Annotated in this window: 97 protein-coding genes and 3 pseudogenes (1 of these 100 only partly in view); 60 read left to right on the forward strand and 40 right to left on the reverse strand. The window is 75.3% G+C overall.

Annotated features, from left to right (window positions below; all coding sequences use genetic code 11):
* Both ACFPK1_RS21320 and ACFPK1_RS21325 read left to right on the forward strand, forming a co-directional pair.
* Positions 1 to 21 carry the 3' portion of a PIG-L deacetylase family protein gene (locus ACFPK1_RS21320; RefSeq protein ID WP_378022957.1) on the forward strand. 840 nt of this gene lie to the left of the window's left edge, so only the last 21 of its 861 coding nucleotides appear in the window; the start codon falls outside the window, past its left edge; the stop codon is at positions 19 to 21.
* A gap of 136 nt (positions 22 to 157) precedes the next feature.
* A complete protein-coding gene (locus tag ACFPK1_RS21325; protein WP_378022958.1) occupies positions 158 to 2,419 on the forward strand; it encodes a SpoIIE family protein phosphatase in 2,262 nt (753 codons plus the stop codon).
* 99 nt (positions 2,420 to 2,518) lie between these two features.
* On the opposite strand, the gene ACFPK1_RS21330 is transcribed toward ACFPK1_RS21325, so the two are convergent.
* The gene (locus ACFPK1_RS21330) at positions 2,519 to 2,749 is read right to left on the reverse strand and encodes an antitoxin (RefSeq protein WP_378023048.1); all 231 of its coding nucleotides are present in this window, start codon (positions 2,747 to 2,749) and stop codon (positions 2,519 to 2,521) included.
* A gap of 302 nt (positions 2,750 to 3,051) precedes the next feature.
* On the opposite strand from ACFPK1_RS21330, the gene ACFPK1_RS21335 reads away from it, so the two are divergent.
* A complete protein-coding gene (locus ACFPK1_RS21335) occupies positions 3,052 to 3,873 on the forward strand; it encodes a Bax inhibitor-1/YccA family protein (RefSeq protein ID WP_378022959.1) in 822 nt (273 codons plus the stop codon).
* 113 nt (positions 3,874 to 3,986) lie between these two features.
* Here the strand turns inward: ACFPK1_RS21335 and ACFPK1_RS21340 are convergent, their stop codons facing one another.
* Positions 3,987 to 5,231 (reverse strand): acetyl-CoA C-acetyltransferase, encoded by a 1,245-nt coding sequence (locus ACFPK1_RS21340; RefSeq protein ID WP_378022960.1) that lies wholly within the window; start codon positions 5,229 to 5,231, stop codon positions 3,987 to 3,989.
* 175 nt (positions 5,232 to 5,406) lie between these two features.
* Here ACFPK1_RS21340 and ACFPK1_RS21345 point away from each other — a divergent pair, with 175 nt between their 5' ends.
* Entirely contained in the window at positions 5,407 to 6,810 is a 1,404-nt protein-coding gene (locus tag ACFPK1_RS21345) for a cystathionine beta-synthase (protein WP_378022961.1), read from the forward strand.
* Positions 6,811 to 6,835: 25 nt separating this feature from the next.
* A complete protein-coding gene (locus ACFPK1_RS21350; RefSeq protein WP_378023049.1) occupies positions 6,836 to 7,981 on the forward strand; it encodes a cystathionine gamma-synthase in 1,146 nt (381 codons plus the stop codon).
* Here ACFPK1_RS21350 and ACFPK1_RS21355 read toward each other — a convergent pair.
* Entirely contained in the window at positions 7,978 to 8,427 is a 450-nt protein-coding gene (locus ACFPK1_RS21355) for a PPOX class F420-dependent oxidoreductase (RefSeq protein WP_378022962.1), read from the reverse strand. The two genes, ACFPK1_RS21350 and ACFPK1_RS21355, sit on opposite strands and share 4 nt — an antisense overlap.
* 16 nt (positions 8,428 to 8,443) lie before the next feature.
* Positions 8,444 to 8,680 carry a hypothetical protein gene (locus ACFPK1_RS21360; protein ID WP_378022963.1) on the reverse strand — a complete coding sequence of 79 codons (237 nt, stop codon included), beginning with the start codon at positions 8,678 to 8,680 and terminating at the stop codon, positions 8,444 to 8,446.
* Between the two features lie 267 nt (positions 8,681 to 8,947).
* Here ACFPK1_RS21360 and ilvA point away from each other — a divergent pair, with 267 nt between their 5' ends.
* Positions 8,948 to 10,147, forward strand: a complete 1,200-nt coding sequence (gene ilvA, locus ACFPK1_RS21365) for a threonine ammonia-lyase (RefSeq protein WP_378022964.1) — start codon at positions 8,948 to 8,950, stop codon at positions 10,145 to 10,147.
* A gap of 17 nt (positions 10,148 to 10,164) precedes the next feature.
* On the opposite strand, the gene greA is transcribed toward ilvA, so the two are convergent.
* Entirely contained in the window at positions 10,165 to 10,659 is a 495-nt protein-coding gene (gene greA, locus ACFPK1_RS21370) for a transcription elongation factor GreA (protein ID WP_378022965.1), read from the reverse strand.
* Positions 10,660 to 11,108: 449 nt separating this feature from the next.
* On the opposite strand from greA, the gene mca reads away from it, so the two are divergent.
* The 4 genes and pseudogenes from mca to ACFPK1_RS21390 form a co-directional block, all read left to right on the forward strand.
* Entirely contained in the window at positions 11,109 to 12,017 is a 909-nt protein-coding gene (gene mca / locus ACFPK1_RS21375; protein ID WP_378022966.1) for a mycothiol conjugate amidase Mca, read from the forward strand.
* Positions 12,014 to 12,346, forward strand: coding sequence for a hypothetical protein (locus tag ACFPK1_RS21380; protein WP_378022967.1), 333 nt, complete (start codon positions 12,014 to 12,016; stop codon positions 12,344 to 12,346). Before mca ends, ACFPK1_RS21380 begins: the two co-directional genes overlap by 4 nt.
* Before the next feature lie 38 nt (positions 12,347 to 12,384).
* Positions 12,385 to 14,430, forward strand: coding sequence for a thioredoxin domain-containing protein (locus tag ACFPK1_RS21385; protein ID WP_378022968.1), 2,046 nt, complete (start codon positions 12,385 to 12,387; stop codon positions 14,428 to 14,430).
* Between the two features lie 164 nt (positions 14,431 to 14,594).
* A pseudogene (locus ACFPK1_RS21390) lies at positions 14,595 to 15,185 on the forward strand (hypothetical protein); the annotation flags it as partial.
* Positions 15,186 to 15,347: 162 nt separating this feature from the next.
* Here the strand turns inward: ACFPK1_RS21390 and trhA are convergent.
* Entirely contained in the window at positions 15,348 to 15,977 is a 630-nt protein-coding gene (gene trhA / locus ACFPK1_RS21395; RefSeq protein ID WP_378023050.1) for a PAQR family membrane homeostasis protein TrhA, read from the reverse strand.
* 181 nt (positions 15,978 to 16,158) lie between these two features.
* Between trhA and ACFPK1_RS21400 the strand changes: the two genes are divergently transcribed.
* On the forward strand, positions 16,159 to 16,920 hold the full coding sequence (locus ACFPK1_RS21400) for an isoprenyl transferase (RefSeq protein ID WP_378023051.1): 762 nt from the start codon (positions 16,159 to 16,161) through the stop codon (positions 16,918 to 16,920).
* Positions 16,921 to 17,045: 125 nt separating this feature from the next.
* Here the strand turns inward: ACFPK1_RS21400 and ACFPK1_RS21405 are convergent, their stop codons facing one another.
* On the reverse strand, positions 17,046 to 17,531 hold the full coding sequence (locus tag ACFPK1_RS21405) for a hypothetical protein (protein ID WP_378022969.1): 486 nt from the start codon (positions 17,529 to 17,531) through the stop codon (positions 17,046 to 17,048).
* Between the two features lie 331 nt (positions 17,532 to 17,862).
* Between ACFPK1_RS21405 and ACFPK1_RS21410 the strand changes: the two genes are divergently transcribed.
* A complete protein-coding gene (locus ACFPK1_RS21410; protein WP_378022970.1) occupies positions 17,863 to 19,203 on the forward strand; it encodes a DUF885 domain-containing protein in 1,341 nt (446 codons plus the stop codon).
* Between the two features lie 405 nt (positions 19,204 to 19,608).
* Complete coding sequence (locus ACFPK1_RS21415; RefSeq protein WP_378022971.1) at positions 19,609 to 20,943, forward strand: PhoH family protein; 1,335 nt, start codon at positions 19,609 to 19,611, stop codon at positions 20,941 to 20,943.
* 49 nt (positions 20,944 to 20,992) lie between these two features.
* On the opposite strand, the gene ACFPK1_RS21420 is transcribed toward ACFPK1_RS21415, so the two are convergent.
* Positions 20,993 to 21,550, reverse strand: a complete 558-nt coding sequence (locus tag ACFPK1_RS21420) for a hypothetical protein (protein ID WP_378022972.1) — start codon at positions 21,548 to 21,550, stop codon at positions 20,993 to 20,995.
* Positions 21,551 to 21,652: 102 nt separating this feature from the next.
* Between ACFPK1_RS21420 and ACFPK1_RS21425 the strand changes: the two genes are divergently transcribed.
* On the forward strand, positions 21,653 to 22,615 hold the full coding sequence (locus tag ACFPK1_RS21425; protein ID WP_378022973.1) for a GlxA family transcriptional regulator: 963 nt from the start codon (positions 21,653 to 21,655) through the stop codon (positions 22,613 to 22,615).
* Here the strand turns inward: ACFPK1_RS21425 and ACFPK1_RS21430 are convergent.
* The gene (locus ACFPK1_RS21430; RefSeq protein WP_378022974.1) at positions 22,602 to 24,044 is read right to left on the reverse strand and encodes a GuaB1 family IMP dehydrogenase-related protein; all 1,443 of its coding nucleotides are present in this window, start codon (positions 24,042 to 24,044) and stop codon (positions 22,602 to 22,604) included. The genes ACFPK1_RS21425 and ACFPK1_RS21430 overlap by 14 nt on opposite strands.
* 72 nt (positions 24,045 to 24,116) lie before the next feature.
* On the opposite strand from ACFPK1_RS21430, the gene ACFPK1_RS21435 reads away from it, so the two are divergent.
* A complete protein-coding gene (locus ACFPK1_RS21435; RefSeq protein ID WP_378022975.1) occupies positions 24,117 to 24,467 on the forward strand; it encodes a DUF3817 domain-containing protein in 351 nt (116 codons plus the stop codon).
* 31 nt (positions 24,468 to 24,498) lie between these two features.
* On the opposite strand, the gene ACFPK1_RS21440 is transcribed toward ACFPK1_RS21435, so the two are convergent.
* The 4 genes from ACFPK1_RS21440 to glpX all read right to left on the reverse strand — a co-directional run bounded on the left by ACFPK1_RS21440 (position 24,499) and on the right by glpX (position 29,107).
* On the reverse strand, positions 24,499 to 26,004 hold the full coding sequence (locus tag ACFPK1_RS21440; RefSeq protein ID WP_378022976.1) for an ATP-dependent DNA ligase: 1,506 nt from the start codon (positions 26,002 to 26,004) through the stop codon (positions 24,499 to 24,501).
* Positions 26,001 to 27,404, reverse strand: coding sequence for a class II fumarate hydratase (locus tag ACFPK1_RS21445; protein WP_378022977.1), 1,404 nt, complete (start codon positions 27,402 to 27,404; stop codon positions 26,001 to 26,003). The genes ACFPK1_RS21440 and ACFPK1_RS21445 overlap by 4 nt, the downstream gene beginning before the upstream one ends.
* Positions 27,405 to 27,426: 22 nt before the next feature.
* Positions 27,427 to 27,897 carry a L,D-transpeptidase gene (locus tag ACFPK1_RS21450; RefSeq protein WP_378022978.1) on the reverse strand — a complete coding sequence of 157 codons (471 nt, stop codon included), beginning with the start codon at positions 27,895 to 27,897 and terminating at the stop codon, positions 27,427 to 27,429.
* Positions 27,898 to 28,045: 148 nt separating this feature from the next.
* Positions 28,046 to 29,107, reverse strand: a complete 1,062-nt coding sequence (glpX, locus tag ACFPK1_RS21455) for a class II fructose-bisphosphatase (protein WP_378022979.1) — start codon at positions 29,105 to 29,107, stop codon at positions 28,046 to 28,048.
* 155 nt (positions 29,108 to 29,262) lie between these two features.
* Here glpX and ACFPK1_RS21460 point away from each other — a divergent pair, with 155 nt between their 5' ends.
* Positions 29,263 to 29,859 (forward strand): DUF4245 domain-containing protein, encoded by a 597-nt coding sequence (locus ACFPK1_RS21460; protein WP_378022980.1) that lies wholly within the window; start codon positions 29,263 to 29,265, stop codon positions 29,857 to 29,859.
* Positions 29,860 to 29,862: 3 nt separating this feature from the next.
* Here the strand turns inward: ACFPK1_RS21460 and ACFPK1_RS21465 are convergent, their stop codons facing one another.
* The 4 genes from ACFPK1_RS21465 to ACFPK1_RS21480 form a co-directional block, all read right to left on the reverse strand.
* Entirely contained in the window at positions 29,863 to 30,888 is a 1,026-nt protein-coding gene (locus tag ACFPK1_RS21465) for a hypothetical protein (protein WP_378022981.1), read from the reverse strand.
* Between the two features lie 19 nt (positions 30,889 to 30,907).
* Positions 30,908 to 31,168 carry an exodeoxyribonuclease VII small subunit gene (locus ACFPK1_RS21470; protein ID WP_378022982.1) on the reverse strand — a complete coding sequence of 87 codons (261 nt, stop codon included), beginning with the start codon at positions 31,166 to 31,168 and terminating at the stop codon, positions 30,908 to 30,910.
* A gap of 84 nt (positions 31,169 to 31,252) precedes the next feature.
* Positions 31,253 to 32,488 (reverse strand): exodeoxyribonuclease VII large subunit, encoded by a 1,236-nt coding sequence (xseA, locus tag ACFPK1_RS21475; protein ID WP_378022983.1) that lies wholly within the window; start codon positions 32,486 to 32,488, stop codon positions 31,253 to 31,255.
* Positions 32,489 to 32,491: 3 nt separating this feature from the next.
* Positions 32,492 to 33,040 (reverse strand): lipid droplet-associated protein, encoded by a 549-nt coding sequence (locus ACFPK1_RS21480; protein WP_378022984.1) that lies wholly within the window; start codon positions 33,038 to 33,040, stop codon positions 32,492 to 32,494.
* Between the two features lie 98 nt (positions 33,041 to 33,138).
* On the opposite strand from ACFPK1_RS21480, the gene ACFPK1_RS21485 reads away from it, so the two are divergent.
* The 4 genes from ACFPK1_RS21485 (at position 33,139) to ACFPK1_RS21500 (ending at position 36,436) form a co-directional block, all read left to right on the forward strand.
* Entirely contained in the window at positions 33,139 to 34,125 is a 987-nt protein-coding gene (locus ACFPK1_RS21485) for a 4-hydroxy-3-methylbut-2-enyl diphosphate reductase (RefSeq protein ID WP_378022985.1), read from the forward strand.
* A gap of 42 nt (positions 34,126 to 34,167) precedes the next feature.
* Entirely contained in the window at positions 34,168 to 35,241 is a 1,074-nt protein-coding gene (locus ACFPK1_RS21490; protein ID WP_378022986.1) for a sensor histidine kinase, read from the forward strand.
* Entirely contained in the window at positions 35,238 to 35,927 is a 690-nt protein-coding gene (locus ACFPK1_RS21495) for a response regulator (protein ID WP_378022987.1), read from the forward strand. Before ACFPK1_RS21490 ends, ACFPK1_RS21495 begins: the two co-directional genes overlap by 4 nt.
* A 98-nt stretch (positions 35,928 to 36,025) precedes the next feature.
* Positions 36,026 to 36,436: a hypothetical protein gene (locus ACFPK1_RS21500; protein ID WP_378022988.1), complete on the forward strand. Its 411-nt coding sequence runs from the start codon at positions 36,026 to 36,028 to the stop codon at positions 36,434 to 36,436.
* Between the two features lie 277 nt (positions 36,437 to 36,713).
* Here the strand turns inward: ACFPK1_RS21500 and ACFPK1_RS21505 are convergent, their stop codons facing one another.
* The 3 genes from ACFPK1_RS21505 to ACFPK1_RS21515 form a co-directional block, all read right to left on the reverse strand.
* The gene (locus tag ACFPK1_RS21505; protein WP_378022989.1) at positions 36,714 to 37,604 is read right to left on the reverse strand and encodes a DUF6542 domain-containing protein; all 891 of its coding nucleotides are present in this window, start codon (positions 37,602 to 37,604) and stop codon (positions 36,714 to 36,716) included.
* Between the two features lie 87 nt (positions 37,605 to 37,691).
* On the reverse strand, positions 37,692 to 38,876 hold the full coding sequence (locus tag ACFPK1_RS21510; protein ID WP_378022990.1) for a DNA recombination protein RmuC: 1,185 nt from the start codon (positions 38,874 to 38,876) through the stop codon (positions 37,692 to 37,694).
* A gap of 83 nt (positions 38,877 to 38,959) precedes the next feature.
* Positions 38,960 to 39,463, reverse strand: a complete 504-nt coding sequence (locus tag ACFPK1_RS21515) for a methylated-DNA--[protein]-cysteine S-methyltransferase (RefSeq protein ID WP_378022991.1) — start codon at positions 39,461 to 39,463, stop codon at positions 38,960 to 38,962.
* A gap of 84 nt (positions 39,464 to 39,547) precedes the next feature.
* Between ACFPK1_RS21515 and ychF the strand changes: the two genes are divergently transcribed.
* The 4 genes from ychF (at position 39,548) to ACFPK1_RS21535 (ending at position 43,322) form a co-directional block, all read left to right on the forward strand.
* On the forward strand, positions 39,548 to 40,621 hold the full coding sequence (ychF, locus tag ACFPK1_RS21520) for a redox-regulated ATPase YchF (protein ID WP_378022992.1): 1,074 nt from the start codon (positions 39,548 to 39,550) through the stop codon (positions 40,619 to 40,621).
* A gap of 154 nt (positions 40,622 to 40,775) precedes the next feature.
* On the forward strand, positions 40,776 to 41,615 hold the full coding sequence (locus tag ACFPK1_RS21525) for an aldo/keto reductase (protein ID WP_378022993.1): 840 nt from the start codon (positions 40,776 to 40,778) through the stop codon (positions 41,613 to 41,615).
* A 12-nt stretch (positions 41,616 to 41,627) separates the two neighbouring features.
* Positions 41,628 to 42,485, forward strand: coding sequence for an SDR family oxidoreductase (locus ACFPK1_RS21530; RefSeq protein ID WP_378022994.1), 858 nt, complete (start codon positions 41,628 to 41,630; stop codon positions 42,483 to 42,485).
* A gap of 51 nt (positions 42,486 to 42,536) precedes the next feature.
* Positions 42,537 to 43,322: an alpha/beta fold hydrolase gene (locus ACFPK1_RS21535; RefSeq protein WP_378022995.1), complete on the forward strand. Its 786-nt coding sequence runs from the start codon at positions 42,537 to 42,539 to the stop codon at positions 43,320 to 43,322.
* A 3-nt stretch (positions 43,323 to 43,325) separates the two neighbouring features.
* On the opposite strand, the gene ACFPK1_RS21540 is transcribed toward ACFPK1_RS21535, so the two are convergent.
* The 3 genes from ACFPK1_RS21540 to ACFPK1_RS21550 form a co-directional block, all read right to left on the reverse strand.
* Positions 43,326 to 43,613 carry a putative quinol monooxygenase gene (locus ACFPK1_RS21540; RefSeq protein ID WP_378022996.1) on the reverse strand — a complete coding sequence of 96 codons (288 nt, stop codon included), beginning with the start codon at positions 43,611 to 43,613 and terminating at the stop codon, positions 43,326 to 43,328.
* 39 nt (positions 43,614 to 43,652) lie between these two features.
* Complete coding sequence (locus ACFPK1_RS21545; RefSeq protein WP_378022997.1) at positions 43,653 to 44,672, reverse strand: LLM class flavin-dependent oxidoreductase; 1,020 nt, start codon at positions 44,670 to 44,672, stop codon at positions 43,653 to 43,655.
* Between the two features lie 94 nt (positions 44,673 to 44,766).
* Complete coding sequence (locus ACFPK1_RS21550) at positions 44,767 to 45,615, reverse strand: hypothetical protein (protein ID WP_378022998.1); 849 nt, start codon at positions 45,613 to 45,615, stop codon at positions 44,767 to 44,769.
* An 88-nt stretch (positions 45,616 to 45,703) separates the two neighbouring features.
* Here ACFPK1_RS21550 and ACFPK1_RS21555 point away from each other — a divergent pair, with 88 nt between their 5' ends.
* A complete protein-coding gene (locus tag ACFPK1_RS21555) occupies positions 45,704 to 46,597 on the forward strand; it encodes an SMP-30/gluconolactonase/LRE family protein (protein ID WP_378022999.1) in 894 nt (297 codons plus the stop codon).
* On the opposite strand, the gene ACFPK1_RS21560 is transcribed toward ACFPK1_RS21555, so the two are convergent.
* Positions 46,492 to 47,769, reverse strand: a complete 1,278-nt coding sequence (locus ACFPK1_RS21560) for a cytochrome P450 family protein (RefSeq protein ID WP_378023000.1) — start codon at positions 47,767 to 47,769, stop codon at positions 46,492 to 46,494. The two genes, ACFPK1_RS21555 and ACFPK1_RS21560, sit on opposite strands and share 106 nt — an antisense overlap.
* Positions 47,770 to 47,824: 55 nt before the next feature.
* Between ACFPK1_RS21560 and ACFPK1_RS21565 the strand changes: the two genes are divergently transcribed.
* The gene (locus ACFPK1_RS21565; protein WP_378023001.1) at positions 47,825 to 48,259 is read left to right on the forward strand and encodes a MarR family winged helix-turn-helix transcriptional regulator; all 435 of its coding nucleotides are present in this window, start codon (positions 47,825 to 47,827) and stop codon (positions 48,257 to 48,259) included.
* On the opposite strand, the gene ACFPK1_RS21570 is transcribed toward ACFPK1_RS21565, so the two are convergent.
* Positions 48,243 to 49,268 (reverse strand): sigma-70 family RNA polymerase sigma factor, encoded by a 1,026-nt coding sequence (locus ACFPK1_RS21570; RefSeq protein ID WP_378023002.1) that lies wholly within the window; start codon positions 49,266 to 49,268, stop codon positions 48,243 to 48,245. The genes ACFPK1_RS21565 and ACFPK1_RS21570 overlap by 17 nt on opposite strands.
* Before the next feature lie 187 nt (positions 49,269 to 49,455).
* Between ACFPK1_RS21570 and ACFPK1_RS21575 the strand changes: the two genes are divergently transcribed.
* Complete coding sequence (locus tag ACFPK1_RS21575) at positions 49,456 to 50,166, forward strand: GPP34 family phosphoprotein (protein WP_378023003.1); 711 nt, start codon at positions 49,456 to 49,458, stop codon at positions 50,164 to 50,166.
* A 126-nt stretch (positions 50,167 to 50,292) separates the two neighbouring features.
* Positions 50,293 to 50,904, forward strand: coding sequence for a hypothetical protein (locus tag ACFPK1_RS21580; protein ID WP_378023004.1), 612 nt, complete (start codon positions 50,293 to 50,295; stop codon positions 50,902 to 50,904).
* On the opposite strand, the gene ACFPK1_RS21585 is transcribed toward ACFPK1_RS21580, so the two are convergent.
* The 3 genes from ACFPK1_RS21585 to ACFPK1_RS21595 all read right to left on the reverse strand — a co-directional run bounded on the left by ACFPK1_RS21585 (position 50,901) and on the right by ACFPK1_RS21595 (position 53,384).
* Positions 50,901 to 51,464, reverse strand: a complete 564-nt coding sequence (locus ACFPK1_RS21585) for a hypothetical protein (RefSeq protein ID WP_378023005.1) — start codon at positions 51,462 to 51,464, stop codon at positions 50,901 to 50,903. The two genes, ACFPK1_RS21580 and ACFPK1_RS21585, sit on opposite strands and share 4 nt — an antisense overlap.
* A 403-nt stretch (positions 51,465 to 51,867) precedes the next feature.
* A complete protein-coding gene (locus ACFPK1_RS21590; RefSeq protein WP_378023006.1) occupies positions 51,868 to 52,803 on the reverse strand; it encodes an MFS transporter in 936 nt (311 codons plus the stop codon).
* Positions 52,804 to 53,081: 278 nt separating this feature from the next.
* Positions 53,082 to 53,384 (reverse strand): 4a-hydroxytetrahydrobiopterin dehydratase, encoded by a 303-nt coding sequence (locus ACFPK1_RS21595; protein ID WP_378023007.1) that lies wholly within the window; start codon positions 53,382 to 53,384, stop codon positions 53,082 to 53,084.
* 43 nt (positions 53,385 to 53,427) lie between these two features.
* On the opposite strand from ACFPK1_RS21595, the gene ACFPK1_RS21600 reads away from it, so the two are divergent.
* Positions 53,428 to 53,838: an NUDIX domain-containing protein gene (locus ACFPK1_RS21600; protein ID WP_378023008.1), complete on the forward strand. Its 411-nt coding sequence runs from the start codon at positions 53,428 to 53,430 to the stop codon at positions 53,836 to 53,838.
* On the opposite strand, the gene ACFPK1_RS21605 is transcribed toward ACFPK1_RS21600, so the two are convergent.
* Positions 53,804 to 54,094 (reverse strand): hypothetical protein, encoded by a 291-nt coding sequence (locus tag ACFPK1_RS21605; protein WP_378023009.1) that lies wholly within the window; start codon positions 54,092 to 54,094, stop codon positions 53,804 to 53,806. The two genes, ACFPK1_RS21600 and ACFPK1_RS21605, sit on opposite strands and share 35 nt — an antisense overlap.
* Before the next feature lie 167 nt (positions 54,095 to 54,261).
* Here ACFPK1_RS21605 and ACFPK1_RS21610 point away from each other — a divergent pair, with 167 nt between their 5' ends.
* From ACFPK1_RS21610 to ACFPK1_RS21635, 6 genes are all read left to right on the forward strand, one after another.
* Positions 54,262 to 56,487: an ABC transporter substrate-binding protein gene (locus tag ACFPK1_RS21610; protein WP_378023010.1), complete on the forward strand. Its 2,226-nt coding sequence runs from the start codon at positions 54,262 to 54,264 to the stop codon at positions 56,485 to 56,487.
* A gap of 178 nt (positions 56,488 to 56,665) precedes the next feature.
* The gene (locus ACFPK1_RS21615) at positions 56,666 to 58,246 is read left to right on the forward strand and encodes a peptide ABC transporter substrate-binding protein (protein ID WP_378023011.1); all 1,581 of its coding nucleotides are present in this window, start codon (positions 56,666 to 56,668) and stop codon (positions 58,244 to 58,246) included.
* 92 nt (positions 58,247 to 58,338) lie between these two features.
* The gene (locus ACFPK1_RS21620) at positions 58,339 to 59,265 is read left to right on the forward strand and encodes an ABC transporter permease (RefSeq protein ID WP_378023012.1); all 927 of its coding nucleotides are present in this window, start codon (positions 58,339 to 58,341) and stop codon (positions 59,263 to 59,265) included.
* Positions 59,258 to 60,199, forward strand: a complete 942-nt coding sequence (locus ACFPK1_RS21625) for an ABC transporter permease (protein ID WP_378023013.1) — start codon at positions 59,258 to 59,260, stop codon at positions 60,197 to 60,199. The genes ACFPK1_RS21620 and ACFPK1_RS21625 overlap by 8 nt, the downstream gene beginning before the upstream one ends.
* Positions 60,199 to 61,224: an ABC transporter ATP-binding protein gene (locus tag ACFPK1_RS21630; RefSeq protein ID WP_378023014.1), complete on the forward strand. Its 1,026-nt coding sequence runs from the start codon at positions 60,199 to 60,201 to the stop codon at positions 61,222 to 61,224. Before ACFPK1_RS21625 ends, ACFPK1_RS21630 begins: the two co-directional genes overlap by 1 nt.
* Complete coding sequence (locus ACFPK1_RS21635) at positions 61,221 to 62,228, forward strand: ABC transporter ATP-binding protein (protein ID WP_378023015.1); 1,008 nt, start codon at positions 61,221 to 61,223, stop codon at positions 62,226 to 62,228. The genes ACFPK1_RS21630 and ACFPK1_RS21635 overlap by 4 nt, the downstream gene beginning before the upstream one ends.
* A 79-nt stretch (positions 62,229 to 62,307) precedes the next feature.
* Here the strand turns inward: ACFPK1_RS21635 and ACFPK1_RS21640 are convergent, their stop codons facing one another.
* Entirely contained in the window at positions 62,308 to 62,862 is a 555-nt protein-coding gene (locus ACFPK1_RS21640) for a GNAT family N-acetyltransferase (protein WP_378023016.1), read from the reverse strand.
* A gap of 63 nt (positions 62,863 to 62,925) precedes the next feature.
* Between ACFPK1_RS21640 and mshB the strand changes: the two genes are divergently transcribed.
* From mshB to ACFPK1_RS21680, 8 genes are all read left to right on the forward strand, one after another.
* Positions 62,926 to 63,786, forward strand: coding sequence for an N-acetyl-1-D-myo-inositol-2-amino-2-deoxy-alpha-D-glucopyranoside deacetylase (mshB, locus tag ACFPK1_RS21645; protein ID WP_378023017.1), 861 nt, complete (start codon positions 62,926 to 62,928; stop codon positions 63,784 to 63,786).
* On the forward strand, positions 63,783 to 64,286 hold the full coding sequence (locus ACFPK1_RS21650; RefSeq protein WP_378023018.1) for a hypothetical protein: 504 nt from the start codon (positions 63,783 to 63,785) through the stop codon (positions 64,284 to 64,286). Before mshB ends, ACFPK1_RS21650 begins: the two co-directional genes overlap by 4 nt.
* 29 nt (positions 64,287 to 64,315) lie before the next feature.
* Positions 64,316 to 65,149, forward strand: coding sequence for a hypothetical protein (locus ACFPK1_RS21655; protein WP_378023019.1), 834 nt, complete (start codon positions 64,316 to 64,318; stop codon positions 65,147 to 65,149).
* Positions 65,150 to 65,332: 183 nt separating this feature from the next.
* Entirely contained in the window at positions 65,333 to 65,653 is a 321-nt protein-coding gene (fdxA, locus tag ACFPK1_RS21660) for a ferredoxin (RefSeq protein WP_133827292.1), read from the forward strand.
* A gap of 25 nt (positions 65,654 to 65,678) precedes the next feature.
* Positions 65,679 to 66,794 (forward strand): succinyldiaminopimelate transaminase, encoded by a 1,116-nt coding sequence (gene dapC, locus ACFPK1_RS21665; protein ID WP_378023020.1) that lies wholly within the window; start codon positions 65,679 to 65,681, stop codon positions 66,792 to 66,794.
* A complete protein-coding gene (locus tag ACFPK1_RS21670) occupies positions 66,791 to 67,975 on the forward strand; it encodes an MFS transporter (protein ID WP_378023021.1) in 1,185 nt (394 codons plus the stop codon). Before dapC ends, ACFPK1_RS21670 begins: the two co-directional genes overlap by 4 nt.
* 105 nt (positions 67,976 to 68,080) lie before the next feature.
* Complete coding sequence (locus ACFPK1_RS21675; RefSeq protein ID WP_378023022.1) at positions 68,081 to 68,758, forward strand: hypothetical protein; 678 nt, start codon at positions 68,081 to 68,083, stop codon at positions 68,756 to 68,758.
* Between the two features lie 57 nt (positions 68,759 to 68,815).
* Positions 68,816 to 70,441, forward strand: a complete 1,626-nt coding sequence (locus ACFPK1_RS21680) for an AMP-binding protein (protein WP_378023023.1) — start codon at positions 68,816 to 68,818, stop codon at positions 70,439 to 70,441.
* On the opposite strand, the gene ACFPK1_RS21685 is transcribed toward ACFPK1_RS21680, so the two are convergent.
* The 3 genes from ACFPK1_RS21685 to dapD form a co-directional block, all read right to left on the reverse strand.
* Positions 70,410 to 71,588 carry a cation:proton antiporter gene (locus tag ACFPK1_RS21685; RefSeq protein WP_378023024.1) on the reverse strand — a complete coding sequence of 393 codons (1,179 nt, stop codon included), beginning with the start codon at positions 71,586 to 71,588 and terminating at the stop codon, positions 70,410 to 70,412. The two genes, ACFPK1_RS21680 and ACFPK1_RS21685, sit on opposite strands and share 32 nt — an antisense overlap.
* 7 nt (positions 71,589 to 71,595) lie before the next feature.
* Positions 71,596 to 72,078 (reverse strand): cation:proton antiporter regulatory subunit, encoded by a 483-nt coding sequence (locus ACFPK1_RS21690; protein ID WP_378023025.1) that lies wholly within the window; start codon positions 72,076 to 72,078, stop codon positions 71,596 to 71,598.
* A 129-nt stretch (positions 72,079 to 72,207) separates the two neighbouring features.
* A complete protein-coding gene (gene dapD, locus ACFPK1_RS21695) occupies positions 72,208 to 73,194 on the reverse strand; it encodes a 2,3,4,5-tetrahydropyridine-2,6-dicarboxylate N-succinyltransferase (protein ID WP_378023026.1) in 987 nt (328 codons plus the stop codon).
* Between the two features lie 39 nt (positions 73,195 to 73,233).
* Between dapD and ACFPK1_RS21700 the strand changes: the two genes are divergently transcribed.
* On the forward strand, positions 73,234 to 73,872 hold the full coding sequence (locus ACFPK1_RS21700) for a DUF1275 family protein (protein WP_378023027.1): 639 nt from the start codon (positions 73,234 to 73,236) through the stop codon (positions 73,870 to 73,872).
* Between the two features lie 49 nt (positions 73,873 to 73,921).
* Positions 73,922 to 75,001, forward strand: a complete 1,080-nt coding sequence (gene dapE / locus ACFPK1_RS21705) for a succinyl-diaminopimelate desuccinylase (RefSeq protein ID WP_378023028.1) — start codon at positions 73,922 to 73,924, stop codon at positions 74,999 to 75,001.
* 54 nt (positions 75,002 to 75,055) lie between these two features.
* Here dapE and wrbA read toward each other — a convergent pair whose 3' ends face one another.
* Positions 75,056 to 75,685, reverse strand: a complete 630-nt coding sequence (gene wrbA, locus ACFPK1_RS21710; RefSeq protein WP_378023029.1) for an NAD(P)H:quinone oxidoreductase — start codon at positions 75,683 to 75,685, stop codon at positions 75,056 to 75,058.
* Between the two features lie 133 nt (positions 75,686 to 75,818).
* Between wrbA and ACFPK1_RS21715 the strand changes: the two genes are divergently transcribed.
* Together ACFPK1_RS21715 and ACFPK1_RS21720 are read left to right on the forward strand one after the other, a co-directional pair.
* On the forward strand, positions 75,819 to 76,598 hold the full coding sequence (locus ACFPK1_RS21715; RefSeq protein ID WP_378023030.1) for an LOG family protein: 780 nt from the start codon (positions 75,819 to 75,821) through the stop codon (positions 76,596 to 76,598).
* Complete coding sequence (locus tag ACFPK1_RS21720; RefSeq protein ID WP_378023031.1) at positions 76,595 to 77,176, forward strand: LOG family protein; 582 nt, start codon at positions 76,595 to 76,597, stop codon at positions 77,174 to 77,176. The genes ACFPK1_RS21715 and ACFPK1_RS21720 overlap by 4 nt, the downstream gene beginning before the upstream one ends.
* Here ACFPK1_RS21720 and ACFPK1_RS21725 read toward each other — a convergent pair.
* Both ACFPK1_RS21725 and folP read right to left on the reverse strand, forming a co-directional pair.
* Positions 77,123 to 77,863, reverse strand: coding sequence for a dihydrofolate reductase family protein (locus ACFPK1_RS21725; protein ID WP_378023032.1), 741 nt, complete (start codon positions 77,861 to 77,863; stop codon positions 77,123 to 77,125). The two genes, ACFPK1_RS21720 and ACFPK1_RS21725, sit on opposite strands and share 54 nt — an antisense overlap.
* Positions 77,863 to 78,753: a dihydropteroate synthase gene (gene folP, locus ACFPK1_RS21730; RefSeq protein WP_378023033.1), complete on the reverse strand. Its 891-nt coding sequence runs from the start codon at positions 78,751 to 78,753 to the stop codon at positions 77,863 to 77,865. Before folP ends, ACFPK1_RS21725 begins: the two co-directional genes overlap by 1 nt.
* Before the next feature lie 52 nt (positions 78,754 to 78,805).
* Here folP and ACFPK1_RS21735 point away from each other — a divergent pair, with 52 nt between their 5' ends.
* The 6 genes and pseudogenes from ACFPK1_RS21735 to ACFPK1_RS21760 all read left to right on the forward strand — a co-directional run bounded on the left by ACFPK1_RS21735 (position 78,806) and on the right by ACFPK1_RS21760 (position 83,277).
* Positions 78,806 to 79,738, forward strand: a complete 933-nt coding sequence (locus tag ACFPK1_RS21735; protein ID WP_378023034.1) for a glucosyl-3-phosphoglycerate synthase — start codon at positions 78,806 to 78,808, stop codon at positions 79,736 to 79,738.
* Positions 79,739 to 79,774: 36 nt separating this feature from the next.
* Positions 79,775 to 80,053 (forward strand): annotated as a pseudogene (locus ACFPK1_RS21740) (DivIVA domain-containing protein); the annotation flags it as partial.
* 228 nt (positions 80,054 to 80,281) lie between these two features.
* Positions 80,282 to 80,740: an SRPBCC family protein gene (locus ACFPK1_RS21745; protein ID WP_378023035.1), complete on the forward strand. Its 459-nt coding sequence runs from the start codon at positions 80,282 to 80,284 to the stop codon at positions 80,738 to 80,740.
* Complete coding sequence (locus ACFPK1_RS21750) at positions 80,737 to 81,354, forward strand: DNA-3-methyladenine glycosylase I (protein ID WP_378023036.1); 618 nt, start codon at positions 80,737 to 80,739, stop codon at positions 81,352 to 81,354. Before ACFPK1_RS21745 ends, ACFPK1_RS21750 begins: the two co-directional genes overlap by 4 nt.
* Positions 81,355 to 81,505: 151 nt before the next feature.
* Positions 81,506 to 81,673, forward strand: a complete 168-nt coding sequence (locus ACFPK1_RS21755; protein ID WP_133827309.1) for a DUF3117 domain-containing protein — start codon at positions 81,506 to 81,508, stop codon at positions 81,671 to 81,673.
* A gap of 14 nt (positions 81,674 to 81,687) precedes the next feature.
* Positions 81,688 to 83,277 carry a leucyl aminopeptidase family protein gene (locus ACFPK1_RS21760; protein ID WP_378023037.1) on the forward strand — a complete coding sequence of 530 codons (1,590 nt, stop codon included), beginning with the start codon at positions 81,688 to 81,690 and terminating at the stop codon, positions 83,275 to 83,277.
* Here the strand turns inward: ACFPK1_RS21760 and ACFPK1_RS21765 are convergent.
* Positions 83,266 to 84,048 carry an O-methyltransferase gene (locus tag ACFPK1_RS21765; protein WP_378023038.1) on the reverse strand — a complete coding sequence of 261 codons (783 nt, stop codon included), beginning with the start codon at positions 84,046 to 84,048 and terminating at the stop codon, positions 83,266 to 83,268. The two genes, ACFPK1_RS21760 and ACFPK1_RS21765, sit on opposite strands and share 12 nt — an antisense overlap.
* 218 nt (positions 84,049 to 84,266) lie before the next feature.
* Here ACFPK1_RS21765 and sigE point away from each other — a divergent pair, with 218 nt between their 5' ends.
* From sigE to tatB, 4 genes are all read left to right on the forward strand, one after another.
* Positions 84,267 to 84,929, forward strand: a complete 663-nt coding sequence (gene sigE / locus ACFPK1_RS21770; RefSeq protein WP_378023039.1) for an RNA polymerase sigma factor SigE — start codon at positions 84,267 to 84,269, stop codon at positions 84,927 to 84,929.
* Positions 84,926 to 85,561 (forward strand): zf-HC2 domain-containing protein, encoded by a 636-nt coding sequence (locus ACFPK1_RS21775; RefSeq protein WP_378023040.1) that lies wholly within the window; start codon positions 84,926 to 84,928, stop codon positions 85,559 to 85,561. Before sigE ends, ACFPK1_RS21775 begins: the two co-directional genes overlap by 4 nt.
* A gap of 147 nt (positions 85,562 to 85,708) precedes the next feature.
* Complete coding sequence (locus tag ACFPK1_RS21780; protein WP_378023041.1) at positions 85,709 to 87,328, forward strand: trypsin-like peptidase domain-containing protein; 1,620 nt, start codon at positions 85,709 to 85,711, stop codon at positions 87,326 to 87,328.
* A 9-nt stretch (positions 87,329 to 87,337) separates the two neighbouring features.
* Entirely contained in the window at positions 87,338 to 87,781 is a 444-nt protein-coding gene (gene tatB / locus ACFPK1_RS21785; RefSeq protein ID WP_378023042.1) for a Sec-independent protein translocase protein TatB, read from the forward strand.
* 4 nt (positions 87,782 to 87,785) lie between these two features.
* Here the strand turns inward: tatB and ACFPK1_RS21790 are convergent, their stop codons facing one another.
* On the reverse strand, positions 87,786 to 89,321 hold the full coding sequence (locus ACFPK1_RS21790; RefSeq protein ID WP_378023043.1) for an AMP-binding protein: 1,536 nt from the start codon (positions 89,319 to 89,321) through the stop codon (positions 87,786 to 87,788).
* A gap of 156 nt (positions 89,322 to 89,477) precedes the next feature.
* Between ACFPK1_RS21790 and ACFPK1_RS21795 the strand changes: the two genes are divergently transcribed.
* Complete coding sequence (locus tag ACFPK1_RS21795) at positions 89,478 to 90,236, forward strand: adenylate/guanylate cyclase domain-containing protein (protein WP_378023044.1); 759 nt, start codon at positions 89,478 to 89,480, stop codon at positions 90,234 to 90,236.
* Here ACFPK1_RS21795 and ACFPK1_RS21800 read toward each other — a convergent pair.
* The gene (locus ACFPK1_RS21800) at positions 90,199 to 90,714 is read right to left on the reverse strand and encodes a MarR family winged helix-turn-helix transcriptional regulator (RefSeq protein WP_378023045.1); all 516 of its coding nucleotides are present in this window, start codon (positions 90,712 to 90,714) and stop codon (positions 90,199 to 90,201) included. The genes ACFPK1_RS21795 and ACFPK1_RS21800 overlap by 38 nt on opposite strands.
* 82 nt (positions 90,715 to 90,796) lie before the next feature.
* On the opposite strand from ACFPK1_RS21800, the gene ACFPK1_RS21805 reads away from it, so the two are divergent.
* Positions 90,797 to 91,669 (forward strand): dioxygenase family protein, encoded by an 873-nt coding sequence (locus ACFPK1_RS21805; protein ID WP_378023046.1) that lies wholly within the window; start codon positions 90,797 to 90,799, stop codon positions 91,667 to 91,669.
* A 210-nt stretch (positions 91,670 to 91,879) separates the two neighbouring features.
* A complete protein-coding gene (gene rsgA / locus ACFPK1_RS21810) occupies positions 91,880 to 92,920 on the forward strand; it encodes a ribosome small subunit-dependent GTPase A (protein WP_378023047.1) in 1,041 nt (346 codons plus the stop codon).
* Between the two features lie 78 nt (positions 92,921 to 92,998).
* Here rsgA and ACFPK1_RS21815 read toward each other — a convergent pair.
* Positions 92,999 to 93,186: pseudogene (locus tag ACFPK1_RS21815) on the reverse strand (IS630 family transposase); the annotation flags it as partial.

A 93,186-nucleotide genomic window follows, 5' to 3' on the forward strand; every position in this document is an offset into this window, starting at 1 on the left:
CGCGAGGTCTTCCTGGTGTGAGAACGCCCCCCGTCGCCCGTCCGGGTGCTCCGGCACCCTCTGTTTCGCCCGACCGGTCGGCGCCCGTGGCTGCCGCGCGCCCTGGTGGGGGTCACACCCGGTCCGGTCACCGCTCGGGGCCGATAGGCTCCGCGACGTGACCGGCTGGACGAACGGCGACCGCGGCGAGGTGGCGACGGAGAATCCCGAGCTGGCCCCCGATCTCGGTGCCGACTACGCCGCCGAGGCCCAGCGCGTCCGCGACAGCGTCGCCCCGTCGAGCGGCCTCGCCGACTCGGACCTCCCGCAGGTCCTGCACACCGCGCCGGCCGCCGTCGCTCTCATTGACCTGGGTGCGGGGCTCGTCACCTACGCCAACGACTCGGCGTCGGCCCTCACCGGCGGTCGCGCCACCCTCCCGCTGGACATCGACGCGTGGAGCGAGGCGGCCGGGCTCACCGACCTGTCCGGACGCCCGATGCGCGACACGGCGTCCCCGCTCTCCCGCGTGGCCCAGGGCATCCCGGTCTCCGGCGAGCCCGTGGCCGTGGCCGACGCCGCGCGCCGCGGCTCGGACGCCACCGAGGAGGAGCGCGAGGAGGCCGAGGGGCGACTGCTGTGGGTCACCGGCTTCCCGCTCTCGGAGGCCGTCAACGCCGACCAGCGCCGGCTCGCCCTGGTCGTGTTCCTGCAGCTCTCGGGCGCGGGGGCGCAGCGCCACCTCGAGATGGTCCGCGACCGCGCGGTGGTGGCCACCGAGCTGTCGTTCACGATCTCCGACCCCGCGCGCGAGCAGAACCCGCTGGTGTGGGTCAACCCGGCGTTCACCCGCCTCACCGGCTACGAGCTCGACGAGGTCATGGGGCGCAACTGCCGCTTCCTGCAGGGCCCGAACACCGACCCGGCCTCGATCTCGCGCATCCGCACGGCGCTGGCCGAGGAGCGCCCGATCACCGAGGTGCTCCTCAACTACCGCCGCGACGGCACCGCGTTCTGGAACCAGGTGTCGATCACCCCGGTGCTCGACGGCGGGGGCCGCGTCGTCAACTTCGTCGGCGTCCAGGCCGACGTCACCGAGCGCGTCATGGTCGAGAACGAGCGCCGCGCCGCCCTCGCCGCCGCGGAGGAGACCCGCGAGCAGCTGCGGCTGCTCACCGAGTCGACCTCGGCGATGTCGGCGAGCCTCGACACCACCGGCGTCGCGGAGGCGCTCGCCCGCATCGTGGTGCCGGCGATGGCCGACTTCTGCTGCGTCGACCTGCTCGACGACGCCGAGGGCAACTCCCCGGTGCGCCGCGCGGCGGTCAACCACCGTGACGAGACGAAGACCGAGGAGGTCCAGGGCCTCGGCCGGTGGGTCAGCCCCACCGACGACGACCGCGACCCCATCGGCGAGGCGCTCTCGGCCGGCACGCCGTCGCTGCTCGCCGAGCTGCCGGTGCGCCCGGCGGGCATCGCCGAGCAGCCCGAGCTGCTGCGCCGCTACGAGGCGCTGCGGCCGCGCTCGGCGATCGTCGTCCCGCTGCGCGCCCGGGGCCAGGTGCTCGGCGCCCTGGTGCTGGGCACCGAGCTGCCCTACGGCCGGCGCTACGCCCAGCGCGACCTCTACCTGGCCGCCGACCTCGCCGCCCGCGCCGGGCTCGCGCTCGACAACGCCCGGCTCTACGCCCGCGAGCACGGGGCGGCCGAGACGCTGCAGCGCAGCCTGCTGCCCGCCGTCCCCGAGATGCCCGGGATGTCCATCGCGTCGCGGTACCTCGCCGCCACCGACGGCGCCCAGGTCGGCGGCGACTGGTACGACATGCTCGCCCTGCCCGACGGCGCCGTCGGCCTGGCGGTGGGCGACGTCGTGGGCCACGACCTGCGCGCCGCGGCCGCGATGGGCGAGCTGCGCGGGGTGCTGCGCTCCTACGCCTGGGAGGGGCTCGGGCCGGCCGACGTCGTCGACCGCTGCGACGACGTGGTCCAGGGTCTCGGCATGGCCGCGATGGCGACCGCCGTGTACGCCCGCTTCGAGCGGGGCGACGAGGGCGGGTGGACGCTGCGCTACTCCAACGCCGGGCACCCGCCGCCGCTGCTGCGCCGCGCCGACGGGACGGTCGAGCTGCTCACGGGCAACCTGTCGCCGCTGATCGGCGCGACGCGCGCGATCACCCGCGAGGAGACCTCGGTGCACTGCGCGAAGGGCGACCTGCTGGTCCTGCACACCGACGGCCTCATCGAGGCCCCGGGCGCCGACCCGGACGACCGGACCCAGCTCATCGCCGACACCCTCGCCGCGCAGGCGCCCGACATGCCCGTCGAGGAGCTGTGCGACCGGCTGCTCGGCATGCTGGGCGTCGACGGGCTGCGTGACGACGCCGTGCTGCTCGCGATCCGCCTCGACGGTGAGGACGGGCCGGTCGCGTCCCCGGTGTAGCGGTCCCCGGACGCACGACGGCCCGGTCCCGTGCGGGACCGGGCCGCCGCGTCGTTCTCAGGGAGTCGACCTCGGGGGGTCGTTCTCCGTGGGTCGTCCTCAGGGTCGCGGGGGCTCCTCGCCCGGCGGCGGGGGCGGCGGGGCCTGCCCCTCCTGCTGGCCGCCGTGCAGGAAGTCCTTGGCCTTCTCGCCGGCCTGGTCGACCTGCTCCTCGTGGCCGAAGCGCTGGCCGACGACGTCGGTGCCCTTGTCCACGTAGGAGTCGGCCTTCTCGGGGTTCTCCCCGGCCCAGTCCTTGGCCTGGTCGGCCATCTTGCCGAAGTCCACCATCGTCACCCTCCTCGTCGCTGCTTGCGAGGTTCCCCGGCAGCATTCCCCGGGCCGTCGCCGGCCGACACCTGCGACCCGGCCTGGTGCCTCCGATCGGGCGGATAGACTTGCCCGGGAGGCCCCATCCCGGGCGAAGCGGACACGCTGCGTCCACCACCGATCCGGTAAAGTTCTTTTTACCGAGACGGGAACCGATCCGGGCGACACGTCGTTGGACCGGGTGGACGCAACAGTCCGCGGCCGACCCGGCCGATGACGAGCCCGCCATCGGTGCCGGTCTCCGCTGAGGAGGAGGACGAGAGGTGCGCACCAGCAGCAACCCGGCGTTCCGCAACCTGCCCACCTCGCCGGGTGGGTACGCGCGGTTCGGCGACGCCCCGGCCGGCATGGCCGGCGCCGGCGGGATGTTCGGCGGGGGCGGCAGCCCCATGCCGACCGCGGCGGCGGACGACCGTCCGCTCACCGTGGACGACGTGGTCCAGAAGACCGCGCTCAACGTGGTCCTCGCCCTCGCGGTCGGTGTGGCCACCGCGTGGAGCGGCATCTACGTGCTGGGGCTCCTCGGCTTCGTGGTAGGTCTGGTCCTCGCGCTGATCATCATCTTCAAGCAGAGCACCAACAAGTGGCTGGTGCTCGGCTACTCGGCCTTCGAGGGCATGGCGCTCGGTGCGATCACCGGCGTCTTCCAGAACCTGGCGACCTCGCCGGGCGGTTCGAGCTTCGCCGGCATCGGCGTCCAGGCCGTCCTGGGCACGCTCGGCGTGTTCATCGGCATGCTCGTCGTCTACAAGACCGGCGCCATCCGCGTGACCCCGCGCCTGACCAAGATGGTCATCGGCGCGGCGATCGGCGTGGTCGTCCTGATGCTGGCCAACCTCGTCGCGGGCTTCTTCGTCCCCGGCGGCATGGGCCTGCGCGACGGCGGCACGCTCGCGATCATCTTCAGCCTGGTCTGCATCGCCATCGGCGCCTTCATGCTGATGCTCGACTTCGACCAGGCCGACCAGGCGGTCAAGGCCGGGGTCCCCGCGCGCTTCGCGTGGTACCTCGCCTTCGGCTTCATGACCACGCTGGTCTGGCTCTACATCGAGATCCTGCGCCTGCTCAGCTACTTCCGCGAGTAGACGTCCTCCCGAGCCGACGGCCCCTCCCGCACCGTGCGGGAGGGGCCGTCGTGCGTCCGGGGTGTTCCAGCCTGGCGGCCACGCTGACGTCAGACGTCAGGAACTCCCCCCGCTCAGTTCAGGCGCTCGAGCACCATCGCCATGCCCTGCCCGCCGCCGACGCACATGGTCTCGAGGCCCAGGGTCGCGTCGCGCTCGCGCAGGCCGTTGATGAGCGTCGTGGCGATGCGCGCGCCGGTCATGCCGAACGGGTGGCCGACGGCGATCGAGCCGCCGTGCACGTTGAGCTTGGCCTCCATCTCGTCGTCGCTCATCCCGAGCCCGCGGGCCGAGGGAATGACCTGGGCGGCGAAGGCCTCGTTGATCTCGACGAGGTCGACGTCGCCGACGGTGAGGCCGGCGCGGGCCAGGGCGCGGGCGGACGCCTCGATCGGGCCGAGCCCCATGATCTCGGGGGACAGGGCGCTGACCGCGGTCGACACGATGCGCGCGAGCGGCGTGATCCCGAGGGCCTCGGCGCGCTCGGCGGACATGATCACCAGTGCCGCGGCGCCGTCGTTGAGCGGGCACGCGTTGCCGGCGGTGATGCGCCCGTCGGGGCGGAAGACGGGCTTGAGGTCGGCGAGCGCCTCGTAGGTGGTGCTCGGGCGCGGGCTGTCGTCGTGCTCCATCACCGAGCCGTCGGGCAGGCGCACGGGCGTGATCTCGCGCGCCCAGAACCCCGAGTCCTGCGCGCGCGCCGCGTTCTGCTGCGAGCGCACCGCGAAGCGGTCCATCTCCTCGCGCGTGACGCCCTCGGCGAGCGCGACGTTCTCGGCGGTCTGCCCCATCGCGATGTAGGGGTCGGGGTACAGGCCGTCGGCGCGGGGGTCGTGCCACTCGGTCGCGCCGGCGGCGGCGACGTCGGCCGTGCGCTGCTCGGCGTCGGCGAACAGCGGGTTGTGGGTGTCGGGCCAGGCGTCGGAGTTGCCCTTCTCGAACCGCGACACCGTCTCGACGCCGGCGGCGAGGAAGACGTCGCCCTCGCCGGCGCGGATGGCGTGCGCGGCCATCCGCGCGGTCTGCAGCGACGACGAGCAGTACCGCGTGATCGTTGCGCCGGGCAGGCGGTCGAGGCCGAGCTCGACGGCGACGATGCGCGCGAGGTTGAAGCCCTGCTCGCCGCCGGGCAGGCCGCAGCCGAGCAGCAGGTCCTCGACCTCCTCGGCGTCGAGCGCCGGCACCGCGTCGAGGGCGGCCCGCACCACCTGCGCGGTGAGGTCGTCCGGGCGCATCGCGGCCAGCGAGCCCTTGCGGGCGCGGCCGATGGGCGAGCGGACGGCGGACACGATGACGGCCTCGCGGCCAGGGGCGACCATGCGCCGACCCTACGACCGCGCGTGCGAGCGAGCGCGTGGCGTTACGGACACTGGACGTCAGCGACGCCACGCCGCTGACAACGACACGCCCACCCCGACACGCCGATCCGCGTGAGACCGCGCACGTCCGTGGGGGCGAGCGGCGCGGCCGTCGGCGGATCCGGAAGATGGAGGGATGCGCTACGTCGAGCACGTCGCCGATCTCGTCGGGAACACCCCGCTGGTCCGTCTCAACCGCGTGGTGCCGTCGGGGCCGGACGCGCCGCTGGTGCTCGCCAAGGTCGAGTACTTCAACCCCGGCGGCAGCGTGAAGGACCGCATCGCCGAGAAGATGATCGACGCGGCGGAGGCGTCCGGCGAGCTGAAGCCCGGCGGGACGATCGTCGAGCCGACCTCGGGCAACACCGGGATCGGGCTCGCGATCATCGCCCAGCAGCGCGGCTACCACTGCATCTTCGTCTGCCCCGACAAGGTCAGCGTGGCCAAGCAGGACGCGCTGCGCGCCTACGGCGCCGAGGTCGTGGTGTGTCCCGCGGCCGTCGAGCCCGAGAGCCCCGAGTCGTACTACTCGGTGTCCGACCGGCTCGCCCGCGAGACCGAGGGTGGCTGGAAGCCCAACCAGTACGCCAACCCGGCGAACCCCGCCTCGCACGTCGCGTCCACGGGCCCGGAGATCTGGGAGCAGACCGAGGGGCGCATCACGCACTTCGTCGCGGGCGTCGGCACCGGAGGCACGATCTCGGGCACCGGCCACTACCTCAAGGACGTCTCCGACGGCCGCGTGCGGATCGTCGGCGCCGACCCGGTCGGCTCGGTCTACTCCGGCGGCGACGGGCGGCCCTACCTCGTCGAGGGCGTCGGCGAGGACTTCTGGCCCACCACCTACGACCGCGGTGTCCCCGACGAGATCGTCGCGGTGCCCGACCGCGACTCGTTCGTCATGACGCGGCGCCTGGCGCGCGAGGAGGCGCTGCTCGTCGGCGGCTCGTGCGGGATGGCGGTGTGCGCGGCGGCCGAGGTGGCGGCGAAGGCCGGCCCCGACGACGTCATCGTCGTGCTGCTGCCCGACGGCGGCCGCGGTTACCTGTCCACGGTCTTCAACGACCAGTGGATGGCCTCCTACGGCTTCCTCGCCCCCGACACCGGCGAGTGGACGGTCGGGGACGTGCTGCGCCGCAAGGACGGCTCCATCCCCGACCTCGTGCACGGCCACCCCAGCGAGACCGTCGCGGACGCCGTGTCGATCATGCGCGAGTTCGGCGTCTCGCAGATGCCGATCGTCCGCGCCGAGCCGCCGGTCATGGCGGCGGAGGTCCGGGGCGCGGTGACCGTGCGCGACCTGCTGGACAAGGTGTTCAACGAGCAGGCCTCGCTCACCGACCCCGTCGAGCGCCACCTCTCGCGGCCCCTGCCGAGCCTCGGCAGCAACGAGCCGATCTCCAAGGCGGTGGAGGCGCTGCGCGGCGGCGACGGGGCGCTGGTGGTCGTCGACGGGCGGCCCGCGGGCATCGTGACCCGCGCCGACATCCTCGCGTTCCTGGCCACCGGCAGCCGCTACGACGTCGGTGGATCGAGCTGAGAGAGAGGTGCCTAGGGTGGACGAGGTGAACGGTTTCTCGACGCGCGCCCTGCACGACGGCCAGGAGCCCGACCCGACGACGGGCGCGGTGGTCGTGCCCATCTTCGCGACGTCGACGTTCGCGCAGGACGGCGTCGGGGGGCTGCGCTCGGGCTACGAGTACGCGCGCACCGGCAACCCGTCGCGCACCTCGCTCGAGACCACGCTGGCCTCGCTCGAGGGCGGGCGCCACGCCCGCGCGTTCGCCTCGGGCATGGCCGCCGAGGACGCGCTGCTGCGCGGCGTGCTGCGCCCCGGCGACCACGTGCTCATCCCGCTCGACGCGTACGGCGGCACCTACCGGCTGATCTCCACGGTGTACTGCGACTGGGGCGTCGAGTACACCGCGGTGGACACGGCCGACGTCGACGCCGTGCGGGCCGCCATCCGCCCCAACACCAAGATCTTGTGGTGCGAGACGCCGACCAACCCGCTGCTCGGCATCGCGGACATCGCCGCGCTCGGCGCCGTGGCCCGCGAGCACGAGCTCATGCTGGTCGTCGACAACACCTTCGCCTCGCCCTACCTGCAGACGCCGCTCGCGCTCGGCGCGCACGTCGTCGTGCACTCCACGACGAAGTACCTGGGCGGGCACTCCGACGTCGTCGGCGGCGCGCTCGTCACCGACGACGACGCCCTGCACGAGACGCTGGGCAAGATGCAGAACGGCATGGGCGCGGTGCCCTCGCCGTTCGACTGCTTCCTCACCCAGCGCGGGATCAAGACCCTCGCGGTGCGCATGGAGCGCCACAGCGACAACGCCGAGCGCGTCGCCGACGTCCTCGCCGCGCACCCGGCGATCACCTCGGTGCTCTACCCGGGCCGCGCCGACCACCCGGGCCACGAGGTGGCCGCCAAGCAGATGCGCCGCTTCGGCGGGATGGTCTCGGTGCGCGTGGCCGGCGGCGAGCAGGCCGCCCGCCACCTGTGCGCCGCCACGCGCGTGTTCACCCTCGCCGAGTCGCTGGGCGGGGTGGAGTCGCTCATCGAGCACCCGGGCGCCATGACCCACGCGTCGGCGGCCGGCTCGCTGCTCGAGGTCCCCGCCGACCTCGTGCGCCTGTCGGTGGGCCTGGAGGACGCCGACGACCTCGTCGACGACCTCCGCCGGGCCCTCGACTCGCTCGGCTAGCGGATGCTCTCGCCGTAGACCCGCTCGACGGTCATGACCATCAGCACGCGGCGGTCGGCGACCATCGTCGCGCGGTAGTCGTCCCAGTCCGGGTGCTCGCCAGCCGCGGTGCGGTAGTACTCGACGAGCGCTTCCACCTCGGCCGAGTGCGGGTCGGCACCCGGCCCGGTCAGCGTCACCGGGCCCTCGGCGGTGGCCCACGCCCACCCGTCGGGCGCGGTGACCTCCACGGCCGCGCGCGGGTCGCGCCGCAGGTTGGCGGTCTTGGCCCGCCCCTCGGTCATCGACACCGACAGCGTGCCCGTGGCGGGGTCGTAGAAGGGCATGACGGGGGAGAGCTGGGGCAGCCCGCCCTTCTTGATGGTGGCGAGGACGCCGAGGCGGCTCTCGGCGAGCAGGGCGCGGGGGTCGAACGGCTCGGTCGGCCCGGACGAGGAGGACGTCACCCCTCGATGATGCGCCCTATCCGCGGCGGGCGGCGGGGTCGTGATCGGCCGGGTCGGCGACCAGCGGGTCGATCTCACCGGGCTTCAGGCAGCCGCCCACGAGCGAGATGCCGTCGGGGGTGCTGACGTAGCGGGCCGGGTCGTCACAGCCCGCGGAGCCGACCGTGCCCACCGCGGCGAGGGCCAGCAGCGCGGCGAGGAGCAGCGGCAGCGCCCGCGCGAGGCGCGTGACCCGCGTGTCGGGGGGCGGCATCGTGTCCACCGGTCCCCACCCCCCTCCTGCGTCCTGTCCCGGCGGGATCCTCACGCCGATACCACAAGGCTACCGACGCTCCGCGAGTGCGAGCCCGACGCGCACGATCGGGCGACCGGCGCGGGCGGGAGCGCGACGACCGGTCGTCGCGCGGAACCGTCCGTCGGCCTCACACCATCCTCACCGCTCACCCGCCGCTCGTCCTGAGCGGGAGCTGAGGGCCACCTGAACGTCACCGGTGATCCGGCGCCCGGCATCATCGAGGCCGTGGAGCTCGTCCGTCCCGCCGACATCCGTGCGGCGCGCGACGCGCTGGCCGGGGTGGTCCGCGAGACGCCGGTGACGCCGTCCCGGGCGCTCGAGACGGTCACCAGCACCCCCGTCCTCCTCAAGTGCGAGAACCTCCAGCGCACGGGCAGCTTCAAGATCCGCGGGGCGTACCGGCGGATCCAGCGGCTCGCCCCGGACGAGCGCGCGGCCGGGGTGGTGGCCGCGAGTGCGGGCAACCACGCGCAGGGCGTCGCGCTGGCCGCGCAGATGCTCGGCGCCCGGGCCACGGTGTTCATGCCGGCGGGCGCGCCCCTGCCCAAGATCGAGGCCACCCGCGAGTACGGGGCGGACGTCGAGCTCGTCGACACGCTGGACGAGACGTTCACCGCGGCGGCGGCGTTCGCCGGGCGCACCGGAGCGGTGCTGATCCACCCCTTCGACCACCCCGACATCGTCGCCGGCCAGGGCACGGTCGGGCTGGAGATCCTCGAGCAGGTCCCGGACGTCGCGACGATCGTCGTCTGCACGGGCGGGGGCGGGCTGCTCGCGGGGATCGCGGCGGCCTGCGCGCCCGCGGGCGTGCGGGTCGTCGGCGCCCAGGCCGCGGGGCTCGCCGCCTGGCCGCCCTCGCTGACCGCGGGCGCCCCGACGAGCGTCGCCGGCGCCACCATCGCCGACGGCATCGCGGTCTCGCGGCCCGGGGAGGTGACGTTCGCGCACGTCCGCGCCCTGGTCGACGAGATCGTCACCGTCGGCGAGGAGGCCATCGCCCGCGGCGTGCTGCGCTGCCTCGAGCGGGAGAAGCTGCTCGTGGAGCCCGCGGGGGCCGCGGCCGTGGCGGCCGTCGCGGAGAACCCCGGGCGCTGGCCCGCGCCCGTGGTCGCCGTGCTGTCCGGCGGCAACGTCGACCCGATGCTGCTGGTCGACATCGTGCGCCGGGGCCTCGTCGCCGCCGGGCGCTACGCGGCGCTGCGCGTGCGCCTCACCGACCGCCCGGGCTACCTCGCGGACGTGCTGCGCCGTGTCGGGCAGGCGGGCGGCAACGTCGTGGACGTCGAGCACCGCCGGCTGACCGGGTCGGGCGCCGCACCGGGCACCGTGGACGTGGCCCTCACGCTCGAGGCGCGGGGCCACGACCACCGGGCGGTGATCCTCGCCGAGCTGGCCGCCGCCGGCTACGACGTGACGGGGGAGTAGGGCTCAGGCTCTGCCGATCAGGCGCCGTAGGGCTCGGCCGACACCAGCGTGACCTCCATCGACCCGCCGTCGGGCAGGTCGTAGCTCACGGTGTCGCCGGCCTTGGCGCCGAGCAGCGCAGAGCCGAGCGGGGAGTTCGGCGAGTAGACCTCGAGGTCGCCGTGAGCGCCCTCCTCGCGCGAGCCGAGCAGGAAGGTCTCGGTGTCGTCGTCGCCCTCGAAGCGGACCGTCAGCACGGTGCCGGGGACGGCGGTGCCGCTCTCGGTGGGCGTCTCGCCGACCTTGGCGGTGTGCAGCAGCTCCTGGAGGTGGCGGATGCGGGCCTCCATGACGCCCTGCTCCTCGCGGGCCGCGTGGTAGCCGCCGTTCTCCTTGAGGTCGCCCTCCTCCCGCGCGGCATTGATCTTCTGCGCGATCACGGGACGCTGTCCGACGAGGTCGTCGAGCTCGGCCTTCAGCCGGTCGTGCGCATCCTGGGTCAGCCAGGTCACCTGCGTCTGCGTCTCGGTCACGTCGATCAACTCCTCGGAGGTCCGTTCCCGCGCTGCGCGGGTCGGCGGCCTGTTCTCCTCGCGGGCACTACGGACACCGCGCGGGGGTGCACGGTGCCGGCGGCCCGGGGGCCACAGACGGAAAAACACGACCCGCGGCATGCGGGCCGTGTCGCCCTACGGTAACACGCCCGGCGCCGTGCGGAACCCGTTCGAGGGTGCCGCCGGCGGGATCGGATGCGCGTGAAGGGCCTTGACCACCTGCGGTTTTCCTGCTTCACCCGCCCCGCGAGCGGTGTCTCGGAGATCCGCGCGAGGGCCCTCGAACATGATCGCGCACCGGCGGCGACGGGGGCGTCGGCAGGGTTGAGCGCAGGGCTGTCGGGGGTGCCCGGGATGATGGAGGCACGCGGGGGCGTTGTTCCCCGGTGGTCACCAGTTCGACGCACGAGGACGGCTCCGGACAGACGATGAGCGCACTTCCCCCCGATCAGCCGCTCCGGCTCCTGTCGGTGCACGCCCACCCCGACGACGAGTCCAGCAAGGGCGCCGCCTCCTGTGCGCGCTACGTCGCGGACGGCGTCGAGGTCATGGTCGTGACGTGCACCGGCGGCGAGGCGGGCAGCATCCTCAACCCCGCGATGGACACCCCCGAGGTGCAGGCCGACATGGTCGGCACGCGCCGCGCCGAGATGGAGAAGGCCGCGGCCATCCTCGGGGTGCAGCACCGCTGGCTGGGCTTCGTCGACTCGGGGCTGCCCGAGGGCGACCCGAAGCCCCCGCTGCCGCCGGGCTGCTTCGCGCTCGAGCCCCTCGAGGTGCCCACCGAGGCGCTGGTGCGGATCGTGCGCGAGTTCCGCCCGCACGTCGTCGTCACCTACGACGAGAACGGCGGCTACCCCCACCCCGACCACATCCGCACCCACGAGGTGTCGATGGCGGCGTTCGACGCGGCGGGCGACCCGGACCGGTTCCCGCTGGCCGGCGAGCCGTGGCAGCCGCTGAAGCTCTACTACTCGCACGGGTTCTCCAAGGCCCGCGTGCTCGCCTTCCACGAGGCGCTGCTCGAGGCCGGCCTGGAGTCGCCGTACGCCGAGTGGCTGGAGAAGTGGGACGACTCCCGGCCCGACCCGGGCGCCCGCGTCACCACGCGTGTGGCCTGCTCGGAGTACTTCTCGGTCCGCGACGACGCCCTGCGCGCCCACGCCACGCAGATCGACCCCAACGGCCGTTGGTTCCAGGTGCCGATGGACCTCCAGCAGCGCGTGTGGCCCACCGAGGACTACGAGCTCGCCCGCTCGCTGGTCGACACCGAGGAGACCCACGAGGCCCCCGGTGACGACCTCTTCGCCGGCGTCCGGGAGCGGGTCGGCGCATGAACCGCCTGACGGTGTGGTGGACGCTGCTCCCGACGCGGGTGCCGGCGCCCCCGCCCGGGGGCGCGCCGGGCACCGAGCGCGGCGAGGAGTTCGGCAAGACCTCGCCGATCGCGCTGGTCGTCATCCTGCTGCTCGGGGTGGCCACGGCCCTGCTCATCCGCTCGATGACCAAGCGGCTGCGCAACGTGCCGGCGTCATTCGACCCGCCGGGGGAGGACGGTCCGGACCGTCCGGAGCAGGACGGTGTGCCCGACGGCGAGGGCCGGTCCGCGGCCGGGCACGGCGGGGTGGACCGTACGGAGCGACCCCCGGGCGGCCCTCCGCTCTGACTCGCCTCGGGTCCACCCGGCTGCGACCATTCCCGGTCATGCCCAACCGGCTCGCCGGCTCGACCAGCCCCTACCTGCGCCAGCACGCCGACAACCCGATCGACTGGCAGCCCTGGTCGACCGCGGCGTTCGCGGAGGCGCGGCGGCGTGAGGTGCCGGTGCTGCTGTCGGTGGGCTACGCCGCCTGCCACTGGTGCCACGTGATGGCGCACGAGTCGTTCTCCGACGCGGACGTCGCCGGCTACGTCAACGAGCACTTCGTGGCCGTGAAGGTCGACCGCGAGGAGCGCCCGGACGTCGACGCGGTCTATATGGAGGCCACGCAGGCGATGACCGGCCGGGGCGGCTGGCCGATGACCTGCTTCCTCACCCCCGACGGCGACCCGTTCCACTGCGGCACGTACTACCCCGCGCGCCCGTACGGCGGCATGCCGTCGTTCACCCAGCTGCTCGGCGCGGTCGTGACGGCGTGGACCGAGGACGGCGAGCGGGTGCGCAGCGCGGCCCGGTCGATCACCGAGCGGCTCGCGTCGGCGTCGCCGCCCGCGGCCGCCGGCGGGGTGGACGAGGACACGCTCGCGGGGGCGGTCGCCGCGCTGACCGGAGACTTCGACGAGCACCGCGGCGGGTTCGTCCCCGCCCGCGAGCACCCCGCGCCGAAGTTCCCGCCGTCGGCGGTGCTCGAGTTCCTCCTGCGCCACCACGAGCGCACCGGCAGCTCCGACGCGCTGGCGATGACCGAGATCACCGCCGAGGCGATGGCCCGCGGCGGAATGTTCGACCAGCTCGCGGGCGGGTTCGCGCGCTACTCGGTCGACGCGACGTGGACCGTCCCGCACTTCGAGAAGATGCTCTACGACAACGCGCAGCTGCTGCGCGCGTACGCCCACCTCGCCCGGCTGACCGGGTCCGAGCTCGCCGCCCGGACCACCGACATGACCGCCGCGTTCCTGCTGCGCGACCTGCGCACGCCCGAGGGCGGGTTCGCGTCCGCGCTCGACGCCGACGCCGCCGGCGAGGAGGGCTCGACCTACGTCTGGAGCCCCGCCGAGCTCGCCGAGGTGCTGGGCGCCGAGGACGGGGCCTGGGCCGCGGGGCTGCTCGGCGTCACCGAGGACGGCACCTTCGAGCACGGCCGTTCGACCCTGCAGATGCGCGCCGACCCCGACGACCCGGGTCGCTGGCAGGCCGTGCGCAAGTCGCTGCTCACCGCCCGGGCGCGCCGCCCCCAGCCCGAGCGCGACGACAAGGTCGTGGCCGCATGGAACGGGCTGGCGGCCACCGCGCTGGTCGAGGCGTCGGCCGCCCTGGGTCGCAGCGAGTGGCTCGCCGCCGCCCGGCGCGCGGTGGCGCTGCTGCTGCGGGTGCACGTGGTCGACGGGCGGCTGCGGCGCACGTCGCGCGACGGGGTGGTCGGCGACGCGCCCGCGGTGCTCGAGGACCACGCCGCGCTCGTCGACGGCCTGCTCGCCCTGCACCAGGCCACCGGCGAGGCCCGCTGGCTCGCCGAGGCGCGCACGCTGCTCGACGCCACGCTCGACCACTTCGCCGAGATCGGCGAGGACGGGGCGTTCACGGGCCGGTTCTGGGACACCGCCGACGACGCGGAGTCGCTGGTGACCCGGCCCCGCGAGATCACCGACGGCGCCTCGCCGTGCGGGTCGTCGCTGCTGGCGGGCGCCCTGCTCACCGCCTCGCTGCTGGTCGAGCCCGCGGCCTCGTCGCGCTACCGCGAGCTCGCCGACGCCGCGGTCGCCGCGGTCGGCGGGCTGCTCACCCGCCACGCCCGCTTCGCCGGCGGCTGGCTGAGCGTGGCCGAGGCCGCCGTGCACGGCCCGCTGCAGGTCGCCGTCGTCGCGGGGCCCGGGGAACTCGTCGAGCGCGACCGCCTCGCCGACACCGCCCGCCGTCACGCGCCGGGCGGCTCGGTCGTCGTCGCGGGGGAGCCCGACGCCGACGGCGTGCCCCTGCTCGCCGACCGGCCCCTCGTCGACGGCGCGCCCGCCGCCTACGTGTGCCGCGGGTTCGTCTGCGACCGCCCGCGCACCGCCCCCGACGACCTCGTGGCGGCCCTGGCCCGCTGAGCGCGCCCCCACACTGCCGCAGCGAACGGGCGGTTCGCTGCTTCTATGCGTCCGAACTCCCCGTTGATCACCGGCGCGGGCGCTTCGCGCGCAGCGAACACCCGATGCACTCGTAGCTGTGTAATGCTGTAAGCGTTGCAGGAGCGCGGAGGGAGTGCGCGATGATGGTGGGACGCGGAGGACACCGGGGACGCCCGGGACGGGGTGGTCCGGGGCGGCGCGGCGGCGGTCGGGTCCCGACCGACCTGCCCGCCACCGACGACCTCGACGGCTGGCTCGCCGGGCGGCTGCCCGACGGGTGGTTCACGGGTGCGCCGTCGGTGACGACCGACCGGGAGGAGATCCTGGTGGTCGGCGAGCTGCCGGCCCCGACCCTCGACGAGGGCGCCGACGAGGCGGCCCGCACCGCGGCGGCGCGGGGCCGCATCGAGCGGTTCCGCGAGGAGACCCGCGGTGAGCGCATGGAGGTCGCGCGCCAGGCCGAGCACCGCTACGGGCGCAAGGTGGCCTGGGGCGCGCGGATCGGCGAGGTCGAGGAGCTGTTCACGACGCTCTCGGTGCCGGTGATGACGCGGCTGCGCCAGCCCGAGCGCCTGGTGCTCGACACGCTCGTCGACGCGGGGGTCGCCCGCTCGCGGTCGGACGCGCTGGCCTGGGCCGTGGCGCTGGTCGGCGAGCACGCCGGCAGCTGGCTCGAGGACCTGCGCGGCGCGATGAGCGCGGTCGACGAGCTGCGGACGAAGGGCCCGGTGCTCGACGACGACACGGCGGGCGACGCCGGCGGCGTCGGCGACCGTCCCGACCCCGGTGACGGGGGCGGCGGCGACCCGGTCCCGCCCCAGGGACAGGCGCGCCGAGGGGCGCCCTCGCTGCCTGCGACGCAGCCGGGGCGTCCTTCGCTCGCGTCCGCGGGTGCGTCAGCCGGCGTAGAGCACGAGCCAGATCGCGACGTGGTGGCAGGCGGCGGCGACGACCGTCGCGGCGTGGAAGAACTCGTGGTAGCCGAAGGTGGCGGGCCAGCCGACCGGGCGGCGCAGCGCGTAGAAGGCGGCGCCGAGGCTGTAGAAGACACCGCCGACGATGAGCAGCACGAGGGCCGCGACGCCGCCGCGGTGCAGCAGGTCGGGGATGACGAACACCGCGACCCAGCCCAGCGCCAGGTAGAACGGCACCCCGACCCAGCGCGGGGCGTGCGGCCACGCCATCTTGAGCACGACCCCGCCGAGCGCGCCGGCCCAGACCACGGCGAGCACGATCAGCCCGGTCCGTTCGGGCAGGGCGAGCACCGCGAACGGCGTGTAGGTGCCGGCGATGAACACGAAGATCATCGCGTGGTCGAGGCGTTTCATGACGCCGCGGCCGCGCGGGGTGACCCAGGTCCGCCGGTGGTAGAGCGCGCTGATGCCGAACACACCGCAGACCGTCAGCGAGTAGACGGCGACGGCGACCGCCGCCTCGGCGGAGACGGTCGCCCCGGCGAGCGACACCAGCACGATCCCGGCCGCCACGGCGACCACGAACGACCACAGGTGCAGCCAGCCCCGCATCCGCGGCTTGACCGCGGCCGGTTCGGCGAGGGGGTCGATGAGCGTCACGCCTCCAGCGTAGGTCGCCCGTCCGGACGTGCCCTGTCCGTGTGGCGACGCCCGCCACCTCGCTGCCCGTCACGGAGGGACGCGGCGCGACGGCCACCGTCTAGCGTGGTGGCCCGTGACACTGCGGGACGATCTGCGCCGCGTCGCCTACTCGCTCTACGAGAAACGGCTCCGCCGGCGCGGGGCGACGAGCGCGCCGCCTCGCCACATCGGGGTGATCCTCGACGGCAACCGGCGCTGGGCGCGCGAGACCGGGCTGGCGGACCCCAGCGAGGGCCACCGCGCGGGCGCGGCGAAGATCGTCGACCTGCTGGACTGGAGCCAGGAGGCCGGCGTCGAGCTGGTCACCCTGTTCCTGCTCTCGACCGACAACCTCGACCGGCCCGCCGCCGAGCTCGACCAGCTCCTCGAGATCATCGCCTCCGCGGTGGAGGGGCTCGCGGCGCCCGACCGCCGGTGGCGGCTGCGGGTCGTCGGCAACCCGGACGCCCTGCCCGGCCCGATCGCCGAGCGGGTCGAGGCGGCCGCGGCGAGCACGGCGGGCCGTGACGGCATGCAGGTCAACGTCGCGATCGGGTACGGCGGGCGCCAGGAGATCGCCGACGCGGTGCGCAAGCTGCTGCTGCGGCACGCCGAGGCGGGCACGTCGATCGAGGAGCTCGCCGAGGTGCTCGACGTCGACCACATCGCCGAGCACCTCTACACATCCGGGCAGCCCGATCCCGATCTGGTCATCCGCACCTCGGGGGAACAGCGGCTGTCGGGATTCCTCATGTGGCAGTCCGTGTACTCGGAGTTCTATTTCACCGAGGCGCTGTGGCCGCAATTCCGTCACATCGATTTCCTGCGGGCCCTGCGCGACTATTCACGACGGAATCGCCGGCTCGGCCAGTAGGGCACGCGCAACGGCCCCGGGAGCGGTGCTCCCGGGGCCGTTGCTCACCCGTGTCGCCACCCGGCGCCACCGGACGGCCGTGTCATCCCCCGATAAACACGGACGTCCGGACCGGGGTCAGTGGCTCAGTCGTCGATGTCGGACAGGACGCCGAGCTGGTTGATCGGCGCCTGCACGTTGACGTTGTTGACGCCGATCAGCTGGTCGCCGGTGTTGACCTGGCCGCGCTGCTCGGCGCGCGCGCCGCCGCCGCCCTCGCCCCGGCCGTCGTGGTCGTGGCCGCCGTGGCCGTGGCCGTGGCCGTGGCCGTGGCGGTGCTTCTTGCGGTCGTTGTCGTCGCAGTCGCCGCCGCGGCCGCCGTCGCTGTCGAGGCGGCTGAGGACGCCGATCTGGTTGATGGGCGCCTGGACGTTGACGTTGTTGACGCCGACGGCCTGGTCGCCCGTGTTCAGCTGGCCGCCCTGGCGGGCGGAGGCGCCGTCGCAGTCGGACGAGGAGTGGCTGCGGTGGCTGTCGTGGTCGTGGCCCGCCTCGCCGGCGCTCGCCAGCGGCGCGAGGGTGAGCATGCCCGCCGTCGCCCCGAGGACGACCATTCCCGCCTTCTTCAGCATCCAGAAACTCCAGTTTCGTTCGTGGTCTCGGAGGGAATTCGGGGTTCCCGCCGATCGGCTCCAGCCCCACGGACGGTGCGGCTGATGGGCTAAAAGCTAGCCGTCGCTGAGCAGGCATTTCCAGCCAGCCACCCCCATCGAGTGATTGACAATTCCCAGCGCGACTTGAGTGGGATATCCGGGTGATCCGCGGTGCCCTCCCGCCGCGGATCCCACGGCCGGCGGCCTATTCAGTGCCCCTGCGTCGCGGACCTCGACACCCGTGTGTCGTATCAAGAGCCGGGCGCGGTCGGACGAGGCCTTCCGGGGCCACGCGGCGTAGCCTCGTCCGGTGGTTGCCGACCCGGCCCTCGACGGGCTTGCGCGGGCCTATGTCGGCCTCGCGCTGCGCCTCGATCGCGTGCTGCCCGGCGTGCTCGACGCCCACCTCGGTGCCCCGGAGGACGCCGCGCGGGTCGCGGGCGAGCCCGCCCCCGACCCCGACGACCTCGCCCGCGAGGCCGACCGCCTGCGCGGCGCGCTCGCGGACGTGGCCGCCGGCAACGGGGACGCCGCCCGCGCGGCGTTCCTCGACGCCCAGCTGCGGGCCTGCCGTGTCCTCGCGGACCGGGCCGCGGGCCGCGAGGTGGGGTTCGTCGACGAGGTCGAGCGCTGCTTCGGCGTGCGCATCACGCCCGGCGACCCCGACCGCTACCGCGAGGCCCACCGCACCCTGGGCGCCCTGCTCGGGGGCACCGGGGACCTGGCGGGGCGCCTCGCGGCGTTCCGCGACCGCGACCGGCTCCCGCCCGAGCACCTGTCGACCGGCCTGCGCGCGGCGCTCGCGGCGCTGCGGGAGCGCACCGCGGCGACGATCGGCCTGCCGCCCGGCGAGGACGTGGCGCTCGAGGTGGTCGACAGCGCCCCGTGGAGCGGGTTCAGCCGCTGGCTCGGGCCCCGTCGCTCCGCGGTGACGGTGAACGCGGGCATCGGGCACCGAGTGACGCACCTGCCCCTGCTCGTGGCCCACGAGGCCTACCCGGGCCACCACACCGAGCACTGCCGCCTCGCCGCCGACCCCCACCGGCTGCGCGCGCGGCCCGAGCGCCAGGTGTTCCTCGCGCGGACGCCGCAGAGCCTCGTCGCCGAAGGCGCGGCCGAGCTGGGGCTCGAGGTCGTCGTCGGGCCGGGGTGGGGACGCTGGAACGCCGAGGTGCTCGCCGCCGCGGGCGTGCCGGCCGACCCGGAGCGCGGGGCCCTCGGCGAGGCCGTCGAGACGGTGATGGCCCGACTGGCCCCGGTCCGGCAGGACGCCGCGCTGATGCTGCACGACGAGCACCGGCCCGCCGACGAGGTCGTCGACCACCTGCGCCGCTGGCTGCTGGTCGACGAGCCCCGCGCGCGGCGGATGCTCGAGTTCCTGGCCCACCCGCGCTGGCGCACCCACACCACGACCTACGTCGAAGGGGCCCGCCTGCTGCGGCCCTGGCTGCTGGGCTCCGGAGCGGACGCGGCGCCGGACCCGGTCACGGCGCGTCTCGCCCGGGTGCTCGACGACCCGCCGACGCTCGCCGAGCTGCGCGGCGAACCGGTCGCCGCCCCGCCGTCGCCGAGCCCGCGGTCCCCGGTCCGACGGGCCGTGCGGGCGCCCTGGCTGCGCCGAACGGTCGCCTCGCCCCGCACATCGCGCTGAGATCGGTGAGCCACGTCACCAACTCGTCACGTTCGGCGCGCGACAACGACCGGCTACCGGCGGTAGCGTCCGCGCCGACGGACCCGCACCGGATGCGGGGCGTCCGGGGAGGCCGGTAGTGGCAGATCGGAGCGGGACGGGGACGTCCACCGCTCGCGGAGCAGGTGCCCACGCGGCACCCCGCCCCGCGGCCGGCGCGACGCGACCGCCCTGGTCCGGTCCCGGGGGAGGGCCGGCACCCGGTCCTGCCCCGCGAAGGCGCAGGACGGCCCCCGGGCCGCGCCATCGCGCCGTCGAGCCACCGGACTAGTCGACCCGTTCCGACGAGGAACACAGTGGTCGCGGGTGCCGTGGCCGCTCGAGGGAGTAGTCGTGAGCGCAGCACCAGCCGAGCGTCCCGCTTCCGTGAGCCCCCGCAGCACCCCCGTCGCCGGTCCCTCCGGGGCCGCCGACGGCGCACGCTGTTACGTCCTCGACACCTCCGTGCTCCTGTCGGACCCGTGGGCCCCCACGCGGTTCGCCGAGCACGAGGTGGTCCTCCCGCTCGTCGTCATCTCCGAGCTCGAGGGCAAGCGCCACCACTCCGAGCTGGGGTGGTTCGCGCGGGAGGCGCTGCGTCTGCTCGACGACCTCCGCATCCACCACGGCCGCCTCGACCAGCCGCTGCCCATGACCCCCGAGGGCGGCACGCTGCGCGTCGAGCTCAACCACTCCGACCCGTCGGTGCTGCCGGCCGGGTTCCGGACCGCCGAGAACGACAGCCGCATCCTCGCGTGCGCGCTGAACCTCGCCGCGGACGGGCACGCCGTCACCCTCGTCACCAAGGACATGCCGCTGCGCGTCAAGGCGGCGTCGGTGGGCCTGCCCGCCGACGAGTACCACGGCCAGGACGTCACGACGACGGGCTGGACGGGCACCGCGGAGGTCGCCGCGACCCCGGACGAGGTGTCGTCGCTGTTCGCCGACGGCCTGGCCGACGTCGAGGAGGCCCGCGAGCTGCCGTGCCACACGGGGCTGCGCCTGCTCGGGGGCACCTCGTCGGCGCTGGGCCGCGTCACCCCCGACAAGCAGGTCCGTCTCGTGCGCGGCGACCGCGACGTGTTCGGCCTGCACGGGCGCTCGGCGGAGCAGCGCATCGCGATCGACCTGCTCACCGACCCCGAGGTCGGCATCGTGTCCCTCGGCGGCCGCGCCGGCACCGGCAAGTCGGCGCTCGCGCTGTGCGCCGGCCTCGAGGCCGTCCTCGAGCGCCAGCAGCACCGCAAGGTCGTCGTCTTCCGCCCCGTCTACGCGGTGGGCGGGCAGGACCTCGGCTATCTGCCCGGCGGCGAGAACGAGAAGATGGCGCCCTGGGCGCAGGCGGTGTTCGACACGCTCGGCGCGCTGGTCTCGTCGAACGTGGTCGAGGAGGTCATCGAGCGCGGGATGCTCGAGGTCCTGCCGCTGACCCACATCCGCGGGCGCTCGCTGCACGACGCCTTCGTCATCGTCGACGAGGCCCAGTCGCTGGAGCGCAACGTCCTGCTCACGGTGCTCTCGCGTCTCGGCACCAACTCGCGCGTCGTGCTCACCCATGACGTGGCCCAGCGCGACAACCTGCGCGTCGGGCGCCACGACGGCGTGGCCGCGGTGATCGAGAAGCTCAAGGGCCACCCGCTGTTCGCCCACGTCACGCTGACCCGCTCGGAGCGCTCGCCGATCGCCGCGTTGGTCACCGAGATGCTGGAGGGTGAGCGGTAGGTGCCTTCGGCATGTGAGCACTATGGAGTGCTGGAGCACTCCATAGTGCTCACATGGGCGCAGCCCACAGCACGAGCACGGCGAGGCCGAGCGGGACGTCGAGGGCGACGCAGAACTCGGCGAGCGACGGGGACACCGTGTCGCGGTGGCGGCGCAGGTGCCAGACGTCCCAGACGCCGTGCGCGACGAGGGTGAGGGCGGCGAGCACGAGGCCGACGCCCGGGGAGAGCAGCAGCGCCACCACGACGACCACGCCGTAGCCGAGGAACCCCGCGGTCTCGAGCGTCAGCGCCGGCCGTGACGCGCCGCGCAGGAGCCCGACGACGACCAGCACGGCGACGACGGCGCCGGTCGTGACCACGGGGTCGACGCGGAGGAACCCGCCGCCGACCGCGAGGACGGAGGCGATCGGGATCCACGCCCACGCCATCCACGGCAGCGAGAACGCGGCGGCGGCGACGTAGCAGGAGGCCGCGACGGCGACGGTGGTGGCGACGCCGTCGCGGTCGGCGCCGCCGAGCACGGCGGCGAGGGCGACGAGGAGGCCGACGGCGGTCGGCCAGCGGTGCAGCAGGGCGGAGGCCCCCGGCCCGTGGAGGGTGGTCACGGGCGTCAGCGTGCGCCGCCGTCGCTGATACCCCCACGGGGTATGTGCCGGGAGGTCCGGAATCCTGGGCAGGGGGTCCGGAGGGACCTACCCTCGGGCGTCGTGGAGCGGGACGTGCTGGTCGTGGCCTACGACGACGCCGAGCTGCTCGACATCGCGTGCGTCACCACGACGCTCGCCACCGCCAACGACCGCGGCGCCGACCCGCCCTACGCGGTCCGGCTGCTCTCGCCCGGCGGCCGTCCCGTCCCCTGCCGGCCGGGGCTGCACCTCGACGTCCACGGGGCCCTCGAGCACCGGGTCGGCGCGATCGACACGCTGGTCGTCGCCGGCGGGTTCGGCCACGAGCGCGCGGCCGCCGACGACGTCGTCGTCGCCCACGTCCGCCGGCTCGCGCGCGACGCGCGCCGGGTGGCGTCGGTGTGCACCGGGGCGTCGGTGCTCGCGGCCGCGGGTCTGCTCGACGGGCGGCGGGCGACGACGCACTGGTACTTCGCCGGCGATCTGGCCCGCGCCCACCCCGCCGTCACCGTCGACCCGGACCCGATCTTCGTCCGGGACGGCGACGTGGCGACCTCGGCGGGCGTCACCAGCGCGCTGGACCTCACGCTCTCGTTCGTCGAGGAGGACCACGGCCCGGCGCTGGCCCGCGGGGTCGCGCGCTCGCTGGTGACCTACCTGCAGCGCCCCGGCACGCAGGCGCAGATGAGCGTGCACGTCGCCGCCCCGCCGCCCGCGAACGACGTCGTGCGCACGGTGGTCGACCACGTCGCCGGGCACCTGGACGACGACCTCGGCGCCGCCGCCCTCGCCGGCCGGGCCGGGGTCAGCGAGCGCCACCTCACCCGCCTGTTCCGGGCCCACCTCGGGCGCACCCCCGCCGAGCACGTGCGCCGCGCCCGCACCGAGGCCGCGGCCCACCTGCTCGCCACCACGGACCTCCCGCTGCCCCGGGTGGCGGCGCGCTGCGGCTTCGGCACCACCGAGACCCTGCGGACGGCCGTCCTGCGCGCCTACGGACGCACGCCCACCGAGCACCGGCGGGCATTGCTCACCAACCGCTAGGCAGCGGGCGTCCCTCGGCGAAACCGGACGCCGACTGCACGCCGAGCGTCGCGCGGGCGTGGAACTCCTCCAGCGTGGACGCGCCCGCGTAGGTGCAGGCCGAGCGCACGCCCGCGCAGATGCTGTCGAGAAGGTCCTCGACGCCCGGGCGCTGCGGGTCCAGGCGCATCCGCGAGGACGAGATGCCCTCCTCGAACAGGCCCTTGCGCGCGCGGTCGAAGGCGCCGTCGCCGCGGGTGCGGGCGGTGACGGCGCGCTTGGACGCCATCCCGAACGACTCCTTGTACGCCGCGCCGTGCTCGTCGCGCAGCAGGTCGCCGGGCGACTCGTAGGTGCCGGCGAACCACGACCCGACCATCACCGCCGAGGCGCCGGCGGCCAGGGCCAGCGCGACGTCGCGGGGGTGGCGCACCCCGCCGTCGGCCCAGACGTGCGCGCCGACGGCCCGGGCGGCGGCCGCGCACTCGGCCACCGCCGAGAACTGCGGGCGCCCGACGCCGGTCGCCATGCGCGTCGTGCACATCGCGCCGGGCCCGACGCCGACCTTGACGACGTCCGCGCCGGCCGCCACGAGGTCGCGGGTGCCCTCGGCGGTCACCACGTTCCCGGCGACGATCACGGCGTCGGGGGCGGCGGCGCGCGCGGCGGACAGCGCGGTGAACATCTTCTCCTGGTGCCCGTGCGCGGTGTCGACGACGAGCACGTCGACGCCCGCGGCGCCCAGCTCCTTGACCCGCGTGGCCACGTCCCCGTTGACGCCCAGCGCGGCGGCGATCCGGAACCGGCCGTCGGCGTCGACCGCGGGTCGGTACACCTCGGCGCGCAGGGCGCCGGTGCGCGTGAGGATGCCGGCGAGCCGCCCCTCCCCGTCGACCCCGAGCGCCGGGGCCCCCGCGTACGCCGGGTCCTGCAGCGCGTCGAACACCGCGCGGGGGGCGGTCGTCACCGGCAGCGCCACCGCGGGGGACAGGACGTCGGCGAGGCGGGTGAAGCGGTCGACGCCCGTGCACGACGACTCGTTGACCACCCCGACGGGCCGGCCGGCCTCGTCGACGACGACCACGGCGCCGTGCGCGCGCTTGTTGACCAGGTTCAGCGCGTCGGCCACCGCGTCGCCCGCGTGCAGCACGACCGGGGTGTCCCACACCGTGTGCCGCGACTTCACGCCGGCGACGATGTCGGCGACCGCGGCGGCGTCCACGTCCTGCGGGATGACCGCGAGCCCGCCGCGGCGCGCGAGGGTCTCGGCCATGCGGCGCCCGCTGACCGCCGTCATGTTCGCGGCGACGACGGGGATCGTGGCGCCGGAGGGGTCGGCGACGCCGAGGTCGACGTCGAAGCGCGACGCCACGTCCGACCGCGTCGGGACGAGGAAGACGTCGTCGTAGGTCAGGTCGTGGGGCGGGCGCTCGCCGTCGAGGAACTGCACGTGTCGCAAGGCTACGCGTGGCGATCGCCGCATCGCCGCCTCGACCCGGGATCGTCACGGCAGAGTGGGGGCGTGTCCACCGCCGTGACCACCTCCCGCGCGACCGCCCTCGCCCGCACGTTCCGCGTCGTCGCGATCGCCGAGGCCTGCTCCTGGATCGGCCTGCTGATCGGGATGGCGTTCAAGTACCTCGTCGTGCTCGACGACGTCGGGGTCCGCGTGCTCGGGCCGGTCCACGGGGCGCTGTTCGTCGCCTACGTCGTGGTCGCGCTGGTGACGGCGCGGGTGTTCCGCTGGTCGGCGGTGACCACCCTGCTCGCGCTCGCCGCCAGCATCCCGCCGGCGGCGACCCTCTGGTTCGAGCGCCGCGCGGTGCGCCGCGGCGAGCTGGGCGAGGAGCGAACGGGGAGTTCGCGCGCGTAGAAGCAGCGAACCGCCCGTTCGCTGCGGCGCGTCAGCCGCGCAGCGCCCGCACCGTCTCGATCGTGTCCGCCTCGTCGGCGGTCTTGTCGTCGCGGTAGCGCACGACGCGCGCGAAGCGCAGGGCCACGCCGCCGGGGTAGCGCGTCGAGGTCTGGACGCCGTCGAGCTCGATCTCCACGACGATCTCCGGGCGCAGGTACACCGCCCACGAGTCCCGGTGGGTCTCGTAGCGCGGGAACGTCTCGGTCTGCCAGGCGAGCGTCGCGTCGGTCATGCCCTTGAAGGTCTTGCCGATCATGACGAAGCCGTCGTCGCCGCGGGCCCCCAGGTGGATGTTCGACAGCCACCCGCGCCGGCGCCCCGACCCCCACTCGCAGGCCAGGACGACGAGGTCGAGCGTGTGCGACGGCTTGACCTTCTGCCACGCGCGGCCCCGGCGCCCGGCCGAGTAGGTCGAGTCGAGCGCCTTGACCATCGAGCCCTCCTGCCCGGCGGCCAGGGCGTCGGCGACGGCCTGCTCGGCCTGCTCGGCGGTGGGGCGCACGACGCCGGGGATCAGGCGGTCGCCGACGACCTCGGCGAGCACCTCCCGCCGGGTCGCCAGCGGCTCGTCCAGGAGGTCGACGCCGTCGCGGTGCAGGCAGTCGAAGAACCACGGCTGCATCGCCCCGGAGCCCAGGCCCTGCATCGACTCCTGGAACGGGCGCGGGCGCCCGTCCTCGGCGACGGCCAGGGTCTCGCCGTCGAGGACCACGGTCTCCACGGGCAGCGCCCCGGTCAGCGCGACGATCTCGGGCACCGCGCCGGTGATCTCCTTCAGCGTGCGCGACCACACGCGCACCTCGTCGCCGCAGCGGTGCACCTGGATCCGGGCGCCGTCCAGCTTGTGCTCGACGACCACGCCCGGCTCGCCGTCGGGCGGTCCGAGCTCGGCGAGCGCGGCGTCCAGCGAGTCGCCGGGGGAGGCGAGCATGGGGCGCACCGGGCGCATGACCTCGAGGCCGATGGCCCCCAGGTCCCCGCCCGTGAGTGCCACGTGCGCGGTGGTGGGCAGGTGCCCGGAGAGCATGAACGCGCGCCGGACGGCGTCGGCGGGCACCTCCGCGGCGGCCGCGACCGCCTCGATCATGATCCCCTCGAGCGCGCCCTGGCGCAGCTCGCCGCCGAGCAGGCGCACCAGGAAGCGGCCCTCGTCCTGCGTCGCCGCGTCCAGCAGCGCGCCGAGCTCCGCCGCGCGGCGCTTGCCGACCCCGGTGCCCGAGCCGGCCAGCTCGGCGAGCCGGTCGAGGGCGGCGTCGACGTCGCCGACGGTCAGCGACGACGTCCCGGCGGGCGAGGGCGACACCGACTGCAGCGTCCGCCAGCCGATGCCGGTGCGGCCCTGGAGCATCTCGCCGGCGAGCCACGCCGTCGCGGGCCGGATCTCGCCGGGCTCGAGGCCGGCCAGCAGCGCCGCGAGCGTCGCGGTCTTGGCCTTGCGCGAGCGGGTCGCCGCCACCTCGCCGGAGGCGGCGACGACCTGCCCGAGCAGCGTCACCGGTCGACGCGCGTCATGGCCAGCACGTCCAGGGCGTCGTCGAGCTGCTCCTGGGTGAGGCGCCCGTCGCGGACGTAGCCCTCGGCCTCGATGACCTCGCGGATCGTCTTCCGCTCCTTCATCGCCTGCTTGGCGATCTTCGCCGCCTCCTCGTAGCCGATGAGGCGGTTGAGCGGGGTGACGATGGCCGAGGACGACTCGGCGTAGCGGCGGCACGCCTCCTCGTCGGGCTCTGTGTTCTCGAGCACGCGGTCGGCGAGCAGGCGCGCGGCCGCGGCCAGCAGGCGGCACGACTCGAGGACGTTGTAGCCCATCACCGGCATCATGACGTTGAGCTCGAGGTTGCCCTGGCTGCCCGAGAACGCGACGGTGGCGTCGTTGCCCATGACCTGCGCGGCGACCATCATCGCCGCCTCGCAGATCACCGGGTTGACCTTGCCGGGCATGATCGACGAGCCGGGCTGCAGGTCCGGGATGCGGATCTCGGCGAGGCCGGTCGACGGCCCGGACGACAGCCAGCGCACGTCGTTGGCGATCTTGTAGAGGCTCACCGCGACCGCCCGAAGCGCCCCGGACGCCTCGACGAGCCCGTCGCGCGCGCCCTGCGCCTCGATGTGGTTGCGGGCCTCGGTGAGCTCGGGGATGCCGGTCGACTGCCGCAGCTGCTCGACGACCTTGCCGCCGAAGCCCTCCGGGGTGTTGATGCCGGTGCCGACCGCGGTGCCGCCGATGGGCAGCTCGGCGAGGCGGGGGAGCACCGCGCGCAGACGCTCGGTGCCGTGCTCGCACTGGCTCGCCCAGCCGCCGGCCTCCTGCCCGAGGGTGATCGGCACGGCGTCCATGAGGTGGGTGCGGCCGGCCTTGACGACGTGGCGCCAGTCCTGGGCCTTGCGGTTGAGCACCGCGCCGAGGTGGTCGAGCGCCGGCACGGTGTCGCGCACGATCGCCTCGGCGGCGGCGACGTGGATGGTGGTCGGGAAGACGTCGTTGGAGCTCTGCGAGGCGTTGACGTGGTCGTTCGGGTGGATCTTCTGGCCGGATGCGCGCGAGGCGAGGGTCGCGATGACCTCGTTGGCGTTCATGTTCGAGCTGGTGCCCGAGCCGGTCTGGAACACGTCGATCGGGAACTCGGCGTCGTGGGCGCCGGAGGCCACCTCGTCGGCCGCGGCGGCGATCGCGTCGGCGTGGGCCCCGTCGAGCACCCCGAGGTCCTTGTTGACCCGCGCGCAGGCGCCCTTGACGAGCCCGAGCGCCCGGATCTGGGCGGGCTCGATCGGACGGCGGGAGATCGGGAAGTTCTCGACGGCGCGCTGGGTCTGCGCGGCCCACAGTGCGGCGGCCGGCACCCGGACCTCGCCCATGGTGTCGTGCTCGGTCCGGTACTCCTGCTCGTCGGTCATGGTGCTCAGTCTTTCACCGGACTCAGGAGACGACCTGCACGGTGTCGCCCGGCGAGAGGTTCGCGAAGAAGCGCTTCGAGGCCGTCTTGCCGAGGTGGATGCAGCCGTGCGAGCGCTCCGAGAGGCTGCCGGTGTGGAACGCGATCGCCGGCGCGAAGAACACCGAGTACGGCATGTCGGCGTCGTAGAGGTTGCTGACGTGGTCGGCGTCCTTGTAGTCCACCGAGAACGTGCCGGTGGGCGTCGGGTACTTGCGCGTGCCGCCCAGGGCGCCGACGGGCCCGTAGGTGACGTTGCCCTGCCCGTCGGTGAGCCAGGCCTGCTGCGACGACAGGTCGACACAGGCGTCGGCGGACGCGGCGCACGGCGTCCCGGCGGTGAGCGCCAGCGCGGGAGCGGGTGCGGCGGCCGGCGCCGGGATCGACGCGGGCGCGGCTCCGGCGCTGCCGGCGCCGACGAGGAGCGCGGCGAGCGCGCTGAGGAGCACGGTCACGAGGGCGAGCGGGGTGCACCGACGCGCGTGGGACGACACGAGGACCTCCGAGGAAGATCTGGTCACATCGGATTACCCCGAGTGACGCGGGATCATCCCAGGAGTGTGGTAGCCCGACCGAGCGACGCGCCGGTCGGGCGTCCCGTCCTCACAGCGTCGAGTGGTCCGGGCCCCAGGCCGGGCCGTCGAGGTGCTCGTCGTCCACGCCGAGGTCGATCGCGGAGTACTCGCGCAGCTTCCGCAGCCGGTGCCAGGCGTCGATCATCCGGACGGTGCCGGACTTGGAGCGCATGACGATCGACTGGGTGGACGCGCCGCCCGCGCGGTAGTGCACGCCGCGCAGCAGGTCGCCGTTGGTGACGCCGGTGGCGCAGAAGAAGATGTCCTCGCCGCGCACGAGGTCGCCGGTGCGCAGCACGCGGTCGAGGTCGTGGCCCGCGGCCAGGGCCTTCTCGCGCTCGGCGTCGTCCTTGGGCCAGAGCTTGGCCTGCAGCTCGCCGCCCATGCAGGCCAGCGCGGCCGCGGTGATGATCCCCTCCGGGGTGCCGCCGATGCCGAGCAGGATGTCGACGCCGCTCTCGGGGCGCGCCGCGGCGATCGCGCCGGCGACGTCGCCGTCGGAGATGAAGCGGATGCGGGCGCCGGCGTCGCGGATGTCCTGGACGAGCTGCTCGTGGCGCGGGCGGTCGAGCACGACCACCGACACGTCGGCGACGTTGATGCTCTTGGCGCGGGCGATGGCGCGCAGGTTGTCGCGGACGGGCGCGTCGATGTCGACGACGTCGGCGCAGTCGGGGCCCACGGCCAGCTTCTGCATGTAGAACACCGCGGACGGGTCGAACATGGCGCCGCGCTCGGCGACCGCGAGCACGGCCAGCGCGTTGGGCATGCCCTTGGCCATCAGCGTCGTGCCGTCGACGGGGTCGACCGCGACGTCGACCTCGGGGCCGTCGCCGTTGCCGACCTCCTCGCCGTTGAACAGCATCGGGGCCTCGTCCTTCTCGCCCTCCCCGATGACGACCGTGCCCCGCATCGACACCGAGCCGATGAGCTTGCGCATCGCGTCGACCGCGGCGCCGTCGCCGCCGTTCTTGTCGCCGCGGCCGACGAAGCGGCCGGCGGCCATGGCGGCGGCCTCGGTGACCCGGACCAGCTCGAGCGCGAGGTTGCGGTCGGGCCGCTCGGTCCGGACGTGTTCCTGCGAGCTCACCGGGTGCACCTCCGTGGGGCGGGACTGTGGCGGGACGGCCCGGGTCGGGCGGGCCGCCCATCCTCGCAGAATCCGGCCCGTGGGGCGGCTGTCCGGATTCGCCTCACATGCGGACCTCGCGGGCCGAACGACGCGTGCGTTGCGAGGATGGCGCCGTGGCCTCCCCCTCGCCCGGTCCCGGCGCCCATGATCCCGAGCCGCAGCGCGGCCCGGCCGCCCTGCTGCGTGCCTTCGTGGTGATCGGCGTCGGGGTGCTGCTGCTGGCGGGCATGCTGCGGGCCTGCTCGTTCGCGCCCGGCGCCCCCGAGGTCGACCGCGACGCCGTGCCCCGCATCGACCCGGCCGCCGAGCTGCGCCGCGACGCGCCGACCCTGGCCTTCCCGCTGCGCGTGCCGTCGCTGCCGCCGGACTGGATCCCGCAGTCGTCCGACGTCGTGGTGGTCGGCACCGGTCCCGCGGCCCCGCGCGCCGCCCGCGTCGGGTGGGTGACGCCCGACGACGAGTTCGCGCGCCTCGTGCAGACCGACGCCGACGAGGCCGCCGCCGTCGTCTCCGAGGCGGGCGACCCCACGGCCACCGGCACCGTGACGGCCGGCGGCCGGACCTGGGTGACGCACTCCGGGCGGCGCGACGAGCCGATCTGGGTGACCGACGTCGACGGCGTGCGCCTGCTCGTCACCGGCAGCGCGTCGCCCGAACGCCTGACCCAGCTCGCCGAGGCCGCCCTCGCGGCGCCGTTCGTGGCGCGGTAGCGCTCACCACCGGTCGCGCGGCGGCGGCCCCCAGCCGTCGTCGTCCCGGCCGCGCGGCTTCTCCCGGCGCACCGCGACGCGCTCGTCCTCGTCGTCGCGCCTGTCGTCAGGGCGCGGCGCGGTCCAGCCGCCGGTGTCGGTGCCGGTCGGGCCGCGGTGCGGGCCGGACGTCGGGAGGGCGCCGGGCTGCTCCGGTGCATCGCGGTGGTCGTGGTGGTCGCGGGCCTCGGGGCGCCATGTCTCGGCCGGCGGCGGGGGCGGCGGTGCCGAGGGGTGGGGCGGGGGCGCGGGGGTGGGGGTGGCCGTGAGATGCGTGGCCGCGGCGACCCCCTCCCGCGAGAGCGAGTGCACGCTCTCGCGCAACGCGCGCGTGGCCGCGGCGCGCAGCTCGGCGGAGAAGCGCGGCGCCGGGGCGAAGCGGCCGAAGGTGTCGCGCAGGAAGTGCACGAGCAGCGTGGCGGTGGAGCGCGAGCGCCACATCGTCCAGCCGACGTAGAGGTCGCGCCCGTAGGGCTGGACCAGCAGCATCGCCCGCTCGCTGTACTGGCTGAACAGCAGCACCGGCACGCCCGCCACGGTCGAGGGCCGCACCTCGGCGGGGCTCTGGCGGGCCTCGGCGGCGGCGCGCACGTACTCGAAGGCGCTCGTCGCGGCGTCGCCGCGGTTCTCCAGGAGCCGGGAGTGCTCGGCGATCGGTTCCTTGGCCGGCGCGAAGAACGACGCGATCCCGGCGAGGTAGAGCACGACGACGAGCAGTCCGAGCAGCGACGACACGACGTCGGTGAGGTCGTCGGGTGTCGACATCGACGCGAGGTAGTCGAGGACGACCTTGAGCAGGAGCAGCACGGTCGGCGTCACGAGGAACAGCAGCGTGCGCATGAGGTGCGGCGCGAGCATGCGGTAGGTGACGACGTCGTCGACCAGGCCGTCCGGCTCGGCGTGCTGCTGGATCTCGCGGTGGTAGTCGGCGTGCGCGCCGGTGACCGCGCGGTCGACGTCGCCGCCCCCGGCTCCGAACGGGCTGCTCATGACCGTCGAGTCTGCGGCATCAGGCCCCGGTCGCGGGTGTCCCTCGCCCGGGTGTCGCCTCCGCGTCTCCGCCCGCCTCGTGGTCGGCCTCCTGCAGCACCGCCTCGACGCGCTCGCGGGCCCCGGCCAGGTGGCGCTCGCAGAGCCGCGCGAGCGTCTCGCCGCGCTCCCACAGCGCGAGCGAGTCCTCGAGGCTCAGGCCGCCGGCCTCCAGGCGCCCGACGACCTTCTCGAGCTCCGCGCGCGCCTCCTCGTACCCCGGCTCGTCGCTCTCCGTCATGCGCGCATCCTCCCCCTCGTGTCAGCGGCGTGGCGCTGCAGACGTTGAGTGTCCGCAGCGCCACGCCGCTGACATCTCCGGACCTCAGTCGCCGTCACGATCCGTGACGGCGGCGTGGACGGCGCCGTCGGCGAGGCGCACGCGCAGGGCGTCGCCGGGCGCCGGGGTGGCCGCGGAGCGCAGGACCGGCGCGTCCACCGCGTCGCCGTGCTGCACGATCGCGTAGCCCCGGGCCAGCGTCGCCGCCGGTCCGAGCGCGGTGAGCGACGCGCGCAGGTGGCGGATGTCGGCCTCGCGGGCGACGAGCGCGGCCTCGAGCACCTGGCGGGCGCGGGCGCGCCGCCCGGCCACGGCGTCCTCGCGTGAGGTGATCGGGCCGAGCGGGTCGGCGAGCACCGGGCGGCGGCGCAGCGCGGCGAGCCGGGCGTCCTCGCGCTCCACCCAGGCGTGCAGCGCGCGGTGCGCGCGGCGGCGCAGGGCGGCGAGGTGGGCCGTCTCCTCGGCGAGGTCGGGGACGATCCGCTTGGCGGCGTCGGTCGGGGTGGCGGCGCGGACGTCGGCGACGTGGTCGACCAGCGGGGTGTCGGGCTCGTGGCCGATCGCCGAGACCACCGGCGTCCGGCACGCCGCCACCCCCCGGCAGAGCGCCTCGTCGGAGAACGGCAGCAGGTCCTCGACACTGCCGCCGCCGCGGGCCAGCACGATCACGTCGACGTCCGGGTCGCGGTCGAGCACCCCGAGGGCGTCGAGGATCTCGGGCACCGCCTGCGTGCCCTGGGTCGGGGTGTTCACGGTCCGGAAGCGCACGGCGGGCCAGCGCCCGGTGGCGACGGTGACGACGTCGTGCTCGGCGGCGCTCGCCCGGGAGGTGATCAGCCCGACGCAGCGCGGCAGCCGGGGCGGGCGGCGCTTGCGGCCGGGGTCGAAGAGGCCCTCGGCGCCCAGCAGCGCGCGCAGCCGCTCGATGCGCGCGAGCAGCTCGCCGACCCCCACCGGGCGGATCTCGTCGACGCGCAGCGACAGCGTCCCGCGGCCGAAGAAGTACGACGGCTTGCCGTGCACCACCACCCGCGCGCCCTCGGCCAGCGGCGGCACCGTGCCGCGCACCATCGAGGTCGGAGCGGTGAGACCCAGCGAGACGTCGGCGGCGGGGTCGCGCAGGACGAGGAACGCCGTCTGGGAGCCGGGACGCGCGGTGACCTGCGTCAGCTGGCCCTCCACCCACACCGCGCCGAGCCGGTCGATCCAGGCCTGGATCTTGCGGGCGACCGTGCGGACCGGCCAGGGCTCCTCGGCGCTGGTGGGCGGTGGTGTCGTCACCGCTTACTGCGCGTTGAGGGTCGCGATCCGGTTGGACAGCATCGTGACGAACGGCGGCCGGCCGGCGTGGGACTCCTCGAACGCGAGGAGCTCGGCCACCTCCTCGACCGTCAGCGAGCGCAGCTTGCCGCGGAGCTGGGCGATCGTCATCGACTCGTAGCCGGGCAGCGCGTCGGGGGACGTCGTCGCCGTGCTCCGCGAGGCGTGGCCGTTCACGCGGGGCGTGTCGGCGAGCTCGGTGTACTCCAGCGACGTGTCGTCCAGGTCGGGACGGTCCCAGGCGCCCGGCCGCGCGGTGGGCAGCGTCGGCAGGTCGTCGTCGAAGCGCGCCCACGAGGGCGCCTCCTCTACCGGGCGCATCCCGTCGAGCGCCCCGTCGCCCTTGATCGCCAGCTCGGTGACGACCTGCTGCGCCCGCATCGACAGCTGCAGCACGCGGCTGACGGCGGTGATGGGGAGACCGGCGACGGTGCGGGGGAGGTCCCGGGCCTCCTCCACGGCGGTGACGACCAGACCGGCGGCGACCCGCACCGGGAACGGGAGCGAACTCATGGTCACAGGGTGCCAGCCGCAGCGCGTCGATGTGTGGACGGCCACGACCGGGCGGCTGACACCCGGGGCGTGACGCTCGTCGCCCGTAGGCTGGGGACATGTCCACTGAGCACCCCGGCGAGCAGGACGGCGCCCAGCGCGTGCTGCTCGCGAAGCCCCGTGGCTACTGCGCCGGCGTCGACCGTGCCGTGGTGGCCGTGGAGAAGGCGCTCGAGACGTACGGCGCGCCGGTGTACGTCCGCAAGGAGATCGTGCACAACCGGCACGTCGTGAACACGCTCGCCGCACGCGGCGCGGTGTTCGTCGACGAGACCGACCAGGTGCCCGAGGGCGCCACGGTCGTCTTCTCCGCCCACGGCGTCTCCCCGGCCGTGCACGCCGAGGCCGCGGCGCGCGAGCTGCGCACCGTCGACGCCACCTGCCCCCTGGTGACGAAGGTGCACCAGGAGGCCAAGCGCTTCGCCCGCGACGACTACGACATCCTGCTGATCGGCCACGAGGGCCACGAGGAGGTCGAGGGCACCGCCGGCGAGGCGCCCGACCACGTGCAGCTCGTCGACGGCCCCGCCGCCGTCGAGCACGTCACCGTCCGCGACCCGGAGAAGGTCATCTGGCTCTCGCAGACGACGCTGTCGGTCGACGAGACCCTCGAGACCGTGCGCGCCCTGCGCGAGCGCTTCCCGTCGCTGGCCGACCCGCCCTCGGACGACATCTGCTACGCCACGCAGAACCGCCAGGTCGCGGTGAAGCAGATGGCGCCCCAGTGCGACCTCGTGCTCGTCGTCGGGTCGCGCAACTCCTCGAACTCGGTGCGCCTGGTCGAGGTCGCGCTGCAGGCCGGCGCGAAGGACTCGCACCTGGTCGACCACGCCGGCGAGATCGACGAGGCGTGGCTGTCCGGCGTGCGCACCGTCGGCGTCACCAGCGGCGCCTCGGTGCCCGAGATCCTCGTCGGCGACGTCCTGCACTGGCTCGCCGAGCGCGGCTGGGCCGACGTCGAGGAGATCACCACCGCCAACGAGAAGCTGACCTTCTCGCTGCCCCGCGAGCTCAAGCGCGACATGAAGCCGCAGGCGGTGCGCTGAGCAACCGTTGAAGTCGGGACGCGGGCGCACGAGAGTGTTTCCGTGTTCCTGGCCCTGACCCTGCTCACCGGGGGAGCGCTGCTCACCCTGGTGCTCGGGGTGATCGGCGGCGGCGACCCGGTGGCCGTCCTCCCTCTCGGCGTGGCGTTCGCGCTGCTGGCGACGCTCGGGTTCCGCTGGGTGCAGGGCCGCGGCCGTCGGCTCTGGTCGGCGATCCACATCGTCGTCGGGCTGGTGCTCGCGTCGGTCGTGTTCGCGCTCGCGCCCGGGGTCGGCGCGACGCTGTTCCTCGTCGTGCTGGTCAGCCAGTGCGTCCTGCTGCTGCCGCTGCCCGTCACCGTCGTCGTCATCGCGATGGTGCCGATGGTGCACACCGGGATGCCGCTGGTCGACGGCCTGCGCGAGGGCCTCGGGACGCTGGTCGCGGTGGTGTTCGCGGCCGTCGTCACCGAGCTGCTGCGCCGCGAGCAGGCGATGCGCCGCGAGCTCACGGCCGCGCAGCAGCAGGTCGAGCGCCTGGCCGCGGCGCAGGAGCGCAACCGGGTCGCCCGCGACATCCACGACGGCCTCGGGCACTCGCTGACCGTCATCCAGATGCAGCTGCAGGCGGCGCGCGCGCTCGTGGAGCGCGGGTCGGGGGACGTCGACGGGGTCCTCGCCAAGGCCCAGGACCAGTCGCGCGAGGCGCTCGCCGAGGTCCGGCGCTCGGTCGGGACGCTGCGCGAGCCGCGGGAGACCCCGCCGCTGGCCGCCGCGCTGCAGGACCTCGCAGCGGAGAGCTCGGCGGCCGGGGTGCCGACCCGCCTGACCGTCGAGGGCGACGAGCGCCCGCTGGCCGCGGCCGCCCGCGAGGCGCTGTTCCGCACCGCCCAGGAGGGCCTGACCAACGTGCGCAAGCACGCCGGGGCCAGCCGCGCCGAGGTCGTGCTCGACTACGCGAGCGGCGCGGTGCGGGTGGAGGTCCGCGACGACGGGCGGGGCTCGCTCGCGGGTGACGCCGGGGGCGGCGTCGGGCTGCTCGGCCTGCGCGAGCGCGCGGAGGAGCTGGGCGGGAGCCTCTCGCTGGGCCCCGGCGCCGACGGCGGCTGCGCGCTGCGGGTGGAGGTGCCGGCGTGACGCCGTCCCGGGTCGAGCTCCGCTCCGCGGCGTCTCCCGTCCGCGTGCTCCTCGTCGACGACCAGGCCCTGTTCCGCGAGGCCCTCGCAACGCTGCTCGGGGTGCGCGACGACGTCGTCGTGGTCGGCGAGGCCGGCGACGGCGAGGAGGCGCTGCGCCGGGTCGCCGAGCTCGCGCCCGAGGTCGTGCTCATGGACCTGCGGATGCCCGTGCTCGACGGGGTCGGGGCGACGCGGCGCCTGCACGTCGAGCACCCCGAGGTCCGGGTCATCGCGCTGACCACGTTCGACGACGACGAGGACGTCTTCGCCGCGCTGCGCGCCGGGGCCGTCGGCTACCTGCTCAAGGACGTCCCGTCCGCCCGCCTCGTCGAGGCCGTGCTGACCGCGGCCGCGGGGGGCTCGGTGCTCGACCCGTCGGTGGCCGCGAAGGTGGTCGCCCGCGTCGCGCGCCTGCCCGCCGACGAGTCGGCGCCGCGCCCGCAGCCCCTCGTCGTCCCGCTGTCCGAGCGCGAGGTCGACGTGCTGCGCCTGCTCGCCGACGGCCGCAGCAACCGCGAGATCGCGGGGACGCTGCACCTCGCCGAGGGCACGGTGAAGAACCACGTGACCAACGTGCTGGGCAAGCTCGGCGCCCGCGACCGCACGCAGGCCGCCCTGCGGGCCCGGGCGCTCGACCTGCTGTAGGTCATGACCCCGCGTCATGACCTTCGGCACGTCAGCGCGGGTGCGTCCCTCGCGATGCTCGTCCCCGTCGCCAGCCAGGCCTCGGGGAAGGACCCGCCATGACCGCCCAGCCCACCCTCACCGCTCCCGCCGCCACCCCGCGCCCGCTGCGCCGCCGCGCCCTGCGCTTCGCCGGCCACTACCTCGAGATGGTCGCCGCGATGGTCGTCGGCATGATGCTGCTCGCCCCGCTCTGGCCCGACGCCTGGACCGCCCGCCCGGACGTCGGCGCCCTGGTCATGGCCGCGGACATGACCATCGGCATGGCGCTGTGGATGGCGATCCGCCGGCACACCGCCCGTCAGATCACGGAGATGTCGGCGGCCATGTGCGCGCCGTTCGTCCTCGGCCTCGTGCCCTACTGGCTCGGCGTGATCTCCGGCGAGACGCTGATGATCGCGGCCCACGTGCTGATGTTCCTGACCATGCTCGCCGCGATGCTCTGGCGCCGTGACGAGTACGCGCACTGAGGCCCGGGGTCTGTCGCAGCGAACGCGCTGTTCGCTGCTTCTAGGCGCGCGAAGTCCCCGTTGATCACTGGGTGAGCCGGTCGGGAGGGGCGCGGATCGGAGATCAGGAGCACCTCGTTGACCCGGCCGGCGCCCGCGGCGTGCACCGAGTGCTCGTGATCTCCGGCGCCGGGTGGAAGCTCGGGACGCCCGCGGGATGTCCCGTGATCACGAGCACCTCATCCACCCGGCCGGCGCCGGCGCCGGACACCCGGTGCCCGTGATCTCGCGAGCCGCGTCAGCGCGGCCCGTCGGGGCCGTCGACGCGACGGGGCACGCGGCGCACGCCGGGCCCGAACTCGTCGTCGGGGTCGTCCGGGCGCACCGGGCGGCGGCGGTCGTCACGCGCCGGCCGGGCCTCGACGGGCACCCGGCGCGGCCGCTCCCGGTCGCGCGGGTCCCGGTCGCGGGGGTCCCGGTCGCGGGGGTCCCGGTCGCGGGGGTCCCGGTCACGGGGATCGCGGTCGCGGGGGTCCCGATCGCGGGGGTCCCGGTCGCGAGGGTCGCGGTCCCGGGGCCGGTCCCGCGGGTCGCGCTCCTTGGGCGGGCGAGGACCGCGGTCCTTCGGCGGACGGTCGCGGGGGTCCCGGTCGCGGGGGTCGCGCTCGCGGGGCGGCCGCTCCCGTGAGGGCCGGTCGCGGGGGTCCGGGCGGGCGTCGGGGTCGAGGTCGTCGTCCGCGCGGCGCCAGGGCTCGACGCGCGAGCGCACGAACCCGAGCCCGAGACAGATCGCGGTGGTGACCGCCAGCGTCGGGAAGGCGTTGACGAGCGGGCCGCCGACGGCGAGCAGCGTCGAGGCGAGCCCGCCCGAGCGGGGCAGCGACCCGGTGGCGGCGACGACCACGGGCACGCCCACGGCCAGCAGCAGCGGTGGCTGGACGAGCGGGACGAACAGGGAGTCGCGCCGGGCCCACGCGGTCGCGAGGATGCAGCCGCCGGCGAAGCAGGCGGTGAACACGACCCCGAGCTCGCCGGAGGTCAGCATGTCGATGGCCAGGCCGGCACCGGTCAGGACCCCCGCGAGCAGCAGCGACCCCCACCACCGCAGCCCGCGCAGTGACCGCACGACGGAGCGTTCGCCGGGGCCGACCGCCCCGGTGCCCGCGGCGTCATCCCGTGTACTGGTCACCCCTCAACGCTAGCGGTCGGCTGATCGGCGGCCGCCCAGCCGCCACCGGCTCCGGCGATCTCCGTGACGTGGACCACCCGAACGGCGTCAGCCGTCGTCCCCCGTCCCGGGGGCGGGCGCCCGGGGCCGGCGTTCCACCTGGTCGGGGCTCTCGAGGTCGGCGGTGGTCACCGACAGGTCGGTGAACCGCCGCGCGCTGACCAGCACCCGCGACTCCAGCGAGCTCACCGTCTCGTTGAACGAGCGCACGCTGCCGTCGAGGGACCGGCCCAGCCGCGCGAGGTGGCCCGAGAGCGTCGCGATCCGCCCGTGCAGCTCGCGCCCGAGCGCGTGCACCTCAGCGGCGTTGCGCGCCAGCGCCTCCTGCCGCCAGGCGTAGGCCACGGTGCGCAGCAGCGCCATCAGCGTCGTCGGGGTGGCGATCACGACGTCGCTGCCGAACGCGTGCTCGAGCAGCGTCGGGTCGGCCTCCAGCGCCGCGGAGAGGAACACCTCGCCGGGCACGAACATCACGACGAACTCGGGCGTCGGGTCGAAGCGGCGCCAGTAGGCCTTGGCGCCGAGGGTGTCGACGTGCGCGCGGACCTGCTTGGCGTGCGCCGCCACCCGCTCGCGCCGGGCGGTGTCGTCGCGCGCCTCGGTGGACTCCAGGTAGGCCGTGAACGGGACCTTCGCGTCGACGACGACCTGCTTGCCGCCCGCCAGGTGCACCACGAGGTCGGGCCGCAGCGCACCGTCGTCGTCGCCGCCGCGGGCGTGGGCCTGGCGGGTGAAGTCGCAGTGCTCGACCATGCCCGCGAGGTCGACGACGCGTTCGAGCTGCAGCTCGCCCCACCGTCCCCGCACGTGCGGGGCGCGCAGCGCACCGACGAGCGCGCGCGTCTCACCGGCCACGCCCTGGGCGCTCGCCGCGACCGCCCCCACCTGCTCGCGCAGCGAGGCGAACGCCGCCTCCCGCTCGCGCTCGGCGCCCGCCATCTGGCGCTCCATGCGCCCGAGCGCCGAGGACACGGGCTCGAGCACGCGGTCGAGCGCGTCGGTGGAGGCGGCCGCGGCGGCCGGGACGATGGCCCGCTCCCGGTCGCGCGCCCCGCGCCGCTCGGCATCGAGCTCGGCCCGCGCCGCCGCCACCTCGGTGCTCGCCCGCCGGACGGCCTCCGACACCGCGGCGTCGCGCCACGCGCGGGCCAGGCGCAGCGCGACCCACGCGCCGACCACCGCGCCCAGCACGAGCCCCAGCAGGAGGCCGACGAGCACCCCGTCCACCGTCATGGGCGTCAGGATGGATCACACCCCCGACAGCGGTGATCCCTCGGGCAGCCGTCATACGCCTCTGGCGGGGCAGCTCCGCTGCGCTACGTGCCCCAGGACTTCTCCATCGCGATCAGCCGGTCCTTGATCTCGAGGCCCCAGCGGTAGCCGCCGAGCCCGCCGCCCCGGCGCACGACGCGGTGGCACGGGACGAACAACGTGGCCGCGTTGCGGACGCACGCCCGGGCCGCGAGCCGGTGGCCCCGCGGGTGCCCGGCGGCCGCGGCCAGCTCGCCGTAGGTCGTCGGGACGCCGGGCGGGACGGCGCGCAGCCGCTCCCAGATCGCGGTCATCGCCGGGCCGCTGATCTGGCGCACCGGGACCGCGGCCGCGGGGCCCGGGTCGCCGGCGTGGAACGCCGTCACCGCCGCCGTCACCGCCCCCAGGTCGGCGCGCCTCGCGGGATCGGCGGGCCGGATGTCGACGTGGACCAGGGCGAGCAGGCCGTCGAGGTCGGCGGTCCAGCCGGACGCGAGCACGGCGCCGTCGTCGTCGACGACCGCGGTGAAGGGGCCGAGCAGGGTCGGAACGGTGGCGTGAGCGGACACGGGGACCTCCAGGTGAGAACGCTGTCACCCTGGTTGGACGCCGCCGGGGCCCGTCCGGATCCCTCGCTGGCAGACTGGGATCCCGTGAGCTTGACCCTCGGCATCGTCGGACTCCCCAACGTGGGCAAGTCGACGATGTTCAACGCCCTGACCCGCAACGACGTCCTGGCTGCGAACTACCCGTTCGCCACCATCGAGCCGAACGTCGGTGTGGTGCCGCTGCGCGACCCCCGGCTCGACCGGCTCGCCGAGATGTTCTCGTCGGAGAAGGTCGTGCCGGCGACGGTGTCGTTCGTCGACATCGCCGGCATCGTCGCGGGCGCCAGCGAGGGCGCCGGGCTGGGCAACAAGTTCCTCGCCAACATCCGCGAGGCCGACGCGATCTGCCAGGTCGTGCGGGTGTTCGCCGACGACGACGTCGTCCACGTCGACGGCCACGTCGACCCGGCCGCCGACATCGAGACGATCGCGACCGAGCTCGTCCTCGCCGACCTGCAGACGATCGAGAAGGCCCTCCCGCGCCTGGAGAAGGAGGCGCGGGTCAAGAAGGAGACCAAGGCCGCCGTCGACGAGATCACGCACGCGCAGTCGGTGCTCAACGAGGGCCGCACCCTCTTCCAGGCCGGGCTCGACTCGCCGCGGCTGCGCGAGCTCAACCTCATGACCGTCAAGCCGTTCCTCTACGTCTTCAACGCCGACGAGCCGGTGCTCACCGACGACGCGCGGCGCAAGGAGCTCGCCGAGCTGGTCGCGCCGGCCGAGTCGGTGTTCCTGGACGCGAAGGTCGAGCAGGAGCTCCTCGAGCTCGACGCCGAGTCGGCCCAGGAGCTGCTCGAGTCGATCGGGCAGCCCGAGCCGGGTCTCGACGCGCTGGCCCGCGCCGGGTTCCGCACCCTCGGCCTGCAGACCTACCTCACCGCCGGTCCCAAGGAGTCGCGGGCCTGGACGATCCGGATCGGCGCGACGGCCCCGGAGGCCGCGGGCGTGATCCACACGGACTTCCAGAAGGGCTTCATCAAGGCCGAGATCGTCTCCTACGACGACCTCGTCGCCGCGGGGTCGATGAACGCGGCGAAGACCGCGGGCAAGGTCCGCATGGAGGGCAAGGACTACGTGATGGCCGACGGCGACGTCGTCGAGTTCCGCTTCAACGTCTGAGGCATGACGCCGAGTACGGGCCGGTGACGCTCGCCGGGTCGGGAGCACCCCCGCCGTCGGCGTCGTGTCTCGGGATGGTGGGCCTGCGGCCTGGTGAGTACCTTCGGGTCCCGTAGCACCGGAAAGTGCTCACAGGGCCGGAGGCCACCGACCGATGACCGTCCCCACCATCGCCCTCCCCGATGGCACCGCGATGCCCGTGCTCGGCGTCGGGACCTGGGGATACGCCGAACAACCGACCCGCCGCCGGGACGAGATCGATTCGCTGCGCGCCGCACTCGACGCCGGGCTGACGATGATCGACACCGCCGAGATGTACGCCGACGGCGGCGCCGAGGAGCTGGTCGGCGAGGCGCTGGCGGCGCGGCGCGACGAGGCGTTCCTCGTGGACAAGGTGCTGCCGTCGGACGCCTCCCGCCACGGCACCGTCGAGGCCTGCGACCGGGCCCTGCGCCGGCTGCGCACCGACCGGATCGACCTCTATCTGCTGCACTGGCGGGGCCGGTACCCGCTGGCGGAGACCGTGGAGGCGTTCGGCGAGCTGCGCGACGCAGGAAAGATCCGTGCCTGGGGTGTGAGCAACCTGGACGTCGACGACCTGGCCGAGCTCGACGAGGTCCCGAGCGGCGACCAGGTGGCCACCGACCAGATCCTGTACAACCTGGTGCGGCGGGGACCGGAGTGGGACCTGCTCCCCTGGGCCGAGCGTCGCGGGCTCCCGCTGATGGCCTACTCGCCCGTCGAGCAGGGGCGACTGCTCGACGAGCCCGCGCTGTGCGAGGTCGCCGACGGGCACGATGCCACGCCCGCCCAGATCGCCATCGCGTGGGTGCTCGACCACCCCGGTGTCAGCGCGATCCCGAAGACCGCGACCCCGGCGCGGATCGCCGAGAACCGGGCCGCGCTCGACGTCGCACTCACCGACGACGACCGGGCCGCGCTCGACGCCGCGTTCCCGCCGCCGGTCCGGAAGCGCCGGCTGGAGATCCTGTAGGTGTCCCCACCGATGGCCGACGAGGCACCGCCGAGCATCGCCGTCACGGGAGCGACGGGGCGGCTCGGCGGACGGGTCGCACGCCTGCTCTCCGGGCGCGGCGTCGCCCAGCGTCTCGCCGTCCGCAGCCCCGACCGCGCGCCGGCACTGGCCGGCGCCGTCCCCGTGCGCTGCGCCTACGACCGGCCCGACCAGGTCACGAGCGCGCTCGAGGGCGTCGACACCGTCCTCATGGTCTCCGGCTCCGAGACCCCCGACCGGGTCGAGCAGCACCGGACCTTCATCGACGCCGCCGCGGGCGCCGGGGTGCACCGGCTCGTCTACATCTCGTTCTTCGGCGCCTCGCCCGACGCCACGTTCACCCTCGCCCGCGACCACTGGGCCACCGAGGAGCACCTGCGCGCGAGCGGGCTCACCACGGTCGTGCTGCGGGACAACTTCTACCTCGACTTCCTGCCCGAGCTCGTCGAGGCCGACGGCGTCATCCGGGGCCCCGCGGGCACCGGGCGGGTCGCCGCCGTCGCCCAGGACGACATCGCCGAGGCCGCCGCCGCGATCCTCGCCGCGCCGCAGGGACACGACGGCGCGACCTACAGCCTCACCGGCCCCGAGGCCCTCACCCTCGACGAGGCCGCCGCCGTCATCGCCCGCCGCACCGGCCGGCCGGTCACCTTCCACGACCAGGGCGTCGACGAGGCGTACGCGTCGCGCGCGGGCCAGGCGCCGGACTGGCAGCTCGACGCGTGGGTGAGCACCTACACCGCCATCGCCGCCGGCGAGCTCGACGGCGTCACCGACGACGTCCCGCGGCTCACGGGGCACCGCGCGCGGTCCCTCGACGAGCTCCTCGCCGCGGCCGGCGAGGCCTAGCAGGCGGCGGTGGCTCTCTGCTACACCGACCCCGAGTGACGGGGGGTCGCCATGGGCCTGGAGAGGGTCACGTCCCGGGACGGCACGCCGATCGCCTGGTGGCGCAGCGGCGAGGGGCCGCCGCTGGTGCTGGTGCACGGGACCTCCGCCGACCACAGCCGCTGGGCGCCCGTCCTGCCGGCGTTCGAGCAGCACCACACGGTCTGCGCGGTCGATCGCCGCGGACGCGGCGGGAGCGGCGACGCGGAGGACTACGCGCTCGAGCGGGAGTTCGAGGACGTGGCCGCCGTCGTGGACGCGCTGGGGGAGCCGGTGGTCCTGCTCGGGCAGTCGCACGGCGGGCTGTGCGCGCTCGAGGCCGCCCTGCGCACCCGGAACCTCCGGGCCCTGGTGCTCTACGAGCCCCCGGTCGGTGGGGCGACCGCGAGGGCCGAGATCATCGAGCGGCTCGAGGCCCTGCTGGCGGCGGGCGACCGGGACGAGGTGGTGGCGACCATGGCCCGCGAGATCGCGGGCGTGCCGCCGGAGGTCGTGGAGGCCTCGCGGTCGCTGCCCGTGTGGCGGGCGCGGGTGGCGACGGCGCACACGATCCCGCGGGAGCTGCGGGCGGCCACGGCGTACCGGTTCGACCCGGAGCGCTTCGGTGAGCTGGCGGTGCCGACGCTGCTGCTCACCGGGAGCGAGAGCACGCCCGAGCTCCGGCGGGCCACCGAGGCCGTGGACGCGGCCCTGCCGGACTCCCGCGTCGTCGTGATGCAGGGTCAGGGGCACGTCGCCATGGACACCGGGACCGACCTCTTCACCGCCGAGGTCCTCGGGTTCACCGCGAGCCCCTGACGGTCAGAACGGCGGGCGCTCGCCCGCGGCGTCGAAGAGGCTGACGTGCACCGCGAGCATCTCGTCGCCCCGATCGGGAGCGTGCGCGACCGAGCGCCAGCGGTCGAGGTCGTCCTGCGACGCCCAGCGCTCGAAGTTGTTGATCCGCCCCGGGTCGACCGAGTCGGCGGTGATCGCCACGTCCAGGCACCCCGGCGCCGCGCGCGCCCGCCGCACGAGGTCGGCGAACTCGGCGACCAGCGCGTCGCGGCGCTCCGGGGCGACCTGGACGTGTCCCGCGATGATGAGCATCGCCTGATCCTACGGTAGGACTCGACAGTCCTACAGAGGTCAGCGCCAGCCGAGCTCCGGGGCGAGGTGGGTGAGCACGCTCTCGACGACGTGGGCGTTGTAGTCGACGCCCAGCTGGTTGGGCACCGTGAGCAGCAGCGTGTCCGCGGCCGCGATGGCCTCGTCCTCGGCCAGCTCGGCGACGAGCTTGTCGGGCTCGCCCGCGTAGGTCTTGCCGAAGCGGGCGTCGCCGCCGTCGAGGTGGCCGACCTGGTCGGTCGAGTGCCGCTCGCGCCAGAAGAGCTGGCGGTCGAGGTCGCTGACGATCGGGAAGATGCTGCGGCTGACCGACACGCGCGGCTCGCGCTCGTGCCCGGCGGCCGCCCAGGCGTCGCGGAAGCGCTGGATCTGCTCGGCCTGCAGGCGGTGGAACGGCACGCCGGTGTCCTCGGTGAGCAGCGTCGAGCTCATGAGGTTCATGCCCTGCTCGGCCGTCCACTCCGCGGTGGCGCGGCTGCCGGCGCCCCACCAGATGCGCTCACGCAGCCCCGGCGCGTACGGCTCCAGGCGCAGGAGACCGGGGGGGTTGGCGAACATCGGGCGGGGGTTGGGCTGGGCGAACCCCTCGCCCTTCAGCACGTCGAGGAAGAGCTGGGTGTGGTTGCGCGCCATCTCGGCGTCGCTGGAGCCGTCCTGCGGCACGTGGCCGAAGTAGCGGTAGCCGTCGATGACCTGCTCGGGGGAGCCGCGGCTGATGCCCAGCTGCAGGCGCCCGCCGGAGATCAGATCGGCGGCGCCGGCGTCCTCGGCCATGTAGAGCGGGTTCTCGTAACGCATGTCGATCACGCCGGTGCCGAGCTCGATCCGGCTCGTCCTCGCCGCGGCGGCCGCGAGCAGCGGGAACGGCGACGCGAGCTGGCGGGCGAAGTGGTGCACGCGGAAGTACGCGCCGTCGGCGCCCGCCTCCTCGGCGGCCACGGCCAGGTCGATCGACTGCAGCAGGGCGTCCTGGGCGGAGCGCACCATCGACTGCGACGACGGCGACCAGTGACCGAAGGAGAGGAACCCAATCTTCTTCACGCTTCAACCAACGACCGCGCGCGCGGCGGCATTCCGGCGCCCGGTGAGCTCAGCCCGGGTCCATGACGACTCCGCGGCCCCGGGACTCGACAGCTCAGTGCGGCGGGATCCAGCGACGTGCCGCGCGGGTCAGGGCCGTGGGCGGCGGATGCCACGGCCGCCGGTCGTCCACCGGCCACGCGTAGCAGGGCACGCCGTCGGCGAGGAGGTCGCGCACCGCGGGCTCGCCGAGCTCGATCGCCGACCAGTCGTAGAGCTCGCGCAGGCGCGGCTGGATCACGCCGACGTCGAGCAGGCGCCCCCACGGGTTCTCGGCGGCGACGTGGCGCTCGACGTCGTCGCCGAGGGGGTAGGTGTCGGGCAGGACCCGGGAGATCGCGAGGAAGAGTCCGGTCATCCGCACCCGGGGATCGCCGAGCAGCGGCCCGATCGGTGCGAGACGACCGAGGGCGAGGCGCGGCGCAGACACCAGCGCGTGGGCGTAGAGCACCCGCAGCAGCACGAGGTTGATGAAGAACCGCTCGGTGCGGCTCTCCTGCTCGGCGAGGTCGCGGTGCTCCAGGAAGGCGGCGGCGATGCTGACGTTGTGCGCGCGGTACCACCGGGGTGCCGTCGGGTGGCGGATGAACTCCAGGGTCGGGAGCGCGGTCGCCGTGCCGCCGGCGGGATCGTGGCCGTCGTCGAGCGCGCGCGCCTCCCACCCGTCGCGCAGCAGCCGCTCGTTCACCGCGCGCCACCACGGGCTCCCCGCCCGCGGGCCGTGCGGCGGGCGCAGGAGCCCGCGGCGCACCTGCCACCGCGTGAACGCGACCGCGCCGCGGCGGTAGGGCAGAAAGGTGGCGTCCTCACCGCGGTAGAGCCGGTGCATCAGCGCGAGCCGGGCCGCCGGGTCGTCGCGGACCGCCTCCACCCTCGCCCGGGCGAGCTCCGCCGCCGTCGCCACCGCGCCATCCTCCCGTTCCCGGGGCCTTGACGGCCGCACCCGGGCGCCTGATCGTGCACCGATCATCGTGGGCTCGAGGAGGAGTGCCGTGGCGCAGCAGGACTTCGACGTGGTGTCCGACGGGTGGTCCTACCTGGAGTGCCCGCGGTGGCACGAGGGGCGGCTCTGGGTCTCGGACTTCTACACCGAGCGGGTGGTCGCGATCGACCCCGGCGGCGGCCACGAGGTGATCGCCGAGGTGCCCCAGCAGCCGTCGGGGCTGGGCTTCCTGCCCGACGGGCGCCTCCTGATCGTCTCGATGCGCGACCGGAAGATCCTGCGCCGCGAGCACGACGGGTCGCTGGTGGAGCACGCCGACCTCTCCGGGCTCGTCGACGCGATGCTCAACGACATGGTCGTCGACGCCTCCGGCGGTGCGTACGTGGGCAACTTCGGCTTCGACCTCATGGGCGGCGCGCCGCTGGCCCGCACGACGCTGACCCACGTCGCCCCCGACGGCACGCCGCGCACCATCGCCGACGACCTGCTCTTCCCCAACGGCATGGTGCTGTTCGACCGCGTCCTCGTCGTCGCCGAGACCTTCGGCGCGCGCCTGACCGCGTTCGACGTCGCCGAGGACGGCGGCCTCGCGCGGCGCCGCGACTGGGCGCGGTTCGCGCCGCCCCCGGTCACCGACGACGTCGGCGAGGCCCTCGGCGGCCTCACCGTCGCGCCCGACGGGCTGGGGGGCGACGCCGAAGGGGCGATCTGGGTCTCCGACGCCCTGCACCAGCGGGTCCTGCGCGTCGCCGAGGGCGGCACGGTCCTCGAGGAGCGCCCGACCGGCGGCCTCGGCGTCTACGCCTGCATGCTCGGCGGCGACGACGGCCGGACGCTCTACGCCTGCGCGGCACCCTCGTTCGCCGAGCACGAGCGCCGCCCGGTGCGCGAGGCGGTCCTGCTCGCCACCCGGGTCGACGTGCCGCACGCGGGGATGCCGTAGGCACGTGAGTGGAATGGGTCGCTATCGCGACCCATTCCACTCACTGGCCGCAGGCCCTCGACAGGAAGGGCGGCGAGCCGGCTGCCCTCGACGCCGCCGGGGTCGACGCGGCGCAGGTCGGCGGCGGGCACCGCGAGACGCGCGTGCGGGAAGTCGGTGACGAGGACGTCGACGGCGGCGGCGAGCTCGGTGCGCGCGAGGTGGATGCCCGCGCACACGTGCGGCCCGGCGCCGAAGGCGAGCCCGCTGCCCGGGCCGGCGCCGGGGTCGTCCGCCAGCCCGGCGAGGTCGACGAGGACGGGGGTGCGGGGCGCGAGCACGAGGCCCGCGAGCTCGACCTCCTCGGTGGTGAAGCGCCACAGCGTGAACGGTGCCGGCGGGTCGCGGCGCAGGACGTCGTCGACGAGCGCCGCCGTGTCGGACGGCGGGCCCTCGACCAGCACGCGCGCCAGCAGGAAGCCCAGCGCGATGTCGGTGGTCAGCTGGCCCGCGAAGATCAGGGCGAAGAGCAGGTAGTGCACCTGGTCGTCGGTCACGGACGCCGGCAGGCGCCCGCGCAGCTCGCGGGCGAGGCCGTCGTGCTCCATCGCGGCGGCGCCGAGCCGGGCGAAGGCGCCCATCGCCGCCGCCGCGTCGGCCTCGTCGCCGAACATCCGCCGGCAGGCGTCGACGGCGTCGTCGATCATGGTGCGCGGCAGGCCCAGGAGGTCGCCGACGACCGTGAGCGGGTAGCGGGTGGTGAAGTCGGCGGTGAGGTCGGCCTCGTCGCCCAGTGCCGTGAGCAGGTCGCGGGCGGCGTCGCGCATCGCGCCGGCCCGCGCGCGCATCCGGCGCGGCGAGAGCATCGGGGCGTGCGCGCGGCGCAGCGCGGCGTGGACCCCGCCCTCGGCGGTGGTCAGCGACAGGGCGTCGGCGGCGGTCGGCTCGAGGCCGGCGGTCCGCGGCTCCCAGTCCGGCGGGGCGAGGGCGGTGTCCTTGACGATGCGCCGGTCGCCGAGGACCGCCCGGGCGAGCGCCGCGGTGGTCACCACGGCGACCGGGCCGCCGGCCGGGGCCTCGGTGACGACCACCGGCCCGGCGGCGCGCAGCGCGTCGCGGCCGGGGTAGGGCTCGTCCGGCCGGCGGGTCCCGCCCGCGAACGGGCAGGTGCCGTGCGAAGATTGCTGCGTCATGCAGAGACTGTGACACACATTCGCTGCACTGTGCAGCTAAATCGGGGAGGTGACGATGGAGCCCGCGGAGGTCGTGGCCGCGCTCGCGGCGTGGAGCGTGCGGCTCGTGCAGTTCAACGGGCACGTCGCCGGGCAGCTCGGCGTGGGGACCACCGAGCTGCAGTGCCTCTACGAGCTCGCGCAGCACGGACCGGCCACGCCGGGAGCGCTGGCCGCGCGGCTGAACCTGACCACCGGCTCGGCGTCGCGGATGGTCGAGCGCCTGCACGCCGGCGGGCACGTCCACCGGGTCGCCGACCCGGCCGACCGCCGCCGCGTGCTCGTCGAGCCGGACCCGGCGTCGCTCGCGCGGATCGGTGCGGTCTACGGGCCGCTCAACGAGCGCCTGGCCGACCTGCTGGCGGGCACGGACCCCGCCGAGCTCGACCGCATGGGCGCGTTCCTCGCCGCCGCGGAGGAGCGCACCGACGCGCTCATCCGGGAGCTGTGAGCGGGGTGTCCGCCGGCAGCGTCGCGGGCAGGCCGGCGCGGGCCACGTGCTCGGCGCCGATGAACGCGGTGACCTCGGCGATCCGCCCGTCGGTGGCGAGCGTCAGGACGTCGAGGACCATGCCCCGCCACACCTGCGCGTCCTCGTCCCACGTGTAGCAGCCGACGGCGAGCTGGCCGTTGGCGCGCGCGGGCACGTGGCGCCACGGGGTGACCAGCGGCCCGGCGTGCAGGAACGCGCCGACGGCCGGCAGCCCGCGGAACCAGACGGCGTTCGGGGGCATCGCCCACGTGACGTCCGCGGTGAGCAGGCCGACCAGCGCCTCGGCGTCACCCGCCTCCAGCGCGGCGGTGTAGCGCGCGACGGTGGCGCGCAGCTGCGCGTCGGACAGCGCGCGCAGCGTGCGCTGCTGGCTGGGTCCGGTGACCTTGGCGGCCAGCGTGGCGCGGGCGCGCTGCACGGCGCTGTTCACCGACGCCGTCGTCGTCGCCATCATCTCGGCCACCTCCGCGGCCGAGAAGCCCAGCACCGTCGTGAGCAGCAGCGCGGCGCGCTGGTTGCCCGCCAGGTGCTGCAGGGCCGCGACGAAGGCGAGCTCGACGGTCTCGCGCTCCTGCACCGTCGCGTCCGGGTCGTCGGGGTAGGGGCCGAGCCAGGCGATCTCGGTGCGCGGCGGGTCGTCCCCGACGACCTCGCTCGACGGGCCGAGGTCCATCGGCAGGGCGCGCCGCCCCCGCCGCCCGGCGGTGTCGAGGCTGGTGCGGGTGGCCACCGTGTGGAGCCACGACCGCAGCGCGCCGGGGCGGTCCGGCCGGACCTCGAAGCGGTCGATCGCCCGCCAGGCCCGCAGCAGCGCGTCCTGCAGCGCGTCGTCGGCGTCGTGGACCGAGCCGAGCATGCGGTAGCAGTGGGCGTGCAGCTCGCGGCGCAGCGGCGCGACCAGCCGGGCGAACGCCTCGTCGTCGCCGGCCCGCGCGCGCTCGAGATCCGGATCCACGGACGCCGTCATGGTGGTGGAGTCTGCCGCGCGGGGCCGACATCGCCGAGCCCCGCCGGGCGCGGCGTCACCCGCCGCAACCGGTCCCGGACCGCTCGGCCGACGCCCCTGCCCCGCCCGGACGCACCGCTCGACGCCGCGTGCTGTCATCCGGGGACTGCTGACTCGGGTGGGGGACGTCCGTGCCTAGTCTGTCTCCGTGCGCTCGGAGCGGTGGTCGTCCCGGACCGCGGACCTGACGCTCCCCGAGCGGGTGGCGTGGGTCCTCGGCGACGACGACGGCCGCCCGCTGTCCACGCTCACCGAGCCGGCGGGCCTGCTCGTGGCCGCCGCGATGGTGGAGCTGCTGCTCGACGCCTCCCTGCTCGACGCGGGCACGGCCTACCGCCGGGGGCCGGTCGAGGTCACCGATCCGCTGCTGCGCTGGGTCGGCGAGGGGCTCGTCGCGCGCGGCGGCGCGAAGGCCGACCTGCAGCACGCCGTGACGGGCCCGCGCGGGGCGCAGATGATCCGCCGGACCATGGACCGCCTGGTCGAGCGCGGGCTCGCGGCCCGCGAGCCGCGGCGGGTGTTCGGCTACCTGGCCATGCCGGTGTTCGGGTCCGCGCTGCGCGTGTACGACGTCGACGCGCTGCACCACGACCGCGCGGCCGTCCGCGCCGTCCTCGAGGGCGACGAGGACCCGGACGAGGCCGTCGCGATGCTCGTCGTGCTGCTGCACCACGGCCGGCGCGTGCGCGAGCTGAGCCCGTCGGACCCGACGCGGGCGGGGCGCCGGGCGCGGGCCATCGCCGACGGGCGGCACGTGCCGCTCGGGGTCGCGCAGGACATCCGCCGGCTCGTCTCGCCCACCGTCGGGGCGGTCCTCGCGGCCCTCACGGCGACGACGGTGATCGGTTCGGACCACTGATCGCGTCCGGGTGGCTGCACTCGGCCGATTCCCTCGACCGGACCCCCTGTCGCGCGGCGCGAAACGGATTACGGTAGGGCATCCGACCGGGCGCAGAGGGCCCGGGGCCGGGGAGGGGAGCTTCCCATGACGTCCACCAGCCCTCCTGAGGGCCTGCCCGTCCTCGAGGCCGGCGCACACCGCGACGCGGAGGCCGGCAGCTGTCTCATGGAGTACGTCAGCGTGCTCGCCGGTGAACGCTTCACCGACCGCCCACGCTGCACCCATCCCGCGCTGGCGGCGGTGGCGTGGCAGGTCAACGACGCGGTGTCGTCGTCGGCCCGCCAGCAGCTGGGCACCCGCGCGGTGACGCTGATCGGTCTCGGCCGCGACTCCGGGGTCGAGGTCCGGCCGATCGTCCTCGCGACGATCGCCCGCGCCGGCCTCGCGATCGATCCCGCCAACCGCTTCTTCCCGCGCCTGCAGCGCAAGCTCGAGCGCCGTGCCGAGGTCCGGCCGCGGCGCCGGGGCCGGGGCGAGGAGGGCGACGGCGGGCGCCTGGCGACGCTGCTGCACGTCGGGCCGGTCAACCACGCGTGCGCCCACCTGCTCGTGGCCGCCCGCGTGGCCGATCTCGACGCCGACGCCCGCGACCGGATGCTCGTCGCGCTGCTCGACGACACCGTCGCCGCCGTGCGGGACGCCGAGCGCGCGCGCCGCGCCGAGCGCGACGTGCGCCCGGCCGTCACGACGGGCTAGCCGACCCCGACGCAGACCAGCGGCTCGAGGCAGACGCCCAGGCCGCCGCCCGAGGAGCCGTTCGACGACCCGCCCGACGAGCCGCCGGACCGGCCCCCGTTGCTCGACGGCGCCTGCCCGGACGAGCCCGAGCCCCCCGATCCGGAGCCGGAGCCGCCCGAGCTCGCGCCGCCGGAGCCGTTCGCGCCGCCCGACGACGCGGAGCCCGAGCCGCCGGACGACCGCGCGCCCCCGTCGCCCGCCGGCGCCGAGCGGGCCGTGCGGGGGGCGTCGGACGCGGCGCCCGCGGTGCGGGGCGCGTCGCTCGCGGCGCCCACCGGGCTGGGAGCCACCGGCGGCACCACCGGGGCGGGGGCGCCGGGCGTCGTCCCGGGCGGCGGCGGGCCCGCCGGGGTGGCCGAGCTCTGGACGGCCGGGGCGGGCGCCGCGTCCGGGACGGACCCCGGCGTGGACTCGGAGAGCGTGCCGGGCGCGAGGTAGCCGACCTGGGCGGAGCCCAGCATCACGACCGCGCCGACCAGCGCCGCGAACAGCACCTTCTTCACCACGGCGGCCTCCACCCACGTCGTCCCGGACGATCTCCGCGATCCGGGCAGCCGGACATCGCGGGCGACACCGGGCTCGTGACCTGCGACGACGCGGTCTCGCCCGAACGCGCAGGCGGATCACCCGCGAGGACGCGTCACCTCGACCCAGCGCGGTCGGCGGCGTCCGGACGGGCGATGTGGATCGTGCTCGATCGTGTCCCGCGCGACCGGCTCGTCCGGCGGACCGCCTCGTCGATCATGCGGTGCTCCGCGCGCCCGATCGCCGCGTGGCGAGGGGCGGGTGATCGCCCCCGGTGCTCCGCGCGGGCGATGACGTCGACCCGGCGGAGCACCGGGAGCGATCATGACCTTGGCCTGCCGCCTGCCGCCGCCTTGACCGCGCGGCGGGTTCCGGCGAAGGGTGCCCCTCGCTCGTCTAGTCGACCGAAGGTGCCCTTCGCTCGACACCGGGACCAGCACCACCAGCGCCCCGGCTCCGGAACACGAGCGGCGCCGCGAGGAGCCCCGCCACCGCGGCGACGAGGAACGCCGCCGCGCCGCCGGCGGCGCCCAGCACCGCGGACAGGGCCGCCGCGCCGAGGCCCGTACCGGCGTCGTACGCGGTGTTCCACCAGGTGCTCGCCGCGCCGGAGCGGGTCGGGCCGGCGCGGGCGAACAGCGCGAGCAGGGTGTCGCTCTGCACCGCGCCGAAGCCCAGGCCGACCAGGGCCGCGCCCGCGAGCACGGCCACGGCCAGCGCCGACCCGCCGAGCGCCACCACGAGCGCGCCGACCGCGACGACGCCGAGCCCGACGAGCGTGAGGGCCGGGGTGCGGACGCGCGCGCCGGGCCGGTCGGCGAGCTCGCCGGCGATCCCGCGCCCGGCGAGCTGGCCCGCGGTGAGGACGGCGAGCGCGATCGCCGCGGTGGCCGTGCCGCCGGCGAGCCCCGTCGGCGCCCACAGCGGCAGCACCGTGATCACCCCGCCCGCGGCGGCCGCCGACACGACCATCGCCGTCCACGGGGGCAGCGCGACGCCGGCGGGCAGCGAGCCGGACCGGTCGCGGGGCGCGGCGCGCGTGGTGGGCAGGCGCGCGCAGCAGAGCGCCGAGACCAGCGGCATCGCGGCGCCGGCGAGCAGCACGACGGCCGGGTCGAGCACCTCGTACGCCCACACCCCGCCGCTGAGCAGCACGAGCTGGGGCAGGCCGACCGCCACGCCGTAGAGGCCGACGGCGCGCCCGCGCCGCGACGGCGGGGCGAGGTCGGCGACGAGCGCGGCGCCGGTCACCGTGACCAGCCCGAACCCGATCCCGCGCACGACGGCCACCGCGAACAGCACCCACAGCGCCGACGTCACCACGAGCAGCACCGCCGGCGCCCCCCAGCGCCACCGCGCCGGCCACGAGGGCCGCCCGCGGCCCGGTGCGCCGCAGCACCGCCGGGACGGTGAGCTGCGCGGCGACGGTGGCCGCCATGAACACGCCCGTCGTGGCGCCCGCCGCGGCCGGGCTCGCCCCGCCGGCCGCGGCGTGCACCGGCACCACGGGCAGCAGCAGCGCGTAGCCGCCGAAGGCGAGGACCGTCGCGACGAGGACCGCGACGAACGGGGCGGACCACAGGTCCGCCGGGCGGGCCTCGCTCAGAGGATCACGACGCGCCGCGCGCGTCGAGCTCCGCGGAGATCTTGGCGGCCAGGTCGGTGTCCTTGGCCGTCAGCCCGCCCTCGGAGTGCGTCGACAGCTTGAACTTCAGGCTGTTGTAGCGGATGTCCATGTCGGGGTGGTGGTTGTCCGCCTCCGCGAGCTCGGCGACCGCGTCGACGGCGGCGATCGCCTCCGGGAAGCTCGGCAGCTTCGCGAACCGCACGATGGTGGCCTCGTCCTCGCGCTGCCAGCCGGGCAGGTCCTTCAGGGCGTCGGCGATCGCGTCCTCGCTCAGGAGTTCAGCCATGCCCGGATCCTGACACGACGCGGCGGGCGCCACACTGATCGGCGTGAGCAGGGTGGTGGTCGGGGCCGCCGTGGTGCGCGACGGGCGGGTGCTCGCCGCGCGCCGCACCCGGCCGGCGGCCGCGGCGGGGCGCTGGGAGCTGCCCGGCGGCGCGGTCGAGCCGGGCGAGGACGAGGCGACCGCCCTGGCCCGCGAGCTGCGCGAGGAGCTGGCGCTCGACGACGTCGGCGTCGGCGAGCGGGTCGGGCCGGAGGTGGCGCTGCCCGGCGGGCGCGTGCTGCGCATCCGGGTGTGCCGCACGCCGGGGGTGCCGAGGGCGCTCGAGCACGACGCGCTGCGGTGGCTGGGCCCCGACGAGCTCGACGGGATCGACTGGCTGGACGCCGACCGCGCGGTGCTCCCCGCCCTCGCGGCCCTGCTCAGGCCGCCCGGGCCTTCTTCAGCGCCTTCTTGAGGTCCTTGCCGGTGACCCCGGCCTCGGTGAGCCGGGCCGCGCGCATCAGCAGGACCGGACAGCCCTTGCAGCGCGGCGTCGACCGGCAGCACTTCTTCTTGATCTTCTTGGCGCCGGTGAGCGGGGCGGCGTCGGCGTAGCGGACGAGGTGCAGCGGCACCACGGGGCCCTTGCCCTTCCTGGGCTTGCCGGGCTTCTCGGCCTTCTCGGCCTTGCCGCCGGCCTCCTTGCCCTTCTTCTTGCCGCCCTTGCCCATGAGGTGAGGCTAACCTCCGTCGTGGGGCGAGGACCAGACCCGTCGGTCTCCACCCGCGGTGACCGTGTCACGATGACGATCCCCGGTACGGCCGGTTCTCGGTAGTGCTCCGGACCGCCGATCGGGACGACCGAGCGGTCTGTCGAGGAGAAGGGCCGGATCCAGGCGTGAGGGGTCCCCGACGTGCCGTCGGTGTCGTCCGCGTCCTCCCCGCCCTCGCGCTCGTCCTCGCGGTCCTGACGGCGTGCTCCGGGGCACCCCCGCCCGTCGTCGGTCAGGTGCCCGTGCCGGCGCCGGCGCCGGCGCCGACCCCCCAGCTCGAGCCCGACCCCACCGAGCTGCGCATCGGCGTCGACGACCTCGGCGTCGGCTTCAACCCGCACCGCGTCGCCGACGACACGCCGCTGTCGCGCGCGATGGCCGCGCTGGTGCTGCCGTCGGCGTTCCGCCCGGGGCCCGACGGCGAGCCGCGGCTCGACACGGCGGTGGTCACCTCGGCGCGCGTCACCTCGACCGATCCGTTCACCGTGTCCTACGAGATCGCGCCGGCGGCCAGCTGGTCGGACAACGCCCCGGTGGCCGCCGAGGACTTCGTCTACCTGTGGCAGCAGATGCGCAGCCAGCCCGGGGTGGTCGGCGCCGCGGGCTACCGCGCCATCACCGACGTGCGCTCCCGCGCGGGCGGCAAGGCCGTCGACGTGGTGTTCGACCGGCCGTACCCGGCGTGGCAGACGCTGTTCGACCACATGCTGCCCGCGCACCTGCTCAAGGACGCCCCCGGCTCCTGGGGCGGCGGGCTCACCGACAGCATCCCGGTGTCGGCGGGGCCCTTCACGGTCCGCGTCGTCGATCGCATCCGCGGGCAGGTCACCCTCGCCCGCAACGACCGCTTCTGGGGCACGCCCTCGGTGCCCGACGAGGTCGTCTTCCAGGCCGCCGAGGCGCCGTCGCTGATCGACCGGGTCCGCTCCGGCGACGTGCAGGCCACCCAGTTCCGGGCCGACGCCGAGGACCTCGCCGCCCTGCGTTCGGTCGGGTCCACGCTGAGCGTGCGCACCCTGCCCGAGCCCGCGCTGGTCCAGCTCGCGCTGCGCAGCGACGACGGCCCGCTCGCCGACCTGCGGGTCCGGCGGGCGGTGGCGTCGGCGATGGACCGCTCCGCGCTGCGGGCGGTCGGCACCAACGGGGGCCCGTCGGCGCAGCTGCCCGCCGACGCGTTCGGTCGGGCGCCCTCGGAGGAGGACTATCGCTCGACGCTGCCCGCGGACTCGCCCGCGGCGCGCCAGGACCTCGACGAGACCTTCCGGCTGCTCACCGAGGCCGGGTACACCCGCGGCGAGGACGGCACCTGGGAGCGCGGCGGGCAGCCGCTGATCCTGCGCCTCGCCGCCCCGCCGCAGGTCGCGCCCTACGGGCGGCTGATGGCGACCCTCGGCACCCAGCTGCGCGCGGCCGGCATCGCCTCGGTCGTGGTCGCCGACGGCGGCACCTCGGGCTTCGCGCCCGGGCGCGGGCCCGCCTCGACGACCACCGGGGCGCCCGGCCCGACGCCCGCCCCGACCCCCGCCGCGCCCGGCACCCCCACCCCGTCGGGCGGTGCCCTGCTCGCGACGACGCCCACCCCCGTCCCGGGCGGCGGGACCAGCAGCCCGTCGCGGTCGGGGACGAGCAGCAGCCGCGCGACCACCACCACGACGACCACGGTGCCGCCGACCCCGAACTCCCCGTCCGACCTCGCCGTCGCCGACATCGCCGTGGAGGCGCTGCCCATCGGCGGTGACCCGATCGCCGACCTGGCGTCCGTCGTCGGCTGCCCGGGCGGGCGGGCGCCGGCCACCTCCGGGCGCACCGGCGCCGACGAGGGCGTCGCGCTGGCCGCCGCCGACGTGACGCCGACGGCCCCGGTCGCGCCGGGCGGGACGGTGGCGCCGCCGAGCTCCGTGGCCGCCCCGACGAGCACGTCGCCGCCGACCAGCGCCGCCCCCGCGGCCTCGGCCACCGGCGCCGCGCCGACGTCCACCGACGCGGCCGGGCCCTCGACGGCCGCCACCACCCCGGACGCCGACGAGGTCGAGGAGCTCACGGAGGACCTGGCCGACCCCCAGGCCTCCGAGGCGCTGACCCCCACCGGCTTCTGCGACCCCGCCCTGCAGTCGCTGCTCGACGGCGCGTCCGCCGGCACGGTCTCGACCGACACGGCCCTGGCCCTCGCCGAGCCGGCGCTATGGGCCTCGCTGCCGACGATCCCGCTCTTCCAGGCGGCGTCGGTCCTGGTCAGCCCCACCGACCGGACCGACGTCGTGATCGGCCCGCTCACCGAGAGCCCCTTCGCGGGCGCCGACCGCTGGACGCCCCCGCCGGCGACGCAGCGCGGGGACGACGGTATCAACTGACGGCCGCGTGACGGTTCACGTGAACGTTCCCGGAACTCTTGCCGCTTTCTCGGGAAACCCTTAGGTTTCCTCACGGCCGAGTCACGCGCGGTGATGGATCAGTTGCCCCGTGCGAGCGACCCGGGCCGGGTCACCACCACGAGGAGGAACGTTGCCGGTGCGTCGGATGGTCACGGTCGTGGCCGCAACGCTCGCCGTGGCGCTGGTCGCGGCCGCGTGCGGCGGGGGAGGAGGGGGCGGCGGCGACCAGACCGCCCAGACGATCGGGATCGAGTGGGGTGAGCCCGAGAACCCGTTGATCCCGGGCAACACCACCGAGCAGAACGGCGGCGACGTCATCGACGCGCTGTTCGCCGGGCTCGTCAAGTACGACGTCGACACCGCCGACCCCACCAACGAGGTCGCCGAGTCCATCACCACGACGGACAACCGGAACTTCACCATCCGGATCAAGCCGGGGTGGACCTTCCACGACGGCACCCCGGTGACGGCGCAGAGCTTCGTCGACTCCTGGAACTGGACCGCGTACGGCCCCAACGCCGCCGAGGCGCAGTCGTTCATGGAGAAGATCGACGGGTACGACGAGGTCTCCACCGAGGCCCCGACCGCCCCGACGATGCGCGGGCTGGCCGTCGTCGACCCGCAGACGTTCACGGTGGCGCTCAAGGCCCCGTTCACGATCTTCCCGCTGACGCTCGGGTACTCCGCGTACTACCCGATGCCGCAGAAGTTCTTCACCGACCGCGCCGGCTACGAAGCCGCGCCGGTCGGCAACGGCGAGTTCCGGTTCGAGTCCCGCACCCCGAACCAGAGCCTGACGCTGGTGCGCAACGACCAGTACGCGGGCTCGGTGAAGCCGCAGGCCCAGCGCCTGGAGTTCCGCGTCTACTCCGAGATCCAGACGGCCTACGACGACGTCGTGTCCGGGAACCTCGACCACATCCGCGCGATGCCCAGCGCCGCGCTGGCCGGCGACCGGTGGCGCACCGACCTCGGTGCCGGGGCCCACCAGAAGGAGGGCCTGGTCACCGACTCGCTCGGCTTCCCGCTCTACGACCCGCGGTTCGCCAACCCCGACCTGCGCAAGGCCATCTCGATGGCCATCGACCGTCAGGCGATCGTCAACCAGATCTTCGGTGGCGTCTACCGGCCGGCCACGGGCTACGCGACGTCGGCCGCCGAGGGCTTCGTGCCGAACCAGTGCGGCGAGTTCTGCACGTTCAACCCGCAGCGGGCCCAGCAGCTGCTCGCCCAGGCCGGCCCCTTCCAGGGGCCGCTGACGCTGACCGCCAACTCCGACGGCGGGCACGACCCGTACATGCAGGCCGTGGCCAACAGCATCCGCCAGACCCTCGGCATCGACGCCCGCTACACCCCGGTGCCGTCGTTCTCCGAGCAGCGGCGGCTCGCGAACGACCGCGGGTTCACCGGCCTGTTCCGCAACGGCTGGCAGGGCGACTACCCGAGCATCGAGACGTTCCTGACCCAGCTCTACCGCACGGACGCCTCGACGAACGACTACGTCTACTCGAACCCCGCCGTGGACGCCGCGCTGAGCCAGGCCGACCAGGCCCCGGACATCGCGGCCGCCGACCAGGGCTACGCGGCGGCGGAGCGGCTCGTGCTGAACGACATGCCGAACATCCCGCTGTGGAGCCGCCCGGTGATCTACGGCAACTCCGCCCGCGTGGCCGAGGCCGAGCACAACCCGCTGAACCGGCAGGACACGACGACCTACCGGCTCAACCCGCAGGGCTAGTCGTTCTCGGAACCGACCACCACCACCGGGCCCCGCGGCCGTCACCGACGTACGGTCGCGGGGTCCGGGTCGGGCCCTGAAGGAGGACGCCCGTGGGCCGCTACACCCTGCGGCGCCTGCTGCAGCTCGTCCCGGTGTTCCTCGGGACGACGTTCATCGTCTACTTCCTGGTCTGGGGCCTGTCCGACGACCCGTTCGCGGGCAAGTGCGGGCAGCGGGAGTGCTCGGCCTCCTACGTCGCCCAGATGACCGAGCGCTACAACCTCGACGACCCGTTGATCGTGCAGTACCTCAAGTACCTGGGTGCCCTGCTGACCGGGGACTTCGGGCAGACCTTCTCGGGCACCGAGGTGTCGACCCTCATCGCGACCGCCTACCCCGTCACGATCAAGCTCGCCCTCGTCGCCGTGGTGATCGAGGCCCTCATCGGCATCGCGGCCGGCGTGCTCACCGGGCTGCGGGGCCGCGGCTTCGTCGACAACCTCGTGCTCGTCTCGACCCTGGTCCTCATCGCGCTGCCGGTGTTCGTCACCGGTCTGGTCCTGCGCCAGGTGCTCGGGGTGGAGCTGGGGTGGATCCGGACCTCGGTCCCCGCCGACCCGACGCTCGGGCAGCTCCTCGTCCCCGGGTTCGTGCTGGGCAGCCTGTCGATGGCCTACGTGGCCCGGCTGATGCGCACGAGCCTCGTGGAGAACAAGCGCGCCGACTTCGTCCGCACCGCGATCGCGAAAGGTCTCCCGCAACGGCGGGTGGTCGGGGTGCACATGTTGCGCAACTCCCTGATCCCGGTGGTGACCTTCCTCGGCTACGACATCGGCGCGCTCATGGGCGGGGCCATCGTCACCGAGGGCGTGTTCAACATCCGGGGCATCGGCGGCCTGGTGTTCCGCGGCATCCAGCAGCAGGACATCGCCACCGTCGTCGGCATCGTCGCCCTGCTCGTCATCGTCTTCCTGCTGGCGAACCTGCTCGTCGACCTGCTCTACGCCGTGCTCGACCCGAGGATCCGCTATGACTGAGACCGCACCGGCCGTCCGCGCCGCGGGGGCCGCCGCGCCCGGGGGAGCCGGCGGGGGCGTCGAGCGCACGGGCGGGCTGTGGGCCGACGGGTGGGCCCAGCTGCGCCGCCGCCCCCTGTTCTGGATCGCCTCGGCGCTCATCGGGGTCCTGCTCGTGATGGCGCTGTTCCCGTCGCTGTTCACCTCGGTGGACCCGCAGGCCGCCGATCTCGCCCTCTCGGGCGCCGACCCGTCCCCGGACGCGATCTTCGGCCGGGACCTCCAGGGCCACGACATCTACGCGCGCGCGATCCACGGCGCCGCCCCCACGCTGACCGTCGGGCTGCTCGCGAGCCTGGGCACGGTCGTGCTCGGGTCGCTGGCCGGGCTCGCCGCGGGCTACGTCGGCGGCTGGGGCGACAGCGTGATCTCGCGGTTCGCCGAGGTGTTCGCGGGCCTGCCGTTCATCCTCGGCGGCATCGTCATCCTCACGACCTTCAACAAGCCCGGGCAGATCGTCGGCGAGGTCCGCATCATCACCCAGGTGGTGCTGACGATCGTCATCCTGTCCTGGCCGCTGGCCATGCGGATCATGCGGGCGGCGGCGCTGGAGGCGACCCAGCAGGACTACGTCAAGGCCGCCCGCGCCCTCGGGGCGGGGCCGTGGCGCATCGTGGGCCGGCACATCCTGCCGAACACCCTGGCCCCGGTGCTGGTGTTCGCCACCATCCAGTTCGGGGTGTTCATCGGCGCCGAGGCGACGCTGTCGTTCCTCGGGATCGGCCTGCGCGACCCCGTGGTGTCCTGGGGCGTGATGATCTCCGAGGCGCAGGAGCGCGTCGCCGACATCCCCCAGGCGCTGTTCTTCCCGGCCGCCTTCCTGGTCGTCGCGGTGCTCGCCTTCGTCATGCTCGGCGACGCCGTGCGCGACGCCTTCGACCCGAGGGGACGCTGATGGCCGCTCCGTTGCTCGAGGTCGACGACCTCCGCGTCGAGTTCGGCACCGGCCCCGAGACCGCGTCGGTGCTCAACGGCGTGAGCTACCACGTCGACGAGGGCGAGACCCTCGCGGTGCTCGGCGAGTCCGGCTCGGGCAAGAGCGTCACCGCGCAGACGGTGATGGGCATCCTCGACACCCCGCCCGGCCGGATCACCGGCGGTGCGGTGCGCTTCCGCGGCGAGGAGCTGCTCGGCGCCGACCCGGAACGCCGCCGGCTGCTGCGCGGCGAGTCGATGGCGATGATCTTCCAGGACGCGCTGTCGGCGCTGAACCCCGTGTACACGGTGGGGTTCCAGATCGCCGAGCAGTTCCGGTTCCGGCGGGGAATGTCGCGCAAGGACGCGATGGCGCGGGCCGTCGAGATGCTCGACCTCGTGCGGATCCCGAGCGCGGCGCAGCGGGTGAAGGAGTACCCGCACCAGTTCTCCGGCGGCATGCGCCAGCGGGCGATGATCGCGATGTCGCTGGCGCTCGACCCGGAGCTGCTGATCGCCGACGAGCCGACCACGGCGCTCGACGTCACGGTGCAGGCGCAGATCATGGAGCTGCTCGACGAGCTGCGCCGCGAGCGGGGGATGGGCCTGATCCTCATCACCCACGACCTGGGTGTGGTCGCCGAGGTCGCCGACCGGATCGCGGTGATGTACGCGGGGCGGATCGTCGAGCACACCGACGCCGCGTCGCTCTACGCCCACCCCGCCCACCCGTACACCCGCGGGCTGATGGACTCGGTGCCGCGCGTCGACGACGTCGCCGGGGCCCCGCTGCGCCCCATCCCGGGCCTGCCGCCGTCCCTGTCGGCGATCCCGAACGGCTGCCCGTTCCACCCGCGCTGCGCGCACGCGCAGGACGTGTGCACCGACGAGGTGCCCGCGCTGCGCGAGGTGGGGTCGGATCACCGGGCGGCGTGCCACTTCGCCGAGCGGTTCCTCGCCGACGGGCCCGACCGTCCGACGACGCACGAGGTGGTGTCGAGATGAGCCGCCCCATCCTGTCGGTCCGGAACCTGGTCAAGCACTACCCGGTGACCCGCGGCGTCCTGTTCCGCAAGACCGTCGGGCACGTGCGCGCCGTCGACGGCGTCTCGCTCGACCTGCACCCCGGCGAGACGCTCGGGGTGGTCGGGGAGTCGGGCTGCGGCAAGTCGACGCTGGCCCAGGTCCTGATGCGCCTGACCCCGCCGACCAGCGGCACCGCGACGTTCGAGGGCGAGGACCTGTTCGCCAAGCGCGGCGCGGCGCTGACCGCGTGGCGCCGCGACATGCAGATCGTCCTGCAGGACCCGTACACCTCGCTGAACCCGCGCAAGACCGTCGGCGACATCGTCGGCGAGCCCTTCGACATCCACCCCGAGGTGGCCCCCAGGAGCGACCGGCGCCGGCGCGTGCAGGAGCTGCTCGAGGTGGTCGGGCTCAACCCCGAGCACATCCGCCGCTACCCGCACCAGTTCTCCGGCGGGCAGCGCCAGCGCATCGGGATCGCCCGCGCGCTGGCCCTGCGGCCCAAGGTCATCGTCTGCGACGAGCCGGTGTCGGCGCTCGACGTGTCGATCCAGGCGCAGGTGCTCAACCTGCTCTCCGACCTGCAGCGCGAGTTCGGGCTGGCGTACCTGTTCATCGCCCACGACCTCGGCGTCGTGCGCCACCTGTGCGACCGGGTGGCGGTGATGTACCTCGGGTCGATCGTGGAGACGGGCACCGCGGAGGAGATCTACGGCCGCGCGAGCCACCCGTACACCCAGGCGCTGCTGTCGTCGGTGCCGGTGCCCGACCCGTCGCTGCGCGGGCGGCGGGAAGCGATCCGGCTGGAGGGCGACGTGCCGAGCCCCGCCGACCCGCCCTCGGGGTGCCGGTTCCGCACGCGGTGCCCGAAGGCGGCGCCGGTGTGCGCGCAGGACCCGCCGGCGCTCGAGGTCCGCCCGTCGACGGACCACCCCGCGGCGTGCCACTTCGCCGAACCCCCGCACCTCGTCCGGGCGGAGTAGTGCCCTCGTGTCAGCGGCGTGCCGTCGCTGACACCCAGTGTCCGTAACGCCACGCGCTCGATCCCGGGGGTTGGTCCGGTCAGACGAGCTGCCCGTCGCGGGCGAGCACGCGCGTCGCGGGCCACGCCGACAGCGGGCGTCCCGCGGCGTGCACCATCGCCGGGTCCTCGTCGACGCGGGCGCGGTGGTGGGTGTCGACGAGGTGCACGCGCACGCCGGGCAGGCGCGTCCAGCCCGCGGCGCGGTAGAAGGGCTCGACGGCGGGCCCGCAGCTCAGGAACCCGAACGGCACGTCGAGGTCGACGAGCACGTCCACCACGCGGGCCATCAGCGCCGTGCCGAGACCGCGACGGTGGTGGGCGGGGTCCACGGCGACGAGGCCGACGTCGCCGACGAGGACGTCACGCCCCTCGGGCAGGGTCCGCAGGAACCGCCGCACGATCCCCGCGTGCGCGACGGGCGTCGCCCCGTCGCGGGCGACGACGCGCACCTCGGGGCGCGCGCCGGCCCAGCTCCGCCCCCCGGTGAACCGCTGTGGCTGTGCGTACGCCCGTCCCAGCAGCGCGGCGATCCCCGCGTGCGCGGCGTCGTCGAGCTCGATCTCCCACGCCACCGACCAGGTCAGGTCCGTCACGACACACGAGTCTCGTCTCACCCCCGCCGGTCGCGCGCGGCCGGACGGCCTACCGTGCCCCGGGTGAGCCCCGGTGCGCTGCTGCTCGTCCACGCCCACCCGGACGACGAGACGATCACCTGCGGCGGCGTGATGGCGCTGGCCGCCGCGGCCGGCGTCCCCGTGACGCTCGTGACGTGCAACCGCGGCGAGGAGGGCGAGGTCATCCCGCCCGGCCTGCAGCACCTGAGCGGCGAGGCGCTCGGCGAGTACCGGGAGGGCGAGCTGGCACGGGCCTGCGCGGCCCTGGGCGTCACCGACCAGCGCTGGCTCGCCGGCACCGGGACCTGGCGCGACTCGGGGATGGTCCGGGTCGGCGAGGGCATCCTCGCCGCCGCCCCGGCCTCGATCGACCCCGGCGCCCTCGCCGCGCCCGACGGGTTCGAGGCGCAGGTCAAGGCCCTCGTGGACGTGCTGCGGGAGGTGGCGCCCCGCGTGGTGGTGACCTACGACGCCCACGGCGGCTACGGCCACCCCGACCACGTGCGCGCCCACGACATCACCATGGCCGCGGTCGAGATCGTCGACCCCGACGCCGCGACGATCACCGTCGCCGCCACGGCCGCGCCCCGCGACGAGGTCGAGGCCGGCCTCGCGGTCCTGCGCCGCCGGTCGTGGCTGCCGGTACCGGTGCCGCCGGTCGAGGACCTGCCGACGGTGCCCGACGCGTCGATCACCACCCGGGTCCCGCTCGGCGCGGCCCGTGTCGCGAAGCTGGCGGCGCTGCGGGCCCACGCCACGCAGATCACCGTGTACGACGACGGCAGCGAGCCGCCGGCGTACGTGCTGTCCAACGACCTCGCCCAGCCGGTCCTGCCCGTCGAGTGCTTCGTGCACCTGCGCGGCCCGGCGAGCGCCGCGGACGACCTGTTCCCGCCGTCGTGAGTGAGGGCGCCGCCGCGGGGAGCGAGGGCACCACCACCTCCACCGACACCGACACCGACACCGACACCGACGCCGACGCCGACGCCACCATCGCCACCGCACCCAGGCGCAGCGTGCTCCCCGCCGTCGTGGTCGCGCTGCTCGCCGTCGACGCGGTGCTGCTCGCGTGGACCGAGATGGCGTGGCTGACCCTGCGCACCGCCGCCGACGGGTTCCCGCTGCCCCTCGCGGCCGTGGTCGCGCTGGTCACCACCCCGGTGCTCGTGCTCGCCGCCGACGCCGCGTGGCCCGCGAGCCGCGCCCCGCTGGCCCCGCTGGCGGCGTGGACGCTGACCGTCGTGGGCGCCGGGCTGTGGAGCCCCGCGGGCGCCGGGGTGCTCCCGCCCGACTGGCGCGCGATCCTCCTGCTCGCCGCGGGTGTGCTCCCGGGCGCGCTCGCGCTGTCGTGGACCTCGGCGCGACGGCGGGTACAGGCCCGCCACGCCGGGTCCGACGGTTGAGGAACGCGCCGGTCGGGAACCGAGCGGCCATGCCCGCCATCCCCGACGAGCACGTCGTCCGCGTCCTGCGCCCGTTCGTGGCCGCCACCGGCCCGGTGCTGCGCGGTCTGCGTGACGCCGACCCGTTCCGTCTCGGGCGCCTCGCCCGCCGCCGCGCCATCGAGCTGCACGAGGACGGCGGCGAGACCGCCCCGGCGCCGACCGGCCGGCTCGGACGGGTCGGGCACGTCGCCCGCGCCGGCCGCGCCCGCGCGCTCGACCGGCTCGCCACCTCGAAGCTCCCCGGCACCCCGCGCTGGCAGGCGATGAGCCCCGAGGAGCGCGACCAGTGGTGGGTGTCGCGCGTCGGGCGCTTCACGTCCGCGGTCGCCGCGGTCCCCGGCATCGGCGGGGCGCTGGCGCGCCGGCTGCCGGTGTCGGACATCCTCGGGCTCGCCGCGCAGGGCCTCGTCGTCTGCGCGATCGCGAGCGAGCACGGGATGGACCGCCGCGACGACCAGGTCCGCCTGCTGGCCTCGGTGCTCTTCGGCCGCGACGTCGACCCCCGCCGCCACGGCGACCCGCACGGCGCCGACGTCGAGCGCGAGGCCGACGAGCTGGCCGGCACTGTGGGCGCCGAGAAGGAGGAGCGCGGGCGCCTCGCCGCGCTGGGCCGGGCGCTGTGGCGCATGGGCAAGACGCTGTGGGGCCTGCAGGGCGAGCTGGACCGGCGCCCGCAGGGCAACCGGTTCTGGCGCGCGGGAGCCAACCTGCCGGTGGTCGGGGCGCTCGCGAGCTACCGCAGCGAGCGCTCGGGCCTCAAGCGCGCCGCCCGCTCGGCGGCCCGCTGGGTGGCCCGCGAGCAGGGCCGCTCCGCCTCGTGAGTGATGCGGGTCGCCGGGGCGACCCAGATCACTCACGTGCGGAGCAAATCGGGACGCCCCCGCACGGGCATGACGGGGCGGCGACCGGAATACTCGCCGCAGGCATGCCCCGCGGCCGCGTGACACCACCGCGCGAGGGTCCGGGTCCGTGCCGGACGACATGAGTGAGGAGCAGGAGCAGACGTGACGTACGTGATCGCCGAACCGTGTGTCGACGTGCTCGACAAGGCGTGCATCGAGGAATGCCCTGTCGACTGCATCTACGAAGGGGGTCGGATGATGTACATCCACCCCGACGAGTGCGTCGACTGCGGGGCGTGCGAGCCGGTCTGCCCGGTCGAGGCCATCTACTACGAGGACGACGTGCCGGACCAGTGGTCCGTCTACACCCAGGCCAACGTCGACTTCTTCGACGAGCTGGGGTCGCCGGGAGGTGCGTCCAAGGTCGGCAAGGTCGAGCGCGACGCCGGCCCGGTGCCCGACCTGCCGCCGCAGGGGGAGTGACGTCCCCTTGACCACCGTGGGTCCGGTGGGCGCGGTCCGTTTCCCCGCGCTCCCGGACTTCCCGTGGGACAGCCTCGCGGGGGCCGCCGCGGTCGCGCGCGGCCACCACGACGGCGTCGTGGACCTGTCCGTGGGCACGCCCGTGGACCCGGTCCCCGACGCGGTCGGCGAGGCGCTGCGCGCCGCGTGGGACTCCCCGGGCTACCCGCAGACGTGGGGCACCCCCGCGCTGCGGGAGGCCGCCGTGGAGGCCCTGGCGCGCCGTCACGGGGCCGGGCGGTCGCCCGACGAGGGCCTGGACCCGGACGCGGTGCTGCCCACCGTCGGCTCCAAGGAGCTGGTGGCGTGGCTGCCGACGCTGCTGGGGCTGGGTGCGGACGACGTCGTCGCCTTCCCCGACCTCGCCTACCCGACCTACGAGGTCGGCGCGCAGCTCGCGGGCGCGCGCCCCGCGCGGGTCGGGGACCACCAGCCCCTGCCCGCCGGCACCCGCCTGGTGTGGCTGAACTCGCCGTCCAACCCCACCGGCCGGGTCCTGGACACGGCCGCGCTCACCGCGCGGGTCGCGCAGGCTCGCGAGCTCGGCGCGGTCGTCGCCGCCGACGAGTGCTACCTCGCCCTGCCCGGGCCGGGGGTGCGCGCGACCTCGGTGCTCGACCCCGTCGTGCACGGCGGCAGCGTCGAGGGCCTGCTCGCGGTGCACTCGCTGTCGAAGACCTCGAACCTCGCGGGCTACCGCGCCGGGCTCGTCGTCGGCGACCCGGCCCTGGTCGCCGGCCTGCTCCAGGTCCGCAAGCACGCCGGGATGATCGTCCCGCGCCCCGTGCAGGAGGCCATGACCGCGGCGTTGCGCGACGACGCCCACGTCGCCGACACCCGTGCGCGCTACGACGCGCGCCGCGGCGTCCTGCGCCCCGCGCTCGAGGCCGCCGGCCTGCGCGTCGAGCACTCCGAGGCCGGCCTCTACCTCTGGGCCACCGCCGACGAGCCCTGCCGCGCGACGGTCGACCGCCTCGCCGCCCGGGGCATCCTCGTCGCCCCCGGTGAGTTCTACGGCCCCGCCGGCGCCTCCCACGTCCGCGTCGCCCTCACCGCCTCCGACGAGCGGATCGCCGCCGCCGCGCGACGCCTGGCGGAGTGACCGCCACCGGCGCCCGGGTGCGCCCGGTCGTCGTGCTGCTCGCCGTCCTGGCGCTCGCGCTGAACCTCCGCGCCGCCCTGTCGGCCTACCCGCCGCTGCTCGAGACGATCCGCGCCGACCTGGGCCTGTCGGCGGCGTTCGCCGGCCTCGTCCAGGCCGCCACCATCCTCATGATGGGCGCGGGCTCGTTCGCCGCGCCCGTGCTCGCCCGCCGCACGGGCCGGGAGCGGGCCGCGGCGCTCGGCGTCGCGGCGATCGCGCTCGGCTCCCTCACCCACGGGCTGCCCGCCGCCGTGCCGCTCGTCGTCGGGAGCCTCGCCATCGGGCTGGGCATCGGCGTCGTCGGCGTGGCCATCACCGGCGTCATCCGCGACCACCTGCCCGACCGGGCGGGCACGGCCACCGGGCTCTACACGGTCGCGATGATGGGCGGGGCGACGATCGCGTCGCTCACGGCGCTGCCGCTGCAGGACGCGCTCGGCGGGTGGTGGTGGGCGCTGGCGACGTGGACGCTGCCCGCCGTCCTCGCCCTGGTCGTGTGGTGGCCCGCCACGCGCCGGCTGCACGACCTGCCGGGCGCGGCACCCGTGCGCCTGCCGTGGCGCAACCGGTTCGCCCGGCTCGCCGTGCTGTTCCAGATGATGTCGTCGGTGCAGTTCTACGGGTGGCTCACCTGGCTCGCGCCCTTCTACGAGGCGCAGGGCTTCTCGACGGCCCGGGCCGCGCTGGCGCTCTCGGTGTGGAACGTCGTGCAGATCCCCGCCGCGCTGCTCATCCCCCTGGCCGCGGAGCGACGGCGCGCCTGGGCGCCCTGGGCGGCGTTCTGCGTGGCCTGCGCGACCGTCGGCGTCGCCGGGACCCTCGTCACGCCCGAGCTGCCCGTGGTGGGCCCGTGGCCGTGGATCGTCCTGGCGTCGGTCGCCGTGGGCGCCGGGTTCCCCCTGGGGCTCTCGATCGTGGCCTGGCGGACCCCGGACGGGGCGACGGCGGCGTCGGTGTCGGCGCTGACCCTCGGGTCGGCCTACCTCCTCGCCGCGCTCGCCCCGCCGGTGATGGGCGTGCTCATCGACCTCGCGGGCTTCCGCGCGGCGCTCGTCGTGATCCTCGCCGCGGCGCTCGTGCAGGGCATCGCGGTCGCGCGGCTGGGCCCGCGCCGGGTGACCTACGACCCGGACGCCTGACCCGGGCGCCTGACCCGGCGTCCCGGCCCGGCCGGGGCCGGCGCCCGGCCCGACCGGGAGCACGACCCTGTCCCGCGGGACGGCGCGCGCCCGACCGTGCTCACCATGACCACGACACTCGCCGCCCCCGGCGCCGGCACCACCCGGCTCGTCCGGCGCGCCGCCCTCATCGTCACCCCGCTCGGCCCGCTCGCGATCGCCGGGCTGCGCTGGCTGCTGCCCTACGACACGACTGACGACCCCGGGACCCTCGTCGCCCGGGTCGCCGCGAGCCCCGGCGCCCAGTCCGCGGTGCTCTGGCTGAGCCTGCTCGCCCTGCTCACGCTGCCGCTGGGGGTGCTGGTGGTGGGCGCGGTGGCGCTGCGCGCCCGCCCGGTGCTCGGCGCCGTCGCCGCGGTGACCGCCTGGGTCGGCTTCGCGAACCTCGCCTTCCTCGTCACCCCGGACCTGATCGCCCGCGCCGGCGCCGCCGCCGGGCTCCCGGAGGGCAGCACCGCCGCGCTCGTCGCCGCGGCCGTCGCGGACCCGGTGAGCACCGTCGCCACGACCCTGTTCGTGCTCGGCCACGTCCTGGGCACCGTCCTGCTCGGGATCGCGCTGTGGCGGGTGATCCCGCCGTGGGCGGCGGTCGCGCTGATCGTGTCCCAGCCGCTGCACGTCGTCGTCGCCGTGGTCGTGCCGAACCACGCGGTCGACGGCCTGGCGTGGGTGCTCACCGCCGTCGGGTTCGCCGCGGCCGCCGCCGTGTGGGCCGATCGGAGGCTCCCGCAGCACGGCGGGTGACACAGCTCACGGCGGCGAGCACCGTGGTGGCCGGGACGGACGAGCGGAGGGACCCTCATGGCCACGATCGGTGTGAAAGCAGCCCGGGAGTCGTACCGCCGCGGGGACACCTCGGTGCCGCTGTCCGAGCAGACGATCGGGGACGCCCTGCGCGCGGCGGCCGCCGCCGACCCCGACCGGCGCGCCGTGGTCGAGGGCGCGCCGGGCGACGCCCCCCACCGGACGCTGACCTACGCGGAGCTGCTCGGCCGCGCGGAGGCGGTGGCCCGCGCGCTGCTGGGCCGCTTCCGCCCGGGCGAGCACGTGGCCGTGTGGTCGGGCAACTCGCTCGAGTGGATCGAGCTCGAGTACGGGGCGGCGCTGGCGGGCCTGGTGCTCGTCACCGCCAACCCCGCCTACCAGGCCGCCGAGCTCCGCCACGTCCTGCGCCAGTCGCGCAGCGCGGGCCTGTTCCACGTCGAGAGCCACCGCGGCAACCCGATGGCCGACATCGTCGCCGGGATCCGCGAGGACCTGCCCGACCTGCGCGAGGTCGTCGACCTCGCCGGGTTCGACGCGTTCGTCGCGGGCGGCGACCCGGAGCTGGCGCTGCCGTCGGTCCGCCCCGACGACCGGGTCCAGATCCAGTACACGTCGGGCACGACGGGCTTCCCCAAGGGCGTGCTCCTGCGCCACCACGGGATGCTCGAGAACGCCCGGCTGACCCTGCGGCGCATGGGCGCCGGGCCCGACGACGTGTGCGTGTGGACGATGCCGCTGTTCCACACCGCGGGCTGCGGGCTGGGCGTGCTGGGCACGCTGACGGCCGGCGCGACCCTGGTGTACCTCACCGTGTTCGACCCGGCGCTCCAGCTCGCGCTGATCGAGTCCGAGCGCGCCACGATCTCCGGCGGGGTCCCGACGATGCTCATCGCGGTGCTCGCCCACCCCGACCTCGCGACGCGCGACACCTCGACGCTGCGCTGCGTGTTCTCCGGGGGCTCGCCGGTCCCCGAGGAGGTCGCCCGCGAGGTCGAGCGGCGCACCGGCGGCCGGATGTCGATCGTCTTCGGCACCACCGAGACCTCGCCGATCATCACCGCCACGGCACCCGACGACCCCGACGACGTCCGCGTCGGCACCCTCGGGTCGCCGCTGCCCCACACCGAGGTCAAGATCGCCGACCCGGTGACCGACGAGCCGGTGCCCGTCGGCACCGTCGGCGAGCTCTGCGCGCGGGGCTACCTGGTCATGGAGGGCTACTACGCCCGGCCCGAGGCCACCGCCGACGTGCTCGACGCCGCCGGCTGGTACCACACCGGCGACCTCGCCTCCATGGACGCGGCGGGCCGCCTGCGGGTCGAGGGCCGGATCAAGGACATGATCATCCGTGGTGGCGAGAACATCTACCCCCGCGAGATCGAGGAGCTCCTGCAGGGCCACCCGGGCGTCGCCGAGGTCGCGGTCGTGGGCTGTCCCGACCCGCACTGGGGCGAGACCGTCGCCGCGTTCGTGCGGCCCGCGGGCGAGACCGCGCCGACGCCGGCGGAGCTGCACGCGTTCTGCCGCGCCCACCTGGCCGCGTTCAAGACGCCGGCGAGCTGGCACCTCGTCGACGTCATGCCCGTCACGGCGTCGGGGAAGATCCGCAAGAACGTGCTGCGGGAGCGGCTCACGACGGGGACGGACGCAGCCGGCGGGTGACGGCCGCGTGCACCGGTTCGACGACGCGCGCGGCGACCGGCCCCAGGATGGCCATGAGCAGCACGTAGGTCGTGGCCAGCGGGGCCAGCCCGGGGTCGACCGACCCCGTGGTCAGCGCGAGCCCCGCGATGACGATCGAGAACTCGCCGCGCGCGACCAGCACCGCCCCCGCGCGCCACCGCCCCAGGCGCCCCACGCCGATCTGGCGCGCGGCGAACCAGCCGGCGGCGACCTTCGTCGCGGTCGAGACCACGGCGAGCACGATCGCGGCCGGCAGCACCGCGGGGATCTGGGCGGGGTCGGTGTTGAGCCCGAACACGACGAAGAACACCGCGGCGAACAGGTCGCGCAGCGGCGCGAGCACGCGCGTCGCGCTCTCCGCGGTGTCCTCGGAGATCGCGATGCCGAGCAGGAACGCGCCGACGCCCGCCGAGACCTGCAGCTGCGAGGCGATCCCGGCGACGAGCAGCGCGATGCCGAACACGCGCAGCAGGAAGACCTCGGAGCTCGGCGACTCCACGACCGCCGACACCACCCGCCCGAACCGCAGCGCCACGACGAGCACGACGACGAGCAGCGCCAGCGCGATCGCCACCGTGCGCAGGCCCGCGACCAGCCCGAGCGCGGCGAGCGCCGCGGTCGTGATCGGCAGGTAGAGGGCCATCGCGAGGTCCTCCATGACGAGGACCGAGAGCACCGCCGGTGTCTCGCGGTTGCCGAGCCGGCCCAGCTCCTCGAGCAGCTTCGCGACGATCCCCGACGACGACACCCACGTCACGCCGGCCATCGCGAGCGCGCCCAGCGGGCCCCAGCCCAGGATCAGCGCGGTGATCGCACCGGGCGCGGCGTTGAGGACCATGTCGACGACCCCGGCCAGCCACGACCGGCGCAGGCCGTCGACCAGGTCGGACGCCGAGTACTCCAGCCCGAGCAGCAGGAGCAGCAGCACCACCCCGACCTCGCTGGCGAGGCCCGTGAACGGCTCGATGCCCTCGAGCGGCAGCAGGCCGCCCGAGCCGAAGGCGAGCCCGCCGAGCAGGTAGAGCGGGACCGGCGAGATGCCCAGGCGCCCCGCGAGCCTGCCGAGCACGCCGAGCCCGAAGAACAGCGCGCCCAGCTCGATCAGCGAGAGGGCGGTCGTGTGCACTGCCCGGTCAGCCGTCCTCGAGGATCGTCGCGGCCTGCCCGAGCCCCTCGCCGGTGCCGACGACGACGACCAGGTCGCCGGCCCGGAACACGAACTCCGGGCCCGGCGAGGGCGAGACGACGTGGTCGCGGACGACGGCGACGATCGACGTGCTGGTGCGCGTGCGCATCGCGGTGTCGCCCAGCGTGCGCCCGTCGTACGGCGACCCCGCGCCGACCGGGAACTGCGCGGTGCTGATGCCCTCGACCTCGCGCTGCTGGTCCTGCAGCTGCGCGACCAGGTTCGGCGCGCCCAGCAGCGTGCCCAGCGCCTGGCCCTCCGCGTCGGAGAGCGCCACCGACGCGCTGCACGCGTCCGGGTCCTCCCGCGCGGACACGAGCAGCTCGCGGTGGCCGTCGCGGTGGGTCAGCACCCCGATCCGCCGACCCGCGGCGGTGTCGAACTCCTGCTTCGTGCCGATGCCGGGCAGACGAGTGATCTCGACGTCCACGCTCTTCACGCTAACCGCACGCGGACGACCCCGCCCGCGCGGGGATCAGCCGAGATCAGTCGCCCCCGCCGGCATCGCGGGACGGTGCGACGGAGGAGCACCGGCGCGCGGTGCTTCGGCGGATGTCAGTCAGTCATTGGCGTGCAGCGCGGCGTTCAGCTCCACCTTCGCGCCCTCGGTGCGGGGCAGGGCGTGCACGGCACCGGTGACCGAGTCGCGGCGCAGCAGGATCCCCGAGCGCCCGGAGAGCTCGGCGGCCTTGACCACGCTGCCGTCGTCGAGGGTCACGCGGGTGCCGGCGGTGACGTAGAGGCCGGCCTCCACGACGCAGTCGTCGCCGAGCGAGATCCCGATGCCGGCGTTGGCGCCGAGCAGGCAGCGCTCGCCGATCGAGATGACCTCCTTGCCGCCGCCCGAGAGCGTCCCCATGATCGACGCGCCGCCGCCGACGTCGGAGCCGTCGCCGACCACCACCCCGCCCGAGATGCGGCCCTCGACCATCGAGGCGCCGAGGGTCCCGGCGTTGAAGTTGACGAAGCCTTCGTGCATCACCGTGGTGCCGCTGGCCAGGTGGGCGCCGAGGCGCACCCGGTCGGCGTCGCCGATCCGCACGCCGGTCGGGATCACGTAGTCGACCATCCGCGGGAACTTGTCGACCGAGTACACGGTGACCGGGCCGCGAGCGCGCAGGCGGGCGCGGGCGCGCTCGAACTCCGGCACCGGGCAGGGGCCGTGGTTGGTCCACACGACGTTGGCGAGGTGGCCGAAGATGCCGGTCAGGTCGACGCCGTGGGGCGGCACGAGGCGGTGCGAGATCAGGTGCAGGCGCAGGTAGACGTCGTACGCCGAGGCGGGCGGGCCGGTGAGGTCGGCGACGGTGCGCACCGCGACCACCTCGACACCGCGGGCCTCGTCGGTGCCCAGCGCCTCGACCAGCGACGGTTCGAGCTCGCCGGCGGGCACGACGACGGTGCCCGGCTCCTCGGCCATCGAGTCCGCCGCGTCCGAGAGCTCGGGCAGCGGATACCAGGTGTCGAGGACGGTGCCGTCGAGGGCCACGGTGGCGAGGCCGACGCCGACGGCGCGGGAGGAACGCGGGGCAGCGGGAGTGCTCATCGTCCGCCAGGCTATCCGCCCGACACCCCGGGAGGTCACGTGACCGAGCTCGTCGCCGGGCGCGCGGCGATCCGGGCCGGGACCGCCTCGACGCTGCTCGCCGCCGCGTCCGGCGTCGTCGACCTGTGGGCCGTGACGAGCCTGGGCGGGCCGTTCGCCGGGGTGGTGACCGGCAATCTCGTCACCGTCGGTGGCGCCGCCGGGCGGGCGGATGCGGGCGCGCTCTGGCCCCCGCTGGTGGCGGTGCTCGGGTTCGCGGCGGGGGTGGCGCTGTGGGCGCTGGCCTGGCGGCGGCGCCCGGACGCGGTCGGGGCGCCGCTGGTCGCCGAGCTCGTCGTGCTGGGGGCGCTGGCGGTGGCGTGGGCGGTCCCCGGCGTGCCGACGCTCGTCCTGCTGGCCGTGGCCGCCGCCGCGATGGGCGGGCAGAGCAGCACCGCGCTGCGGCTGGGGGAGTCGACGACCTACCTGACGGGCACGCTCACCGGCGCGGTGGTCGTGCTGGTGGCCGGCGGGGCGCGCGGACGGGTGGTGGCGCTCAAGCAGCTGGCCGCGGTGGTGGCGGGCGCGGCGGTGGCGGCGGTGGTGCTCGGGGTGCTCGCGTGGGCGGTGCCGGTGCTCGCCGTGGTGCTCGTGGCGGGTGCGCTCGTCGTGCTCGGACGTCGTCCCACCGCTCGATGAGACGAGCCCCGGCTCCAGCAGACCGACCACCCGGTTAGCCTCGGGCGGCGTGAGCGCTCCTCCCGTCACCCTCGACCTGCTGGCCGACCCCGTGTCGCTGACCGCGGCACTGGTCGACGTGCCGAGCGTGTCCGGGAACGAGGAGGCGCTCGCCGACGCCGTGCAGGCCGCGCTGGCCAGCCAGGCGCCGCACCTGGAGCTGCTCCGCTCGGGGCAGGCGGTTCTCGCCCGCACGCGCCTGGGCCGCCCGCGCCGGGTGCTGCTCGCGGGGCACCTCGACACGGTGCCGATCGCCGACAACGTCCCCTCGCGCCGCGACGGCGCCACGCTCTACGGCTGCGGCACGAGCGACATGAAGTCCGGGGTGGCGGTGATGACCCACCTCGCCGCCGCGCTCACCGAGCCGGCGCACGACGTCACGCTCGTGCTCTACGACTGCGAGGAGATCGAGTCGGCGCGCAACGGGCTGGGCCGCCTCGAGCGCGAGCACCGCGACTGGCTCGAGGCCGACCTCGCCCTGCTCGGCGAGCCGACGTCCGGGCAGGTCGAGGCGGGCTGCCAGGGCACGCTGCGCGTGGTGGCGCGCACCGAGGGGCGCCGCGCGCACTCGGCGCGCTCGTGGCTGGGCGAGAACGCGATCCACGCCGCGGCGCCGGTGCTCGCGCGCCTGGCCGCGTACGAGGCGCGCGAGGTCGACATCGACGGCTGCCGCTACCGCGAGGGCCTGCAGGCAGTGAAGATCGCCGGCGGCGTGGCGGGCAACGTCGTGCCCGACGTGTGCGAGGTGACCGTCAACTTCCGCTTCGCGCCCGACCGCTCCCTCGACGACGCCCGCGCGCACGTCGCCGACGTCCTCGCGGGCTTCGCGCTCACCGAGACCGACGCGGCCCCGGGCGCGCTGCCCGGGCTGGGCGCGCCGGCGGCCGCCGGCTTCGTCGCGGCGACCGGCACGACGCCCGTCGCCAAGTACGGCTGGACCGACGTCGCCCGCTTCGCCGCGCTCGGGATCCCGGCGCTGAACTTCGGCCCGGGGGACCCGAACCTCGCCCACACCCGCGAGGAGTCGGTGCCCGTCGGCGCGATCGTCGAGGCCTGCGACGTCCTGCGCATCTACCTCACGCATGCCTGAGGTCGTCCGGCCGCTGTTCCGAGCGAAGGTGCCGCTCGGAACAGCCGACGAGCCTCAGATCGCGGCGACCTCGCTGCGGCCCGCGACGAGCTGGCGCGTCACCGTCGCGATGCGCTGGCCGGCGTACTGCGTGGCGTGGCGCGTGTCCTCGGAGATCGGGATCGAGCCCTGGCCGTCGACGTGCGACGGGCCGTAGGGGTTGCCGACCGTGAACTGGATCGGGTCGGTGTAGCCCGGGGTGACGATCACGCCGCCGAAGTGGTGGATCGTGTTGTAGAGCGCGAGCAGCGTCGACTCCTGGCCGCCGTGGGCGGTCGAGGTCGAGGTGAACCCCGAGTAGACCTTGTCGGCGAGCTGGCCCTGCGCCCACTGCGGGCCGAGCGTGTCGATGAACTGCTTGAGCTGCGCGGCGATGTTGCCGTAGCGCGTCGGCGACCCGAACACGACGGCGTCGGCCCAGAGGACGTCGTCGGCCGTGGCCTCCGGGACGTCCGCGGTGGCCTCGGCGTGCTGCGCCCACGCCTCGTTCGACGCGATGGCCTCCGGCGGCGCCAGCTCGTGGACCTTGCGCAGGCGCACCTCGGCGCCCGCGCTCTCCAGGCCCTTCGCGTACTCCTGCGCGAGCGCGTGGATCGTGCCGGTCGAGCTGTAGTAGATGATCGAGACCTTGGGCGTGACCGCCACGGTGGGTGCCTCCTCGAGAAGAAGTTCGGCTTTCAACCATGGCGTGCCACGCGGGGGACCGTCCGAAACCGTGAGGTCCGTTGTGAACCCCGTGGCCCGGCCCCGTTCGTGTGGGGCTCCTAGGCTCGGCGGCATGCTCCACGACGACCCGGCGGGCCAGGACGCGACGGCGCCCCGCCCGACCACCATCGACCGCCGTCGCCCGGAGCACCGCGACCCGGCCCGGCTCAGCTCGACCACCGACCAGCGGCTGCTCGACTCGCGCGGCCCGGTCGACTGGGTGCACTCCGATGCCTGGCGCCTCCAGCGCATCCAGGCCGAGTTCGTCGAGGGCTTCAGCGTCCTCGCCGAGATCCCGCGGGCGGTCACGGTGTTCGGGTCGGCGCGCACGCCCCGCGACCACCCCGACTACGCGCTCGGCGTCGAGCTGGGCGGCGCGCTGGTCCGCGCCGGCTACGCCGTCATCACCGGCGGCGGCCCCGGCGTGATGGAGGCCGCCAACCGCGGCGCGTCCGAGGCCGGCGGGCTCTCGGTGGGCCTGGGCATCGAGCTGCCGTTCGAGCAGGGCCTCAACCCGTGGGTCGACCTCGGCGTCGGGTTCCGCTACTTCTTCGCCCGCAAGACGATGTTCGTCAAGTACGCGCAGGCCTTCGTCTGCCTGCCCGGGGGCTTCGGCACCCTCGACGAGCTGTTCGAGGCGCTCGTGCTGGTGCAGACGGGCAAGGTCACCCGCTTCCCGGTGGTCCTGCTCGGCACCGCCTACTGGGGCGGCCTGCTGGAGTGGCTGAAGGGCCCGGCCGTCGAGGCCGGGACGATCAGTGAGCGCGACGTCGACCTCATCCACCTCACCGACGACATCGACGAGGTCGTGAAGATCGTCGAGGAGGGGTTCCGCGAGGTCGTCGGTTCATGAGGCCGCTCGCGGTCTGCGTGTTCTGCGCGTCCGGGCCCGTCCCGGAGCCCGCGATCGCCCTGGCGGGGGAGGTCGGCGCGGCGATCGCGGCGCGCGGCTGGAGCCTGGTCTCCGGCGGCGGGCGGGTGTCGATGATGGGCGCCGTCGCCCGCGCCGCACGCGAGGGCGGGGCGCGCACGGTCGGCGTGATCCCCGAGGCGCTGGTGGCCCACGAGGTGGCCGACGAGCAGTCCGACGAGCTCGTCGTCGTCGCCGACATGCGCACCCGCAAGGGCGAGATGGACGCGCGCAGCGACGCGGTGCTCGCCCTGCCCGGCGGGCTCGGCACGCTCGAGGAGCTGTTCGAGGCGTGGACGTCGGGCTATCTGAAGATGCACGACAAGCCCGTCGTCGTGCTCGACCCCGACGGGTTCTACGACCCGCTGTTCAGCTGGCTCGACAGCCTGGTCGGCACGGGGTTCGTCTCCGCGCGGGGCATGGCGGGCGTGGTGCGCACGACGACCGTCGCCGAGGCGCTCGACGCCCTAGCGACGCCGCAGCCAGCGCACCAGCAGCGTGCCGTCGTCGACCAGCAGTGAGCCGAGGTCGAACGCGGCCGGCGGGCGCAGCGCCTCGGGGGTGCGCGCCATCCGCGCCGCCTGCCCGGCGACGGCCAGCGGCGCGTAGCTGACGCGGATCTCGTCGACGAGGTCGCCCGCCAGCAGGGTGCCGACGATCCCCGGCCCGCCCTCGCAGTCGATGCGCCGCAGCCCGCGCCCGGCGAGCCGGCTGATCGCGTCGGCCAGGTCGACGTCCGCGTCGCCGGCCACGATCACCTCGGCGCCCGCGTCCTCCCAGGCCGACCGCTTCGCCGCGCCGGCTGCGCTCGTCACCACGATCGACGGGACCGCGACGTCGACGATGCTCGTGGCGTCGGGTGCGAGCGAACCGGACGTGACCAGCGCCAGCGGGGCCACCGGCGACAGCCCGTGGCGTGCGCGGCGGGCGGCCGTGGTGGCGTCCGGGCGCAGCCCCGGGTAGTCCTCGGCGACGGCGGTGCCCGCGCCGAGCAGCACCACGTCGGCGAGGTCGTGGGCCAGCGCGAAGACCCGCCGGTCGGCGGGCGTCGAGAGCCCCGCCGAGCGCCCCTCGACCTCGATGCCGCCGTCGAGCGAGCTGACGAAGTTGACCGCGAGCCAGGAGCCGCGGTCGGCGGGGTAGGTGTAGAGCTCCTCGAGGGCGGCGTCGTCGAGCTCGGTCGCCGGGAGCGGCCAGACCCGGTGCATCACATCCAGCGCTCCGCCCGCGACGGCGGCCGGTCGCCGAGCACGCTCGCGACCATCTCGAGGGTCTGGCGGGTCTCCTCGACCTGGTGGGCGCGCACCATGGTCACCCCCGCCGCCACGGCGAGCGCGGTCGCGGCGAGCGTGCCCGTCAGGCGGCCGTGCAGCGGCACGTCGAGGGTCTCGCCGACCACGCCCTTGTTGGACATGGCGAGCAGCACCGGGGTGCCGGTCGCGACCAGCCGCGGCAGCCCGCGCAGCACCTCGAGGCTCTGCAGCGTGTTCTTGCCGAAGTCGATGGTCGGGTCGAGCAGGAGGCCCTCGCGCGGCACGCCCGCGGCGACCGCGCGCTCGGCCAGCGCCGTGGTGACCGCGATGACGTCGCCGACGACGTCGTCGTAGACCGGGCGGACGGGGTCGGTGCGCGGGGTGAGCCCGCCGGTGTGGGCGCAGACGTAGCCGGCGCCGTACGCGGCCGTGACCGGCAGGATCTCCGGGTCCCAGCCCGCCCAGCTGTCGTTGACGAGGTCGGCGCCCGCGGCGAGGCAGGCCCGCGCGACCTCGGCGCGGTAGGTGTCGATGCTGATCGCGAGGTCGGGGTGCTGCTCGCGGGTCCAGGTCAGCGTGGGCAGCAGCCGGTCGAGCTCCTCGGCGACCGACACCTCCGGGCCCGGGCTCGCGGGGACACCGCCCAGGTCGACGACGTCGGCGCCCGCGGCGACCGCGTCGTCGATCGCCTTGCGCGCGTCCTCGGGGGCCCAGGTGCTGCCCTGGTCGTAGAACGAGTCCGGGGTGCGGTTGACGATCGCCATGATGAGGGCGCGGTCACGGCGCAGGTGACGGCCACGGAGCACCATGTGCACGGGCGTGGGGTCGGCTGCGGCGCTCGCCATGCCGTCTTGATACACGATCTCCAGGATCCCGAGAGGTGGGGACGAGCGCAGCGTGAGAGCCGCGACCGAGGACTGGTTCGCCCGCCGGACCTGGGCGCGCCCGCCCTGGACCGCCGCCGGACTGACCGTCGCGAAGGCCGGCCGGACGGTCTCGGTGGTGCTGCCGGCGCTCGACGAGGAGGCGACGGTCGGGGGCGTCGTCGCCGCGGTGCGCCCGCTGCTCGGGACCCTCGTCGACGAGATCGTCGTCGTCGACTCCGGGTCCACCGACGCCACCGCCGCGCGGGCCCGGGCCGCCGGGGCGCGGGTGGTGGCGCGCGACGCCGTGCTGCCCGGCGTGCCCGTGCGGGCGGGCAAGGGCGAGGTGCTCTGGCGCTCGCTCGCCGCCACGTCGGGCGACCTCGTCGTGTTCCTCGACTCCGACCTCGTCGACCTCGGCCCCGACTTCGTCGTCGACCTGCTCGGGCCCCTGCTCACCGTCGACGGCGTCGCGCTGGTCAAGGGCTTCTACCACCGGCCCCTGCGCATGTCGGACCACGACGCCGCCCGCACCGGGGGCGGTCGCGTCACCGAGCTCACCGCGCGCCCCGCGCTGGCCGCGCTGCGCCCCGAGCTCGCCGGGGTCGTGCAGCCGCTGGGCGGCGAGTACGCCGCGACCCGCGAGCTCCTCGAGTCGCTGCCGTTCGCCGCGGGCTACGGCGTCGAGATCGGGCTGCTGCTCGACACCCACCGCGAGCGCGGCCTCGACGCGATCGCCCAGGTGGACCTCGGCGTCCGCAAGCACCGCCACCGCTCCCTGCGGGCGCTCGGGGCCACCGCGGCCGAGGTGCTCGACGCCGTGGTGCGCCGCTGCGTCCCCGGGCACCCCGGTGCCGACCCGCTCACGCAGTTCGTGCCCGTCGACGGCGACTGGCTGCCCGACGAGCAGGCCGTCGCCACGACCGACCGCCCGCCGCTCGCGACACTGCGGGCCACCGGGAGCTGACGGGGACCGTCGCCCGCGGCACCTACGATCGGTGCCATGGGCAGCGCGCTGGTGTACGTCATCGTGGTCGGCCTGGTGGCCGCCGCGGTCTACCTGCTGGCGGCCTTCGTCTTCGGCCGCGGCGAGGAGCTGGCCCCGATGCCGCCCGGCGCGACGCCGACGCGGCTGCCCGCGCGCGACCTCACCGGCGGCGACGTGCGCGACCTGCGGTTCCAGCAGACCCTGCGCGGCTACAAGTGCAGCGAGGTCGACTGGGCGCTCGAGCGCCTGGCCGCCGAGGTCGACGCGCTGCGGGCGCGGGTCGACGCGATGGAGGGCGGCGGGGAGGCCGCGCGCCCGGCGGTGGAGCCGGCGGAGGTCGTGCGGACCAACGGCAACGGGCTCGCGGACCCGACGCCCACCGACCCCACCGTGCCGGCGGGGGCGACGAGCTCCGGGCACGACCCCGCCCGCCGGCGCTGACCGGACACACCACAGGATCGAGTGCGTGGCGTTACGGACGCTCAGCGTCAGCGACGCCACGCCGCTGACACGAGGAGAGGCATGGCGCGACGCGAGATCACGCTGTCGGTGGACGTCGACGCGCCCGTCGAGACCACCTGGCGGCAGGTCACCGACTGGGAGTCCCAGGGCGAGTGGATGCTCGGCACGTCGGTGAAGGTCACGCGCGGGGACGGCGTCAGCGTCGGCTCCGAGCTGGCGGCGACGACGGGCGTCGGGCCGCTGGGCGTCACCGACACCATGGAGATCGTCGGCTGGGACCCGCCGCACCGCGCCACCGTGCGCCACACCGGGCACGTCGTGCGCGGCAGCGGCGTGTTCAGCGTGCTGGAGCGCCGCACCGACGACGGGCGCGAGGCGTCCACCTTCGTGTGGAGCGAGCAGCTCGACCTGCCGCTCGGCCCCCTCGGGGCGGTGGGCTGGCCCGTGGTGAAGCCGGCGTTCGCGTGGGGGCTGCGGCGCTCGCTCGAGACGCTGGCCCGCCGCTGCGAGCAGCAGTGACCGCGGCGGTCGTCGGCACCGACGGCGTCGGCCGCTGCCCCTGGGGCGCCGGTGACGGGCTGCTCGCGGAGTACCACGATGCCGAGTGGGGCCGGGAGCTGCGTGGGCGCGACGCCCTCTACGAGCGGATCAGCCTCGAGGCGTTCCAGTCGGGCCTGTCGTGGCTGATCGTCCTGCGCAAGCGCCCCGCGTTCCGCGCGGCGTTCGCGGGCTTCGACCCCGAGGCGGTCGCCCGCTTCGGCGATGACGACGTGGCGCGCCTGCTCGCCGACGCGGGGATCGTCCGCAACCGCGCCAAGATCGAGGCGACGATCGCCAACGCCCGCGCCGTGCTGGGGCTCGCCGAGCGCGGCGAGGACCTCGACACGCTGCTCTGGTCGTTCGCGCCGCCCCCGCGCGAGGCCCCGCCCACCGGCTTCGCGGACGTGCCCGCGACGACCCCGGAGTCGGCCGCGATGGCCAAGGCGCTGCGCACGCGCGGCTTCCGTTTCGTGGGCCCGACGACGTGCTACGCGATGATGCAGGCCACCGGGATGGTCGACGACCACGTCGCCGGATGCTTCCGCGCCGTGACGCCGGCGGGGACCCCTTCGGACGGTCGGGTGGGCGCCTGACCGGGGCGGACACGCCCGGGTGATCGCTCCGGTGTCGTGCCTGCCGGGTCCATAGGGAAGAATCGTCGCTTGTCACACGGCGCTCGCTCCCCGGTCGCCCTCTCGGGCGACACGGGGGACGAAGACGACCAGCTCGTGGAGGGAGCACGCTATGGCGGCCATGAAGCCCCGGACCGGTGACGGTCCCCTCGAGGTCACCAAGGAGGGGCGCGGCATCGTGATGCGCGTGCCGCTCGAGGGTGGGGGGCGCCTCGTCGTCGAGATGACGGCGGACGAGGCGGGCGACCTGCGAGAGGCTCTGCAGGGCGTGGTCGGCTGAGCACCCCGACCTCCGTGGGGCGGGACGGCGCCGGCTCCGCGGTCGATCCGCAGTACGCGGCTCCGGCGCTGCCCACCCCGCTCGCCGTCCTGACCGTCGACGGCTCTCCCGACGACGCCCCCGACGCGGCCGCCACGGTGCGCTGGCGGCGGCGCGACGAGCGCCCCGACGCGGATCGCACGGACTCCGCCGACGCCACCGACCCCCCGGACACCACCGACGACGCCGGCGACGGCGCGGTCGAGGGTGCGCCGCCGGGGTGGCGGCCCTCGGCGGGGTCCGTCGCCGCGCTCCCCATCACGACACCCACCACGACACCCACCGACCTGGCGAGCTGGCTCGTCGGCGTCGGCGAGGGCCGCACGCGCGACTGGCGGGCCGCGGGCGCCGCGGCGGTCCGCGCCGTCCGCGACGCCGCCGCGAGCGCGCTGGGCGTGGCGGCCGCCGACGAGCGCGTCGCCGTGCTGCGCCCCGACCGCCCCGAGGACGCGCCGCGCTCCGCCGACGAGTGGGCCGCGCTGGCGCTCGGCGTCGTGCTCGGCTCGCACCGCTTCACCGTCCGCTCCGAGCGCACCCCGCCGAGGCTGCGGGTGCACCTCGAGGTCCCCGCCGAGCACCGTGCTGACGTCGACCGCGCCGTCGAGCTCGCGACGGCCACCGCCCGGACCCGCGACCTCGCCGACACGCCGTCGGGCGCCAAGTCGCCGGCCTGGTTCGCCGACACCGCGTCCGCGCTCGTCGCCGACGCCGACGGTCTCGAGGTCACCGTCCGGGACGAGCACTGGCTCACCGCTCAGGGCTTCGGCGGCGTCCTGGCCGTCGGCGGCGGCTCGTCGCGCCCGCCCCGGTTCCTCGAGCTCCGCTGGGCGCCGGAAGGCGCGAGCGACCACGTCGTCCTCGTCGGCAAGGGCATCACGTTCGACACCGGCGGCATCTCCATCAAGCCGAACGCCGGCATGGCGGACATGCGCACCGACTGCGCGGGCGGCGCCGCTGTCGTGGCCGCCCTGCGCTCGCTCGCCCGGCTGCGGGTGCCGGTGCGGGTGACGGGCCTGGTCCCGCTCGCCGAGAACCACGTCTCCGGCTCCGCGTACCGCCCCGGCGACGTCGTGCGCCACCGCGGCGGCACCACCACCGAGGTCACCAACACCGACGCCGAGGGGCGCATGGTGCTGGCCGACGCGATCGCCTACGCGCTCGAGGAGCTGGCCCCCGACGTGGTCGTCGACGTCGCCACGCTCACCGGCGCGATGAAGGTCGCGCTCGGCGTGCGCACCGGCGGCGTGTTCGCCAGCGACCCGGGCCTGCGCGCGGCGATCGTCGCGGCCGGCGAGGGCACGGGGGAGGCGTGGTGGCCGATGCCGCTGACCGCCGACCTCGACCCGGACGTCGACTCCGCCATCGCCGACGTCCGCCAGGCCCCGGGCGGGCCGGGCGCCATCGCGGCGGCGCTGTTCCTGCGCCGCTTCACCGGCGGGCGGCCCTGGGCCCACCTCGACATCGCCGGGCCGGCGCGCTGCGACAGCCCGCACGAGGAGGTCGCCAAGGGCGCCACGGGCTTCGCCGCCCGGACGCTCGTGGAGTTCTGCGCGTCACGCGCCTGACGGGTCGCGCCGGGCCGCGCAGAGCAGGCCCTCGGCGATCGGCAGCACCAGCGGCACGAGGCGCTCGTCCTCCCGGACCGCCCGCACGGTCTCGCGCAGCGCGCCCGCCACTGCCTCGCGGCGCACCGGGTCGGTCAGCCGGCCCTGCCAGAGCACGTCGTCGACGACCACCACGCCGCCCGGGCGCAGCAGGCGCAGCGACGCCTCGAGGTCGCGGGGCATCTCGGTGGTGACGCCGTCGACCACGACGAGGTCGTAGCCGGCGTCGGAGAGCTTGGGCAGCACCTGCCGCGAGGTGCCCTTGATCATGCGGACGCGGCCGGGCGCGAACCCCGCCTCGATGCACGCCACGCGGGCCCGGACCTGGCGCTCCCCGTCGGGGTCGATGCTGGTCAGCAGCCCGTCGGCGGGCATGCCGCGCAGCAGCGCCACCGTGCCCAGCCCGAGCCCGGTGCCGATCTCGACGACCGAGCGCGCCCGGGTGGCGGCGGCGAGGAAGGTCAGGGCCGCCGCGGTGGCGGGCGCGACGGGGACGACGCCCTCGGCGGTGGAGCGCTCGCGCAGCCCGGCGAGCAGCTCGTCCTCGACGTGGAAGGCCTCGGCCCGCTCGGCGATGCGGGTCCGCGCCCGGGTGGCGGCCTCGGCCTGGTCGGGGCCGTCGGCGGCCACGGCGGTGCCGGCCTCCTTGCGGACGGCGCGCAGCGGGCGCGAGGGGCCGCGCACGCCCCCGCCGCCCCCACCGCCGCGCCCTCCGGGGCGTCCCGTCGCCATCCGAGCAGGCTAGATCGCGAGGAGGGCCCGGCGCGGCGTGCCGCGCCGACACGCCGCCGACACGGTCGGGGTGAGGGGCGGATCACGCCGTCCCGCGGAAACTCAGCGCCCTCTCAGCTCGACCTCACCCCTGTGACATGACGGCCCGCCAGAGTGGTGCCCACGTCGCCGGAACCCCGACCGGCCGCCGTCAGCCGAGCCGAGGAGCACGCACCCCGATGCCCGACCGACCCGCCCCCGCCGCCGTCTCCCCCTCGGGCGCGCCGTCCTCGGGCGGGACCGCTGTCCTCGAGCGTCCCGAGCAGACCCCTGTCGCCACCGACGACGTCTTCGACGAGACCGGCACGTGGGTGCCGCCGACCTGGGACGACGTCGTGCGCCAGCACGCCGACCGGGTCTACCGCCTGGCCTACCGGCTGACCGGTGACGCCCACGACGCCGAGGACCTCACGCAGGAGACGTTCATTCGCGTGTTCCGGTCGCTCGCGGGCTACAAGCCCGGCACCTTCGAGGGCTGGCTGCACCGCATCACGACCAACCTCTTCCTCGACATGGTCCGCCGCCGCGCGCGGCTGCGCATGGAGGGCCTCCCCGAGGACACCGACCGCCTCCCCGGCGGTGGCCCCGACCCCGAGCAGGTCTGGTCCGAGGCCCACCTCGACCCCGATCTGCAGGCCGCCCTCGACGCGCTGGCCCCCGAGTTCCGGGCCGCCGTCGTGCTCTGCGACGTGGAAGGTCTGTCGTACGAGGAGATCGCGGCGACCCTGGGTGTCAAACTGGGGACCGTGCGAAGCCGCATCCACCGCGGGCGTCAGGCCCTGCGCGCCGCGCTCGAGTCCCGCGCCGCCGACCGTGTCGGGCCCTCCCGGAGCTCAGCATGATCTCCGGGCGCACCGGGGCGTCGGGCTGGTCCCGGCGGTTCACCGAGTCCGGTCACCTCGCGCTCGACGCCGTCGTCGCCTTCGTCGACGACGAGCTGCCGCCCGGCCCGGCGCACCGCGCCGCCGCCCATGTCGACCGGTGCCTGTCCTGCGCCGCCGAGGTCGCCGCCCAGCGACAGGCCCGCCGCCGGGTGCGCGCCGCCGGGGGCCCGGCCGTCCCGAGCTCGCTGATCAGCGCCCTGTGCTCCATCCCGGACGCCGCCCCCGTCCCGCAGGCGCCCGCGGGGCTCGCGGTCGCTCCCGACGGCGAGATCGTGGTCGCCGAGGAGCCGGAGCGCGGTGACGAGCCCCGCGCCCGCCGCTGGCCGGAGCGGCGCCGCACGTTCGGGCTGCCCGTGGCCGTCAGCTCCGGGGTGGTCGTGGGCGCGGCCGCCCTGGCCGCCTTCGCCGGGCCGGCGGTCGTGTCCGGCACCGCGCCGTCCTCCGGCGTGCCGGCGCTCGGCAGCGTGGCGCCGAGCGTCACGCCGACCGCCGCGGCCGCCGACCTCGCCGTCCGCGACCGTGCCGCCGACCGTGCCGTGGCGGCGTCGACCGCCTCCTCGCCGGGCCTCCCGGGCCCCGGCGCCCCCTGAGCGCCCGCCCGCTGACCGGCCCTTCACCGCTGCGGTCGCACGCTGTGACCGTGTCGACGCGAGGCGCGCCCCGAGGCTCTACGGTGGTGGAGCGATGAGCACCACCCTGGAGCGGCCCGCCCGCCTGCGCACCCGCCGGGACACGCGATGACCGGACCCACCGACCCGTCCGCCGGGTCCACGCCCGACGCCGACCCGCAGGCACCGTCGCACGGGCACGCCAACGGGCACGCCAACGGGCACGCCAACGGGCACGCCAACGGCCACGCCAACGGCCACACGAACGGCCACACCAACGGCCACACCAACGGCCACACGAACGGCCACGGGCACCGGGCCGACGAGCGGGAGCTCGCCGCGCTCTTCGGGCGCCCCGCCGGCGTCGAGGGCGGCTTCGGCGCCCCGGGCGGCGAGACGGGGCGGGTACGCCCGCCGGGGCGGGGCGAGCCGCCCGCGCCGGCGCTCGTCGCCGCGTTCGGCCGGCCCGAGGGCGCGGAGCCGTCGTCGCTGCAGCGCCCCGCGGCCCCGGTGGATCCGGGCGGCGACCGCCCCGACGACTTCTGGGAGAACGACACCGCCACCACCGACCCGTGGCGCGACCCCGACGCGGGCGCGGAGCTGGGCGGCCCGGCACTGGGGGAGTCGCGCCCCGGCCGGGCCGTGCCGCCGACCGGCCCGCGGCTCTCCGCCCGCGAGCTCGTGCTCGGGCGGCGCGTGCAGCCCACCGCGCTCGCCCTGCTGGCCGTCGTCGCGCTGCTGCTGGGCGCGGTCGGCGGCGTGGTCGGCTGGGCCGTCGCGGGCGGCGCCGACAGCCTCGTCGACCCCGGGGCCACGCTGACGCCGGTCGAGGCGGGCCGGGAGCGCCCGCCGGGCTCGGTGGCCGACGTCGCCGGGCGCGTCGCCCCCGCCGTGGTGTCGCTGGAGCTGCAGGCGGGCAGCAGCGGCGGCACCGGCTCGGGCGTGGTGCTCACCCCGGACGGCTACATCGTCACCAACAACCACGTCGTCGAGCTCGCGGCCACGGACCCGCGCGCGAGCCTCGAGGCCGTCTTCGCCTCCGGCCTGCGCGCGCCGGCCCGCGTGGTGGGGCGCGACCCGCAGACCGACATCGCCGTGGTGAAGGTCGACATCGCGAACCCCGTCGTCGCCCAGCTCGGCAGCTCGGCCGACCTGCGCGTCGGCGACGGCGTCATCGCCATCGGCTCGCCGCTGGGCCTGGCCGGCACGGTCACCGAGGGCATCGTCAGCTCGGTCGACCGCCCGGTGCGCCTCGACGCCGAGTCGGCCGAGGCCAACCCCGTCATCGACGCCATCCAGACCGACGCGGCGATCAACCCCGGCAACTCCGGCGGCGCGCTGGTCGACACCTCGGGCGCCGTCGTCGGCATCAACACCGCGATCCGCACCCTCGGCGGGGGCGAGGGCGGCTCGATCGGCCTCGGCTTCGCCATCCCGATCGACGACGTCCGCGCGATCGCCCAGTCGATCATCCGCACCGGCGGCTACACCCACAGCGACCTCGGGGTGAACGCCAAGTCGGTCACCGACGGCACCGCCGACGGCGCGCAGATCCTCAACGTCCGCCAGGGCGGGCCCGCGTCGCGCGCCGGGGTGCAGGAGGGCGACGTCGTCCTGCGGGTCGACGACCGCCCCATCGCGTCCGCCGACGAGCTCGTCGTCGCCGTGCGGGAGCACCCGCCGGGCCAGATCATCAGCCTGGGCGTGGTGCGCGAGGGCCGTCCGCTGACGCTGCAGGTCACGCTCTAGGGGGCCGGGGTGTTCGACAACATCGGCTGGCCCGAGCTGCTCGTGCTCGCCCTCGTCGGGCTGTTCGTGCTGGGCCCGGAGCGCCTGCCCGCCGCCGCGTCCTGGGTGGCCAGCACCGTGCGGACCATCCGCGACTACGCCACCGGCGCCCGCGACCAGCTGCGCCAGGAGCTCGGCCCCGAGTTCGACGAGCTGCGCAAGCCCCTCGAGGACCTGCGCTCGGTGCGCGACCTCGACCCGCGGCGTGCCGTGCGCCAGAACCTGTTCGCCGAGCCGCCCGCGGACGGCACGTGGAGCGGCGCGGCGACCCCGGGCACCGCGGCGGCGGCCACGCCGGCGGCACCCGCCTCCCGGAACGGCAACGGGACGTCCTCCGCGCCGACCCCGCCGCGCACCACGAGCCGCCCCCTGCAGCAGGGGGAGATCGCCCCGGTCGACCCGGACGCGACCTGATCCGTCAGTTGACCTGGCGGCCGCGTCCCTCCCAGTACTCCGCACGCAGCTTGAACTTCTGCAGCTTGCCCGTGGCCGTCCGGGCGAGCTCCGCCCGGAACTCGACCGAGGTCGGGGCCTTGTAGCGGGCGAGGTGGGCCTTGCAGTGCTCGATCAGCTCGGCCTCGGTGACCTGCTCGCCCGGGGCGAGCACCACCAGGGCCTTGATCGTCTCGCCCCACTTCTCGTCGGGCACGCCGATGACCGCGACCTCGGCGACCGCGGGGTGGCTGAACAGCGTGTCCTCGACCTCGATCGAGGACACGTTCTCCCCGCCACTGATGATCACGTCCTTGCGGCGGTCGCTGATCGACAGGTAGCCGTCCTCGTCGAGGGTGCCGCCGTCGCCGGTGTGGAACCACCCGTCCCGGAGCACCTTCCCGGTCTCGTCGGGCCGCTCCCAGTAGCTCTTGAGGACCACGTTGGACCGGGCGAGGACCTCGCCGTCGTCGGAGATCCGCACCTTCACGCCGAGGGCGGGGGCCCCGGCGCGCCCGAGCCGGGCCGCGCGGTCCTCGGTCTCCAGGTCGTCCCACTCGGCGCGGCGGCGGTTGAACGTCAGCAGCGGCGAGGTCTCGGTGAGGCCGTAGATCTGGATGAACTCCCAGCCCAGGACGTCCTCGACCTGCGCGATCGTCCGCGTGGGCGGGGGCGCACCCGCGCCGACGATGCGGACGGTCCCGCGGCCGGGGATCTCGCCCTCCCACTCGGCGGCGGCGGTGAGCACGGCGGAGATGACCGCCGGGGCGGCGCAGAGCACGGTGACGTCGTGGGCCGCGACCCGCCGCAGGATCTCTGCGCCGTCGACCTTGCGCAGGACGACGTGCTTCGCCCCGAGGCCGGTGACGGCGTAGGGCATGCCCCAGCCGTTGGCGTGGAACATCGGCAGTGTGTGCAGGTAGACGTCGCGGTCGCTCACCCCGAGGTGCATCCCGAACGTCGTCGCGTTGACCCACAGGTTCCGGTGGGTGAGCTCGACGCCCTTCGGCCGCGCCGTCGTGCCGCTCGTGTAGTTGATCGTCGCCGTGGCGTCCTCGTCCGGCTCCCACGGCTCGGGGTCCACGCCGAAGCGGTAGATCTCCTGGTCGCCCTGCTCACCGAGCACGATCGTGCGCGCGCACGGGACGCCTTTCAGCGCCTCCTCGAGCTCGGGGTCGACGAGCAGCAGGCTCGCCCGGGACTGCTCGACGATGTAGGTGACCTCGTCGACCGAGAGGCGGAAGTTCACCGGGACGAGCACGCGCCCGTGCCCGGACACCCCGAAGAACGAGACCAGCAGGCGCGCGCTGTTGTGGGAGACGATCGCGACGCGTTCCCCGAAGCCGATCCCCATCGCGTCCAGCGCGGCCGCCTGGGCGCGGGCGAGCTCGGCGACCCGCGCGTAGGTGAGGTCGGTCAGGGGCGCGGCCGGCTGGTCGGGCTCGTCGACGATGCCGACCCGGTCGCCGTAGACGATCTCGGCGCGGTCGAGGAAGTCCTGGATCTCGAACGGGACCTGCATCATCAACTCCAGTGGCCGGCCACAGTGCGGTCGTCGAACGGTGCCACGGAGATCGTCCATCGGGCGAGAGGTCGCTCACGACGAGACCTTCGCGCTCGGAGGTCTCCCGGGCCCGCTGTTACGTTCGGTGACGTGCTTGCGCATCAGCGAGAGCCGGTGCGCCGTGTCCTCGAGGCGGCCAACCGGCTCGACAGCGACCCGCGGCTGCTCGCCGCGGTCGAGTGGGCGCGCTCGCGGCTGCCCGGCGACGCCGCGTACGGCGACCCGCTCTCGACCGGCGACGACGCCGTCGGCCGCGTCGCCGCCCAGCTCGCCCCGCTGGCGGCGACGCGCCCGAGCGTGCTGCGCGAGGTCGGGCTGACCGCGCTGCAGCTCTGGCAGGCGCACGCCGGGATCGAGGAGCGCGCCAGCGACGAGCAGGTGGTCGTGCTGTTCACCGACCTCGCCGGCTTCTCCGACTGGACCCTCGAGGTGGGTGACGACATCGCGGTGTGCGCGCTGCGGCGCGTCGGCGCGGTCGTCGAGCCGCTGGTGCGCCGCCGCGGCCGGGTGGTCAAGCGCCTCGGGGACGGGCTGATGGCGGTGCACCCGAGCGCCGAGGACGCCGTCGAGGTGGCGCTCGCCGCGCGGGACGCGGTGGGCGAGCTCGACGTCGACGGGCACCGGCTGCACCTGCGCGCGGGCGTGCACGTCGGCACCCCGCAGCAGCTCGGCGGCGACTACTACGGCCGCGACGTCAACATCGCCGCGCGCATCACCGACGCGGCCGGACCGGACGAGGTCTGCGTGTCCAGCCCGACCCGCGAGCTGCTCGACGGCGGGCGCTTCGCGACGTTCCCGCTGAGCCGGCGCCGCGGGAAGGGCGTGCCGCCCGACATCACCCCGTGGCGGGTCGGTCGCCGGCCTCCCGGCTGAGGGGGTTGGCGCGCAGGCCGCCCGACGGGTCGAGGCGCCCGAGGATCGCGGCGGTGACGCAGGCGAGCGACTCGACGCCCTCGCCGTCGAGCGCGTCGAAGATGAGCCGGCGGACCTCGGCGGCGTGGCCCGGCGCGGTCGCGCGGACCTTCTCCAGGCCGGCGTCGGTGAGCCGGGCGACGGTGACGCGCCCGCTCTCGGGCGAGGGCTCGCGCGTCACCCAGCCCTGGCTCTCCAGACGCGCCACCACGTGCGAGAGCCGCGAGAGCGAGGAGTTCACGGTGGCCGCGAGCGCGCTCATCGGCAGCGTGCGCCCCGGCGTCTCGGAGAGCATCGCCAGCGTGAGGTAGGAGAACTGGGTCAGGCCCGCGTCGCGCTGCAGTTGCGCGTCGAGCGCGGCGGGGAGGAGCGTCATCACCGCGGCGGTGCGCCGCCACGCGCGCTGCTCGTCGTCGTCCAGCCAGGGCCCCTCGTGCATGACCCTCACATTACTTGATGCTTCAACTCTTCGCAGGTAGTGTCCGGAGTTGAAGTATCAACCTCGTTCGCAGGGAGTCGTCATGGACCCGTTCGCCACCGCCCACCCGGGAGCGGCGTTCGACGCCTACGAGCCGGCCGCGCGGGAGCGCGCCGCACGGCGCACGCCCTGGCGGCCCGAGGACGGCCCGCTCCCGGCGCTCTACGTCAGCCACGGGGCGCCGCCGCTGTTCGACGACGCGGAGTGGATGACGCGCCTGGGCGAGTGGGCCGACCGGCTGCCGACCCCGAGGGCGATCCTCATCGTCTCGGCGCACTGGGAGTCCGCGCCGCTGACGCTGTCGAGCCCGGAAGCCGGAACCCCGCTGGTGTACGACTTCGGCGGCTTCGCCGAGCGCTTCTACCGGATGACCTACGCGACCCCCGACGCCACGGCGCTCGCCGCCCGCATCGCCGCGACCCTGCCCGACGGGCAGCCCGCGCACACCTCGCGCCGCGGGCTCGACCACGGCGCCTGGGTGCCGCTGAAGGTCATGTACCCGCTCGGCGACGTGCCGGTCCTGCAGATGAGCCTGCCGACCGAGGACCCGGACCGCCTGCTCGCCATCGGCACGCGCCTGCGCGAGCTGCGCAGTGAGGGCGTGCTCGTCATCGGGTCGGGCTTCATGACCCACGGGCTGCCGTTCCTCTCCCGCGAGATGCTCGCGGGACAGCAGACCCCGGGCTGGACCGGCGACTTCGACGCCTGGGCCGCCGAGGCTCTCGACCGCGGCGACCTCGAGACCCTGCACGGCTTCCGCGACGCCCCCGGGATGCCCTACGCCCACCCGACCGCCGAGCACTTCGTGCCGCTGTTCGTCACCCTCGGCGCCGCCACCGACCCCGAGGGCCCGGTGACCACGACGATCGACGGCACCATGTGGGGCCTGTCCCGGCGCTCACTGCAGGTGGCCTGAGCGTCACGGGAAAAGGGCTGGCGGGCCCGGTGGTCGACCGGGCACGCTGAGCGGGACCGGGGTGCACGAGCCCCGGGACGACTTCGAGGAGTGAACGCCATGGCCGCCCGCAGCGGGCGCCATGACCGGCGCCGTCACGCCATCACACGGTGACGCCACGCCGCGCCGAGGCGCGGCCGGGGCGTCCTGCTCGAAGGGTCGTACCCTGCAGTGTTCTCGCACTCCACGCATGACTCCGTCCTGCCCACCTACGGCTGGGACAGCTCCTGGGAGCAGCTCGCTCTGTCCTCCGACGCGCCGGCGGGCTCCGTGCCGGGCCGCGTCGCCCGCGTCGACCGCGGCCGGGTCGACGTCCTGACCGACACCGGCCGCGTCCACGCCGCGCCGCGCAGCGCCTGCGCGGTCGGCGACTGGGTGCTCGTCCACGACGGCGTGGTCGCCGCCGTCCTGCCGCGCCGCACCACCCTCGCCCGTGCCGCCGCCTCGGGCCGCTCCGAGGCCCAGGTGCTGGCGGCGAACGTCGACACCGTCCTCGTCACCGTCCCCGCCGGGTCCACGTCCCGGGTCGGGCGCGTCGAGCGTCTCGTCGCGCTGGCGTGGGAGAGCGGTGCGACCCCGGTGCTCGTGCTCACCAAGATCGACCGGTGTGACGACCTCGCCGGCGTCCTCGCGGAGCTGGCCCTCGCCGCGCCCGGCGTCGAGGTCGTCGGCGTCAGCGCCGTGACGGGGGAGGGCGTCGACGCGGTGGCCGGGGCCGCACAGGGCACCACGGTGCTCGTCGGGCCGTCCGGTGCCGGCAAGTCCACGCTCGCCAACGCCCTGCTCGGCACCGACCTGCTCGCGGTCGGCGCCGTGCGCGCCGTCGACGACAAGGGCCGGCACACCACGGTGCACCGCGAGCTCCTGCCCCTGCCCACCGGCGGGGTGCTCGTCGACACCCCGGGGCTGCGCGCCGTGGGCGTCCGCGACGCCGCCGAGGGCATCGACCGCGCCTTCGCCGACGTCGTCGACCTCGCCGAGCACTGCCGCTTCGCCGACTGCGCGCACGAGCACGAGCCCGGGTGCGCGGTGCGGGCGGCGGTGGACGCCGACGAGCTCCCGGGACGACGGTTCGAGGCGTATCGCAAGCTCCGGCGCGAGGACGAGTGGGCGGCGGCACGCACCGACGCTCGCTTGGCCTCCGAGCGGCGCGCGCGGTGGAAGCAGGTCACCAAGGACCAGCGCGCTCGTTACCGGGCACGCGGGCGCTGAGCGCTCGCCGCCCCTGGTGAAGCGAACGCGCTGCTCGTTGCTTCTAGGCGTACGAACGGCGCGTTCGCTGCAACCTCGCTAGTGTCCTGAGTCGTAAGTTCGCCAGCGGTTGCAGTAGTTGGCGATGCTGTCAAGGATATCGTCGGCGGTCTTGGTCCAGACGTAGGGCTTGGGGTCGTCGTTCCAGGCCTTGATCCAGGCGCGGATATCGGCGTTGAGCGCGGACACCGAGCGGTGCGCCGAGCGTTGCAGCTTCTTGGTGGTCA

The sequence above is a fragment of the Actinomycetospora rhizophila genome (genome assembly GCF_042657905.1).
Lineage (GTDB): Bacteria > Actinomycetota > Actinomycetes > Mycobacteriales > Pseudonocardiaceae > Actinomycetospora > Actinomycetospora rhizophila.

What these genes read in the sequence shown, in the direction of transcription:
- ACFPK1_RS21330 (WP_378023048.1), bottom strand. Translation starts at nt 2,749, where the DNA reads ATGGTGGACTTCGGCAAGATGGCCGACCAGGCCAAGGACTGGGCCGGG.
- ACFPK1_RS21340 (WP_378022960.1), bottom strand. Translation starts at nt 5,231, where the DNA reads ATGGTCGCCCCTGGCCGCGAGGCCGTCATCGTGTCCGCCGTCCGCTCG.
- ACFPK1_RS21345 (WP_378022961.1), top strand. Translation starts at nt 5,407, where the DNA reads ATGCGCTACGTCGAGCACGTCGCCGATCTCGTCGGGAACACCCCGCTG.
- ACFPK1_RS21360 (WP_378022963.1), bottom strand. Translation starts at nt 8,680, where the DNA reads ATGCCGCCCCCCGACACGCGGGTCACGCGCCTCGCGCGGGCGCTGCCG.
- mca (WP_378022966.1), top strand. Translation starts at nt 11,109, where the DNA reads ATGAGCGCACTTCCCCCCGATCAGCCGCTCCGGCTCCTGTCGGTGCAC.
- ACFPK1_RS21380 (WP_378022967.1), top strand. Translation starts at nt 12,014, where the DNA reads ATGAACCGCCTGACGGTGTGGTGGACGCTGCTCCCGACGCGGGTGCCG.
- ACFPK1_RS21385 (WP_378022968.1), top strand. Translation starts at nt 12,385, where the DNA reads ATGCCCAACCGGCTCGCCGGCTCGACCAGCCCCTACCTGCGCCAGCAC.
- trhA (WP_378023050.1), bottom strand. Translation starts at nt 15,977, where the DNA reads ATGCGGGGCTGGCTGCACCTGTGGTCGTTCGTGGTCGCCGTGGCGGCC.
- ACFPK1_RS21405 (WP_378022969.1), bottom strand. Translation starts at nt 17,531, where the DNA reads ATGCTGAAGAAGGCGGGAATGGTCGTCCTCGGGGCGACGGCGGGCATG.
- ACFPK1_RS21445 (WP_378022977.1), bottom strand. Translation starts at nt 27,404, where the DNA reads ATGACCGACGAGCAGGAGTACCGGACCGAGCACGACACCATGGGCGAG.
- ACFPK1_RS21465 (WP_378022981.1), bottom strand. Translation starts at nt 30,888, where the DNA reads ATGAGCAGCCCGTTCGGAGCCGGGGGCGGCGACGTCGACCGCGCGGTC.
- ACFPK1_RS21470 (WP_378022982.1), bottom strand. Translation starts at nt 31,168, where the DNA reads ATGACGGAGAGCGACGAGCCGGGGTACGAGGAGGCGCGCGCGGAGCTC.
- ACFPK1_RS21480 (WP_378022984.1), bottom strand. Translation starts at nt 33,040, where the DNA reads ATGAGTTCGCTCCCGTTCCCGGTGCGGGTCGCCGCCGGTCTGGTCGTC.
- ACFPK1_RS21485 (WP_378022985.1), top strand. Translation starts at nt 33,139, where the DNA reads ATGTCCACTGAGCACCCCGGCGAGCAGGACGGCGCCCAGCGCGTGCTG.
- ACFPK1_RS21500 (WP_378022988.1), top strand. Translation starts at nt 36,026, where the DNA reads ATGACCGCCCAGCCCACCCTCACCGCTCCCGCCGCCACCCCGCGCCCG.
- ACFPK1_RS21510 (WP_378022990.1), bottom strand. Translation starts at nt 38,876, where the DNA reads ATGACGGTGGACGGGGTGCTCGTCGGCCTCCTGCTGGGGCTCGTGCTG.
- ACFPK1_RS21525 (WP_378022993.1), top strand. Translation starts at nt 40,776, where the DNA reads ATGACCGTCCCCACCATCGCCCTCCCCGATGGCACCGCGATGCCCGTG.
- ACFPK1_RS21530 (WP_378022994.1), top strand. Translation starts at nt 41,628, where the DNA reads ATGGCCGACGAGGCACCGCCGAGCATCGCCGTCACGGGAGCGACGGGG.
- ACFPK1_RS21535 (WP_378022995.1), top strand. Translation starts at nt 42,537, where the DNA reads ATGGGCCTGGAGAGGGTCACGTCCCGGGACGGCACGCCGATCGCCTGG.
- ACFPK1_RS21540 (WP_378022996.1), bottom strand. Translation starts at nt 43,613, where the DNA reads ATGCTCATCATCGCGGGACACGTCCAGGTCGCCCCGGAGCGCCGCGAC.
- ACFPK1_RS21560 (WP_378023000.1), bottom strand. Translation starts at nt 47,769, where the DNA reads ATGACGCAGCAATCTTCGCACGGCACCTGCCCGTTCGCGGGCGGGACC.
- ACFPK1_RS21565 (WP_378023001.1), top strand. Translation starts at nt 47,825, where the DNA reads ATGGAGCCCGCGGAGGTCGTGGCCGCGCTCGCGGCGTGGAGCGTGCGG.
- ACFPK1_RS21570 (WP_378023002.1), bottom strand. Translation starts at nt 49,268, where the DNA reads ATGACGGCGTCCGTGGATCCGGATCTCGAGCGCGCGCGGGCCGGCGAC.
- ACFPK1_RS21580 (WP_378023004.1), top strand. Translation starts at nt 50,293, where the DNA reads ATGACGTCCACCAGCCCTCCTGAGGGCCTGCCCGTCCTCGAGGCCGGC.
- ACFPK1_RS21595 (WP_378023007.1), bottom strand. Translation starts at nt 53,384, where the DNA reads ATGGCTGAACTCCTGAGCGAGGACGCGATCGCCGACGCCCTGAAGGAC.
- ACFPK1_RS21605 (WP_378023009.1), bottom strand. Translation starts at nt 54,094, where the DNA reads ATGGGCAAGGGCGGCAAGAAGAAGGGCAAGGAGGCCGGCGGCAAGGCC.
- ACFPK1_RS21625 (WP_378023013.1), top strand. Translation starts at nt 59,258, where the DNA reads ATGACTGAGACCGCACCGGCCGTCCGCGCCGCGGGGGCCGCCGCGCCC.
- ACFPK1_RS21630 (WP_378023014.1), top strand. Translation starts at nt 60,199, where the DNA reads ATGGCCGCTCCGTTGCTCGAGGTCGACGACCTCCGCGTCGAGTTCGGC.
- ACFPK1_RS21635 (WP_378023015.1), top strand. Translation starts at nt 61,221, where the DNA reads ATGAGCCGCCCCATCCTGTCGGTCCGGAACCTGGTCAAGCACTACCCG.
- ACFPK1_RS21655 (WP_378023019.1), top strand. Translation starts at nt 64,316, where the DNA reads ATGCCCGCCATCCCCGACGAGCACGTCGTCCGCGTCCTGCGCCCGTTC.
- ACFPK1_RS21675 (WP_378023022.1), top strand. Translation starts at nt 68,081, where the DNA reads ATGACCACGACACTCGCCGCCCCCGGCGCCGGCACCACCCGGCTCGTC.
- ACFPK1_RS21680 (WP_378023023.1), top strand. Translation starts at nt 68,816, where the DNA reads ATGGCCACGATCGGTGTGAAAGCAGCCCGGGAGTCGTACCGCCGCGGG.
- dapD (WP_378023026.1), bottom strand. Translation starts at nt 73,194, where the DNA reads ATGAGCACTCCCGCTGCCCCGCGTTCCTCCCGCGCCGTCGGCGTCGGC.
- ACFPK1_RS21715 (WP_378023030.1), top strand. Translation starts at nt 75,819, where the DNA reads ATGCTCCACGACGACCCGGCGGGCCAGGACGCGACGGCGCCCCGCCCG.
- ACFPK1_RS21720 (WP_378023031.1), top strand. Translation starts at nt 76,595, where the DNA reads ATGAGGCCGCTCGCGGTCTGCGTGTTCTGCGCGTCCGGGCCCGTCCCG.
- ACFPK1_RS21725 (WP_378023032.1), bottom strand. Translation starts at nt 77,863, where the DNA reads ATGCACCGGGTCTGGCCGCTCCCGGCGACCGAGCTCGACGACGCCGCC.
- folP (WP_378023033.1), bottom strand. Translation starts at nt 78,753, where the DNA reads ATGGCGAGCGCCGCAGCCGACCCCACGCCCGTGCACATGGTGCTCCGT.
- ACFPK1_RS21745 (WP_378023035.1), top strand. Translation starts at nt 80,282, where the DNA reads ATGGCGCGACGCGAGATCACGCTGTCGGTGGACGTCGACGCGCCCGTC.
- ACFPK1_RS21755 (WP_133827309.1), top strand. Translation starts at nt 81,506, where the DNA reads ATGGCGGCCATGAAGCCCCGGACCGGTGACGGTCCCCTCGAGGTCACC.
- ACFPK1_RS21765 (WP_378023038.1), bottom strand. Translation starts at nt 84,048, where the DNA reads ATGGCGACGGGACGCCCCGGAGGGCGCGGCGGTGGGGGCGGCGGGGGC.
- sigE (WP_378023039.1), top strand. Translation starts at nt 84,267, where the DNA reads ATGCCCGACCGACCCGCCCCCGCCGCCGTCTCCCCCTCGGGCGCGCCG.
- ACFPK1_RS21775 (WP_378023040.1), top strand. Translation starts at nt 84,926, where the DNA reads ATGATCTCCGGGCGCACCGGGGCGTCGGGCTGGTCCCGGCGGTTCACC.
- ACFPK1_RS21780 (WP_378023041.1), top strand. Translation starts at nt 85,709, where the DNA reads ATGACCGGACCCACCGACCCGTCCGCCGGGTCCACGCCCGACGCCGAC.
- ACFPK1_RS21790 (WP_378023043.1), bottom strand. Translation starts at nt 89,321, where the DNA reads ATGCAGGTCCCGTTCGAGATCCAGGACTTCCTCGACCGCGCCGAGATC.
- ACFPK1_RS21800 (WP_378023045.1), bottom strand. Translation starts at nt 90,714, where the DNA reads ATGCACGAGGGGCCCTGGCTGGACGACGACGAGCAGCGCGCGTGGCGG.
- ACFPK1_RS21805 (WP_378023046.1), top strand. Translation starts at nt 90,797, where the DNA reads ATGGACCCGTTCGCCACCGCCCACCCGGGAGCGGCGTTCGACGCCTAC.